Origin of the sequence: Kribbella antiqua, assembly GCF_004345665.1 — a bacterium.
GTDB lineage: Bacteria > Actinomycetota > Actinomycetes > Propionibacteriales > Kribbellaceae > Kribbella > Kribbella antiqua.
The window spans coordinates 289,686-402,803 of the sequence record NZ_SLWR01000010.1; the positions used below are offsets into that span (position 1 = coordinate 289,686).

The window sequence follows — 113,118 nt, forward strand, 5'->3', positions numbered from 1 at the left end:
GGTAGGTGCGGTGGGTGCGGTGCGGTGGGTGCGGTGCGGTGCGGTGCGGTGCGGTGCGGTGCGGTGCGGTGCGGTGCGGTGCGGTGCGGTGCGGTGCGGTGCGGCAAGATGATGCGCCCGGGGCGGCGGCTCGATCGCCAACGGGCCGGCGCGGCGAACGGTTGGTCTGATGAAGGCTGATGCAGGCGCCCGGCGAGGGCGGTTCGGTGGCCAGCGGATCGGTGGGGCGAAGGGATCAGTTGAAGGTGAGCCAGGTGCCGGACAGGGGTTGCTGGCCGATGCCTGGCTTGGTGTAGTCGCAGACGCCGGTCGGGAAGATCGCGTTGAGGCGACTCCACTGGGCGTTGGTCCACGTGACGCCGTACTCGGATCGGATCGGCGGGCGGAGGCGGCATTTGATGATGTCTGCGGCTACGTCGGCGCCGGCTACCTCGCGGGGGAAGGAGGCGGAGGGGTAGAGCTGTTCGCAGCGGGAGGACGGGTCGCGGTTCAAGGGCTGGGCGATGAAGCCCTCGGGTCCGCGGCAGCCTTCTCGCAAACTCGACGGGCGGGCGGCGACGATCTTGTCGATGCGCGGGCGGGACGAGTCGTCAGCGGCAAGCGTGGTCAGCCACAGATCGAGGGAATCGACAGCGCCCTGCAGGAGCGGGCTCGCCGTACTGAAGAGGCCGTACTGTGCGTTCTCCAGCAGGCTGACCTGGTTGGCGGAGGTGCCATTGGCTTTCTCGAGCCGGGCTCGCATCGAGAAGGTGTGGTAGCGGACGTGGATGTCGCCGTACGGCTGATCGTCGAAGTAGGCGCGGTAGTCGATGATCGGTACGTCGGCCAGCCCTCCGCCGCCGCTTGTCAGCCGGCCGGTCCGGTACGCCGCACGCAACGCGATCGGGTCCGCCACGGTCCGGGCCGGGACGAGGTTGGCATCGGCATCGAACCCGCCGACCCGCTCATTCAAGTCCAGGAACTGTTCCGGCGTGATGACTCCGGACTGCAGGCTTCGCAAGCCGTACTGGACACCGACGTTGTCCAGCGGCCGCCGTGCGAACCCGGTCGCCGGGTTGGCGCCGTACACGTTGATCGTGTGGTCGTAGACGTCGCACCGGACGCCTTCCGGGTTCTGCACCGGGTCGTAGCGCTGCCCGGCGGGGAGGTGGGAGCAATTGCGCCGGGGGTCGATCCGGCCGGCGCTGATCGCCATGCTCGGCAGGGTCGCGTACGTCGCGAAGCCGGAGACCTGGCGCTTCTGCTCCTGCGTCCACGGGATCGCCGCCCCATCAAAGTAAGCATCCAGCAACCAAGCATCGCTGATGAACGTGATGGTGCCGAAGCCGACGTCCGGGAACGAGCAGCCGACGATGATGCCGTCGAAGATGCCCGGGTAGTTGTCGGTGATCTGGTGCGCCTGGTAAGAACCACCCGAGCAGCCGAAGCCGACGGTGAACTCCGGCCGGCCGTAGTGCTCGACGAAGTACTCCTTCGTCATCATCGCCGACTCGGCCGCGGTCAGGTCGTTGCAGTTCTGGCCGAAGACGTTCAGCGACGACGACATCAACGCGTAGCCGCGCCCGAGCAAGAACGCATCCGTGACTCCGCCGGTCGTGGTGCCGGAGCGGTACCAACCACCTGCGCATCCGCCGCCTAGCGTGAAGATCGCCCGGCCGTTCCACCCGCTCGATCGCCGTACCGGTGAAGGCTTTGGCTCGCTCAATGGATCGTGCAGCATGCTCGTCTGTACGACGGCCCGGTTGGCGCTCGCAGTCTCCATCCGTACGACGAACGGCACGCCACTGTCCGTCCGGGCCAGATCACCTGGGTACGACGTCGCGCCCAAAGGCCAGGCGGCCCACTGATCAGCGGTAGTCCGGTAGAAGTAGTCGGCCCGCGGCGCGACCGTGCAGTCGTCATCCAGCGGCTCCCCCAGAGTCCCACCGATCACCGGCACCACAAACGCAGCCGTCTCACACAAGAACGGCTGCTCCTGCGGCCCCGAGAACACCGGCCCTCGGCGTGGAAAATTGACCACCTCTAGCACCGCCTGCTGCTCACCCGCCGAAGCCCGCAAGGTGTTCGACCCCAGCCGCATCCCGCCGACCAATCCGATCCCCGCCGTGAACGCCGACGTCACATCCCGCCCGTTCAACGTCACCTGCACCCGACTCGGCCCGGCGACTCGTACGAGCGCATCACCCCCGGACACCATGTCCGCGCGACCGGACAGGATCTCCAGCCGCAACTCGTCCGACGCCGCGGCCGGTACGGCCGTCGGCAGCAAGACAAGGGCAAGCAGGCAGAACAGCAGACCGAATACGCGGGAGCGGCTCACTGGTCCTCCTACGCCAGAGGGTGACGACCTCTTACACGCTCTGTACTTACCCAGAATCTGGGTGGGGACTCAGTGGTAGGTCTGGCTGCTCGGGGGTGCTGATTCCATCCAGGCCAGGACGCCGGTGAGGGCTTCTTCGGTCATGGCGAAGTGGACGGTGTGGTCGTGGAGCTTGGCGTCCACGATGACGTGGCCGGCGTACGTCACCAGCGGTTCGTTGCCCATCGGGCGGCGGGTGGTGATGCCTTCCAGCTGGCGGCGGTTGACCACGAGCTTGGGCCACCAGGCGAGGCTGAAGACCCGGAACCACTGGAGGTCGTCGCCGACGTAGCGGGCCAGGCCGAGGGCCCAGCCGCGGCCGTGATCCTTCTCGGCCAGTTGGAGGCTGCAATCGAACGTGCCGCCGTCCCTGGACAACCAGCGACGGCGGCACGCGAAGGCGATGATCAGCAGTACGGCGGCAGCAAGACAGACCCCGACGACATCGAGGACTACCCTCATACCTTGCCGACCTCATTTCCGGTGCCCGATTGCCGGTACTTGCCCCGGGCACCCCGGAGAACCGTACTGTCAGTGACGATATTCGATTATGGCAGGTGGGTTCAGGGCCGGTTGCGGCCCCACCCCACCGCCGTGGTCAGGACGTCTTCTCGGCGGCCTGGACCCGTGCTTCGGCGAGCCGCACGTCTTCCTGTGCGGCCTCGGTGTCGCTTCCGGTCGCCTGGGCCCGCTCGAGGTCGCGGCGGGCCTCCTCCAGGTCGATGTCGTGCCCCATCTCGGCGTTCTCGGCCAGGATCGAGACCCGGTCGTTCGCCACCGAGATGAAGCCGTCCGGTGCGGCCGCGACGAAGTACTCGTCGTCGACGGTCCGCACCTGAACGGTTCCGGCCTGCAGCAGACCGAGCAGCGGCGCGTGGCCGGGCAGGATGCCCACCTCACCGTCGGTGGTGCGGGCGATGACGATCTTCGCCTGCCCCTGCCACACGGTCCGCTCGGCAGCGACCAGGGCAACCTCGAGATGCTTGCCGCTGGTTTCGTCAGCCATCAGTTGTCCTTCTGGAGCTCAGCCCACTTTTTCTCGACGTCGTCGAGCGAACCGACGTTGAAGAACGCCTGCTCGGCGATGTGGTCGCACTCGCCTTCGGTGATCTTCTTGAAGGACTCGATGGTGTCCTTCAGCGGCACGGTGGAGCCCGGGATGTTGGTGAACTTCTCCGCCATGTAGGTGTTCTGGGAGAGGAACTGCTCGATCCGGCGCGCGCGGGCGACGGTGATCTTGTCCTCTTCGGAGAGCTCGTCCACACCGAGGATGGCGATGATGTCCTGCAGTTCCTTGTTCTTCTGCAGGATCTGCTTCACCCGGACGGCCACGTCGTAGTGCTCCTGGCCGATGTACTGCGGGTCGAGGATCCGCGACGTGGAGGTCAGCGGGTCGACGGCCGGGTACAGACCACGCGACGCGATGTCACGGGACAGCTCGGTGGTCGCGTCCAGGTGGGCGAAGGTGGTCGCCGGCGCCGGGTCGGTGTAGTCGTCCGCGGGCACGTAGATCGCCTGCATCGAGGTGATCGAGTGACCCCGGGTCGAGGTGATCCGCTCCTGCAGCACACCCATCTCGTCGGCCAGGTTCGGCTGGTAACCCACGGCCGACGGCATCCGGCCGAGCAGCGTGGAGACCTCGGAACCGGCCTGGGTGAACCGGAAGATGTTGTCGATGAAGAGCAGCACGTCCTGCTCCTTGACGTCGCGGAAGTACTCCGCCATCGTCAGCGCCGACAGCGCGACCCGCAGGCGGGTGCCCGGCGGCTCGTCCATCTGACCGAAGACCAGCGCGGTGTCCTTGAAGACGCCGGCCTCTTCCATCTCGTTGATCAGGTCGTTGCCCTCACGGGTCCGCTCGCCCACGCCGGCGAACACCGACGTACCACCGAAGTTGTGGGCAATCCGGTAGATCATCTCCTGGATCAGAACCGTCTTGCCGACACCCGCACCGCCGAACAGGCCGATCTTGCCACCCTGCACGTAGGGCGTAAGCAGGTCGAGCACCTTGATGCCGGTCTCGAGCATCTCGGTCTTCGACTCGAGCTGGTCGAAGGCCGGCGCCTTGCGGTGGATCGGCCAGCGCTCGGCGATCTCGAACTCGGACTCGTCCTGGTTCAGGCACTTGCCGGTGACGGACCAGACCCGACCCTTGGTGACGTCACCGACGGGGACAGAGATCGCCGCGCCGGTGTCGCGCACCTCGACGCCGCGGACCAGGCCGTCGGTCGGCTTCATCGAGATGGCGCGGATGATGTTGTCACCGACGTGCAGGGCCACCTCGAGGGTGATGGTCTGGGTGCTGTCGCCCAGGGTGATGTCCACCTCGAGCGCGTTGTACATCTCCGGCATCGCGTCCACTGGGAACTCGACGTCGACGACCGGGCCGATCACCCGGGCGACGCGACCGATGCCGGCGGCACCAGCCTCGTTGTTCTTCTCGGTAACCGTGGCAGTCATCTCTCTCACTCGCTCCCGGCGTTCGCGTCGGCCAGCGCGCTGGCGCCACCGACGATCTCGCTGATTTCCTGGGTAATTTGGGCCTGGCGGGCCTGGTTCAGGTCCCGCGTCAGCTTCTCGATCAAGTCCTGCGCGTTGTCGGTCGCCGACTTCATCGCGCGCTGCCGGTTGGCCAGCTCGGAGGCCGCCGCCTGCAGCATGCAGTAGTGGATCCGGCTGGCGACGTACTTCGGCAGCAGGCCGTCGAGCACCTCCTCGGCGGATGGTTCGAACTCGTACAGCGGCAGCACCTCGTCCGCCGCCGGCGGCTCCTCGCCCTCGATGACCTCCAGCGGCAGCAGCCGGATCACGTCCGTGCGCTGGGTCAGCATCGACACGAACCGGGTGAAGACGATGTGGATCTCGTCCACACCGCCCTCCTCGGTCGGGGTCAGGAACGCCTCGATCAACGCGTCGGCGATCTCCCGGGCCCGGGCGAAGTTCGGGCTGTCGGAGTCACCGCTCCACGACTGCGCGACCTCGCGCTGCCGGAAGGTGTAGTACGCGATGCCTTTGCGGCCGCTGAGGTACGGGACGATCTCCTTCTCGTCCTCGCGCAGCAACTGGTTCAGCCGCTCACCTTCGCGGATCACGTTGGCCGAGTAGGCACCGGCCTGACCGCGGTCGGAGGTGATCAGCAGCACCGCGGCGCGCCGCGGGTTCTCCTTCTCGGTGGTCAGCGGGTGGTCGACGTTCGAGAACGTCGCCACCGCCGACACAGCACGGGTGAGCTCACGCGCGTACGGACCGGCCGCCTGGGCGCGCTGCTGCGCCTTGACGATCCGGGACGCCGCGATGAGCTCCATCGCGCGGGTGAGTTTCTTGATCGTCGAGACCGAGGCCTTGCGATCGCGAAGCTCCCGCAGACTAGCTGGCACGGTCGATCAGCCCCGCTTCTGCCGGACGATCTGCTCCTGCTCCACATCGCCTTCGGCCATCGCCTCGGCTTCTGCCTCGGTGCCGAGCAGCGTGCCCTCGGAGGTCTGGAACGTCGGCTTGAACGCGTCCAGCGCCTCGGTCACCGCCTGCGCCTCGTCGTCGCCGAACAGGCCGGACTCCCGGATGGCGTCGAGCACCTTGGTCTCACGCCGCAGGTAGTCCAGGAAGTCCCGCTCGAAGCGCAGTACGTCGTCGACCGGGACGTCGTCGAACTTGCCCTTCGTACCGGACCAGATGGAGACGATCTGCTCCTCCACCGGGTACGGCGAGTACTGCGGCTGACGGAGCAGTTGGACCAGCCTCTGACCCCGGTCGAGCTGCCGGCGGGAGGTGGCGTCGAGGTCGGACGCGAACATCGCGAACGCTTCCATCGCGCGGAACTGGGCCAGGTCGATCTTCAGCGAGCCGGACACGTTCTTCATGCCCTTGACCTGCGCGGCGCCACCGACCCGGGATACCGAGATGCCGACGTCGATGGCCGGCCGGATGTTGGCGTTGAACAGGTCGGACTGCAGGAAGATCTGGCCGTCGGTGATCGAGATGACGTTGGTCGGGATGAACGCCGAGACGTCGTTGGCCTTGGTCTCGATGATCGGCAGACCGGTCATCGAACCGCCGCCGAGCTCGTCGGACAGCTTCGCGCAGCGCTCGAGCAAGCGGCTGTGCAGGTAGAAGACGTCACCCGGGTACGCCTCGCGGCCCGGCGGGCGGCGCAGCAGCAGCGACATCGCGCGGTACGCCTCGGCCTGCTTGGTCAGGTCATCGAACACGATCAGCACGTGCTTGCCCTGGTACATCCAGTGCTGACCGATGGCCGAGCCGGTGTACGGCGCGACGTACTTGAAGCCGGCCGGGTCGGACGCCGGGGCGGCGACGATGGTGGTGTAGTCCATCGCGCCGGCCTCTTCGAGCGCACCGCGCACCGCGGCGATCGTCGAGCCCTTCTGGCCGATCGCGACGTACACGCAGCGGACCTGCTTCTTCGGGTCGCCGGACTCCCAGTTCGCCTTCTGGTTGATGATCGTGTCGACCGCGATCGCCGTCTTGCCGGTCTTGCGGTCACCGATGATCAGCTCGCGCTGGCCGCGGCCGATCGGGATCATCCCGTCGATCGCCTTGATGCCGGTCTGCAGCGGCTCGCGGACCTCCTGGCGGTCCATCACGCCGGCCGCCTGCAGCTCCAGCGCGCGGTTGCCCTCGAGGTCCTTGATCTCGCCGAGGCCGTCGATCGGCTTACCCATCGGGTCGACCACGCGGCCGAGGTAGCCCTCGCCGACCGGGACCGAGAGCACGGTGCCGGTCCGGCGGACCTGCTGGCCCTCCTCGATCCCGTCGAACTCACCGAGGACGACGACACCGATGTCGCGGACGTCGAGGTTCAGCGCGATGCCCCGGGTGCCGTCCTCGAACTCGAGCAGCTCGTTGGTCATCGCCGACGGCAGGCCCTCGACGTGCGCGATGCCGTCACCGGCGTCGACAACCGTGCCGACCTCTTCCCGAGTCGTCTCCTCCGGTTGGTACTCGTTGACGAACTGATCCAGGGCGTCCCGGATCTCCTCCGGCCTGATCGTGAGCTCAGCCATGCTGTATTCCTGCTTCCTTGACCTTGCTGGCCTGTTGTTGGCTCTAAAGGCTTGCTGACCCTTAGCGCCTTGCTATGTCGTTAGGGGTCAGCCCGCGATGCGCCGCTGCGCCTCGTCGAGCCTGGCCGCGATGGTTCCGTCGATGACCTCGTCGCCGATGTCCACCCGGACACCGCCGACGACGCCTCTGTCGACGATCACGTTCAGCTGGATGTCCCGGCCGTACTGGCGGCCGAGCACCTCGGCCAGCCGGGTGCGGTCGGCCTCCGACAGGTCGGTGGCGACCCGCACGGTGGCGATGCTGGCGTTGCGCCGGGCCGCCGCCGCGACCATGTAGGCCCGCATCGAGGCCGCAAAGTGACGGCCCCGGCCGTCCACCGCGCGCTCGACCAGCCGCACGGTGACCGCGTCGGCCTTGCCCTGCAGCAAGCCGTGGATCAGCTGCTGCCGCAAGCCGACCGGGATGCTCCGGTCACTCAGCTTGTCGCTCAGCGCCCGCTCGGCCACGACCACCCGGTCCAGGCGGAACAGCTCGTCCTCGAGATCGTCAAGCTTGCGCCGGCCGTCGGCGTACGCCACGTCGGCCTCGACGCTCAGCTGCTCCAGCGCGTCGCCGAGGTCGCGGCCGCTGACCCAGCGGCCGGCCACGGCGGCGGTCAGGATCTCCTGCGCCTGGGCGGAGATCTTGCCGCTGAACAACTGCCCGGCCAGGCGAGTGCGGGCCTCGGTCGGGCGAGCCGGGTCGGTCAGGGCCCGCCGGAGCGAGCCGTTACCGTCCAGCACCTTGGCGATCGAGAACAGCTCGGTGCCCAGCTCCTCGGTCACGCTGACACTCGCCAGGGCCTCCTCGGCCCGGGCGAGTGATTCGTGCGAAGCGCCGCGCATCAGCCGTCCGTTCCGACGGCCTGACGAGCGGACTCCGACGCCTCCAGGTCCGCCAGGAACCGCTCGACGGTGCGACGCTGGCGCGCCTCGTCCTCGAGCGACTCACCGACGATCCGGCCCGCCAGCGTGGTCGCCATGGTGCCGACCTCGCTGCGCAGCGAGGCGACCGCCTGGGCCCGCTCGGCGTCGATCTGGGTCCGCGCGTGCGCGACGATCCGGTCGGCCTCGACGACCGCCTTCTCGCGCATCTCCGCCATGATCTGCGCACCCTGCTCCCGCGCATCCTCACGGATCCGCGCAGCTTCCTGCCGGGCCTCGGCCAGCTGCGCGTTGTACTTCTCCAGGGCCGCCTTCGCCTCGGCCTGGGCCTGCTTGGCCTCGTTCATCCCGCCTTCGATCGCCGCGGTCCGATCGGCGTACGCCTTCTCGAACTTGGGAACGACGACCTTGGCGAAGGCGATGGCCAGCAGGACCAGGAAGACGAAGCCGAAGATGATCTCAGCCGTGTGCGGCAGCAGCGGGTTGGCTTCCTCGCCCGCCTCCGTCAGCGGAAGCACCATCGTCAACATGTCTGAGTCCTGTCAGTCAGAGGGAGTGGATCAGGCGCCCGAGCGGAAGACGAAGGCCAGAGCGATACCGATGATCGCCAGCACCTCGGTCACGCCGAAGCCGATCCAAGCGATCGACTGCAGCTTGCTCTGAGCCTCGGGCTGACGCGCGGTGCCGTTGATCACGGCGGCGAAGATCAGACCGACGCCGACGCCCGGGCCGATCGCGGCGAGGCCGTAGCCCAGTACTGCGATGTTGCCGGAAATCTCCAGTGCGGTCATTGCAGTGTGTTCCTTTCGGTACGGATAGCGGCTATCCGGGTTTCCGTTACTACGGGTCTAGGGGTACTGCGGTACTGCGGATCAGTGGTCTTCGGCGATGGCGCTGCCGATGTACTGCGCGGTCAGCACGACGAAGATGTAGGCCTGGATGCACTGGACGAACAGCTCCAGTCCGGCGATCGCGATGCCCATCAGGAAGGTCACGACGCCGACCCCGGCCAGGCCGATGCTGCCGGCCTCGAAGACCATGTACTCGCCGCCGAGGACGAACACCAGCAGCAGGATGTGGCCGGCGAACATGTTCGCGAACAACCGCAGACTCAGCGAGACCGGCCGCACCAGGATGTTCGAGATGAACTCGATCGGGATCATCAGCGGCATCAGCCAGGCCGGCACCCCGGCCGGCATCGTCTGGTGCTTGAAGTAGCCCCAGGCGCCGTGCTTCCTGATGCCGACCGCGTTGTAGATGACCCAGCTCATGATCGCGGCCACATAGGCCCAGCCGACATGGCTGAAGGTCGGGAACTGGATCAGCGGAACGGTCGCGGCGACGTTGTTCAGCAAGATGAAGAAGAACAGGCCGGTCAGGTACGGCACGTACTTCATGTACTCGGCGCTGCCGATCGCGTCGCGGGCGATCGAGTTGCGGACGAAGTTGTACCCGAGCTCGCCGGCGAACTGCAGCTTGCTGGGAACAACCGCGGCCTTACGGGACGCACCCCAGAAGAACCAGACGATCACCACGACGGACAGCGCGGCGACCAGGACCGGCTTGGTGAACCAGTCGACGCCGTCGATGATCGGCAGGGTGTCGAAACTCTCGGGACCGGGCGGGGTGAACTCGGTCGGAACGCCGGCAATCACCGGGTCTCCTCTCGCGTCGTGCTCAAGTCGGACGCCTTGTAGCAAAGGGCAGGGCGGCTCAGGGCATGGCGGTCAACAACGTCAGACCCGGCAGGGAACGAAGGAACTAGGACTTCGACCCGTACCGGAAGTGCAGCAGCGCAATGGTGAGCCCGGCACCGAGGACGATGCCCACCGGAAGCAAGAACTGGGTGCCGAACAAGCGATCCAGCCCGAACCCGATGCCGCCGTACACCACGACACCGCCGATCAAGTAGGACAGGACCCGCCAGCCGTCGCCCGCGTTCGGGGGTGATGGCTTCGGATCCTGATGCTCGCTCATTGGCACCCGAAACGTACCAGTCGTCGACATGTGCGGTCACATTGGCCCCCACCGCATTACCGTGGGTGCTCATGCCGTCACTTCCTGGTCAAGGTCGTAGATCGGCACCCGCAGCCGGGACCAGGCCCAGATCTCACCCGCCATCCAGCCCATCACGACCACCAGCGCGCACAGGCCGAGCACGGTGAGGTTCACGTGCTTGGCCAGGGTGTCGGAGTTCAGCGCGACCGCAAGCAGTCCGCCGAAAATCGCGATCCGGCCGGTGTACGACGCCATCGCCACCGCGAGCTGGGTGGTCGGCGACGTACGGCGGGACAGGTGCAGGGCGAGCAGCCCCGCGCCGGAGAAGGTGACGACGATGACCAGGCCCAGCAGGGCGCCCCACAGGCCTGCGACACCGGCTGCGACGGTGGAAACGGCCGCGGCATTCACGCCGACGACCACGGCGGCGACGAGTGCGCCGCGCAGCATTACCAACGCCGGGTGCCTGGTTGCCTGGCCGGCGACTTTCGGACTCTGAGCCGAGGGAGCCATCTGGTGGTTCCGTCCTGCTGGCGACCGGGTCTCGCGGCCCGGTCGTCGGGTGGGCGGGGTCAGGGGTGTCGCTGTTCTTTGCTGGTGCTTGTGAAAACTAGCACAAAGTCTGCACGGTCAGCAAAACGGAGCCCCTGCCGCTGTACAGGGCCACCCTATCGGTAGGCCAGGTGATTGAGTGGTCTGGTGTCACTCAGACCTTGGCGAGCGGTTTCCGCTGACGTCTCGGGAGGCCCGTCGTGAGCAGCACCGCGGTGACCGCGACGGCCAGCACGATGAGGGCGGTCCACCAGAACAGCACCAGCCCGAGGACCACGACGCCGTACGCGATCAAAGCGGTCCACAGGTACATGAGCAGGACCGCCCGGCGGTGCGAGTGGCCGCGCTGCATGAGGCGGTGGTGCAGGTGCAGCTTGTCCGCGGCGAAGGGTGAGCGACCGGCCTTGGTACGGCGGATGTAGGCCAGCGTCAGGTCGAGCGCCGGGATCGCGAGTACGGCGATCGGCAGGACCAACGGCAGCAAGGCCGGGAGCAGGCTGGAACCGCCGACCTCGTACGGGACCGCGTTCGGGTCCATCTGGCCGGTCAGGCTGATCGTGGACGCGGCCAGCATCAGGCCGATCAGCAGGGCGCCGGAGTCGCCCATGAAAACCCTGGCAGGGAAGAAGTTGTGCGGCAGGAAGCCGAGGCACGCACCGGCCAGGGCGACCGTGATCAGGGTCGAGGTGGTGGCGCGGTCGAGGTTCTGCTCGACGTTCAGCAGGTACGAGTAGGTGAAGAACGCGGTCGCGCCGATCGCGGTGACGCCGGCGGCCAAGCCGTCGAGTCCGTCGACGAAGTTCACCGCGTTGCAGGAGACGAGCAGGATGCCGGCGGTGAGTACGGCGAGTTGCGCGGGCGGCGGCGAGACGACGCCGCCGGGGAGCGGGAGCCAGTACAGCTGGATGCCCTGGACGACCATCACGCCGACGGCGAGGACTTCGCCGGCGAGCTTGGTGATGGCATCGAGTTCGTACAGGTCGTCGACGACGCCGACGGCGCAGATCACCACGCCGCCGATCAGGATCGCGCGGGCGTCGTGGGCGACCTGGAGGCTGTCGCCGAGGAAGGGCAGGCTGGATGCGACCGCGAAGCCGGCGATCAGGCCGCCGAGGATGGAGATCCCGCCGAAGTACGGGATCGGGACCTTGTGCACGTCCCGGGCCCGGACCTTCGCGACAGCGCCGTACCGGAGTGCGATCTGCCGGGCCACACCGGTCAGCAGGAAGGTCGTGGCCATCGCCACGAACAGGACCAGCAGGTACTCGCGCACTAGTCCGCAGGCCTCACATCGGGTTCGGTCGGCTTCTCGTCCTGTTGCTTCGACGCCTCAACCGGCTGATCGGTTGGCTCGACCTCGTCCGCGGGCTTCTCTTCCTCGACGCGCTTCTCTTCCCCGGCGAGCTTCTCTTCCCCGGCGGGCTTCTCTTCCCCGGCGGGCTTCTCTTCCCCGGCGGGCTTCTCTTCCCCGGCGGGGATCTCTTCCCCGGCGGACTTCTCTTCCTCGGCGGGCTTTTCTTCTTCGGCGGGCTTTTCGTCGTCGTCTTCGAGGTCTGTGGTGACTTCGGGGACGACCGCCCGGAGCTGAGCGAGCGACAGCGCGCCCAGACGTACGACGTGAGGTGTGTCGCCGGTGATGTCGACGATCGTGGACGGCTGCCCGCCGGTCACCTCACCGCCGTCCAGGTAGACCGCGACCGAGTCCTGCAGTTGCTCCTCGGCGTCGTACACGTCCAGCGCGGCCGGCTGACCGCTCTTGTTCGCCGAGCTGACCGCGAGCGGTCCGGTCCGCGACAGCAGCTCGCGGGTGTTCTCGTGGTCCGGCACCCGCAGCGCGACCGTGCCCTGGGTCTCCCCCAGGTCCCACATCAGCGAGGTCTGGGCGTGGCAGATCACCGTCAACGGCCCGGGCCAGAACTCCTGTGCCAGCTTCCGGCCGGAGTCCGGGATGTCGGTGGCGAGCGCGTCCAGCGACTCCACCACTGAGATCAGCACCGGCGGCGGCATGTCCCGGCCACGGCCCTTGGCGTCCAGCAGCCGCTGGACCGCGTCGGCCTTGAAGGCGTCCGCGGCGAGGCCGTACACGGTGTCTGTCGGAAGGACGACCAGGTCGCCGGCCTCGATGGCGTCCACAGCCGCTCGATAGGCCGGTGCCAACTCGTCGCCGGTGAAGTCGAAGCGCTCACTCACGCACCGAATCGTGCCACTCACGCACCCACCGGCTCCACCCGGGCTCCACTAGCGCCAACTTGACAGATGATTGTCAGCTTCGCAGCACGTCACCGGCGATCGTCCTTAGGATCCCGGTCATGACTGTCTCGCGTGAGTTCCTCGCCGGTCTGCCGAAGGCCGAGCTGCATGTCCATCACGTCGGATCCGCCTCGCCGCGGATCGTCGCCGAGCTCGCCGCCCGGCATCCCGAGTCGCCGGTGCCGGCCGATCCGGCCCTGCTGGCGGAGTACTTCAAGTTCAGCGATTTCGCCCACTTCATCCAGATCTACCTGTCCGTCGTCGAGCTGCTGAAGACGCCTGAGGACATCCGGCTGCTGACCTACGAGATCGCCCGCGAGATGACCGGGCAGAACCTGCGGTACGCCGAACTGACGGTGACGCCGTACACCTCGGTGATCCGCGGGATCGCCGCCGAGGCGTTCTGCGAGGCGATCGAGGACGCACGGATCGCGGCCGAGAAGGACTTCGGCATCACCCTGCGCTGGATCTTCGACATCTCCGGTGAGTCGGGCCTGCCGGCCGCCGAGGAGACGCTGCGGATCGCGACGAAGATCCGGCCGGAGGGTCTGGTCGGGTTCGGCCTCGGCGGACCGGAGATCGGCGTACCGCGGCCGCAGTTCGCCCCGCACTTCGAGGCGGCGATCGCCGAAGGGCTGCGGAGCGTTCCGCACGCCGGCGAGACGACCGGGCCGGAGACGATCTGGGACGCCGTACGGGTGCTGAAGGCGGAGCGGATCGGCCACGGTACCTCGACGATGCAGGACCCGGCGCTGGTCGACTACCTGGGTGAGCACCGGATCCCGCTCGAGGTCAGCCCGACGTCGAACATCGCCACCCGGGCGGTCGCGTCGTACGACGAACACCCATTGCGCGCGATGGTCGACGCCGGCCTGGTCGTCACGATCAACTCCGACGACCCGCCGATGTTCGGCACCGACCTGACCAACGAGTACGCCGTCGCGGCCAAGCTGCTCGAGCTGGACGAAGCCGGCGTCGCCGAGTTGGCCAAGACGGCCGTACAGGTGTCCTTCGCCGAGGACTCCGTGAAGAAATCCCTGGTCTCAGAAATCGACGCATACGCGGCTGGATGATTACCTGGACCGGTGCGGAAACTTGCAGGGGTTGTGGCGGCGCTCGGATTGCTCGCGGGCGCCGCTGCTTGCAGTGACGAAGTGGGCGGTCCGGCCTCGACGCCTTCGCCGACCACAGCGGTATCCAGCAAGCCGTCCGTACCGGCGACGACGACGCCTCCACCTGGTCCTGGGGATTTGCCGCGAGGTGGGCGGACGATCTTTCCGAAGTACCAGCTGGTCGGGTACGTCGGCCTGCCCGGCTCACCGGCCCTCGGCCCGCTGGACAAGGACCTGGACAAGAAAGCGGCGTCGCTGGAGACGTTGTCGCGGACGTACGCCGCCGGGCGCACACCGCAGCCGGTGATGGAGCTGATCGCGGTGGTCGCGAAAGGCACTCCCGGCAAGGACCGGCTGTATCGCGGACGGTTGCCAGACGCAACGATCGACGAGTACCTGGCGGTCGCGCGGAGGCACCGGATGCTGTTGCTGCTCGACGTACAGCCAGGCCGCGCCAAGATCCTTCCCGAGGTGAAGCGGCTCGAGCGGTGGCTGAAGGAGCCGGACGTCGGCCTCGCGTTCGATCCGGAGTGGGCGGTCGGGCCTGGGCAGGTCCCTGGGCGGGTGTTCGGTCATACGACCGGCGCCGAGCTCGACAGCATCGCGTCGTACCTGTCGGGTCTCGTGACCGCGAACAGGCTGCCGGAGAAGGTGTTCGTGTTCCATCAGCTGTCGCGGCGGATCGTCAGCAACGAGCATGCGCTCCGCAAGCACCCGGGCGTAGTCACGATCAAGTCGGTCGACGGCATCGGCCACCAGAAGGACAAGGTCGAGACCTGGTCCAAACTGACCCCGAACCTCCCACCTGGCGTCCACGCCGGCTTCAAACTCTTCTACACCGAAGACCGCCGCCACGGAACACTCATGACCCCCACCCAGGTCCTGTCCCTCAAGCCCCGCCCAGAGTTCGTCGTGTACGAATAACGAACTGCGTGTTGTGTTCGCGCATGTGGCGGGAGCTGCTGACACAGGGCGGCTGAAACCCCGGCCATTGAAGGGAAAGACGCCACCAAAACCCTCCACAGTCTTTCGGTCTAGATGCGATGGCCGGTGGTGAAGCGGTTCTTCCCGGCGAGGTCCAACTGGTCTCGGACTTCCGTGAACAGGCCGATGGCGGCAAACACCGCTGGAGCGGATGCACCTTGGACGTCGGCGTGTTCGCAGGCGAACCAGCCGCCGGGTTTGAGGAGGCGGGCGGCGGTGGCGGCGACGACCTTGATTTCGTCCAGGCCGTCGTCGCCGGACCATAGCGCCAGTGCCGGGTCGTGGTCGCGGACCTCGGTGGTGACGGATTCCCAAGCGGTCAAGGGGATGTACGGCGGGTTGGCGATCACCGCGTCGACCTGGCCGTCGAGCTCCGGCAGGCAGCCGTCGATGTCGCCCTCGTGCAGGACTGCGCCGGTCCCGGCTAGGTTGCGACGAGCCCAGACACACGCTTCGGGTGACAGCTCAACCGCGTGAACGACGCTGTCCGGGCGCTCTGTCGCCACTGCGCCGGCAATAGCACCCGAGCCGGAGCACAGGTCCACCACCAGAGGGGTTTCGATGCCGGTCAGCTTGTCGAGGATCCAGCCGACCATCACCTCGGTCTCCGGCCTCGGCACGAAGACACCGGGGCCTACCGCGAGCTCCCGGTAGCGGAAGGCCGCCGTACCGGTCAGATGCTGCAGCGGTTCGCGAGCCGCCCGGCGTGCGATCAGCTCGTCGTACTGGCGAAGCTCTTCGACGTTGGGTTCGCGCAGGGTGAGCCGGGTCGTGTCAGTCACGAAGGCCAGGAGCTCAGCGGCGTCGAAGTCGGGTGAGGCAACGCCGGCCTCGCGTAGGCGCTCGGCCGCCGCGGCGACGAGCTCACGAACACTCACTGGGATTCGACGGCCTCGAGGCGGGCGGCGAGGTCGGCGTCCGTGAGGGCCTGGATTACCGGCGCCAGCTCCCCGCCCAGGACCTGGTCGAGGTTGTGGGCCTTGTAGCCGACGCGGTGGTCGGAGAAGCGGTTCTCCGGAAAGTTGTACGTCCGGATCCGCTCCGACCGGTCGACAGTCCGGATCTGCGAGCGGCGGGCATCCGAAGCCTCCTGGTCGGCGACCTCCTGCGCCGCCGCGAGCAGCCGGGCCCGCAGCACGCGCATGGCCTGCTCACGGTTCTGCAGCTGCGATTTCTCGTTCTGCATCGACACCACGATGCCGGTCGGCAGGTGCGTGATGCGTACGGCGGAGTCCGTCGTGTTCACGCTCTGACCACCCGGACCCGACGAGCGGAACACGTCGATCCGCAGGTCGTTCGGGTCGATCTCGACGTCGACGTCCTCCGCCTCCGGCAGCACCAGTACACCGGCCGCCGAGGTGTGGATCCGCCCCTGCGACTCGGTCACCGGCACCCGCTGGACCCGGTGCACCCCGCCCTCGAACTTCAGCCGAGCGTACGGCGCCTCACCCGGCTCAGGGGTGCCTTTCGCCTTCACCGCGACGGTGATCGACTTGTACCCGCCCAGGTCGGACTCGGCCGAGTCGAGCACCTCGGTCTTCCAGTTCTGCGACTCGGCGTACTTCAGGTACATCTTCAGCAGGTCGCCGGCGAACAGCGCGGACTCGTCGCCGCCCTCACCGGCCTTGATCTCGAGGATCGCGTCCTTGTCGTCGCTCGGGTCGCGCGGGACGAGCAGCACCTGCAGCTTCTCGGCCAGCTCGTCGCGGCGGGCCGCCAGCTTGGTGGCCTCCTCGGCGAACGCCGGGTCCTCGGCCGCGAGTTCCTTCGCGGCTTCGATGTCGTCGCTGGTCTGCAGCCATTCGTCGTACGTGCGCACCACCGGCGCGAGGGCGGCGTACCGCTTGCCGACGCGGCGGGCGTTGGCCTGGTCGGAGTGCAGCTCCGGAGCGGACATCTGCCGCTCCAGCTCGGCGTACTCCGCCTTCAGTGTCTGGACCGCTTCGAACATCGCGCACTCCTCCCTTCGGACATCCTGGACAGACAAACCGCGCGCCGGTCCCGCAAAGAGATGCGGAACCGGCGCGCGGTGAGACAGCTACTTCTTGGCGTACCGCTTCTCGAAGCGGGCAACCCGACCACCGGTGTCGAGAATCTTCTGCTTACCGGTGTAGAAGGGGTGGCACTGCGAGCACACGTCGGCGTGGATCACGCCGTTCTCCGCGGTCGAGCGCGTGGTGAACGTGGCGCCACAGGTGCAGGTCACCGTGGTGTCGACGTACGTCGGGTGGATGTCGCTCTTCAAGGGTTCTCCTAGGTTCAGGTGCCCCGGGTCGCCCGCGGATGCGGACGTGAACCGGAACCAACACACAAGTTTGCCATCTGAGGGCGTCCGATGACGAATCGGCCGCCCTCAGCTGACCGTCAGTTGCCGTCGTCGGTGCTGCGGCCGCCTGCGGACGGTGTCGTCTTGTTCACCTGGAGCAGGAACTCGATGTTCGACTTGCTCTCCTTGAGCTTGCCGATCAGGAGTTCCAGCGCCGCCTGGCCGTCCAGCGCCGACAGCACCCGCCGGAGCTTCCAGACAACCTGCGTCTCGTCCTTCGACATCAGCAGTTCCTCGCGGCGGGTGCCGGAGGCGACCACGTCGATGGCCGGGAAGATGCGGCGGTCGGCGAACTCGCGGCGCAGCCGCAGCTCCATGTTGCCGGTGCCCTTGAACTCCTCGAAGATCACCTCGTCCATCTTCGAGCCGGTCTCGATCAGCGCGGTGGCGAGGATGGTCAGCGAGCCGCCGTCCTCGATGTTGCGCGCGGCACCGAAGAACCGCTTCGGCGGGTAGAGCGCGGACGAGTCGACACCACCGGACAGGATCCGGCCGCTGGCCGGCGCCGCGATGTTGTACGCGCGTCCCAGCCGGGTGATCGAGTCGAGCAGGACGACGACGTCGTGGCCGAGCTCGACCAGCCGCTTGGCCCGCTCGATCGCCAGCTCCGCGACCGTGGTGTGGTCGTCGGCCGGGCGGTCGAAGGTCGAGGCGATGACCTCGCCCTTGACGGTGCGCTGCATGTCGGTGACCTCTTCGGGCCGCTCGTCCACCAGCACCACCATCAGGTGCACTTCGGGGTTGTTCGTGGTGATCGCGTTCGCCAGCGCCTGCAGGACCATCGTCTTACCGGCCTTCGGCGGCGAGACGATCAGGCCGCGCTGGCCCTTGCCGATCGGGCTGACGATGTCGACGATCCGGGTGGTGAGCACACCGGGCTCGGTCTCCAGCCGGAGCCGCTCGGTCGCGTACAGCGGGGTCAGCTTGTTGAAGTCCTGCCGCTGCCGGGCGATCTCCGGGTCCGACCCGTTCACGGTGTCGATCCGGACCAGCGGGTTGAACTTCTCCTTGCGCTCACCCTCCTGCGGCTGCTTCACCGCACCGGTGATCGCGTCGCCCTTGCGCAGGCCGTACCGCTTCACCATCGAGAGGGCGACGTACACGTCATTCGGGCCGGGCAGGTAGCCGCTGGTCCGGACGAACGCGTAGTTGTCGAGTACGTCGAGGATGCCGGCGGCCGGGACGAGGACGTCGTCCTCGCTGATCGTCGGCTCCGGGTCGAACCGCTCGCCGCGGCCGCGGTTGCGGCTGTTGTCCCGGGGGCCGCCCTGGTTGTCGCGGGTGCGGTCCCGGTCGCGACCCCGGCGGCGCCGGCGACGGCCCTCGCCTTCGTCGCCCCCACGGTCGTTCTGGTCCTGCCGGTTCCGGTCGCGGTTCTGCTCGCGGTTCTGGTTGTCGCGGTTCTGGCCACCGTCGCGGTTCTGGTTGTCGCGGTTGCCGTCCCGGTTCTGGTTGTCCCGGTTGCGGTCGCGGTTCTGGTCGCCGCGGTTGTCCCGGCTGTCCCGGTTGCGGTCGCGGTTGCCGTCCCGGTTCTGGGTGTCCCGGCTCTCGCGGTTCTGGTCGCGGTCACTCCGGTTGTCCCGGTTGCCGCGGTCCTCCGCCGCCTGGTCCGCCTTCGGCTCGGCCGGGGCGGTGCCGTTCTGCGCGGTGCCGTTCTGCGCGGCGACGCCGTTCTGGGTCGTGACCTGCGCGGCCGGCGCCTCGACGGCGGCTGCGGCCTCGGCGGGCGCGCCGTTCTGGACCGCGTCCTTCTCGGCCGCGGCGCGGCTACGCCGGCTGCCGCCCTCCCGCTTGGCGGGAGCCTTGGCCGCCGGCGCCTCGGCGGCGCCTTCGTCCAGGGTCGGCTGGCTCGCCTTCGGGCGCGACGCACCCGTGGAACCACCGGCCTGGGCGGCCTTGATCGCCTCGATCAGCTGGCCCTTGCGCAGAGCGCCGGTGCCCTTGATGCCCAGCGTCCCGGCGAGCTGCTTGAGCTCGGGGAGAAGCATGCCCTCGAGGCCGCCACCAGCCTTCCGGCGACGCGTCGCGGTGGTGGCCGCAGCGTCGGTACCCGGGGCCGGCGTGGTGCCGGCGCCGCTGGAGGCTTCAACAGTTTCTGTCACGTGAGGTCCTTCCCACACGGATCGTCGATGTCAGATGTGCGCATCGACAGTTTCATCACCCACGACCGAGAAACGGCGACGTGGGCACAAGAGGCTCTCGCTCGATCTGAGTCCCCCCGGAAATCCCCGGCGCAGGCGGCGCAAGGTCTGTCCACAGGAGGGTCGCCACACAAAACCTGGGAGCTGAGCCCGGATCGTGACGAGAGTTCACCGATCACCTGGAGGGGATCGGGTGAGTCGAGACTAGCACCACTGCGGGTCGTTCTGCTGACTCGAGGGGTTCAACGCGTGTCAGTCGTGAATGATTCCCGGCTCTACCCGGACTCCATCGACCAGACCTGTACGCCGACTGGATCGATCCCCAGGTCGTACCGCGTCCAGCCGTCCGGCGGCGGTGGCGCCTGGTTGACTGGGCTGCCCAGCACGAGCACGGTCGGCCCGGCACCGCTCACCACTGCCGGCAGACCACTGCCCCGAAGCTTGTGCACGAGGGCAAGGCTCTCCGGCATCGCGGGCTCGCGGTACTCCTGGTGCAACCGGTCCTCCGTGGCGGTCATCAGCAGTTCCGGCCGCCCGGAAAGCGCCGCTACGAGCAGCGCCGCACGACCCGCGTTGGCCGCCGCATCCGCATGCGGTACGACGTTCGGCAGCAACCCACGCGCTTCCTTCGTCAGCACCCGGTTGTCCGGCACATAAGCCACCCCGACCAGCGCCTCACCCGGCTGAAGCCGGACCGCGCGGCCACTCCCAGCGTCGGTCCAGGCAATGGTGAACCCACCAAGCGCACTCGCTGCAACGTTGTCCGGATGCCCCTCGATCTCGGTCGCCAACTCGACAATCCGATCGCGGTCCAACTGCACGCCGGCCAGCCCGTACGCCGCCGCCAGACCACCCACGATCGCAGCCGACGACGACCCCAGCCCGCGACCGTGCGGAATCTGGTTCTCACACAGCAGCGAGAACCCCGGCACCTCGGCCTCGAGCGCCTGCAGTCCGGCCCGAATCGACCGTACGACGAGGTGCGACTCGTCCAGCGGGACCTCGCCCTGACCGGCGCCGACCACCTCGACCCGGACCCCGGATCCACCTGGGGTGACGATCAGTTCGTCGTACAGGGTGAGCGCGAGGCCGAACGCGTCGAAGCCGGGGCCGAGGTTGGCGCTCGTCGCGGGGACCCGGACCCGTACCTGGTTCAGCATCAGATCAGGCCGGCGACGCGGGCGACGTCGTCGGTGTGGGCGGGCGTCACCGGCGACTCCTTCACCTTGGCGTGGTCGAGCGCGGTGTCGATGTCCTTCAGGCCGTGACCTGTGACCGTGATCACGACGGTCGAGCCGCCGTCCAGCCAGCCCTGCGCCTTCGCGTGCAGCAGACCGGCGACGCCGGCCGCCGAGCCGGGCTCGACGAACACCCCTTCGCGGGCGGCGAGCTCACGCTGCGCGGTCAGGATCTGCTCGTCGGTGACCATCTCGATCCGGCCGCCGGACTCATCCCGGGCGGCCTCGGCCAGCGTCCAGGACGCCGGATTCCCGACCCGGATCGCGGTCGCTGCGGTCTCCGGGTGCTCGACGATCTTCTTGCGCACGATCGGTGCGGCGCCTTCGGCCTGGAAACCCCACAGGCGCGGCGTCTTGGTGGCCAGTTTGTCCTTCGCGTACTCCTGATAGCCCTTCCAGTACGCCGAGATGTTCCCGGCGTTGCCGACCGGCATCACATGCAGATCCGGGGCGTCGCCGAGCGCGTCGCACACCTCGAAGGCGGCTGTCTTCTGGCCTTCCAGCCGGACCGGGTTCACCGAGTTCACCAGGGCGACCGGGTAGTTCTTCGCGAGTTCGCGGACGATCCGCATGCAGTCGTCGAAGCTGCCGTCGATCGCCACCAGTTGCGCGCCGTGCACGATCGCCTGAGCCAGCTTGCCCTTGGCAATCCGGCCGGCCGGGAGCACGACCAACGGCAGCAGTCCCGCACGTACGGCGTACGCGGCCGCGGAGGCAGAGGTGTTACCAGTGGAGGCGCAGACAACGGCCTTGTCACCGGCCTGCGCGGCGAGCGAGATCGCGACCGTCATACCGCGGTCCTTGAAGGAGCCGGTCGGGTTGTTGCCCTCGACCTTGAGCCAGACCTCGCAGCCGGTCTGCTCACTCAGCCACTGCGCGGCCACCAGCGGCGTCCCGCCCTCGCCGAGCGTGACCACCGGTGTGTCCGCCGAAACGGGGAGCCGGTCTCTGTATTCCTCGATCACGCCCTGCCACTGGTGAGCCATTGTGCTCAGTCTCCTTCTACCCGCATGACACTGCTGACTTCCCGAACGATGTCCATGTCGCGCAGGGTCTCCACGGTCGCGGACAACGCGGCGTCGGTCGCGGTGTGGGTGACCACCACCAGCTGCGCGTCACTGCCCCGGCCCTCCTGGCGGACGGTCTGGATCGACACGTCGTGCTCGGCGAACGCGTGGGCCACCGCCGCCAGCACACCGGCCTTGTCGGCCACGTCCAGCGACACGTGGTAGCGGGTCATCGCGTCACCCATCGGCCGCACGGCTCGCTGGGTGTACGACGACTCGCCGACCCCCGGCACACCCTTGAGCCGGTTGCGCGCGGCGGACACGAGATCCCCGAGGACAGCACTGGCCGTCGGGGCGCCGCCGGCACCACGACCATAGAACATCAGCTGGCCGGCCGCCTTGGATTCCACGAATACAGCGTTGTAAGCGTCCCGGACGGACGCGAGCGGGTGGCTCTGCGGGATCATCGCCGGGTAGACCCGGGCGCTGACCGAGTCGGTCGCCTCGTCCAGTTCGCAGATCGCCAGCGACTTGACCACGCAGCCCATCTCGCGGGCCGAGGCGATGTCGGTGGCGGTCACCTCGGTGATGCCCTCGCGGTGTACGTCGGCGATGGAAACCCTGGTGTGGAAGGCCAAACTCGCCAGCAGCGCCGCCTTCGCGGCCGCATCGAAGCCCTCGATATCGGCGGTCGGGTCAGCCTCGGCATACCCGAGCGCTTGGGCCTCCTCCAGCGCCTCGTCGAAGCCGGCGCCGGTGGTGTCCATCTTGTCCAGGATGAAGTTCGTGGTGCCGTTGACGATGCCCATCACCCGGACCACGTCGTCACCGGCGAGCGACTCGCGCAGCGGCCGCAGGATCGGGATCGCCCCAGCCACGGCGGCCTCGAAGTACAGGTCGCGCTGGTACTTCTCCGCGGCCGCGAACAGCGTCGGCCCGTCTTCGGCGAGCAGCGCTTTGTTCGCCGTCACCACGGACGCGCCGTGCTCGAGCGCGGACAGGATCAGGCCACGGGCCGGCTCCAGCCCGCCGATCACCTCGATCACCAGGTCCAGGTCGCCGCGCGACACCAGCGCCTGGGCGTCGGTCGTGATCAGCGCCGGGTCGACCGCGATGTCGCGCACGCGTCCAGGCCGCCGTACGGCGATCCCGGCGATCTCCAGGCGGGCACCCACCCGGGCGGCGAGGTGGTCAGCCTGCTCGGTCAGGATCCGCACAACTTCGGTGCCGACCACGCCACAACCGAGCAGGCCTACCTTCAGCGGTTTGTCGTTCACTCGTCCCCCATATCGAGGCGTAGCAGATCGTCTTCGGTTTCCCGCCGTACGACGATCCGCGTGTGACCGTCCTTGACCGCGATCACCGGTGGTCGCGGTACGTGGTTGTAGTTGCTGGCCATAGACCGGCAGTAGGCACCCGTCCCCGGTACGGCGACCAGGTCGCCGGGCCGCACGTCCGACGGGAGGAACTCGTCCTTGACCACGATGTCGCCGGCCTCGCAGTGCTTGCCGACGACCCGGGCCAGGCGTGGCTCGGCGTCGGAGTAGCGGTTGGCCAGCGTGCAGGAGTAGTCGGCGTCGTACAGGGCGGCGCGGATGTTGTCACTCATGCCACCGTCGACGGAGATGTACGTGCGGGACGCGCCGGCGTCGAGCTCGACCTCCTTGACCGTGCCGACCGTGTAGACGGTGCAGACGGCCGGGCCGACGATCGCACGGCCGGGCTCGATCGACACCTTCGGGACGTCGACCTGGAACGCGCGGCACTCGTGCTCGACGATCTTGCCCATCTCGGTCGCGAGCTGCGCGGGGTCGGAAGGATCGTCCTGGGTGGTGTAGGCGATCCCGAAGCCACCACCGAGGTCGAGCTCCGGCATGTCCACGCCGAGCTCCTCGGAAACCCTTGCGTGCAAGGCGATCACGCGCTTCGCCGCCACCTCGAATCCGGACGAGTCGAAGATCTGCGAGCCGATGTGCGAATGCAGGCCGAGCAGCTCCAGCTCCGGTGCTTCGTTGACTCGGGCAACGGCTTCGTAGGCGGCGCCGGAGGTGATGGAGAAGCCGAACTTCTGGTCCTCGTGCGCGGTCGCGATGTACTCATGGGTGTGCGCCTCGACCCCGGCCGTGACCCGGATCATCACCGGCGCGGTCGTGTTGCGCTCGCCGGCGAGCTCGATCAGCCGGGTGATCTCGTACTCGGAGTCGACGATGATCCGGCCGACACCTGCGTCGATCGCTCTGGCCAGCTCCGACTCGGACTTGTTGTTGCCGTGGAACCCCAGCCTGCGTGGGTCGGCGCCTGCCCTCAGAGCGACAGCGAGTTCTCCCCCGCTGCACACGTCGAGGTTGAGGCCTTCTTCCATCACCCACCGGACGACCGTCGTACAGAGGAAGGCCTTGCCCGCGTAGTAGACGTCGAAGTCCTTGAAGGCGTGCTTGAACGCGCGGGCGCGGGCCCGGAAGTCGTCCTCGTCCAGCACGTACGACGGACTGCCGTGCTCGGCGACGAGGTCGCGGACGTCGACCCCGCCGACGACCAGCGAACCCTCTGCGGTCTTCTTGGCCGTGGACGACCACAGCTGCGGGACCAGGTCGTTGACGTTGCGGGGCGCGCGGAGCCAGCCCGGACCACGGTGGCCGATGTCCGCGTGCAGCGCGCCCGCCTCGTGCGCCCTCACATCCGCTCCGGTGCGGAGACGCCGAGCAGGTCCAGCCCGTTGGCGAGCACGGTCCTGGTCGCGGAGACCAGGGTCAGGCGAGCCTTGTGCACAGGCTCCACCTCCTCATCGCCGCGTGGCAGCACGCGGCAACTGTCGTAGAACTTGTGGAACGCCGACGCCGTGTCCTCCAGGTAGCGGGCGATCCGGTGTGGTTCGCGCAGCTCGGCGGCGGTGGCGACGATGCGCGGGAACTCGGCCAGCGCACGGAGCAGGTCGCCCTCGCGCTCGTGACTGAGCAGGCCGGGGTCGAACTCGTCCAGCTTGATACCTAGCTCGTCGGCGTTGCGGAGGATCGACGCCAGCCGGGCGTGCGCGTACTGGACGTAGTACACCGGGTTCTCGCTGGCCTGGCGGGTCATCTCCTCGATGTCCAGGGTCAGCGGTGAGTCGGCCGGGTAGCGGCAGAGCGTGTAGCGCAGCGGGTCGACACCGCCCTCCTCGACCAGCTCGGCCAGCGTGACGATGGTGCCGGCCCGCTTGGACAGCCGCATCTCCTCGCCACCCTTGAGGATCTTCACCAGCTGACCGATCAGGATCTCGATGTTGTGCTCGGGGTCGTCACCGGCGCAGGCCGCGATCGCCTTCAGCCGGTTCACGTACCCGTGGTGGTCGGCGCCGAGCAGGTAGATACAGACGTCGAACCCGCGCTCGCGCTTGTTCACGTAGTAGGCCGCGTCCGAGGCGAAGTACGTCGGCTCGCCGTTGGACCGGATCAGGACCCGGTCCTTGTCGTCGGTGAAGTCCGTCGTCCGCATCCACAGCGCGTCGTCGGCGTCGTACAGGTGGCCCTGGTCGCGGAGCTTGTCGATCGCGTGGCCGACGCCGTCCTGCTCGTGCAGGCTGCGCTCGGAGAACCAGACGTCGAAGTTGGTCCGGAAGTGCTCGAGCTGGGACTGCTGCTCCTTGAGCTGGCGCTCGTACCCCGCCTCGCGGAAAGCGATCACCTGCTCGTCTTCTGGGAGCTCCGTGATGCCTGGGACCTCTTTGGTGATCTCCTTGGCGAGATCGAGGATGTACTCGCCGTGGTAGCCGTCCTCGGGGATCGGCTGACCGTGCGCTGCCGCCTGCAGGCTGGCGCCGAACTTGTCCATCTGGGCGCCACGGTCGTTGATGTAGAACTCGCGGGTGACCTTCGCGCCGGCGGCGGCCAACACGCGGGCGAGCGCGTCGCCGACGGCGGCCCAGCGGGTGTGGCCGAGGTGCAGCGGGCCGGTCGGGTTGGCGGAGATGAATTCCAGGTTGTACGTCTGGCCGTGCAGGCTGTCGCTCGTGCCGTAGCTCGAGCCGGCGTCGAGGATGGCCTGGGCGATCTTGCCCTGGGCATCGGCCGCGACCCGGATGTTGATGAAGCCGGGGCCGGCGATCTCGACGGCGGTGATCGCCTCGTCGTCCTGGAGCTTGGCCGCGAGGAGCTCGGCGAACTGGCGCGGGTTCAGCCCGGCGCGCTTGCCCAGCTGCATGGCGACGTTGGTGGCGTAGTCCCCGTGCTCGGGGTTCTTGGGTCGCTCGACCTTCAGCTCGCGCGGCAGCCCGCCCTCGACGGCGATGGTGCCGTCATCGGCGAGCGCATTCAGGACCTGCAGGATCTTCTCAGCGAGCTGTTCCGGAGTCACCGCCTCAGCCTAATGGCCCCACCCCGAAACCCTTGACTCACCATCCACAGCCCGGTACGGCGCTCACTCTCGCGGCTTATCGGAGGCTCACCTTCGGCTGGCGAGTTCGTACAGGTTGCCGTCCGGTGCCCGGACGTTGATCCACTCCCAGTCCTGATCCGTCCCGAGCGGCCCGACCAGTTCCACCCCGGCCTGCCGGAGTTCCGCCATGGCGGTGTGTACGTCGTCGACCTCGAAGAGTGGCACCGGCCCGGAGGCGTTCTCGGTGAAGAACCCGAAGAACCGGTTCCCCGGAGCCATGATCTGCACGGTGTCACCCTCGGCGGTGACGAACTCGGCGGTCGTTTCCTCGGTGAACGCCGCCTCGAGCCCCAGCGCGCCGTACAGGAAGTCGAACATCGCCTGGTAGTCCTGCGTCGCCACCCCGACCCACCGCACGTTCAGCACCTTCATTGCCGTCCGGTCCCCTCGCCCGAACCGGGCAAACGGCGTCAGCGCCTGGCGGTGACCTGGATTCGCGAGTTGGCGGTCAACGGAGCGTTCCAGGGGGCTGGGTCACCGTTGATGGTGACTTTCAGGGCTTTACAGGCGTCGGCTAGGCAGGTGGCGTCGTACTTGACTCCCCAGAGGGTGAAGAACTGGGCGAGGGTCGGGCGCTCGGAGGTGGTTTTGGCTTCGACATAGATCAGGCCGTCGCTGGTGTGGGTGTGGACGGCGGCCTGCTCTGCACGGAGGCGGTCGACGCCGATGCCGGCCGGGATCTGCACCGGCTTGCCGTCGACGGTGATTTTCAAAGCGACTGTGTACGGCGATGGGCCGGAGAAGTCGAGCGGGAGTCGCTCGAAGCCTGCCTTGTCGATGTAGGAGACCCCGTCGCGGGGTGCGTCCCACGGCGGCGGGCCGGTCCGGAGCTCGGCCGGACCGGGCGGCGCGGGACCGATCTGGCAGCTGGCGACCACACTGCTGATGAGGAGCAGGGCGGCCGCCGTCGCGCCCGCCCGGCGCCACCTGCCTGCTCTCATGAGGAGCAGGTTGTCATGTGGCGCCGGTCTGCCTGGACGCTGGGGTCGGCTGGGCTCAGCGCTCCGCGGGCATCAGGATCCAGAGCACGACGTAGATGAGGATCTGCGGGCCGGGCAGAAGGCAGCTGATGACGAAGATGAGCCGCATCGTGTTCGCCGAGATACCGAACCGGCGAGCCAGTCCGGCACAGACACCGCCGATCCAACGACCGTGGGACGGGCGGACCAGATTGCTAGCCATGGGTACCGACTTCCTTTCACTGATGGGCTTACCACCACTATGACGCCGCGCTGACCGGAGTCGATCCCGCCGCACCGGCCTTCCAGGGTCGCGTCAGGGACTCCCCCGGCCCTGCCTCCGGTACCCACCCGACGCACCGCGCCCCGATTCGGGAATCCCGCGCCTTACCTGCTACTGTTCTGCACGTTCCTGAGCCCCCGTAGCTCAGGGGATAGAGCACCGCCCTCCGGAGGCGGGTGCGCAGGTTCGAATCCTGCCGGGGGCGCCACCGATCTGGGCGATCTGTGCCGGCGAAGACCGCCGACATCGATCGCCCGTTGTGTTTGTGGGGATGTCACCCCCGGGGTTCGGCGGTTGGCCTGACGCGGGTTCTGAACCTGGCTGGGGTTGTGCCGGTGCGGTGGTGGAAGTACTTGGAGAAGTTGGATGGATCGTCGTAGCCGAGTTGCTCGGCGATCTGTGCCACCGGGTCGGCTCCGTGCGCGAGGAGGCGTTTGGCCTCGAGTACGACGCGCTCGTCGATGAGCTGCTTGGCACTGAGACCGGTGTTCTCACGGGCGAGGCGGTTGAGGGTGCGCGTCGAATAGCCCAGGCGGGCTGCGTATTCGGCGACCTTGTGCCGGGTGCGGAAGTTCGCCTCGAGCTCGTCGCGGAACCAGACGAACACCTCGTGGGTGGGCGGACGACGGCCGCTGCCTTCCGGTTCGGCCATGACGAGGAGAAGCAGCGCGGCGGCGAGCGCACGAGCCAGAGCGGCGTCACGGACCTCCACAGTCGACCGCGCCGGCATTGCGGCGGCGGCAAGCGCGGCGTCGAGGGCCACTGCCGCCGGCGTCCCCGCAACCGTTACGGCACTCCAGTGGTTGGGAGTGGTCACATCCGCCGACCGGATCAGGTCCCACGTGCCGGTGTCGATCGCGGACGGGGTGAACAGGAAGACCGGCCCCTCGATGTCGCCGATGGCGCCCCATTGCTGCACCTGCCCGGCACGCACCCAGATCAGATCGCCGGGTGCGAGCGGGTAGCCAGTGAAGTCGACAGTGTGTACCGCGCTACCCGCCTCGACGCGGATCAGCAGGTCGAATTCGAGGCGCTGCGGGGCGATGAACTCGTCTGGGCCGCCGCGTACCCGCATCCGCGTCAGCGAAGTGAGCTCGATCTGCCCGGTCACCCCGGGCGGTGGCGCATACCGGACGGGCCGGATGGCGTCTGGCACGCGATGTCCCATTTTCACCATGATACGTCCCGGAGCTACCGTGAAACGCGCGGGCACTCTTCCTAGCCTTGGGGTCATGGCAACGAAATTGACCTACGTGTTCGATGCGTACTGCGGCTGGTGTTACGGATTCGGCCCGGTGATCCGCGACTTCGCCACCGGCAACGCCGGGCGGGTCGAACTCGAAATCGTCAGCGGGGGCCTGTTCACCGGTTCCCGAGTCGCGCCGCTCGGCTCCATGCCGTACGTGGCGGCCGCTAACGCCCGGATCGCCGAACTGACCGGTGCCGAGTTCGGGCCCGGTTACCGCGAGCTCATCGCCGACGGCCGCTTCGAGATGGATTCCACGGCGGCCGCGACCGGGTTCGCCGCGTTACGGGCGGCGGCTCCCGGGCGAGCTCTGGAGTTGGCGGAGGCGATGCAACAGTCGTTCTACTTCGACGGATTGAGCCTGTCCGAGGCATCGACGTACTGGCGCATCGCCGAGCGGCAGGGCCTGGACGCGGATGCGGTGGTGACCGGGTTCGCGTCAGCCGACGGGCGGACCGCGGCGACGCATGATTTCGCACGCTCCGCCCGGCTGGGGGTCAGCTCCTACCCGTCCCTCCTGCTTCACACCGACGCCGGTGTGGTCCGGCTCGGCGGTCCCACCTCCACAGCCGCTCAGCTCACCGACGCGATCGACCGTCACCTCGCCCTGACCGTTTCCGAATGACTACCTCAAGGGACACAACCATGACCGCACTCACCTACAAGATCATCGACGCGGCCGACACCTCGCTGAACAAGACCAGCACGCTGGTGACGGGCGAGACGGAGGCCGTCGTCGTGGACGCGGCCTTCACCCGGGCCGACGGGCACCGGATCGTCGCCGAGGTCCTCGACTCCGGCAAGCGGCTCACCACGGTGCTGATCACCGCTGGAGATCCGGACTTCTACTTCGGCGCCGAGGTCGTCGCCGATGCCTTCCCGGAGGCGGTGTTCGCGGCACCGGCCGACGTCATCGACCACATCCGCGAGACCTACGAGAAGAAGCTGGTCGCGTGGGCGCACCTCGGCGCCAACCTGCCGACCCGGCTGGTCGACATCGCGCCGTTGACCACGCCGTCTGTCACAGTGGACGGTGTCGAGCTCGAGGTGCGCCGCGGCAGCGAGGCCCTCGGCGACCGCGCCTGGTACGTCTTCGAACGGGCAGGGCGCACTCTGCTCGGTGGTGTGTTGCTATTCGAGGGACTGCACGTGTGGACCGCTGACGCCGCGAGCGTGGAACAGCGGGCGGAATGGCTCCGCGTCCTCGACGACCTCGAGGCACTCGACCCCAGCTTCGTCGCTGCCGGACACCGCGTCGCCGGTGCGCCCACCGACGCGACCGCGATCCGGCACACCCGTGAGTACCTGCGGTTCTTCGAGAAGACCATCACCGACGCTGCCGACGCTGCCGCGGCCGAGGAAAGCCTGCTGGCCGCCTATCCGGACGCCGGGCTGCGGATCGCCGCCTCGCTCGGTACCAAGGTCGCGAAGGGGGAGATGACGTGGGGCTGACGTCAATCGACGACACCGCACCGGCCGCGGTAGTCCGCCGCCAATACGTCGCTTCCGCCACAGGTGATCTCGACGCCCTGCGCGCGACCCTCGCCCCCGACGTGGAGTGGACGGAGATGGCGGGCTTCCCACTCGCCGGCACCTACCGCACACCCGACGGTGTGACGAGCGGAGTCATGGAGAAACTGGCCCAGGACTGGGACGGCTGGACCGCCCACGACGACACCTATGTCGTCGAGGGCGAGAACGTCGTGGTCCTGGCCCGCTATACCGCGACCCACAAGACCACCCGGAAACCCTTGAATGTCCGGGTCGCGCACCACTTCACCGTGCGCGGCGGGTTGATCGTCCGGTTCGAACAGTTCGTCGACACCGCCCTGGTCCGCGACGCGGCAACCCCATGATGCGCCACCTGACTGCTCATGCGATTCCCCTTTAGCTTCGACCTCCCCAGAACGTAGCCGTTTCGAGCATCCAGAGGTGCCCGTCGGGGTCGGTGAGGGTGGCTATGTAGCCCCAGTCTTTGCGCGTGGGTGGGGTGACTGGAGTGGCTCCGGCGGTGGTCGCTCGTGCGAATGCCTTGTCGACTGCGGCCTCGTCGGGCAGGGGTAGCGAGAGGATGCATTCGCTGGTGTTGCGGGGCGCGCGCCGCTGGCTGCCGAGGACCCACTTGAACCCCCCGATCGGGATGAGCATCAGGTGTACGTCGTCGGATAGGACGAACCGGAGCGGTTCGGGGATACCGTCGTCGTCCGGCTCGCCCGTCGGCTCGAGGCCGAAAGCCTCCTGGTAGAAGGCGTACGAGCGTGGTCGGTCCTTGATGGGAAGGCTGATGATCATCGGGTCACTCCAACGGTGAAGCGGGCCGCGGCTGGGCCACTGAGGTGGCCGGCTGGGAGGGTTCGGCCGCAGAGGACGAGGAGAAGGTCTTGGGCGCTGCCGGTCAGCGGCGTGCCGGTGCCGTGGGTCCAGTCGAGGTCGGTGGCACGAAGCTGGACGCCACTCAGGTCCACGCCGAAGTACTTGAGCTGGCGGGGTTTCACGTCGTCGAGGATGAGACGCATGCGGTCCGGCGGTACGACGCGATCGATGCCGAGGGCAACGGTGATGTCGAGGCCGTGGATGACGTCGTGGGACAAGGCACCCTGGTAGCCGCCGCCCGGCGGCTTCCACGGGTGGTTGAGGTTCTGCCGCAAGCACTCCGTCAGCTCGGCCGCCGACAGCTCGGCCGCCGTACGGCGCGCGTAGCGGTCGGCGAAGCGATCGAGGTTGCCTCGGGCCTGCAGCAACCCAAGCACGAAGCGAGGCATCGACAGCCGGAACGGCATGGTGATGTGCGCAACCGTCTCCCGGACCCGCCAGCCCTTGCACAGCGTCGGCTTGTCCCAGTCCTCCGCGGAAAGCCCTGAAAGCAGCGAAGCGAGGTCGGCCCGCTCCCCCGCGACGGCAGCTCTGATGTCTGTCATGAGAATTTCTCCTTTCGCCCCACCGACGAACGGGTCCCGCTCAGACAGACACCTCCTCCAGACGCTTCTGCAGATAACGCCGCTCAGCGTCCGTGGTAGCGAGTTCCACCGCTTCCTTGTACGACGTAGCCGCCTCGGACAGCCGGCCGAGTCGTCGCAGGAAGTCAGCACGGGTGGCGGGGAGTAAGTGGTAGCCGGCCAGTGGTCCAGCTGCGAGGTCCTCCACCAGGCGTAGACCGACTGCTGGGCCGTCAGCCATGCCGATGGCCACTGCACGGTTCAGCGCGACCACAGGGGTCTGCTTGAGCTGGCCGTACAGAGCGGCGATCTGCGTCCAGTCGGTGTCGGCCGCCGTACGGGCCGTGGCGTGACAGGCGGCTATGGCGGCCTGCACCTGGTACGGGCCGGCGTCGCCTCGCGCCAAGGCTGAGTCGAGGAGAGCAACGCCTTCTGCGATGACGGAGTGGTCCCAGCGGGTGCGGTCCTGGTCCTCCAGCGTCACCAGTACGCCGTCGGCGGTCAGCCGGGTGGCACGGCGTGCGTCGTGCAGCAGCATGAGTGCGAGCAGCCCGGCCGCCTCCGGCTCGTCCGGCATGAGCTGCACAAGCAGTCGGGCCAGTCTGATGGCCTCGCTGCTCAGACCGCTGCGCACGACGTCGGAGTACCCCTCGTTGAACAGCAGATAGAGCACAGCGAGTACGGCGGGTGTCCGCTCGGGCAGTAGGTGCGCAGGTGGGACCCGGTACGGGATGCCGGCGTGCTGGATCTTCTGCTTGGCCCTGGTGAGTCGCTTCGACATCGTCGTCTCCGGGACCAGGAACGCCCGCGCGATCTCCGCCGTACTGAGTCCGGCCAGAGTACGCAGCGTCAGCGCCACCCGTGCCTCCATGGCCAGTGCGGGGTGGCAGCAAGTGAACATAAGCCGCAGCCGGTCGTCCGGTACGTCGTACGGCTCGTCGGACTCATAGCCCAGCGCAGCCACTGCCTGGAGCTTGGCGGCACCAACAGCCTCTCGCCGCAACCAGTCGACGGCCCGGTTGCGGGCGGTGGTGGTCAGCCACGCACCGGGCCGGTCCGGCACGCCCTGCTCCGGCCAGCGCTGGAGTGCCGCGGCGAATGCCTCCTGCGCGCACTCCTCCGCCAGTTCCCAGTTGCCGGTCACTCTGATCAGCGTGGCGACGACCTGGCCCCACTCGTCCCGGAAGATCCGGTCGAGCAGGGCCTGGACAGCCTCGGTCACAGCACCGGGCGGATCTGGATCGTCCCGTACCCGGCCGCCGGGTGCTTGGCGGCGATCTCGATGGCCTCGTCGAGGTCGGCGCAGTTGATCAGCACGAACCCGCCGATCTGCTCCTTCGTCTCCGCGAACGGACCGTCGGTCAGCAGCAGCTCGTCGTCCCGCACCCGCACGGTCGTCGCCTCGGACGGCGGCCGCAGCCCGGCCCCTCCTTCGACCACGCCGCGTTGTTCCATCTCCTCCGACCACCCGCCGCACCCGTCGTTGGCGTGCGCCTCGGCCGACTCGTCACCACAGATCATCAGCAAGTACTTCACAGACCTACCGTAAAGCGCCTTGTGCACTAGAGCATGCAAAGGCCGCCGGCCGAGAGACCCAGTCGCAGCCAACTGTAGGGCGCCCGCGCTAAATCCTTCGCGTCGCGGTGCGATACGGCGTTAGCGTGATGCGCATGCTGTCGCCAGCTCAGCGCGAAAAGTTCGAGCGGACGGGGCTGCTGCACCTGCCCGCAGCGATCCCGGCAGCAGACGTCAACGTGATGTGTGACCTGATCTGGGAGCACGTGCGCGCGGAGCACCAGATAGAGCGGACAGATCCGACGACGTGGGTGATCGAGGAGCGGTTGTCGGGGTTGCAGAAGGTGGCACGGCGGGGTGAGTTCGAGCGGATCGGCTCACCGGCGGTTCGATCGATGCTGGACGGGCTGCTGGGGCAGTGGACGGTGCCGGGTAAGTGGGGCGGGCTGCTGGTTACCTTTCCGCGCCGGGAGACCACCCCCTGGGATGTTCCGTTCACCGTCTGGCACAACGACTTCGTGCCGGGATCCGGGCTGCGTGCGGTACAGATCTTCGTGCTGCTGAACGACATCCGCCCACGCGGCGGCGCGACCGTCGTACTCACGGGATCGCACCACCTGGTGGCCAAGTACGCCGACCCCTCCGACGACGGCCCGCACCCAAAGCGGCTCCGGAAAGCCCTGGCCGCGGTCGATCCCTGGCTGCGGGATCTGTGGGACGGCGATCCGGGCGATGATCGCGTACGGCGCTACATGGTCGACGGCGCCGAGATCGACGACGTAAAGCTGCGAGTAGTCGAGCTGACCGGCAGCGCAGGCGACGTGTTCTTCATGCACTGCGACACCTTCCACTCCCCCGCCCCCAACTGCCGGGATCAGCCTCGGATGATGGCGACGAACATGATCCGCCGACCTCTGGCGGGCGGTCAGGACCGGGGCTAGCGTCGAAATGAACCGGATCCCAGGGGAGGACGTGAGATGGCAGGACGAGTGGTGCATTTCGAGATTCCGTACGACGACGGGGAGCGGGCGCGGAGGTTCTACGCCGAGGCGTTCGGGTGGCAACTCCAGGAGATGCCGGAGCTGAAGTACACGACGGTGTCGACCGGGCCGGTAAACGAACAGGGGTTCCCGGCCGAGCCCGGCTTCATCAACGGCGGCATGTTCGACCGTGCCGGTGGTGGCGAGATCAACCGGCCGGTGCTCACCATCGATGTAGACGACATCGACGCGACCTGGAAGTCGATCGAGCAACTCGGCGGCAACACCGTAGGCGAGAAGATCCCGGTCGGCGACATGGGTTTCGCCGCGTACTTCACCGACTCCGAGGGCAACCTCATCGGCCTGTGGCAGTCCGCATCATCCAGCTAGCCGGAAGCGGGCCCGGGACCGCAAGAGCCCCGGGCCGGGTCGGCTACTTGATCAGGCTCCAAGGACCGCGGGGGTCGCCCGGGGCCTGGTTTCGGGTGTACCAGCGGGCTTGGTACCTGTGGTCCTGGTTGATGACGATGTCGCCCTTGGTGAAGATGCGGGACGCTGTCCAGATCGTCGTACCGTCCTCGGTCATGGCGAGTTCCTGCCAGGCGCCGCGCGGGTCGCCGGGCTGCTGGTGGATGCTCGCCCAGGCAGCCAGGTACGGCTTGCCGTTGTAGCTGACCTTGGCGTCGGCCTTGTAGAGCGTCGTCGACTTCCACGCCGGCGGCAGGTTGACCGTCACTGTGCCGGTCGCCTGAGCGGCCTCGAGTGAGTCGCTGCCGGAGTACGACGCGGTCAGCGTGTGGCTGCCGGCTGCGAGGCCGACGGGGAGCGTGAACTTCGCCGTACCGCCAGACAGACTCGCCGAGCCGCGGACCTTGTCGCCCTCGCGCAGTTCGACAGTGCCAGTCACCGGGACTGGGCTGGCGTCCACCTTGACCGTCACGGTTGCCGCCGTACTCCAGTTCACCGGAGCAGAGGTCATGGTCACGGCCGGCTTGCCCTTCGCCGTCCGGAACACCGCCGGCTGCGCGACAGCCACACCGTCATCCGCACTCTTCGCCGAAACGATCCAGCTGTACGACGTCGCAGGCGTAAGGCCCGGCCAAGTCACCGAAGCCGTGCCGTTCGCCGCGACTGAGTCGGAGCCGATGACGGTGGTCGGCACGTAGGCCGCCAGCGACTCGGTCGAGAAGGACGTCTTGCGGGTGGTGAGGTCGACCGGCAGGGTCAGGTTGTCCTCGGCACCGTTGTACCGCGGCTTGGTCTGGCTGCCGTCCTGGCGGATGTCGTACTCGGTCGCCCCGTAGTTGTTGAGGAACGGCGAGTAGGTGTCGATCTTCATCACCGACCGCTTGACATCGAACTGCAGCAGCCGCAGGAAGCTCGCGCCGAACTGCAAGCGGTCGGTCGCCTTGTGGTCGACAACGCCATCGCTGTTGACATCAATGTTGCCATTGGCATCGACCTTCGAGGGCCACAGCTCACCCGCGGGCACTGTGTAGAACTGGTAGTCCGCGAGCAGCTCGACCACGTCGTGCGCGACCGTCACGCCGACGTTCGTCTTCAGGTTGGTGCCGACGCCGTGCTCGTGGCCGGCCAGCACCAGGAAGACGTTCGGGTTGCTCTCGACGACCTGTTTGTACAGCGGTGAGCCGTCCGGTGCGGAGAAGTCGGCGCCACGACCGTCCGGGTTCGCTGACGGCCGGAGGTAGTCGTGTGACAGCAGGATCCCGTTGTGGTCCTTGTACCGCTTGAAGATCGAGTCGGCCCACTTGGCCTCCTGCGGCGTCACGCCGTACGAGAGACCGACCGCGACGAAGTCCAGACCGCCGGCGGAGAAGAGGACGTAGTTGTTCTGGTTGTCCTCGCCGGGCGTCGTGGTGCCATCCGCCTGGATCTGCTCGTCCCAGGCGTGGTACTCGCTTCCGGTTGGCCAGGCGCCGGATGCCTGCTGATACCGGTGTGCGCTGAAGACCTGGCTGAAGCGGGAGTGCCGACCAGTCTCGGCGCCGAGCTGGTTGTCGTGGTTGCCGGCGATGACCTGGTTCACCACGCCCTTGTCGTCGAGGATCTTCTGGAAGCTCGAGGCGACCGCGAGTTCCTTCTGCACCTGCTCGTCCAGACCGGGCCGCTGCAGCGTTCCGTCCGGCTTCTTGGCGAGCGGGTCGTAGTAGTCGTTCTCGATGATGTCGCCGGTGTGCGCGGTGTAGGCGATCTTCCGGTTTGTCGCATTGTCGGCAATCCACTGAGTGGTGTTCCGGTACGCCGACGCCCAGATCGCCTGCTCCTCGGCGGTTTCCACGTCCGACGGCTCGGTCTGGCCGTCGAAGTCGTCGTACGTGCCGCCGGCCGCCCCTTCGGTGAGGTACTGCGTGTCGGTGAAGTGCGCGATCGCGAAGTCGTACGCCGACGGGTCCTCGAGGTGGTCCTTGTCGTTCTGCGCCGACGCGTCACGCGGCGACAGGTCGTCGGCGAACGGGTCCTCGCCGGTGACCAGTACATGGACGGTGTCGCCGTCGCGGTAGCGGTTCTCGAGTTGCGTCGTCAGCGCTGTGGTCTTGTCGGCCTGACCCCGCGAGCTGGTGAGTGCGATCCACCTGGCGCCGTCCCACACTCGCAGGGCGACGACTCGCTCCGGGTCGATGGTGCCCTCCCAGCGCAGCGTCGGCGTCCTACCGGTGCTGCCGAGCTTGACGTCGTACCGCTGGAAGACCACGTCGCGACCGGACGGCGTGCTGACCGACTTGCCGTCCAGCGGCCGCAGCGAGTTGACGTCGACGCTGCCGTCGTGCGCGACATCGAGCGTCGTCGGTACGGCGGATGCCTCGCCCTGGTAGCCCGTGGACGGAGTGACGACGTCGGCCTTGGTGAAGGTCGCCGTCAGCTGTACGCCGTCCTCGCCGGGGATCTTGGCTTCGAGCTTGGCAGCCGGTGAGTTGGTGCCAGTGACGGTGGCGGTGAGGTCGGCCGGGACATCCGGGATGCTCGCGCTGGTGAACTGGATTTCGCGGGTGGCGGTGTTGCCGAGGGCATCGGTCGCGGTGATCGCGATCGTGTGCGCTCCGGCGGGCAGGCCGTGACCGATCTGGCCGCCTTGCTCGACCGCTTTGCCGTCCAACGAGATCGCCGGCTGACCGACGATGCCCGACGCGTCCTTGAGGTTCACCGTCAAAGCCACGGTCGACGTGAGTCGCTGGCCGTTCGCCGGGACACTGCTCTCGATCTCGGGCGCGGTGTTGTCGACGGTGAAGTGCCGGCTCGCGGTCTTCTCCCCCACCGCGGCCTCGATGGTGTGCCGGCCGTCCGGCAACCGCGTGGTGTCGACATCCGCCCGCAGACCCAGCGGCGGCAGCGTCACGCCGAACTCAGCGGAGACGTCGAACAGGATCGTCTTGTCCAGTACGCCGTTGTTGCTACTGCTGCAGCTTCCGTCGCCGACGGACACGGTGACCGGCGTACCGGCGGGGTAGCTGGCCGAGCCGATCGTGACCGTGGTCCCGGCGATCTCCTTGGTGAGCTGAGTCGCCTTGGCTCCGATCGGTTCGAGCTTGAAGTCGCGGAGCGTGTAGTCGTCGTAGTTGTCGCAGCCGCCGGGCTTTGTGCTGCCGTGGTCGTTGCCGGCGACGAACTCGATCGCGTTGACGCCTGGGACCAGCCACTCGTTCGGGAAGGTCAGGTCGGCGACCTCCTTCTCCCAGATGCCGAGGTTCAGCGGGATGCCGTTGATCAGCACCTTGTTGTCGTAGCCGTTGTCCGCACCGTTGCCGCCGACAAAGACCTTCAGATGCGCGTCGCCGCCGCTGCCGAGAGTCTCGATCGTCCGCGTCGTCGGCGCATCCGCGATGGCGAAGTGGAACTCGGCTTCCTTGTTCGCGCCGCAGGTTCCGTCGCCCAGGGCAAGGATCGCGTCCGTGGTCGCCGCTTTGGCGCCGGCCGTGACGAGGTACGTCGTACCGGGGATGACTGTGCCCGCGGTGCTCAGAGCGAGGCCGGGGCCGCTGATCTTGAAGTCGTCGTGGTTCGCGCAGGTGGCGCCGTTGAGGGTGCCGTTGTAGTCACCGGTCTTCACCTCGATGACGTTGTCGCCGGGGTGCAGGAGTCGGGTCGGGAACTTCAGGCTGACGTTCTCCGCGCCGCCGACGCCGTAGTCGCCGCCGAGGTCGACTTTGTTGCCGTTGACAAGCAAGTAGTTGTGGTACTTCGCCTCGACCGAGTTGCCCGCCTCGATGGTGATCCCGAACGTCGCCGTACCGGCTGCCAGAGTCTCGGCGTTGCCGGCCGCGGTGCCGTCGATGGCGAGGGAGTCGACCCGGTCGCCGCTGCCCGTCGGCAGAGCCGCGATCACCGGTTGAGTACGCCGTACGACGGAACCGTCGGCCGGAGTCACCTTCGCGGCGCCGGCCGGGGCGTTGTTGACGTCGACGGTGACGGTGGTGGTCGCGCCTGAGGTCGTGGTCGCGGTGATGGTGTGGGAGCCGTTGGACAGCATGGTGGTGTCCAGGTCGATGCTCAAGCCCGCCGTACTGCCGGGCTCGCCGGAGACGACGAAGGTGAGGTCCTGGGTCAGCGCCTTCTTCGACGTACCGCAGGTCCCGTCGCCGAGGTTGTAGCTGAACGCGTTCTGCTCGCCGTCGGCGACCACACCGAGGAGGCTCAGGCTGATGCTGCTCAGCGCGAAGTCGTCGTAGTTCGGGCAGCGGAGGCCCTCGCCGTACGGGAGGGCCTCGACGCCGACCGCGGTGGTGCTGGTGGTGTCGACCCAGTTCGCTCCGGCGTACACGGTGATGGTGTTGCTGCCTTCGTGCAGCCATGCGCCGGGGAAATCGAGGGTGCCGGTGCGTCCGCCGGCGACATCGGGGAAGGCGATGCGGTCCGTGCGGCCGTTGACAGTGAAGTAGTTGTGGTAGCGCGCCTCGGTGCCGTTGCCGCCCATGTCGAACGCGAAGTGTGCGGTGCCGGCCGTCTTGCCGGCGTCCACCGGCTTGCCGTCGATGGTCAGTGCGGTGACCGAGTCGTTCTCGGTGACCGGCTCGGCGGTGAGCTCGACCGTACCTTCGAGGGTTTGCCCGTCGCGGACGCTGAGCGCCGGCCCGTTGCCGGTGGTGGTCTCGGCTCCTGCGGACGAGGGGTGGATCGCGGCGACGGATCCGGCGATGAGTGCGGCTGCCAGCAGGGGCCAAAGCGTCCTGCCCAGGCGCGGGCGGTGGGTCATGGGCGGACTGTGTCTTTTTTCCGCGAATTCGTGGACTTTGGTAAGGAACGTACAGGTGAACAGAAGTTGATCACTCAGGCATGCGTGATCGCGGACCGTCGGTGCCTAGACTTCGAGGTGTCGGCTCTTTGTGGAGGACTGCATGCCTGACCGTACTCAGACCATCGCGTATCCCGCTCCCGGTTCGCGGCCGTCGCGGCGGGATCCGGAGCCACTGGCGCCGCATGTGATCGTGCTGTTCGGCGCGACCGGAGATCTGGCCAAGCGCAAGCTGCTGCCTGGGTTGGCGTATCTGCAGCAGTCCAAGTTCGCGCCCGACGTACGGATCATCGGTTCGGCGGTCGAGGACATCACTCCGGACGAGTTCCGCGCCAGGGCTCGCGAGGCGGTGGAGCGGTTCGGGACACACCAGTTCACCGACGAGGAGTGGGCACAGTTCGCCGAGCGGCTCGACTACGTGCCGGTGACGGCCGGGCCGGAGGCGCTCGCGACCGCGGTGAAGGCGGCCGAAGCGTTGCTCGGCCCGGATGCCTGTCGGCTGCATTACCTCTCGGTGCCGCCGAAGGCCGCGCAGTCGGTGATCGCGATGCTGCGCGACGCGGACCTGGTCGACCGGGCCCGGGTGGTGATGGAGAAGCCGTTCGGCGACGACCTGGCCAGCGCGATCGAGCTGAACAACTACGTGCACGAGACGTTCGACGAGTCGCAGATCTTCCGGATCGACCACTTCCTCGGCAAGGAGGCGGCGCTCAACATCCTCGCGTTCCGGTTCGCGAACGGGTTGTTCGAGCCGATCTGGAACCGCAACTTCATCGACCACATCCAGATCGACATCCCCGAATCGCTCGGGCTCGACCAGCGGGCCGCATTCTACGAGCCGACCGGCGCGTTCAAGGACATGGTCGTCACGCATCTGCTGCAGGTGCTGTCGTTCGTCGCGATGGAGCCGCCGACCGCGCTGGAGCCGCGGGCGATCTCCGAGGAGAAGAACAAGGTCTTCCGGTCCATGCTCCCGATCCAGCCGACTGAAGTCGTACGGGGTCAGTACGGCGGTTATCGCACCGAGCAGGGGGTCGCGCCGGACTCCGACACCGAGACGTTCATCGCGATGAAGGTCGGGATCGACAACTGGCGGTGGGCCGGCGTGCCGTTCTACCTGCGCACCGGCAAGCGGATGGCGGAGGGGATGCGGATCATCTCGATCGCCTTCAAGGAAGCGCCGAAGACGATGTTCCCGGCGGGCTCCGGGGTCGGGTCGCAGGGACCGGACCACCTGACTTTCGACTTGGCCGACTCGTCCCGGGTGTCTCTGTCGTTCTACGGCAAGCGGCCCGGTCCGGGGATGCGGCTGGAGAAGCTGTCGATGCAGTTCTCGACCCAGGAGACCGAGAGCGCGGGCGACGTACTGGAGGCGTACGAGCGGTTGATCCTGGACGCCATGCGCGGCGACCACACCCTCTTCACCACCGCCGAGGGCATCGAGTCGCTGTGGGACCGCTCGGCTTTGTTGCTGGAGGACCCGCCCCCGGTCAAGCCCTACCAACCCGGCACCTGGGGCCCGAACGCCATCCACCAACTCATCGCCCCCCGAGCCTGGCGCCTCCCCTTCGAACGAGAATGGCGCGAATCCAAGCCGTAGCCCGAGACATTGCCCTGGCCCGGCTCTGAGGCGCACTATCGAGGTGTGATGTGAGTCACAAACACCTCAGAGCCTAGAGGGGGTGGGTGAATGACCGGGACCAGGACGCATCTGACTGGGGAGCGGGCGCCGTGTGGGCGGATGGGCGACGCGGACCGTAGCCAGGAGGACGACTTCGAGGGCTTCCGGCTGGACGACATGCACTTTGCCTGTGGCTGCCGGCAGATGCGGCACGAGTTCCACGACGGCAGCCTGCGGATCCGGACCGTGCGGCACGACGGCAAGATCCTGCTGGACGAACACAGCGGCGATCATGAGGCCTGATCGATGAGCACCTTTCACGATGTCGTGGTGATTGGGGGCGGCGGCGCCGGGTTGAGAGCTGCTATCGCGGTGGCTGAGACCAACCCGGCGCTCCGGGTGGCCGTCATCTCGAAGGTCTATCCGATGCGCAGCCATACGGTGTCCGCCGAAGGCGGCGCCGCTGCTGTCTCTGCGGCAGACGACAGTCTCGACGAGCACGCGTACGACACGGTGTCCGGTGGCGACTGGCTCTGCGACCAGGACGCCGTAGAGGCGTTCGTCGCCGAAGCGCCGCGGGAACTGCTCCGGCTCGAACACTGGGGTTGCCCGTGGAGCCGGCAGCCGGACGGGCGGATCGCCGTACGGGCGTTCGGTGGGATGAAGAAGAAGCGCACGTGGTTCGCCGCCGACCGGACCGGGTTCCACCTGCTGCACACGCTCTTCCAGACCGCGCTTTCGTACTCCGACATCGTCCGGTACGACGAGTGGTATGTCACCAAGATCCTCGTCGACGACGGACGCGCGTACGGCGTCGTGGCAATCGAACTGGCGACGGGACGGATCGAGACCATCACGGCCAGCGCGGTGATCGTCTGCACGGGCGGCTGTGGACGCGTCTTCCCGTTCACCACGAACGCCAACATCAAGACCGGCGACGGGATGGCGCTCGCGTATCGGGCCGGCGCCGCATTGAAGGACATGGAGTTTGTCCAGTACCACCCGACCGGCCTGCCCTTCACCGGCATCCTCATCACCGAGGCGGCCCGGGCGGAGGGTGGCTGGCTGCTCAACAAGGACGGCTACCGGTACCTGCAGGACTACGACCTCGGTACGCCGACACCCGACCCGGTCCTACGCAATATGGAGCTCGGGCCGCGGGATCGGCTGTCGCAGGCGTTCGTGCACGAGTTCGAGAAGGGCCGGACGATCGATACGCCGTACGGGCCGGTGGTGAATCTCGACCTGCGGCACCTGGGGGCGAAGCTGATCGACGCGAAGCTGCCGTTCGTGCGGGAGCTGTGTTCGAAGTACCAGAACATCGATCCGGTGACCTCGCTGGTCCCGGTACGCCCGGTAGTGCACTACATGATGGGCGGCATCCACACCGACATTCGCGGCGCGACGTCCCTGGACGGTCTGTACGCAGCCGGTGAGGTCGCCTGCGTCAGCATCAACGGCGCCAACCGCCTCGGGTCGAACTCGTTGCCGGAGTGCCTCGTCTTCGGCAACCGCGCCGGGCGGGCCGCTGCCGTCTTCGCCGCGCGCTACCGTCAGGCCGTACCTTCTGCTGTGCAGGCGATGGCCCGCGATGAGGAGCGGCGGCTGGCCGAGGAGCTGGCACGGCACGCGGAGGGGCACGAGCGGATCGCGGACATCCGGACCGAGATGCAGACCACGATGGAGAACGGCGCCGGGATCTTCCGCGACGGTGATTCGTTGACCAAGGCATCCGATCAGTTGCACGAGCTGCGGATGCGGTTCGCGCATGCCGCGATCGATGATCACAGCAAGGATTTCAACACCGAGCTGATCGCGTTGCTCGAGCTCGGTTTCATGATGGATGTTGCCGAGAGCATCATCGCGTGCGCGCTGCAGCGGGAGGAGTCGCGGGGAGCGCATCAGCGGACCGATTTCCCTCGTCGTGACGACGAGCGGTTCCTTGCACATTCGCTGATCCAGCGTGGGGCTGACGGCACCGGCCGGGTCAGCTATCTCCCGGTGACGATCACCCGGTGGCCGCCTGGGGAACGGATCTACGGGAGGTAGTCGATGGCAGACGAAATCACACTCGAGGTGGCGCGCTATCGGCCTGAGGTCGACTCTTCGCCGGTCATGCAGAGCTATCAGGTGCCGCTGCGCGAACACTGGGCGGTCCTCGATGGGCTGACGTACATCAAGGATCAACTGGACGGGACGCTGTCGTTCCGGTGGTCGTGCCGGATGGGCATCTGCGGCAGTTGCGGGATGACGGTCAACGGCGAACCAGTGCTGAGCTGCGCGACCTTCCTGACCGACTACGCCCCTGGTCCGGTGCGGGTCGAGCCGTTGCACAACTTCCCGGTGATCCGCGACCTCGTCATCGACATCGAGGACTTCATGGCGAAGCTGCCGACGGTGAAGCCGTGGATCGTGCGGGACGTGCAGAGCCCGGTCGAGCAGGGCGAGTACCTGCAGACGCCGGAGGAGCTGGAGGAGTACCAGCAGTACAGCATGTGCATCAACTGCATGCTCTGCTACTCGGCCTGCCCGGTGTACGCGCTCGAGCCGGAGTTCATCGGGCCGGCCGCGATCGCGCTCGCACAGCGGTACAACCTCGACTCGCGGGACGAGGGTGCTGCGGAGCGTCTGGAGGTGCTTTCTTCGCCTGAAGGGATTTGGGCGTGCACGTTCGTCGGGGAGTGCAGCGCGGCGTGCCCGAAGGGGGTTGATCCGGCGGGCGCGATCCAGCGGTACAAACTCACCGCTGCAACCCAGACTGTGAAGAACTTGCTGATGCCAAGGAGCAAGCGGTGACGGCCTCGACGGGGCGATCCTACAGGCGGCCGATCGCGTTGTTCTGGTGGCTTTCCCGGCGCTCGTATCTGCTCTTCGTCTTGCGTGAGCTGAGCGCTGTCTTCGTCGCCTGGTTCGTGGTTTACCTGCTCCTGCTGGTGAACGCGATCGGCGACGGCGCTCCGTCGTACGCGCGCTTCGTCGACTGGAGCGGGTCCTCGTGGGTCCTCGTCCTCAACCTGATCGCGCTCGCCTTCGTGCTGCTGCACGTGGTGACCTGGTTCGGTTTGGCGCCTCGGGCAATGGTCGTCCGCCTCCGCGGCCATCGCATCCCACCACCGCAGATCGTTGCCGCCCACTACCTGGCCTGGTTGTTGCTCTCAGCAATCGTCGCCTGGGTGGTGCTCCGATGAACCACCGCCGCTCCCCCGAACCGCTGCTCTGGCTGCTCTTCAGCTCCGGCGGCATGGCCGCCGCGCTCATGGTCCCGATCCTGCTGTTCCTCTTCGGCATCGCGATCCCGCTCGACTGGTTCGACCCGTCGTACGACCATCTGTCCGCCGTACTCCACAACTGGATCACCCGCCTGATCCTCTTCGGCCTCTCCGCGCTGGCCCTCTTCCACTGGGCCCACCGCTTCCGCTACACCCTCTACGACGGCCTCCAACTCAAGCGCTACGGCACCCCCATCGCAGCCCTCTGCTACGGCGGCGCCGTAGCCGGATCGGTCATCGCAGCAGCCCTCCTACTGACCATCTAGGGCCGGATGGGGGTCGCGGTGGTTCGGTGACATATGGTCGGCCGCATGCGGGAGATCGTGGTGATCGGGGTCGGTGCGGGTGATCCGGAGCAGGTGACGATGCAGGCGGTGTCGGCGCTGAACCGGGTCGATGTGTTCTTCGTGCTGGACAAGGGTGAGGTGAAGCAGGAGCTCGTCGACCTGCGGGAGGAGATCCTGCGCCGGTACGCCAAGGACAAGGAGTACCGGGTCGTCGTCGGGCGTGATCCCGAGCGGGACCGGAGCAGTTCGGCGTACGTCGAAGCGGTCGACGACTGGCGGCGCCGACGGGCCGATGTGTGCGCGGAGTTGATCGCGTCGAACCTGGGTGAGGGTCAGGTCGCGGCGTTTCTGGTCTGGGGTGATCCGTCGCTGTACGACAGCACGCTGGCGATCCTGGACGACATCCTGGCGCGCCGTGAGCTGGAGTTCGGGGTCGAGGTGATTCCGGGGATCAGCAGCGTGTCGACGCTGGCGGCGCGGCACCGGGTCGGGCTCAACCAGGTGGGCCGGCCGATCCAGATCACCACCGGACGGCGGCTGGCGAAGGCGTGGCCGGAGGACGTGGACGACGTCGTTGTGATGCTGGACGCGCAGACGGCGTTCACCGAGCACCTCGGGCAGGACGCCGACATCTACTGGGGCGCCTACCTCGGCACCCCTGATGAACTCCTCATCTCCGGCCCCCTCCGCGAGGTAGCCCCCGAGATCGAGAAGGTTCGCGCCGAAGCCCGAGACCGCAAGGGCTGGATCATGGACACCTACCTGCTGAGAAGACACCGCCCCGACGCGTAAGAACCGCCGCCTTCGGCGGCGAGAGCGCGGTGTGAGAAGGCGTGCCACTTAGACCAAAGGTGTAAGTGGTTTGGCCGGTGGGCTGAGGCGGGGGTGGGGCGGTCTGGTCGAGGCTGCTCGGCATGAGGATCAAACGTAGGTATGTGCAGTTGGCTACGGCGTTGTCGCTGGTGCTGACTGGGGTGCTGGTGGATGGCGCCGCTGCAGAGAGCGATCCGCCGGCGCAGCAGGACGTCGTACGGACTGAAGCCGGCCTGGTGCGCGGCAAGACGACCGGCGAGGCTCGGGTCTTCAACGGAATCCCGTACGCCGCTCCACCGGTCGGAGTACGGCGATGGGAGGCGCCGCAACCCGTGAAACCGTGGGACGGGGTCCGGCCGGCCGTGGATGTCGCAAGCGCGTGCCCGCAGCAGGCCAATCCGGAGGCGCCGGACGGTTCCACCACCGAGGACTGCCTCTATCTGAACGTCACCACCCCCGCACAGCCGTCCAGCAAGCCGCGAGCTGTGGTGGTGTGGATCCCTGGTGGCGGGTTCTTCTCCGGTGCGGGCAGCAGCTATGAGGCGTCGAACTTCGCGACCAGGGGTGACGTCGTCGTCGTGACGGTCAACTACCGGCTGGGGATCTTCGGCTTCTTCGGTTACCCCGGGCTCAACGGATCCGGCACGTTCGGGATTCAGGATCAGCAGGCGGCGTTGCGGTGGGTGCAGCGGAATGCGCGAGCCTTCGGCGGTGATCCGCGCAACGTCACCGTGGCAGGCGAGTCCGCCGGCGGCATGAGCGTCTGCGCGCAACTGACCTCCCCCACCGCAACCGGCCTGTTCGCCAAGGCAGTCATGCAGAGCGGGTCCTGCGCGTTCAACTGGGACGACAACAGCCAGTACCCGGGCCAGACGGCTGACTCCCCCTGGGTGCCAGTCAGCCGCGTCCAGGCCACCGGCAAGGAGTGGGCCGCCGAGAACACGAGCTGCAAGACCCTTGAATGCCTCCGGTCAGCGAAGTCCGACGTACTCGTGCAGGACACACTGCAGTTCACCCAGATCGCGTACGGCGGCAGTGCGGTGCTGCCACTGGACCCAGCGAAGGCCATGCGGGCCGGGCTGTTCCACCACGTGCCGATGATCTCCGGCAATAACCACGACGAGGCCACACCGTGGCTGGCCGCGTTCGGCGAGATCAAGGACTACAGGCAGCTGGTCACGAACATGGTCGGTGCGGACCAGGCGGCAGCAGTACTACGTGAGTACCCGCTCGACCAGTACGACTCAGCAGCCGTGGCGTGGGCCGCAGTCACCACAGACCGGATCTGGTCGTGCACACAGGTCGCCACCGACCGGCAGGCAGCGCGGCACGTGCCGGTGTACGCCTATGAGTTCGCGGACAAGCACTCGCCACTGGCGCAACCCGGACAGGGCGCTGCACACGCTACTGAACTGCCGTACCTGTTCAGACTCGGCGGCTACGACCTGCTGACGACAGCAGCACAGCAACGGCTGTCGAACCAGATGATCGACTACTGGACCACCTTCGCCCGTACCGGCGACCCCAACGGCCCAGACCGACCGCGCTGGGCACCGACCAAGGCTCACACCATCACGGGGCTGGCACTGAACCAAGGCAGCATCCCGCAGGTCAACCTGACCGCGGAACACCACTGCGCATTCTGGGCAGGTATCAGCTGACCTGCGCCTGCCGGCGGTTCCAGACCCTCAGCGTGATCGGTGAGAGCAGCAGCAGGAGCAGAGCGTAGAAGTGGACCCCTGGAACGAAGGCCGCCAGCAGGAAGGCGACCAGGGTCAGCCCGGTCAGCACGAAGGAGCCGATGAGCTCCCGCCGGCTGACCGGGTCGTCCTGGTGTTCGAGCTCGCGGTGCCCGCTGACCAGCCAGGTGAGCGCGCTCTGGCAGATGCTCAAGGCAAGGATGTTGCCGGCGTACAGACCGGCCGTGAACCGGTCACTGTCGTAGCCGGCGACGATCTCGGTCGGGAACGGCAGGATCACGATCATCAGCAGCCAGAGGATGTTCAGCCGCATCACGGCCGGGGTGTACGCGCGGACATGCTCGAACAGCCGGTGGTGCCCCAGCCAGAAACTCGCGATCACCACGAAGCTCAGCAGGAACGCGTAGATCTGCGTCCAGTGCTCGGTGACCACCTCGACCGCGTCGAGCCCCTCCGACTTGGACTCCGTCACGACGTCGACCAGCGGCAGGATCAGTAGCGTGACCGCGATGGCGACGACCGCATCGGTGAACAGGACCAGCCGGTCGGGGTTCCGCGTTGTACTCACGGCCGACAAGAGTAAGCCATCAGTTTCGGCGGAGGGTGAGGGACAGGAGGAGGGCTGCGAGGACGAAGGCGACTGCGCCGAGCCAGGCGGCGCCGTAGCCGTCGCGGAGCGCGAGTACGTCGGTTGCGCCTTCGCCCAGGCGACTGGTCGTGGTGGATGCCGCCAGAGTGGCCAGTACGGCGGTTCCGACTGCGGCGCCGGCTTGTTGCGCGGTGTTGTTCAGACCGGAGGCCAGTCCGGCATCGCCTGGTTCCGCGCCGGACATTGCGAGCATGATCGCGGCTGGGATGGCCGCGCCGATACCGAGGCCGAGGAGTGCCAGCGCCGGTGCGACGTTGACGACGTACGAGCCGTTGACGGGTGCCTGGCTGATCCAGAGCAGGCCGACCAGGAGGATAGTCAGGCCCGCAGCCAGTGTCGTGCGTGAGCCGAAGCGGACCGTCAGGCGCGGCACGACCCAGAGTGACATGACGGCGTTCGTCAGCGGCGCGGGGAGGAACGCCAGACCAGTCATCAGCGAGTCGTAGCCCAGCACCCGCTGCACATACAGCGCGGTCGTGAACTGGAAGCCAAAGCCCGCCGCGAACAGCAGGAGCACCACAACGTTGGCCACTGTCACCTGCCGCTTGCGGAAGATGTGCAGTGCGAGCAGCGGGTTCGCGATGCGCGCCTGCCGCAGTACGAACGCCGCCAGCAGTGCCACGGACACCACTGCGAGCACAAGCGTGCGTGGCAGCGAGGCATCCGGCTCTGAGGTCTGGACGATCGTGTAGACACCAAGCGAGAGCCCAGCGGTCACCAGTACGGCGCCCAGCACGTCTGCACCCCTGCCGAGCCCCAGCCCGTTCTGACGAGCCAGCAGCTGTACGGCGAACAGCAGCGACACCAGGCCGATCGGAACGTTGATCAGGAAAGCCCAGTGCCAGCCGATCGTCTGGGTGATCACACCGCCGACAATGAGGCCGATCGACGCACCGGCAGCCGCAGTGAAGCTGTAGACGCCCATAGCCCGCGCCCGCTCACCCGGAGCCGGGAACAGGCCGACGATCATGCCAAGGATCACTGCGGAGGCCAGCGCACCACCGACGCCCTGCAGGAAGCGCCCGGCGATCAGTAGCTCGGCACTGTTGGCCACGCCGCACAGGAGCGAGGCCGCGGTGAACAGGCCGAGGCCGGCGAGGAAGACTCGTTTGCTGCCGATCAGGTCACCAACACGCCCGGCCAGCAGGAGCAGGCCGGCGAAGGCGATCAGGTACGAGTTCATCACCCAGGCCAGACCGGCCTGCGAGAAGCCGAGGTCCTCCTGGATCGTCGGCAGCGCGACGGTCACCACTGTGCCGTCGAGGATGATCATCAGCTGCATCACACACAACACGATCAGAGCTTTCACGCGGCCCCGGGCAGCGTGGCCGATCGCAGGAGTTGCCGAAGTGGTCGTCATGAGAACGACCATAACAGATAGTTTGGTAGCGGACTATCTCTTTGCGGATCAGCTTGCCCGTTGCCGTGCCCGTCGTACGGGCTGAGCCTCGACGGGCGTGGACAGGTGGCCGCCGACGAGCTGCGCGAGGGCGTTGACGAAGGGCTGGCGCTGACCGGCGGCGAGCGCTTCCAGCGCCTCGGCGTGGACGCGGTCGACGATCCGCTGGCCTTCGTGCGCGATCTTGGCGCCGGCCTCGGTGACGGCGATTATGCGGGCCCGGCGATCCGTGGCGGACGGTTTGCGCTCGGCGTACCCGGCCTTCTCGAGCGCGTCGACGGTGACGACCATGGTGGTCTTGTCCATGTAGGAGAGCTCGGCGATCTGGATCTGGGTCCGCTCGGCCTCGAGCGCGTGCCGCAGGACGCACTGCATCCGCAGCGTCAGGCCAACCTCGGCCAGCGCGGCGGAGAGCTGGGTTTCGAGGACGTGCCCGGCGTGGGTGAGGTAGCCGGTGAGGTCGGGAACCGTGCGCGGTGGAGTCTTCGCCATAGGACCAAGGCTACCGCGGGATTATCTCAAGCCAGACGATCTGCTTCCGGACGGATCACCGCCCACCGACAAACCTGAGTCGCGAGAAAGCGACGTGGTGGTTGCGAGAGTACGGCGATGTCGCGAACCCGCCAGTGTGCAGGCGCGTGAGGCGGCCACTGTGCTGTTCACGTCGTCCTTCCAGGCGATGCTCTCCACTGGTGCCCTGCTCGGCGGACTGGTCGTGGACGCGTGGTCGGTGTCGGTGGCGATGGTGTGCGGCGGCGTCTGCGCCCTGCTGACCACCGGCGTGCTGCTGTGGTCCAGGACAGGGGACGTAGCATCGCGGGATGACCAGGATGGTGAAGGACCGGTGCCCTGGGGTTCTGACGGTCCACGAGGCGGCTGATGGCGGGCTGGCTCGGGTGCGCGTGGTCGGCGGGCTGCTGAGCGGTCAGCAGCTCGAGGTACTGCGAGTGGCCGCCGGCGAGCTGGGGGACGGGAAGCTGGAGCTGACCTCACGGGGAAACGTGCAGGTCAGAGGGCTGAAGGCGGACGGACCGCGGGAGCTGTCGGAGCGGTTGTACGACGCCGGACTGCTGCCGTCCATCACCCACGAGCGGGTCCGGAACATCCTCGCCTCTCCCCTGTCCGGACTCGACGAGCAGAGCCGGTACGACGTTCTGCCCGTGGCGGCTGAGCTGGATCGGGAGCTGTGCGCGCGGCCCGGGCTGGCTGAGCTGCCTGGTCGGTTCCTGTTCGCACTGGACGACGGGCGCGGCGATCTGGCCGGAGTCCAGGCCGATGTCGCCGTACGCGCGCTGGACGGGCGTGAGGCCGTCCTGTACGTCGGAGGGCGCGAGGCGCGCGTGAGCTGGGCCGACGCGGCCCAGTTGATGGTTTCGGCCGCGGAGGTGTTTCTAGCCGAGCGAGAGCAGGCGTGGCGGGTGGCTGAGCTGGACGACGGAGGTGACAGGATCCTCGGCCGGCTCGGGCTCGAGACCTGGAGCGCCGGAGAGGCTGACCGCGGGGCGGTGGACGCCGGAGAGGCGGGTCGCGGGGCAGTCGCCGGCGGCGAGGCCGGGCCGAGCGGGGTCCCCACAGGACCGCACCTGCAGGTTGACGGCAGGACAGCGCTGGTAGTGACGGTGCCGCTCGGGAGTCTTGGCGCCGAGCAGGCTGAAGTGCTCCAGCACGTCAGCAGCGGGGAGATCAGGCTCACGCCGTGGCGGTCCGTCGTACTGCCTGGGCTGGAGAACGACCTCACTGAGCGGCTGGAGGAGGTTGGGTTGGTCACAAAGGCCGATTCGCCGTGGAACGGTGTGACAGCGTGTGCGGGGCAGCCCGGTTGCGCGAAGGCGCTTGCCGACGTACGCGCGGATGCACGCCGGGTCACGCCACGGCTTCCCCGGCACCAAAGGCCAATGCATTGGTCGGGTTGTGAACGGCGATGCGGCAAGCCGGCCGGCGAGTTCGTCGATGTGCTTGCTCTGGGCAACGGATATGTGATCGACGGTGAGGGACTGCAGTGAGCTACGAGTACGTCAAGGATGGCGCGGAGATCTACCGGCGGTCGTTCGCTACGATCCGCGCCGAGGCAGCGCTCGACGATCTCCCGGCCGACCTCGCGCAGGTCGCCGTACGGATGATCCACGCCTGCGGGATGACGGATCTGGTCAAGGACCTCGAAGCATCCGAGAACGTCGTCAAGAACGCCAGAGCCGCCTTGCACAACGGCGCGCCGATCCTGTGCGACGCGCAGATGGTTGCCGCCGGCATCACCCGGCGCCGGCTGCCGGCAAACAACGAAGTGGTCTGCACACTGCACGATCCAAGGGTTCCTGAGCTGGCAAGACACCACGAAACCACCCGAAGCGCCGCAGCCGTCGACCTGTGGACGGACAAACTCGAAGGCTCGGTCGTTGCTATCGGCAACGCCCCGACCACGCTCTTCCGGCTGCTCGAAGTGATCGCGAACGGCGCCCCGAGGCCAGCCGCGGTCCTCGGGATCCCGGTCGGCTTCATCGGTGCCGCCGAGTCCAAGGACGCACTGGCCGCAAACGACCTCGGCCTGGAATACCTGGTTGTCAAAGGCCGCCGGGGCGGCAGCGCGATCACCGCAGCCGCCATCAACGCAATCGCAAGCGAGGCGGAGTGACTATGAGTGGGGTGACCGGACGACTGTGGGGCGTAGGGCTAGGCCCCGGCGACCCCGAACTGGTAACGGTGAAGGCTGCCCGGCTGATCGGCGCCGCGGACGTGATCGCGTTCCACAGCGCGCGCCACGGCCGCAGCATCGCACGCTCGGTCGCGGCGCCGTACCTCACCGAAGGACAGCTCGAGGAGCACTTGGTCTACCCGCTGACCACTGAGACGACAGACCACCCCGGCGGGTACCAGGGCGCGATGGACGACTTCTACGCCGACTGTGCCGCCCGCCTGGCTGCGCACCTCGACGCCGGCCGGAATGTCGTCGTACTGGCTGAAGGGGATCCGTTGTTCTACGGGTCCTACATGCACATGCACAAGCGGCTGGCCGGCCGGTACCCGTGCGAGGTGGTCCCCGGCGTCACGTCCGTGAGCGCGGCGGCCGCCGTACTGGGGAGACCGTTGTGTGAGCGGGACGAGATCCTCACCGTCCTGCCCGGCACGCTGCCGCCTGACGTGTTGGCGGATCGGCTGCGGAACACCGACGCGGCAGCAGTGATGAAGCTCGGCCGGACCTTCGCAGGAGTCCGCGAGGCCTTCGAACTCGCCGGGCGGGCGGATGAGGCCTGGTACGTCGAACGCGCCACGACCGAGCAGCAGCGGACCGCTCCCCTGGCTGAGGTCGACCCCGACCAGGTCCCGTACTTCTCACTGGCCCTGCTCCCCAGCCCGATCAACAACGCCTTCAGCGCGCCGGGGCCCAAGACCGAGACAGACGGCTCAGTGACAGTCGTAGGACTTGGACCGGCCGGACCGGAGTGGATGACTCCCGAGGTACGCGCCGCGATCGCGACTGCCGACGACCTGATCGGCTACGGCCCGTACGTCGACCGGCTTCCGGACCGGGCTCGTCAGCGCAAGCACGGGTCGGACAACCGCGTCGAGTCGGAGCGCGCCGCGTTCGCGCTCGATCTGGCTCGCAAGGGCTCACAGGTGGTTGTGGTCTCGTCCGGTGATCCAGGCGTGTTCGCTATGGCCAGCGCGGTGACGGAGGTCGCGTCGGAGCCGGAGTACGCCGACATCGCCGTACGGGTGCTGCCCGGCATGACTGCTGCCCAGGCCGTCGCGAGCCGGGTGGGAGCGCCGCTGGGGCATGACTACTGCGTGCTGTCCCTGTCGGACCGGTTGAAGCCGTGGGAGGTCATCGCCGAGCGCCTGACCGCTGCCGCACAGGCGGACCTGGCGATCGCCATCTACAACCCCGCGTCGAAGTCCCGCACCTGGCAGGTCGCAGCCACCCGCGATCTGCTGCTGGAACACCGTTCGCCCGAGACTCCGGTCGTCATCGGGCGCGATGTGGGCGGCGCGGCGGAGTCGATCACAGTGACAACACTGAGCGAAATCGACCCGGCACAGGTTGACATGCGCTGCCTCCTCCTGATCGGCTCATCGCAGACCCGCACCATGCCCCGCCCGGCCGGCCCCCTGGTCTTCACTCCCCGCCGGTATCCGGCAACGGGGAGTGAACCCGCGCCAGAGGCCGGTTAAATCCACCGCCCGGTTGTGTCAGACCGCGTCCGGGCGGGTAGGGATCGGCGCGAGGCTGACCAGTGAGGAGAACGTGGACATGGTCCAGCAGTACGGCGACACCGCCACCATGACGGAGCCTGACAACGACGCGACTACCACCGCGCGCTACGAGGAGGCGCGGGCGGCGGCGCACCGGGCGATGAGCAACGTCACGATCATCCCGGACCAGCCGCTGACTCCCACAGGCGCGATGGAGCCTGTCGAGGACCCGGAGCTGCTGGCCTACCGAGGGTTCAAGTTCGGTGCAGCCTTCTTCGGCTGGCTGATCGCCATCGCCATGTCAGTGGTGCTCAGCATCGCCGTCGCCGCGGCTGCACTCGGTACGGCGGAGATCCTCGACTACACGCGCGCCGACGCGGAGGCACAGCCCGGCGCCACGGCTATCACTGCGGCCGCTGTCTCTGTCGTGGTGGCGACCCTGGCCTTCTACTCCGGTGGGTACGTCGCCGGCCGGCTCGCCCGCTTCGACGGCGGGCGGCAGGGCTTCGGCGTGTGGATGTTCGCGTTTCTCTTCGCCGTACTCGCGGCCGGCACCGGAGCGCTGCTGAACAATCAGTACGACCTGCTCGCCGACGTGAACCGCCCCGACGTGTCGCTGACCACTGACACGCTGACCACGGGTGGCATCGTCGCCACCGCAGCGCTGCTGCTCCTGACGCTGCTGTTCGCGATCGTCGGCGGCAAGGCCGGCCGGCGCTACCACGACAAGATCGACCGGCTGCTCGAGCAGCAGTTCTAGCCGTCAGTCACCACCTCGCCACGCACAGCCAGCGTCCGCGCTTAACCGGCGTCCCGACGGGTACCGGTGGGTCGACACGGGGCTGTCTCGCGAGGAGAGAACTGACATGGCCCAGCGGTATCGGGACGACACTGACCCGCAGCTCAGCAACTACGACGACACCGACAATACCCCGGTGCACGACCCGGAGGCTGACCGCGCTCCCCTGCACCGGGCGGACGTCCGGATCTCGACCGACAACGAGGTCGATCCGGTCTACCGGGGCTTCAAGGGCGGCGCCGCGTTCTTCGGCTGGCTGGTCGCGGTCGGGCTGATCGCGCTGCTGTCCGGAATCGTCGGCGCGGTCGCGGCAGCGGTCGACTACGCGATCACCATCGACTGGAACGCGGCAGAGGCTGACGCAGGCACGATCGGCATCGTGTCCGGCGCGGTGGCGCTGCTGATCCTGGCGATCGCCTACTACAACGGCGGATACGTCGCCGGCCGGCTCGCCCGCTTCGACGGCGGACGGCAGGGCTTCGGCGTCTGGCTGATCGGCGTGGTGGTCACGGCCGTGGTGGCCGCGATCGCCGGTCTGGCCGGCTCGCAGTACGACGTACTGGACCGGGTGGACCTGCCTTCGGTGCCGATCGCGGACGACACGCTCACGACCGGTGGCCTGATCGCGGTCGTCGCGGCCGTGGTGGTCACGCTGTTCGCGGCTGTGATCGGCGGCAAGTCCGGTCAGCACTACCACCGGCGCATCGACACGAGCGCCTGACGCCCTGCGCAGTACACAGGCGTGGCCCGGACGGCGGAAGACCCCTATCCGCCGTCCGGGTCATCGTTGTCCTGACCTGGAAACTTGGGCAGGATGCCGGACATGTCACCGCGCACCGCACTCGTCGTCGGAGGGACCAGTGGTATCGGCGCGGCCACCGCGCTGCGGCTGTTCATCGACGGTACGACGGTGATCGCGGCCGGGCTCGACCTCGCCGCCACCTCTCCTGAGCTCCGGCGGGCCGCCGAGCTGCACGAACTCGACCTCCGCGCGGAAGGAGCTCTCGAGGACCTGATCGCCTCGCTCGACCGGCTCGACGTACTGGTCAACGCGGCCGGCATCATCAGGCGCGGGGACGAGCACCGGCCCGAGGTGTTCCGGGAGGTCGTCGAGATCAACCTCACCGGCGCGATGCGAGCGGCCGAGGCGGCGCACGACCTGCTCGCCGCCAGCCGCGGTTGCATCGTCAACGTGGCCTCGATGCTGAGCTACTTCGGCGGCCCGCTGGTCCCGGCGTACAGCGCCAGCAAGGGCGGCATCGTCCAGCTGACCAAGTCGCTCGCGGTCGCGTGGGCGCCCGAGGGCATCCGGGTGAACGCGGTCGCGCCCGGCTGGATCGCCACCGAGCTCACCTCCGCGCTGCAAGCCGATCCGGTCGCCGCCGACCGGATCATCTCCCGTACGCCGATGGCCCGCTGGGGTACGCCGGAGGAGGTCGCCGGGGCGATCGCGTTCCTCGCCGGGCCCGACGCGGGTTTCGTCACCGGCGCCGTCCTGCCCGTGGACGGCGGCTATCAAAGTATGTGAAGGAGCTGTCGCATGATCCCGGTATCAGCTGGTGTTCCCGCGGAGATCGCCGTACCGGCGGTGCCTGATGACGATAGGTTGTGGGTTCAGCAGGCGCCGGACGTGTGGTTCCGGCCGCTGATGCTGAACACGATCACCGGGCAGTGGTGCAACCTGCTGAAGGTGACCAGGTCCGGGATCGTCTCGCGGCACCGGCACCCGAGCGCGGTGTTCGGCTACGTGATCAAGGGCAAGTGGCAGTACGACGAACACGACTGGGTCGCGGAGACCGGGTCGTTCGTGTACGAGCCGCCGGGTGAGATCCACACCCTGCGGGTGCCGGAGGACTGCACCGAGATGATCACGTTCTTCAACATCTCCGGCGCGATGATCTACGTCGACGACGACGGCAACCAGACCGGCTACGAGGACACCTTCACCAAGATCCAGCTCTGCCGGGACCACTACGGCTCGAACGGTCTCGGCGCGGACTACGTGGACCAGTTCATCCGCTAGTTGGACGGCGGTTCCACGGCGAGTACGGCGTCGATCACGGAGCTCAGGGTGGGTGATCGCGGGCGGTCGCGGGGCAAGAAGATCGCGACTTGTCGTTCGGCCCCGGCGCCGCGGATGGGGACGAGGCGGACACCAGTCAGGTTCGCGGTGGTGACCGCGAGCGCGTTGGTGACACCGGTGCCGAGGCACGATCCAATCCATCCGGTAGCCGTACGCCGCGGTGAGATCCATTCAACACACGCCGGCCGGGAAGAGAGCGGCGGCGGGAAATGTTGAGACCGGTGTGAAGGTCGTCGTGATCGGGGCTGGGCAGGCCGGGTTGTCGGCTGCGTATCACCTGGTCCGGCTCGGATTCACGCCGTACGACGAGGTCGTCGTACTGGATCGGAATGCGGCGCCTGGGGGTGCGTGGCAGCATCGGTGGGATTCGCTGACGATGCATGACGTGCATGGAATCGCGAATCTGCCGGGGGTGCCGGTGCCATCGAGCGCTGGGGTGGAACGGGCGAACGAGTTCGTGCCGCGGTACTTCGAGGACTATGAGCAGCGGTTCGGGTTGCCCGTCGTCCGGCCGGTGACGGTGGAGACCGTGCGGAAGGTCGACGGGCTGTTCTCGGTGAAGACCGATCACGAGACGTATCTGGCCGAGGCGATCGTGAATGCGACCGGGACGTGGAATCGGCCGTTTGTGCCTTGGTATCCGGGGATCGAGACGTTCCGCGGGCGGCAGTTGCATACTGCGGACTATCGCGGGGCGTCAGAGTTCGCAGGGAAGCATGTGCTGGTGGTCGGCGGTGGCGCTTCGGCGGTGCAGTTGCTCTCGGAGATCTCCGCGGTCGCGTCGACGACGTGGGTGACGCGGCGGCCGCCGGAGTGGCGGACTGGTGAGGAGTTCGGGCCGGAGCTCGGGCGGAAGGTCGTCGCCAAGGTCGAGGAACGAGTGCGAGCCGGTCTGCCGCCGCTGAGTGTGGTGAGCGTGACCGGGCTGCAGCTACGCGAGCAAGAGCGGGACGCCTGGCGGCGTGGGGTGTACTCGCGTCACCCGATGTTCGCGCGGATCACGCCGTACGGCGTCGAGTGGGCCGACGGCCAATCGCTGGACGTCGACGCGATCCTGTGGGCCACGGGCTTCCGCGCCGACCTCGCCCACTTGGCCCCACTGCACCTCCGCGAGCCCTCCGGCGGCATCCGCATGGACGGCACCCACACGGTCCTGGAACCCCGGGTCCACCTCGTCGGCTACGGCCCCTCCGCCAGCACCATCGGCGCCAACCGAGCCGGCTTCACCACCGCCCGCACCCTCCAAACCCTCCTCCACTCCCTCGCTGCCTAACCCCGCAAGCCCCACCACCTGCCGCGCACCCCCTTCACCACCCAACCCCCGCACCGGCTCCCGCCGGATTCCTCCGTCCTTATTCCTTCTCCTAAGACGTTGCCGAGGGCATCGGTAGCGGGACGTTTGATCGATGGCGGGATGTATGAGGCCATCGGTGAAATAACCCGGCAGCGGGCGGGGGCGCTTGATGCCGAGCGCGGGTAGGCGCGGTGGGGCGCTCACGAGGCGGGGGCGGCTGATGGGGTGGGGGGTGTGGATGGCGTGGGGGTGGACGCTGAGGGGTGTTTGCGGACGACCACCGGGATGAGGGTGCCGGCGGTGAGGAAGATGAGGGCAGTGAGGAGCCAGCCGGGCCAGCCCCAGGAGATGGCGATGGTAGTGAGCAGCAATGGGGCGGTGAGGTCACCGACCTGGCGGCCCATGGCGTAGGCGCCTTGGTATTGGCCTTGGGCGCCGGGAGATGCCAGCTCGAAGCTGATGCCCCAGCCGCCTGCAGACTGAAGCATCTCGCCGACCACGTGCACCAACGCGGCGACCAGCAGGAGCCCGATGGTGATCACGCCCGACGTGACGTCGGTGAGCGCGAGTACGGCGCAAGCCAGCGCCAACGCGAGACCGGCCGGTCGGCCGGCGCGGGCAGCACCTGCCAGGTGTTCGGTGCCTCGGGCAACGCGGATCTGGAGGAGGACCACGGCGACGGAGTTCAGTACCATCAGGACCGAGATCAGCCAACGCGGCGCATCGGTCGCCGTCGCCACCCAGAGCGGGATCGCGACCTGCGCCATCGCGGCGTGCATGCTGAGTACGCCGTCCAGCGCGACGAACACCAGGAACGGCCGGTCCCGCAGCGCGGCCAGCGCTGACGGACCAGTTGCCGACGGCACCTTTTCCACTTCCGGCATGCCGAACCGGACCAGCCCGGCTGTGACCAGGAAGGTGGCGGCGTTCGCGAGGAGCGCGATCACGTACACCTCGCGCCGGTCGACCGCGAGCACGATCCCCGCCAGCCCCATGCCGGCCGCCATTCCGATGTTCGTCACGACCCGGAGGATCGCCCGCGTCCGCACTCGCTGGTCAGTCGGTGACAGTCCTGCGATCAAGGCTCCCTTGGCGCCACGCTGCCCGGAGTCCGCGATTGCCGTGATGCCTGCGATGACGACGTACAACAGGAAGGAGCGGACTTGGGTCAGCGCGGTCATGGTGATCGCCTGGAGGAGCAGGAAGCCGACGTACGTGCGATTCGGGCCGAAGCGGTCGGCGACGGTGCCGAGTGGGGTGCTGGTCACCAGGCCGATCAGGCCGGCGATCGTCAGGCCGACTCCGACGTGGGCGACGGACAGGCCGGCCGCCCTGGTCAGGTACAGGGCGCCGATCGCGAAGTAGAGGCCGTTGCCGAAGGTGTTGACCAGTGTCGCGATGATCAGGCGGCGCACTGCGGGCGGAAGGGATGCTGTCACATCCGTCGATCCAACAGCTCGGCCGCTCGTCGACCGGTTGGATTGACGGATTCCGTCAGCGCATCACCAGATCGAGGAGATCGGTGCCAAGGTTGCTCAAGGCATCTTCGTTCAGCCGGTAGGCAACGAAACGACCTTGCCGTTCCGCAGTCACCAGGCCCGCCCGGGTCAGCGCGCGCAGGTGCCGCGTGACCTGCGTCGGGTGAAGCCCCCACAGCCCGGCGATCTCGCCGGCAGTACGCGGCTCACTCGCCACCGCTCTGCACATCTTTAACCGATCCGTCGCCGCCAGCGCATCCAGGCGGCTCAGCACCTGCCGCGCCGTCGGTACCGCGTTCCCTCGACCCTCGGCCGGGTAGATGACCGTGAGCGGCTCCCCTGGCACCTCGCCCAGGAACAGATGCGGAGCGATGTAGTTGCTGGGGACAAGCAACAGCGACCGCTCGGCCAGGTCGATGCGCTTGTTCTGCACCTTCTGCACCAGCACGCTGTCTTTGTCGCGGACCTCGACGGAGCCGTCCAGCGAGCAGAGCATGGCGGAGATCCCGTCGCGAATCGCCAGGTCCCTGTCCTGCCGGCCACGCGCGGCCAACGCGTCCCGCGACTGTTCCCACACGTCCTGGAACCACTCCGACCAACAGGCGTCGAGCAGGTCGAGGAAACGTCGTACTGGTTCGGCGGGGTCGGTCAGGAGCGCCTCGACCAGCTCTCCGACCACCGGCCCACGGCTGCGAGCCCACCGTCGTACGGCGTCCGCATCAATCGCCGAGGTCTTCGAGGGACGACCACGCATCGGGCGGATCAGATCGGCTGCCAGGTCCTCGGGACTACGCGACCGCAACGCGTCCAGCTCGTCCTGCCAGGATGGCATGCCCGTCGCCGCGCTGGTCGCGAAGCAGCGGGCTCGGACAGCACGCACGGTCCACGTCCAGTGCGCCAGCTCTTGCCGGAGCGAGTCAGGCAGCCGCACGCTCGCTGCCCACTCCACACGACCGTGATGACGTGGTTCGGCCAGGACGTGCAGCGCGCAGCCCAGCTCGATCACTGGTGAAGCGACGTGGCGGATCCGCTCAGGGTCAAGCCGGCTGACACCTGCGAGAACGTTCGGCACGGACCTGGTCAGTCCTTGAGTTTGAAGAGCAGCTCGGTCTCCCAGTCGTTCATATCCGGAACCTCGCGTGGGTCGGACTTGTAGACCTCCAGCCGGGCGGCCCACTTGTCGCCCTGGGCATCCCACTCGAGGCCCTGCTCGTCGGCCCAGGCGAGCAGGTCACGGGTGGCGCCGAGCAGGCCGTCCGGATGGCCGTGGTGCGTCACGCTGGCGTAGCGGCCGGCCGGGAGCACGCCGGTGACGATCTCGCCCTCACCGTGGTGCAGATCGTCGACCGGGAACCCGATCTCCATCACCAGACCCGCCTCCATGTCGACTACGTCGTACTTGAAGAACGGCGCGTCGTTCGGCGCGATCTCATGCGCGGCGAGCCAGCCGATCACCTCGCCCATCCGGTCCGCGAACGCCGCGATCCCGTCCATTGCGACCGTCCCCCGCAACGCGACGTACGGCCGCTCCTCCCGCTTCACGATCTCCGGCATGCCACGTCCTCTCCAGCTCGGCCTCTCAGGTCAACTTAACGCCTGGCGGATGGCGTAGGTGTCCTGGTACTCCCGCCAGGCGGCGATCCGCCCGTCCCGGACCCGCAGCACCCCGATGAAACGCGCCGTGGACCGCTGACCGGTTGGCTCCACAACACCACCCAACTCGTACTCGACGACTGCGACCTCTGGATCCAGCGTCTCGTGCACGGCCAGCTTGGTGAACCGGTCGAGCCGCACCGGGAACTGTGCGCGACTGGGCAGCGCGAACGCCAGCCACTCCTCCCGCCCGACCCACCGCTGTGGACCGCCCGCCGCGAACGGCGCCTCGATCACCGCGTCGTCGGCGAGCAACTCGTCCCACGCTCCCGGCTCACCGGTCCAGCTCGCACCCATCCGGTCGATCACCGCGCCAAGCTCGGACATGACACACCTCCAAAGATGAGTCTCCACTCAGGTTGCGATCGACTATAGTGAGTGGCCACTCAGGTTTCAAATCCGATCGGAGGTGGCCGTGTCACCGGAACTGCGCGCCGACGCCCAGCGCAACCGGGCCGCGATCCTGGCCGCCGCGTCGGAGACCTTCGCCGAGCACGGTCCGAAGGCGACCACCGAGCAGGTGGCAATCCGGGCCGGCGTCGCGGTCGGGACGGTGTTCCGTCACTTCCCGACGAAGCAGGCGTTGCTGGTCGCGATCATGAAGGAGTCGCTGCATCGGTTGATCGCGAAGGCGGCCGAGTCGACCTTGTTCGACTTCATGACCGAGATCGTCGACGAGGCCGTCCGGACCCAGACCGTCGTCGCCGCGTTCACCGGTCCCCAACTCGACATCCGCGACGCGTTGATGGGTTTGACCGAGGAGATGCGCCGGTTGCTCGAGCAGGCGAAGGACGCCGGCGAGGTGCGTTCCGCCGTACAGGTGGACGAAGTGATGGCGTTGCTGACGGCCGCGGCGCAGGCCGCGCAACAAGGCGGCTGGTCGGTCGACCTGCGGCGGCGGACGCTAGCGATCATCTTCAAAGGCCTCGCCCCGTAAGGGCTCTTGCCGTCGTTCGTCCAGGAGCGTGTACTGATTCCTGGGGGTGGTCGCGATGCTCAAAGTCGCACTCAAGATTGTCAGTACGGCGCTTGCCGTGATGCTCGTCGGGCCTTCGATGCAGGCTTTCGCGTTGCCGACGACGCCGTTGACTTATCCGGCTGGAAGCACGGCGACTCGGTTCACCGGGTTTGCGTTCGATACGTGTACGGCGCCTACCGTCGCGCAGCTGACGGCGTGGAAAGCCTCGCCGTACAAGGCGATCGGGATCTATGTCGGTGGCCCCAACCGGACCTGTGCGCAGCCGCAGCTGACGGCTGGCTGGGTCACGACGGTGACCAAGATGGGCTGGCGGCTGATCCCCATCTACATGGGCCGGCAGGCGCCGTGCACCTTCCGGCCGAACGCTGTGAAGATGTCGACAACCGCTCCCGGCAACGACGCGGTGCGCGACGTGGCGGATGCCGTCGCCAAGGCGAAGGCACTGGGTCTGCTGGCCGGCAGCGCCATCTACGGCGACATGGAGCACTACGACGCGACCAACAGCACGTGCCGTTCCGCCGTACTGCGCTATCTGTCGTTGTGGACCAGTGAGCTGCACCGGCAGTCGTACCTGTCCGGCGTCTACGCACACCAGAACTCCGGCGCGCCGCACCTCGCGTCGGTCTACAACTCCGCCTCCTACGCGCGGCCCGACGCACTCTGGATCGCTCGCTGGGACCTCAACAGCTCGCTCACCGGCTGGCCGACCGTACCCAACTCCTATTGGGCGATCGGCCAGCGCGGCAAGCAGTACCGCGGCGACCACAACGAGACGTACGGCGGAGTGACGCTGAACATCGACAGCGACAGGTTCGACGCCCCGGTCGCGACGGTCCGGTACCTCTACACGGCGTTGGCGACCCTGAACGCCCGGACTACTCCGTCGGCGGTCTACCCGGTCGTCGTGTCGTACCCGAGGGGCACAGTGGTCAGCGTGGTCTGCCAGACGTGGGGTCCCAAGGTCGGGACCACCACGGTGTGGAACCGGCTGATCAACGGGAGTTATGTCTCCGACTACTACGTCGACACCCCGTCCAACACGACGTACAGCCCTCTGATCCCCAAGTGCGTCTATCCCTTCCAGACAACGGTGAATGGCCTGTCCCGCCGCAGCGGTCCTGGTACGGCGTACTCCGTCGTCGGCTCGATGCCGATCGGCTCGCTGGCCTGGATCGTCTGCCAGCTGGCCGGCACCAAGGTCGGTACGACGTCGGTCTGGAACCGCTTGATCGACAGCACCTACGTCACGGACTACTACGTCGCCACGGCGAGCAACACCACGTACACCGCGCCGATCAGACGCTGTTAGGAGAAGTACTTCGAGAAGTAGTCGTGAGTCGGCCAGGCCTTCACACCGTTGGCCGCGGTCCACATCGCCGCGTCGATGTCGCCGTACGACTTCCCGCTGGCGTCGTCGCGCCGGTTGAACAGAGTCGCCCAGCTCATCCCACCGGAGGTCCGCACCAGCATGGTGGAGGTGCCGGGCAGGCTGCCGGTGTGCCACGTGTTGCGCCCGGTGCCGCCCGACACCGGCCGCACCTGCCAGCCGAGGCCGTAGTACCAGCCGTTGCTGATGCCGGTCTCGGGCTTCGCCCAGATGGCGTTCAGCGAGGTCGTGTTCAGCACGCTGGAGCCGGCGTCGAACATCTTCGCCCACTTGACCAGGTCCGGAGCGCTGGCGATCCAGCCACCGTTGGCGTCGTGGATCCCCATGCTGAACGTGCCGTACGGCGCTTTCACGGTGGCGCCGGTGTTGTTGAGCACGGTCTTGCCGGTGTACTGCGACTCGTACGACATCTCACCGGTGTGCTTGGAGATGCTCCAGCCGAGCGCCATCCGCTTGATCTTCAGCGGGGTCAGCAGCTTCTGCTGCACGTACGTCGCGTAGCTCAGGCCGGACACCTTCTCGATCACCCGGCCGGCCAGCAGGTAGCCGAAGTTGGAGTAGGCGACCTTCGTGCCCGGCGCGTAGTTGGGCTTCCGGCCCGCCTGGAACCTGATCACATCGGCGTGCTTGAGCTCCATCGGCACGCCGAGTGCCTTCGAGATGGTGGCGTCCATGAACTCCGGGTCGCCGGACAGACTGCTGTCCCATCCGCCGAGGTGCTGCAGCAGCCGCTTGATCGTGATCGCCGACCAGCGCGTGTCCCGGGTCTGGCCGGCCGGCGGCGTGATCGTGAGGATCTTGGTGACCGGCGTGGACAGGCTCAGCTTGCCGTCCTGCACGAGCTTCATGATCGCCGCCGCGGTGATCGACTTCGACAGGCTCGCGACCCGGAACAGCGAGGTCGGCTGGACCGTCAGCGTGTCGACGGTGCTGTAGCCGCGGGCAAGCACCAGCCGGCCCTTGTAGGTGACCGCCAGCTGCCCGGCCGAGATCCCGCGTGCCTGCATGAACGACTTCATCTGGTTGTCGAAGCCGGCCAGCGCGGATACCGCGGTGCCGGTCGTCTTCCAGGTCGCGGCCGCATCGGCGGACCGGCTCAGGGTCGTTCCAACGCCGGTCCCGACGGCGGCGACCGCCCCGGTCGCGACAGCAAGCTTGCCGAGGTTCCGGCGGGTCATCTCCACGGACGTGATCTCCTTCGTAGGCAGCACTGCGGAGTGTGTCACCGCAACGGTTCATCGACCGCCGATGCGGATGAGATCACAGTCACTGCGCCCACGGCGGCTGCACCTTGGTGCCGTCGGCCATCGTCCCGGTGAAGCCCGCGGTGATGGCGACGTACAACTCGGCTTTCTCCTCGCCGAGGTTGGCCAGCGCGATGGGCTCACCGGCCGGTACGACGACCGCGTCGCCCGGACCGAGCTTGTCGCCGTCCGGCGTGATCTGGACTGTCCCGGTGAGCACCATGAACACCTCGTCCCGGTCGATCGTGTGCGACTCGCCGCCGCCCACTCCCGGATCGACTGTGAGCTTCCACGTGCACAGACCGGCGGACCCGCGGCTCGGCGCCGCCAGCCCGGTGAACTCGACGCCGGGCGCCAGCTGGAACCTCGGAGCCTCGTCGGCGTGAATGACGTACATGCCTTCCCCCTTTGATGAGATAGTCAAGCTGACTTGACCAAGCCAGCTTGACTATCATGGAGGACATGACGCGATCCGGCAAGCCTGATTTCGGGATTCTGTTGTTGCTGGCGGACCAGGAGTTCGTCCGCGCGCTGCGGGCCGCCACGGCCGAGCAGGGGTACGACGACCAGGGCCGGACGGACGGCTTCGTCCTGCGCACGCTCAGCGCCGGCCCGACCACCATCAGCGGCCTCGCCGAGCGGCTGGAGATCACCAAACAAGGTGCGAGCCAGATCGTCGACGACATGGAACGCCGCGGTTACGTCGAACGCCGCCTCGACCCCTCCGACGCCCGCGCCCGGCTGCTCCACCTCACCTCACGCGGCGAGGCCGCACTCGCCGCCGCCCGTCGCTTCCACCAGTCCTACGAGCGCAGACTCCGCCGTGAGTACGGCGACGAGGCCATCGACGCCATGCGCGCCGTACTGACGGGAATGGCCGGCGAAGCGCAGGTGGACAACCCGCACTTCAGGGCCTTGATGTTCTAGTCGACCATCGACGCGTACGAGATGACGCCGCGGCGGATCTGGTCGACGACGGACCGCGCCGTACGACGCAGCGGGGTGTCGCCGGCCGCGTCGGCGACCTGTTCGGTGAGGTCGATGAGCTGCTTGACCCAACGGACGAAGTCGCCCGCAGCCAGGTCCGACTCATAGAGCACCTCGGCCAGCGACGCACCGGAGGCCCAGCGGAAGGCCGGCCAGCAGAACCCGAGATCCATCGAGCGGAGGAAGTCGACCCGCATGTCGCGTTCCAGCGCGGACAGATCGCGCCAGATCGAACCCATCCGCTCCAGAGCCTGACGTACGTCGCCACGCGGCAGCCGCGGTGACGTCGGCTCGTCCTTCGACCGCGCCTCGTACACCAGTGCGGCCAGGCACGCGGCCAGCTCCGGCACCGTGAGGTCGTCGAACACGCCCTGCCGCAGGCATTCCGCGGCAACCAGGTCGAGCTCGGTGTAGATCCGCGCGAGGCGGTCGCCCGCCTCGGTGGTCTTGTCGCCGTCCAGGTAGTGCAGCGCGTCCAGCACCTGGCAGACCCGGTCGAACTGGCGGGCGATCGTGTTCGTCCGCTGCTCGATCTTGCGCTGCACGTCGCGGTTCTCCCGGTCCAGCCGGAAGTACCGCTCGGCCCAACGGGCGTGGTCCTCGCGATCCGAGCAGCCGTGGCATGGGTGCGCCCGCAGTTGCGCGCGCATCTCCTGCAGTTCCGGGTCGTCCGCATGGGCGACGACATCGCGGTGGCGTGACGGCGGCCCGTCGTCGCCGAGCATGTCGGTGCGATTGCGCAGTACCTGAGCCAGCTCGCGCCGCTGCTGCGGGTTGCGCGGGTTGAACTTCTTCGGCACGCGCAGGCTGCTGATCGCCTCGACCGGCGTCGGGAAGTCGATCATCGACAGCTTCCGGACCTGGCGATCCAGCGTCAACACGGTCGGCCGCGGGCCTTCGCGCTCGGACCGCATCCCCGGGTCGAGCACCAGCGCCCAGCCCGCGCTTCGGCCGGCCGGGATCCGGATGATGTCACCGATCCGCAGCTTCTCCAGCGACTCCTGCGCCTCGACCCGGCGGTCCAGCTTGCGCCGCTTCGAGCCAGAGGATTCGCGCTCCCCGATCCGCCGGCGCAGATCGGCGTACTCGAGGAAGTCGCCGAGGTGGCACTCGATCGACTCCTTGTAGCCCTCGAGCGCCTCGGTGTTGCGCTGCACCTGCCGCGCCAGCCCGACGACCGCCTGGTCGGACTGGAACTGTGCGAACGACAACTCCAGCATGTCCCGGGAGCGCGAACGCCCGACCTGACGGACCAGGTTCACAGCCATGTTGTACGACGGGGAGAACGACGAGCGGAGCGGATACGTACGGGTGCTTGCCAGACCGGCCACGGCACGCGGGTCGAACCCGGGCTGCCAGAGCACGACCGCGTGGCCCTCGACGTCGATGCCGCGGCGCCCAGCCCGGCCGGTGAGCTGCGTGTACTCCCCCGGGGTGATGTCGACGTGCGCCTCGCCGTTCCACTTGCTGAGCTTTTCGAGCACGACCGTACGGGCCGGCATGTTGATGCCCAGGGCAAGTGTTTCGGTGGCGAACACGACCTTGATCAGGCCGCGCGCGAACAGCTCCTCGACGACCTCCTTGAAGGCCGCCAGCATGCCCGCGTGGTGCGCCGCGATGCCGCGGCTGAGCGCCTCGGCGAAGTCGTGGTACCCGAGCACGCCGAGGTCTTCGTCCGGCAGGTCGGCGGTGCGTTCCGCGAGTACCCGCTTGATCTCGTCGCGCTCGCTCGGCTTGGTCAGCCGCAGGCCGGACCGCAGGCACTGCACCATCGCGTCCTCGCAGCCCTTGCGCGAGAAGATGAAGTAGATCGCCGGCAGCAGCGCGCCGGCGTCCAGCTCCTCCACCACATCCGAGCGGTGCGGCGTGAAGTGGGTGCGTGACGGCCGGGTCTTCGGCAGGTCGCGGCGACGGCGTGGTTTGCGCGAGTCGTCCCGGAAGATGCGGTTGTCGTCGCGGGCGATCCGGACCAGCTGCGGATTGACCAGATCCTTGATGTCCGCCGTGCCCGCCTTCGCGGGGTTGCCGGACTTGTTCTTCACCGGGGCGCCGACGCGTGCAGTCGGCGCCTCTCCGGCGAACAGGTCGTGCAGCCGTTTGCCGACCATTACGTGCTGGAACAGCGGCACTGGCCGCTTCTCCTCCAGGACGACGACGGTGTTGCCGCGGACCGTCTCCAGCCAGTCGCCGAACTCCTCCGCGTTGCTCACGGTCGCGGACAACGAGACCACGCTCACCGAGTCCGGGAGGTGGATGAGCACCTCTTCCCAGACCGCGCCACGGGCCCGGTCGGCCAGGTAGTGCACCTCGTCCATCACGACGTACGACAGACCGAGGAGCGTGTTCGAACCGGCGTACAGCATGTTCCGGAGCACCTCGGTCGTCATCACGACGATCGGGGCCTCGGAGTTGATCGAGTTGTCGCCGGTCAGCAGGCCGACGCTGTCAGCGCCGTACCGGCTGACCAGGTCGCTGTACTTCTGGTTGCTGAGCGCCTTGATCGGAGTCGTGTAGAAGCACTTCTGACCGCGCTGGAGAGCCAGGTGTACGGCGAACTCGCCGACCAGCGTCTTGCCGGAGCCGGTGGGGGCGGCCACCAGCACCTGGTGGCCGTCCTCGAGCGCGGCACAGGCCCGCAGCTGGAACTCGTCCAGATCGAATTCGTAGAGCCCCCGGAACTCCTTGACCGCAGGATGCTCCTGGTCCGAGCGGAACGAGGCGTACTTCTCGGACGGAGTGCTCATGCTGGACAGGCTATGCGACGCCGCCCCCAAAGCCACGCTGGGTCAGCCAGTCGGCGGCCCGGGTGAGCGCCGTGTCGGCTTCGTCCATCAGGCCGACCATCAGCTGGTAGACGTGCGGAGCGCCGGCTACGACGTCCAGGCTGACATCGACCTCGTGTTCCGCGGCGCGGACCGCGAGCTGGAGCGCGTCGTCGAGCAGGACCTCGGCCGAGCCGACCTGGATCAGCAGCGGCGGCAGACCGGTGAGGTCCGCCAGCAGCGGGCTGGCCAGCTCGTCCTTCGGGTCATGACCAGCGAGGTACTTCTCGGCGTACTCCTCCATGTGGGCACGACTGAACAGCGGGTCGTAATCCCCGCGGGTGTCGAGGCTCGCGCCAGACAGCGTCAGATCGGCCCAGGGCGAGAACACGACTGCAGCCGCGGGCAACGGCAGGCCGTCCCGCCGCGCGGCCAGCATGGTGGCCAGCGCGAGCCCACCACCGGCGGAGTCGCCCGCGATCACGATCGGGCGACCGCTCCCGAGCAGCTCCTTGTACGCCGCCAAGGCGTCGTCGACCGCAGCCGGGAACGGGTTCTCCGGCGCGAGCCGGTAGTCCAGCGACACCGCCGGCAGTCCGGTACGACGTGCGAGCGGCGCCGCGAGGTTGGCCCCGGTACGGGCCGAGCCGATCACATATCCGCCGCCGTGCAGGTAGAAGATCACCCCGTCGCCGTCGGCGCCCTCGACCTGGACATCCAGGGCCGGAACGCCCCCCAGCGTGCTGGGCGTCAGCGTGACGTCGTCGCCCAGTGGACGGTCCGCGAACAGCTCGTCGAAGCCTGCGCGCTGCTCCGCCGCCGTCTGGCCGAGGTCGCCCTTGGTGATCATCGCTCGCGCCGTTGCGCGTTGTTCCTGAGTCATCGTCGTCCTCCAGCTCACTGATGATAGATTCCAAGGAATGTACTTCCTGATAACTACATTCTTAGGAATCTAATTCCAGGGAAGCTTGTGACCGATCTCACATCCATGTTCACCGACCTGGTCCGGCTCGAAACGCGGCTCTACAACGTGATCGACGCCCGGCTGAAGGCTGAGCACAACCTGCCGCTGGGCCAGTTCGAGTTCCTGCGGTTCCTCGACCAGCACGGAGTGGCCCGGGTCTACGACATGGCCCACTGGGCGGCCATCACGGTCGGCGCCACCAGCAAGGCGGTCGACCGCCTCGAGGCGTCCGGCCGATGCCGTCGTACGGCGAACCCGGACGACCGGCGCTCGTCGCTGGTCACCATGACGCCGGAAGGCAAGCGCATCCTGGCCGAAGCGGCCCCAACGGTCGAGGCCGAGCTCCAGAACTGGGTCGGCTCGGTACTCCCGGCCGCGACGCTGGAGCAACTCGGCGCCATGCTCTCGATGCTCCGCCAGCGCGTCGAGGTCGATCCCTGCACGGACCGGGCCGAGGCGTGACCGGACGCCCAGGCCATCACATTCGCCCCCGTCGGCCCGCGACCACGCTCAGGAGGCGCGAGCGGTGGAGATTGTGATGGCCTGGCGGTCCGTGTCCTAGTCGAGGTGGTAGCTGTCGCCGTACACCTTCCAGTCCAGCGGTGTGTTGAGGTTGAGGTTGCCGTTGCGGAGGAAGACGCGCTGGGCTGTGTCGACGCGGCTGGTGTCGCTGTGGGCTTCCTCCTGCTTCATCGCCCAGACGCGGGCGTCGAGGAACGCGTTGAGATACGTGACCTGGTTACCGCCCTGCGCCGGCGGCTTGGCCGTCCTGAGGGCGCGGCTGCGGATGCCACCGAAGCTGGTCGCGTCGGTGCCGGGACCGTGCATGACGATGGCGTCGTAGTAGATGAACTGACCGAGGGTGCCGATGCCGTCGGACTTGCCCTGAGCCACGGCGGGGTTGAAGTAGACCCGATCGCGTTCGTCGTTCTGGGCGGTCTTGAAGACGCTGTCCGCCGCGGCGGTCCTCCAGTCCCTCGGGTAGTTCGGATCCAAGCCCGCGTGCGAGTCGGTGCCGTTGACCCGGCGGAGGGCCGGTAGGTATTTCGCGAGCACGTTGCCGGGCTTGCGGTCGGCGTACAGCTCGACGAGTTCGAGCATGTCGCCGGTGCCGGAGCAGAAGCCGATAATGCCGGCGGTGTAGCCGCGCCCGTCGTCGATGTCCTCGATGTACTTGTACTGCGCCTTCCAGTCCAGCGACGAGTTCTCCGCACTGGAGACCAGCTTCATCGCGATCTCCTTCTTCACGGGATCGTCGAGGCCGGTCGCCAGCATGCGTGGCTCGTACGGCGTGGCTCCGGCGGTGGCGGGGGCAGTTGCGAGGGCCAGTCCGAGAAGCAGGGTGGTTCTACGGGTGGGACGGTTGGTCACGATCTCCTCCGAGGGGCGTCGAGGGGGATGAACTGTTAGGAAGCTTTCCTATCAGCTGTGACGCGTGACGAACAGACTTCGGTGTGTGAAGGTTCCGTCTCAGGCGAAAACGGTCAGGGCGCCCGGCGCGATGGTGATGTCGACCGGGAGCGGTCCGAGCGGCTCGCCGTCGGCGTACGCGGTGATGCCGGGCGAGTCGATCCGGACCGATTTGCCGCGCAGCATCCGCAGCCTGGGGTCAGTGACGTGGGTGCCCTTGGCCAGCTTCGGGAACATCTGCAGCAGGGTCAGCCGCGAGATCGGCGGGATGATGGTGATGTCGAGCAGGCCGTCGTCGATCTCGGCGCCGGCGCAGATCTGCAGCCCGCCGCCGTACGTCGGTCCGGTGCCGACCGCCACCAGCATCGCCTTGGTCTCGATCACCTCGCCGTCGACGGTGACGACGTACTCGAGTGGCTTGAACGTGCGTAGTTCGGCGAGGGTGGCGACGGTGTAGCGGGCGTTGCCCTTCGGCCAGCGCATCGCGTTCGCGCGCTTGTTCACCAGGGAGTCGAAGCCGCCGGCCACGATGGTGGTGATGTACTCGTCCTTCGCCACCGCGAGGTCGACCGAACGGGTGTTGCCGGCGACGATCAGGTCCGCCGCCTTGACCGGATCCTTCAGTGGTACGCCGATGCCGCGGGCAAAGTCGTTGCCGGTGCCGGCCGGGATGACGCCGAACGGCATCCCCGATTTCGCCAGCACCTGGGCGCCGAGGTGAATCGTGCCGTCGCCGCCGATCAGCGTCACCGCATCAGCGCCGGAGGCGATCACGGCCGCGGAGATCCGCCCGACGTCCTCGGCGCAAGTCGTCGTGTACTCGTCGGCCGTGATCCCGGCTTCCTCGAACCTCCGTCGTACGACGGGAGCCACCCGGGCACCGAGGCCCCGGCCGCTGGTGGGATTCACCACCAGCGCGATTTTCCGGGTCATCAGTCGGCCAGGAGTTCTTCGGCCTTGCGGGCGCGGCGTTTGTCGTTGATTCGCGAGATCACTTCGGCGACGAAGAACAGCACGCACATCGGGATCGCCAGCAGGCACATCGTGAACGGGTCACCCGACGGGGTCGCGACCGCGGCGAAGACGAAGATCACCAGGATGATGTACGGCCGGAACTTGGCCAGCGCGGCGGCCGGCACGATACCGAGCATGTTCAGCAGTACGACGACCAGCGGGATCAGGAACGCGATGCCGAACACCAGCATCGTCCGGATCACGAAGTCGAGGTACTTGCCCAGTTCGACCAGGTTCTGCACGGTTTCGGGGGTGAAGCCGAGCAGGATCTGGATGCCCTTCGGCAGAGTCCAGTAGGCGACCGCGACGCCGCCGGCGAACAGCGGGGTGGCGATGCCAGAGAAGATGTAAGCCCACTTGCGCTCGTTGCGATGCAGGCCGGGCGCGATGAAGGCCCAGAGCTGGTACAGCCAGATCGGACCCGCCAGGACCAGGCCGAGCATCGCCGACACCTTGATCCGGAACGTCAGTGGATCACCGACGCCCTGGAAGGTGAGCTGGGGCTTCAGCCCGCGATTCTCCGCGAACGGCCGGACCGCCTGGTCGAACGGCTCCTTCAGGAAGTCGAGCGCCTTGTAGTAGACGAACCACGCGGCGATCGTGCAGACCACGATCGCGAGCACACTGATGAGCAAGCGGTTGCGAAGCTCGACGATGTGCTCGCGCAGGGTCATCCGACCCTCGTCGTCCTTCGGGCGGCGTTCCGGTTTTTCCTTACGCCGCCCGATCCTCACCATGGTCAAGGCTGGGCGCTCGGCTCAGTTGGCCGTGTGGGTCGGCGGCAGGCCGTCGCCCGGCGCCTGGCCGTTCACCTGGTTCGGCTGCTGGGCGGCCTGGGGCTGCGCCTGCTGCTGGGCCGGAGCCTGGGCCTGCTGGGTGGTGCCTTCGGTCAGCTCCTGGTCCTTCTTCTTCGGGCCGACCTCTTCCTCCCAGATCTTCTTCGACTTGCCGAGCTGCTTGACCAGGGCCGGCAACTTGGCCGAACCGAACAGCAGCACGACGATCGCGAGGATGACGAGCCACTCTGCGCCCTGGGGCATACCGAGGAGCGGTGCCATGTCGATCTCCCTTTCACAAACTTCTTGATCTGTGGCTCAAGCGTGGGACGTGGGCCGAATACTACGCCGGGGCGCGCTGATCCTCGCGGGTCTGTCCAGACCCGGACGTGGACATCGCTGCGTCCAGCTTGGACTGGGCGGCGACCAACTCCCGTGTCAGCGCCTTGCCCTGGCCCCACAGCTTCTTCGCGAGCAGGGCGAGGACGAGCAGCCACACCGCCACCACCGCGAGGAAGAGCAAGAACCAGTACATAACGAGGAGCCTAGCCGGTTCCCCGCAATCGCCCACGTCCAGCGGGGCGTCTCAGCGGACAACGGTGTCGGAACGTGATGGTAAAACCGGATGTCTCCAGTGGAACCGGCCCGACCCTGGCGGCGGGCAGAATCGGCTGGGCTCAAGCGTGGTGAGACTGGGGGATGGCATGGTGCGGATCGGGGTCGAGGAGCGGCGGAAGCGGATCGGGCGGCGGCACCGGCTCGGGCCGGACTGCCGGGCGGCGGATCCGGTCGAGGCGGCCGCGTCCCTGGTCGCCCTGCACGCCACCGACCCCGCCACGGTCCACCTGTCCGTGGCTGCGCGGGTGCCTGGGAGTGAGGTCGCGGGCACGGAGCGTGCGCTGTACGACGACCGCACGCTGATCCGGATGCTCGGCATGCGGCGGACCGTGTTCGTCGTACCGACTCCGTTTGCGCCTGTGGTTCAGGCGGCGTGCACGGACGACATCGCGGTGAAGCAGCGGAAGTTGCTGGTGAAGCACCTGACCGAGGCTGGGATCGCTGCCGATGTAGAAGCGGCCGGGCAGTGGTTGCGGGCTGTCGAGGAGTCGACGGCGACCGCGCTGACGCTGCGGGGGTCGGCGACCGCGCAGGAGCTGTCAGCGGACGAGCCACGCCTGCGGAGCCGGCTGAGCATGGCGGAGGGCAAGGCGTACGCCGCTCAGCCGTATGTGACGAGCCGAGTGTTGTTCCAGCTGGCTGCCGAGGGCCGGATCGTGCGCGGGCGGCCGCTGGGGACGTGGCTGAGCGGGCAGCACCAGTGGTCGCCAGCAGAGAACTGGCTGCCAGACGGACTTGGCGACAAGCTCACGGCGGACGAGGCGCGGGTGACGTTGGCGCGGGCATGGTTGTCGTCGTTCGGGCCGGGTACGGCGGCGGATCTGCAGTGGTGGGCCGGGTGGACGGCTGGGCAGACGAAGAAGGCGCTGGCCGGGGTCGAGGCGGTCGCAGTGGACCTGGACGGGCAGACGGGATACGTGCTGCCGGGTGACGAGGCGCCTGCGGATGCTGTGGAGCCGTGGGTGGCGTTCCTGCCGGCGCTGGACCCGACGCCGATGGGGTGGAAGGAGCGCGACTGGTACCTCGGCGAGCACAAGGCGAAGCTCTTCGACAACACCGGCAACGTGGGCCCGACGGTGTGGGCGGACGGCCGCATCATCGGCGGCTGGGGCCAGCCCGAGTCCGGCGAGGTCCGCTTCCAGCTACTGGAGGACGTCGGCCACGAGACCGTCAACCTGGTCGAGGCCGAGGCGGCCCGCTGGACCACCTGGCTAGCCGGCGTCCGCGTAACCCCCCGCTTCCGCGCCCCGCTGGAGAAACACCTCAGCCAGGGCTGACCCGCCGTCGCACCATTTCATGGGATACCCCATGAAATGGTGCCTTCCCCCACGTCATGCGGAGGGGGAACGGGCAAGGTGATGGGTCAACCCATCAAATGGCGGTCGGGGTCAGGCGGGGTCGTCGTACGCCGACAAGGCTTCTCGGGCTGTGGCGGCTATTTGGGTGGTGAGGTTGGGTGGGTCGAGGACTGTGGCGGCGCCGCCGAGGCGGAGGACCAGGCGTTGGAGCCAGCCGGTGTCGGCGACGCGGAGTTTGACGATGAGGGAGCCCTCGGGGCCTTCCTCGACCGACTCGTTCGGGTAGTACTCGGCGACCCAGCGGGCCGGCGGGGCCAGCCTGATGGTGGCCAGCAGGTCGCGCTCGGACGGCTGGAACATGCCGTTGGAGAGGTCGCGCGGCGTCGCCTCGGGCGGCGGCTCGCTGGGCAGGTCGAGGAGTTTGACCGCGGCGATGCGGTCCAGGCGGAAGAGCCGGACATCCTCCGCCAAGCGGCACCACGCTTCGAGGTACGTGCGGCCTTCCGAGACGACCAGCCGCATCGGATCCACGTCGCGCTCGGTCGTCTCGTCGCGGGACGGGACGTCGTACGTGAGGTGCAGGCGCCGCTTGCCCGCCAGAGCGCGGTTGACCGTCTCGGCGATCTCCGGCGCGGCCGGCTCCACGTGGACGTGCGCCGCCGTACCTTCGGCGCCCTCCCCCGCGGCGCGCTCGAGCTTGGCGATCGCGCGGTCGACGGCGTCGCGGTCGCTCCCGGCCGTCACCTCGCGCAGCGTCCGCAGGGCGGTCAGCAGCGCGAGCGCCTCATCCGCCGCCAGTCGCAGCGGGCGCGCCAGGTAGTCGGCGTTGTTGATGTGGATGATGCCTTCGCCCTCGGCCGCCTCGATGTCGATCTCGATCAGATCGCCCATCTGCGCACCCGGCAGCCCGCAGAACCACAGCACCTTCAGGTCCGCGATGATCTGCTTCGGCCGTACGCCGAACTCGGCGGCGACGTCGTCGACCCGGGCACCGTCGTTCTCTCTGAGATAAGGCACCAACGCGAGCAGCCGCTGCACCTGATCGCGTGCGTTGCTCATATAGCCACCGCCCTGAGCCGCCACAGCACGCCGTCCAGTACGTCGCCGGGGCCTTCGACGACCGCATCCGGGCCGTACGACGCGATCTCCTCGGCCAGGACGCCTGAGTCGGCGTACGGGACGTGCAGCAGGTCCCAGCCGTCCTCGTACGGCTCGATCGCGTTGGCGCGGCGGCGCAGGCTCACGCAGGACCCGACCCGGGCCCGGACCTTCGCCTCCGACGTCGGCCGCGGCGGCGCCAGCTCGGACACCAGCGACCGGAGATCGGTCCCCTCCGGCACGGTGAACGCGCCCGGCTCACCGACCGTCTTCACGTTGCCGCCGATCCGGGACAGCCGGAACATCCTGGTCGCCTGCCGGTCCCGATCGCGGCCGACGACGTACCAGCGGCCGTGCCAGGACACGATCCCCCACGGCTCCAGCGTACGCAGCGTCGGCTCGGACGCGCCGCTGCGGAGATGCTCGAACTGGACGACGGTGTGGCTCACGACAGCGGACCACAGCGGGTCGAACGCGGGCTCGGACGCCCCGACATGCGGCTCGATCGCGCTCAGCGCGGACTGATCGGTCTGGATCCCGGCCGCCTTCAGCTTCAGTACGGCGGACGTGGTCGCCTCGGCCAGGCTCGCGTGCTGCCAGACCCGCGCGGCGACCCCGAGTACAGCGGCCTCGTCCGGCTCCAGGTGCACCTCGGGCAGCTCGAACACGTCCCGGCGGATCCGGTAGCCGACCTCGTCGGAGAAGAACTTGTCGATGGTGCCCATCTCGATCGGGATGCCGAGATCGCGCAACTCGTCCTTGTCCCGCTCGAACATCTTCTCGAAGGCATCGTCGGTCTGGCCGGCGTACCCTTCGACCACTTCACGGATGCGTTCCTTGGTCACATAGGTGCGCGCGACCAGCAGGCAGATGACCACATTGAGCAGCCGCTCACTCTTCCGCGCCGACACCCGACCACCTTACGGCCTCGGGGCGTCAAAACCCCTCTTCCGCGCCGAACACTTGTTCGCTTCCTGCCTTGCGCGCAGTGACCCGCGGCGGCCTCACACTATGGCGGCGCCGACCGGACTGTCCGCGGGCTGTCCGACTCCGCACGCCTCTACTACGAAGACGGCCGCGTGCACGACTGCGGCTGACCACCCCGACCAGCCAGCCGGCATCCCCGGCTGGCTAAGGTCCCATTGTGATTCGGTGGCGCGACGGAGTGGTGCGTGAAGTCGGACGGAGCTGGGCTGGCGCTGTTGAGCTGACGGCAGCTGTTGGTGAGCAGACAGTGCGCGCCCTGGCCTACCCAGAGCTGGTGGGCACGCCGGTAGCCGGCGACCGCGTGCTGCTCAACGTGGGGGCGCTGGATCGCGGTCTGGGCACTGGCGGGTACGCACTGGTCGTCGCCGTACCCGACCGGCTGCCGGCTGACCGGCAGGAGAGCGGTCACCTGGTCAAGGCCCGCTACACACCGCTTCAGGCCATGGTGCTGGGTGCGGACGAGCAGGACTCACCGGATCACGACGTACTGCGGGACGCTGACGACCTGTTCGGTACGCCGGTAGTCGTGGCGGACCTGCACTCCGCGCTGCCCGCCGTACTAGCTGGGGTGTATGAGGCTCGGCCGACCACGCGGGTCGTGTACGTGATGACGGATGGTGGGGCACTGCCGCTGGCGTTCTCGCGGACTGTTGCGTCGCTGCGGGACAGTGGCTGGCTGAGCGGCACTGTGACGGTTGGGCAGGCGTATGGCGGGGATCGGGAGGCTGTCACGGTGCACACCGGACTGCTGACGGCTGTGCACGTGCTGGCGGCGGAACTCGTCGTACTGACGCAGGGGCCCGGGAACCTCGGCACTGGGACCCGCTGGGGGTTCTCCGGGGTGCAGTCGGGTGAGGCGGTCAATGCGATCGGCACGCTGGGTGGGCGGGCTGTGGCGTCGCTGCGCATCTCAGAGGCCGACCCGCGGCCGCGGCACCGGGGTATCTCGCACCACAGCCTCACGGCGTACGGGCGTGTGGCGCTGCAGCCGGCGGATGTCGTCGTACCGGATCTGGCTGGGGACTTCGGCGATGCGGTGCGAGACGCCGCTGAGCCGCTGAAGGCGCGGCACCGCGTCGTACGCGTAGGTGTTGATGGTCTCTACGAGGCCATGCAGGCAGCCCCAGTCAAGCTGTCGACCATGGGCCGCGACCTCGACACCGACCGCGCCTACTTCGAAGCCGCCGCCGCAGCAGGCCGCCACGCGGCCGGCCTGGTAGACGTGCCGTGGCCGTGACTATCACGGCCGCGAGCTTCCCGACGCCTGACCTCATCAAGACGACGAACAATCCGGCCATCTGGGACCAGCAAGCGCGGTTCGCGGCTGAGCGGTGGATCTACCTCCACTCCGGGTGGGGACGCAGTACTCCTGATCCTGGGCGCTCCTGCGGCGACGCTGAGAGCATGCCAACCCTCGCACCTCCCGTCGCACCCCTGACCGCCCGCTGGGCCACCTCGATGTGGCTCCTCGCCGTCGCCGCCGGCGTCGCAGAAACCGTCATCGGTGTCACCAGTGCCGACGCTCCGATGCACACCCTGGTGACGCAGATCGCCGTACGGACGCTTGTGTACGGCGCTCTGTTCGTCGTCATCGACAAGTACTTCCGCCGCGGCATCCCCTGGTCGCGCTACCTACTCGCCGGCCTCCTCGGCACGGTTGGGCTGGCTTCGCTGCTGATCGGCCCGATCCAATGGCTCCTCGACCCCACGACCATCAACTGGTCTCCGGGCTTCCTCGCCCTGGCCGCCACCCGCACCATGCACATCAGCGCCGTACTCGCCGCTCTGTTCCTGACCTTCCAGCCCGACACCAACCGCTGGTTCCGCCGCTGAACGCCAAAGGCCGGCCTCCACAACGGGAGACCGGCCCTGGACCACTGCTGCTGCGGGGAGGGAACCCCACCCCACCACCCGGCCGGAGGCCGATGCTTTTCTTACTGCTGCTTCGGGGCTGGGAATGCGTTCAGTACGTCGATTACTGCGAAGGCGTTGACTGTTTTGCCCTTGGCGTCCTTGGAGGCGGGGAGTTCGACGAGGACGCGGCTGCCGACGGGGATGCCGGCGAGGCCGTCGAGGGCGCCGGTTTGGCCGGTGGGGCCGGGGCCGACCTGGAGTTGGTCGGTCGGGGCGCCGGGCTGCGCGGGCGACTGGGCCGTGGCCGGCTGGCCGTCCCACGTGCTGGCCTGCTTCTTGCCGCTGTAGTCGAAGACGACGTACCGGCCGATCAGCTGGCTGGACTTCTCGATCGGCTTGCCCTTGCCCTCGGCGAGGACGACCGGCTTGCCCGGCTTCGCCGGCGCCTTGAATCCGGCCGGAACGGTCGCCTTCGGCTCCGCGTTCAGCTCACCGGTGACCTTGATCGGGGTGGCCGGCGAGGCGACCGGAGTGGCGTCCAGCGGCGTGTCGTTGGCGGCCGCACCGACCAGGTCGACGACGAAGATCAGCGTGTCGTCACCCTTGATACCGGCCTGCGAGTTGCCCTGCGCCTTGTAGCCCTTGTCGGCCGGGATCGACAGCACGATCCGGCTGCCGATCTTCTTCCCGACCAGGCCTTCGTCCCAGCCGGAGATGACGTTGCCGGTGCCGATCGGGAACGACGACGGCGCGCCCCGGTCGTAGGAGTTGTCGAAGACCTTGCCGTCCCGCCAGATCTGGCCGAGGTAGTTCGCGGTGAGCAGCTCACCCTTCTTGACTACCGGACCGTCGCCCTCCTTGAGGACCTGGGTCACCAGGGTCTTGTCCGGCTCGCCGTCGCGGTGGGTGACGGTCGGCTTCTGACCGAAGTCCGAGGTCACCTTGATCCCGCCGGCGCCGAACTCGGACTTGGCGGCTCCGCTTTCGGAGCCACAGGCCACCAGCGACGATCCCAACGCCGCCACCGCGACCAGACTCAACAACTTGCGCACGAACCAGCACCTCGAAACATCCCGCGGCACGGACCCGCGCCGCTCGACTCAGGGGCAACAACGCCGCCCACCCTAGCCTGCACGCGCAACAACACCACCAGCCGCCTGCGTCACCATTGCGTCACACCACGTACGGTGACGCGGCAAAGCGCCGTACTGCATCCGGTACGGGCGTCGACAGACCGCCGTACCTCACATGCTGGCGATGAGCTTCTCGACGCGCTCGTCGTGGGACTTGAACGGATCCTTGCAGAGCACGGTCCGCTGCGCCTGGTCGTTCAGTTTCAGGTGCACCCAGTCGACGGTGAAGTCGCGGCGGCGCTCCTGCGCCCGCTTGATGAACTCACCGCGCAGCCGCGCCCGCGTGGTCTGCGGCGGCACCGACTTGGCCTCGAAGACGCGCAGGTCGTCGACCACCCGGGTGACCGCGCCCTTGCGCTCGAGCAGGTAGTAGAGGCCGCGCGGCCGGTGGATGTCGTGGTACGCCAGGTCGAGCTGGGCCACCCGCGGGCTGGCCAGGCCGAGGTTGTTCTGCGCCCGGTACCGCTCGATCAGCCGGTACTTGATCACCCAGTCGATCTCGCGCTCGATCCCGCTAAGGTCGCCGGACTCGATCGCCTTCAGCGTCCGCTCCCACAGCGACAGCGCCCGCTCGACGGCCGGCGTACCGAGCTCGCGGCGGTCGACGAAATCGCGCGCCTTCGACAAGTACTCGCCCTGGATGTCGAGTGCGCTCGCCTCGCGGCCGTTGGCCAGCCGGACCTCGCGGCGGCCGGTCATGTCGTGGCTGATCTCGCGGATCGCCCGGATCGGGTTGTCCAGGGTCAGGTCGCGCATCACGATGCCGGCCTCGATCATCCGCAGTACGAGATCCGTGCTGGCCACCTTCAGCAGCATGGTCGTCTCGGACATGTTCGAGTCGCCGACGATCACGTGCAGCCGGCGGAACCGCTCGGCGTCCGCGTGCGGCTCGTCGCGGGTGTTGATGATCGGGCGGGATCGCGTGGTCGCGCTGGACACGCCCTCCCAGATGTGCTCGGCCCGCTGGCTGACCGAGTACACCGCGCCGCGCGGCGTCTGCAGCACCTTACCGGCGCCGCAGATCAGCTGGCGGGTGACCAGGAACGGGATCAGTACGTCGGCCAGCTTGGCGAAGTCGCCGTGCCGGCTGACCAGGTAGTTCTCGTGGCAGCCGTAGCTGTTGCCGGCCGAGTCGGTGTTGTTCTTGAACAGGTAGACGTCGCCGAAGATGCCCTCGTCGTGCAGCCGCTTCTGCGCGTCCACCAGCAGACCCTCGAGGATCCGCTCACCGGCCTTGTCGTGCGCGATCAGGTCCGTGACCGAGTCGCACTCACCCGTCGCGTACTCCGGATGGGAGCCCACGTCGAGGTAGAGCCGGGCCCCGTTGCGGAGGAACACATTGCTGCTCCGCCCCCAGGACACGACCCGCCGAAACAGGTACCGCGCCACCTCGTCGGGGGTCAGTCGGCGCTGACCGCGAAAGGTACACGTGACGCCGTACTCGTTCTCCAGACCGAAGATTCGCCGGTTCACACACCCACACTACGTGGCAGCTCCGACAACCGTGCCATGTCTCAGGCGCGCCGTTTTCCGGCGTTACCCCTTTGATGTCAATCGCGCCCCTCACCAGACAGTAGCGACCAGGCTCGTTGCCACTGAGGATGGATGCATGTTCACTCTGGAGCAGGTCAACGACATTCATGACCGACTCGGCAACCCGTCAACGCTCGTCGCTTGGCTCGCTGCGCTGCGCGAGATCGGGGTGACGACCAGCGATTCGTACCTGACCGACGGACACACGACGTACCACGGCGACGCCGGCCACCAGGTCACGACGGCGCCCGCTCACGAGGTGTTCTCGATCGCCACGACCGGCGACAAGCAAGCTGTGGTCGAAGGGCTCAGACTCCACAAGGAGCGAGTCACCTCGTACGTCGAAATGTCCCGGGCACTCGCCGACGCGGGCGTCGAAAAGTGGACCTTCGACATGAGAGCACAGACGATCACGTACTACGACCGAGCGGGTACGGCGCTGTTGTCGGAACGAGTGGACTAGAGGTCGACGAGGTCGAGGAGTTGGCCTAGTTCTTTGTGGTCCAGGTCGCGGAGTTCGCCGGTGTGGAGGTTGCCGCGGCGGACGGGGCCGATCGCCGTACGGGTGAGGCGTTTGACCGGGTGACCGATGGCGTCGAACATGCGGCGGACGATGCGGTTGCGGCCCTCGTGCAGGCTGATCTGGATGAGCGTGCGGCCGCGGATGCTGGAGACCACCTTCACGGTGTCCGCCTGGGCGGGTCCGTCGTCGAGTTCGATGCCGTCGAGGAGCCGGCGAAGGGCCGCTGGTTTCACGTTGCCGTCGACTTCGGCGACGTACGTCTTCGAGACCTCGTACGACGGGTGCGTCAGACGGTGGGCGAATTCGCCATGATTGGTGAGCAGCAGCAGGCCCTCGGTGTCGGTGTCGAGGCGGCCGATGTGGAACAGGCGCTCCGGGCGATCGTGGACGTAGTCGGCGATGCACGGACGGCCCTGCGGGTCGGACATCGTGGTGACGACGCCGCGGGGTTTGTTGAGGACGAGGTACACGTGCGCGCTGGTCGGCGGAATGCGTTCGCCGTCGACGCGGATCACGGCCACCGCCGGATCAACCCGTACGCCGAACTCCGTCACCACCTGACCGTCGACCTCGACCCGCCCCTGCTCGATCAGCAACTCAGCATTCCGCCGACTCGCAATCCCCGCCTGAGCCAGCACCTTTTGCAGCCGAATCCCGGCTTCCTCAACCATCACGCCGAGCATCCCCAAAATTCCCGCGGTCCGCGTCATCCGCCGAGATCCCGTCCGGGGACTTGGCGGCGTCGACTGCGGGCTCCTCTGCTTCGGCTTCGGCCGGATCGACGGCTTCGGCCGACTCGACCTCATCGGACGGATCTAGCTCGTCCGGCTCGTGTTCCAGATCCAGGTCGACCGGCTCGCCGGTGCTGAGGTCACCGTCGATGCCCGTCTCGTCATCGTCCTCGGCGGGTTCGAGCTCGTCGGACGGCTCGAGCTCGCCGGGCTCATGCTCCAGATCCAGGTCGACGGACTCATCGGTGCTCAGATCCCCGTCGATCCCGGTCTCGTCGCCAGCGTCCCCGGCCGCGTACCCGCCGCCCACGTCCTCGCCAGCCGGCTCTCCCGCCTGAGCGTATTCCGCGCCGGCGGCGTCCTCCGCCTTCGCGTCGCCGGCGGCGCCGTACTCGCTGGGGACGTCCTCGCCCACGGCGTCCTCCACCTCCGCGTCGCCGGCGGCGCCGTACTCGCCGGGGACGTCGTGGCTCGCGGCGTCCTCCGGCTGGGTGTCGGCGTCGCCGGGCTCGGCGGGTGCTTGGTCCGCTTCGGCGGTCGGGTCTGCGTGCGCGGGCTCGGCGGCTGGCTGGTCGGGGGTGGCGTCGTCCGCGGGGGTTTCGGTGGTGGGGATGGTTTGGGCGGCTAGTTCTTCTTCTACATCGTCCATTTCGGGGAGGTAGGGGGCGAGTTCGGGGAGGTCGTCGAGGGACTGCATGCCCATGCGTTCGAGGAAGTACGACGTGGTGCGGTAGAGGGTCGCCTGGGACTCGGTGTCGGAGCCGGCCTCCTCCACCAGACCGCGGGCGACGAGCGTACGCATGACGCCGTCGACGTTCACACCACGGATCGCGGACACGCGCGCGCGGCTGACTGGCTGCTTGTAGGCGACCACCGCGAGCGTTTCCAGCGCCGCCTGGGTGAGCCGCGCCTGCTGCCCGTCGAGCACGAACCTCTCCACGTACGGCGCCGCCTCCACGCGGGTGTAGTAGCGCCAACCGCCACCCACCTCACGCAGGTCGAACCCACGTCCCTGCTCGGTGTACTCCTCAGCCAACGTCTCCAGCGCCGCCGACACATCGCCCGTCGGCCGCCCCACCGCCCGCGCCAACGTCAGCACCGGCAACGGCTCATCCGTCACCATCAGAATCGCCTCGAGCGCCCGCCGCATCGTGTCGTCGTCGATCACCACCTCCTCCCCCACCGGAACCTCCGTCTGCCCCGGCGGCAGATGATCCTCATCCAGTACGCCGCCCTCACCCTCACCAGAGCCGGAGTCGCCTGACGCGGAGTCGCCGGAGGCGGAGTCGGTGTCGCCGGGCGTGGAGTCGCCTGCGGCATCGCCGGAGTCCGAGGCAGAGTCGCCTGGAGCCGAGTCAGAAGCGGAGTCGCCGGGGGTAGAGTCGCCGGAGGGGTGGGCGGCGGGCTCCGAGCTGGGGTCCACGCCGTCTGCTTCGTCGTCCGAGCTGGTTTGGGGAGCTCTGCTGGTCGATTCCGGTGGGTTAGGCTCCCCAGACTCGGCTGGAGCGCTCCCCGAACCGGTTTGGGGAGCAGCCTCCGCGGAGTCGGAGTCGGAGTCGCCTGCCGCATCGCCGGACTCCGGGGCGGAGTCGCCCGGGGTGGGCTCGGCGTCGTACTCGGGCTCGAGGTCTTCGGCGCCGTTGTCTACGAAGCTGTGGGTGTCGGGGGCGGTGTCCAACTCGGTCGGGTTGTGTTCGGTCACTGCTCCACCGTCTCGTTCGAGGCGCCTGGCTCGGCGTCGTCGTCATCTGTGGCGAGGTCGCCGGGTTCGAGGAAGTCGTGGTCGTCGGAGACCTGCGGCGCCTCGCCCTCCTCGGACTCGGGCTTGGCGACCTCGTCGAACTCGTCGCTGACGTCGATGTCGCCCTCGTCCGTGCCGGTCCACCGGATGGTGAGCTCCCCCAGCGGCGTCACCTGGTCGAACGAGACCGCCGCCTCCCGGAAGAGCTCCAGCAATGCCAGGAACCGGCACACCGTCGTCACCGTGTCCGGCGAGTCCGCCACCAGCGCCCGGAACGTCGTACTGCGCTGACGCCGCAACCGGTCCACGATCACCACGGCCTGTTCGCGCACCGTCACCTGGGACCCGTGAAGGTGCATCAGCGACACACCTTCCGGTACGTCGGTCTTCGGCGCCAGCGCACGGGCAGCCAGCGCGGCCAGCCCGGCCGGGTCGATTCCCAGCAGCACCTCCGGCAGCAGCTCCGCGAACCGCGGCTCCACGCCGACAGCCCGCGGGAAGCGCCGCGACTCGGCAGCCATCCGCTCCTGGATCAGCGCCGCGATCTGCTTGAACGCCCGGTACTGCAGCAGCCGCGCGAACAGCAGGTCCCGCGCCTCCAGCAGCGCCAGGTCCTCGTCGTCCTCGACCTCGCCCTTCGGCAGCAGCCGCGCCGCCTTCAGGTCCAGCAGGGTCGCCGCGATCAGCAGGAACTCCGACGTCTGGTCCAGGTCCCACTCGGACCCGAGCGCCTTGATGTGCGCGATGAAGTCGTCGGTGATCACCGAGAGCGCGATCTCGGTGATGTCCAGCTTGTGCTTGCTGATCAGCTGCAGCAGCAGGTCGAACGGCCCCTCGAAGTTGACCAGGTGAACGCTGAACCCCTTGCCCTCGGCAACAGCCGGCACCCCGTCGTCGGCCGGAGCTGACGAAAGGTCCAAGGGCAGCGAGTCCGACGAGCTCATTCCGAGGCCTTGAGCCGCCGTACCAGCACAGAGTCGGGCCCGTGGTCGACGAAGTCGGCCAGCAGGACGTCGATCGCCTCGCGGACGATCCGGCCGCGGTCGGCGCTCAGCCCGTGTTCGGCCCGCAACGCGAGTCTGGTCTGTTCCAGGCCGAGCAGCTCCTCCTCGGTCACGTACACGGTGATCTTCGTGTCGTGCCGGACCCGACCGCTGGACTTGCGGTCGTCGACGACGGCCGTCCGCGACCGCACCGAAGCGGCCGGTGGTCCGTCAGTGGTGGTGCGCTTCTCGGGTCTGGTCTGCTTCGGTGCCGCACCCCCGAAGAGTTCACTGGCACCTGGCAGGCTTACCCGGCGGGACAACGCGCCAGCACCTCCTTGGCAAGGTCGCGGTACTGCGTGGCCGCTTGGGACGAGGGGGCGTACGTCGTGATCGGTTCGCCGACGACCGTGGTCTCGGGGAACTTGACGGTACGCCGGATGACGGTGTGGAAAACACGTTCGTCGAACGCCTGGACAACCCGGTCGAGCACCTCGCGGGCGTGCGTCGTACGCCCGTCGAACATGGTGCCGAGGATGCCGACGATCTCCAGCTTCGGGTTCAGCCGGTCCTGCACCTTGCCGATCGTGTCGGTCAGCATCGCCAGCCCGCGCAGCGCGAAGAACTCGCACTCCAGCGGTACGACGATGCCGTTCGACGCGGTCAGGGCGTTCACGGTGAGCAGGCCGAGCGAGGGCGCGCAGTCGATCAGGATCACGTCGTACAACGGGATGATCGGCTCGAGCACCCGCTGCAGGGTGTACTCGCGAGCGACCTCCTGGACCAGCTGGACCTCGGCCGCGGACAGGTCGATGTTGGCCGGCAGCAGGTCGAGGTTCTCCACCCGGGTCGGACGGATCACCTCGTCCGGGGTGATGTCGCGCTGCATCAGCAGGTTGTAGACCGAGATGTCCAGGTCGTGCGGCTGGACGCCGAGCCCGATCGAGGCCGAGCCCTGCGGGTCGAAGTCGATCAGCAGCACCTTGCGCCCGGTCTCGGCGATCGCCGCCCCGAGGTTGATCGTGGTGGTGGTCTTGCCAACGCCGCCCTTCTGGTTGCACATCGCGATCACCTGTGCGGGGCCCGTCTTCGTCGGCGGCTGCGGCTCCGGTAGATCGGGGAGCGGCCGGCCGGTCGGCCCGATCTTGTTCCTCGGGCCGTGCGGATCATTCACAGGTGCGATGTCCTCCGCGGTGAGCTTGGCCGTCGGCCGGGGCATCTCCGCATAGTTGTCGGGTGGGGTCAGGCTCCGGGGCGCGGCGGGCGTGGCCGGCTGGACCGGGGTCGTACGGGTCGGTTCCGCCTGTGTCGGCAGGTGCTCGGTGACCGGGAATGTCGACTCGTTCATGACTCGTCAAACCTTTCAACCGATACGGGCGATCCCAGCGACTGTAAGCGTGCATTCAAGCACTCTCAACGAGCCACTCCGCACCGGGGTGGGGTGGTTTGTCGACAAAGCTCCCGACCGGCCTGATTACACCGTTCGGATGACGAAACGTGACCAGATGATCGCACACCGTCGCCAGCTCGCTCGAACCGGGTCTACCTTTCACGAGCGAGTCAGGAGGAGAGGGCTCGGGGGTGTGAGGTCGCGTAGACCTCGCGGAGCTTGTCGACTGTTACGAGGGTGTAGACCTGGGTGGTGGTGACGGAGGCGTGACCCAGGAGTTCCTGCACCACGCGGACGTCGGCGCCGCCGTCCAGTAGGTGTGTGGCGAAAGAGTGGCGCAGGGTGTGCGGCGAGATCTCCTTGGCGATCCCGGCTCGCTGGGCCGCGCGACGCAGTACGGTCCAGGCGCTCTGCCGCGACAGCCGACCGCCCCGCGCGTTGAGGAACAATGCGGGCGTACCACGTCCCCGCTGCACGAGGTCTGGACGGCCGCGGACCTGGTACGACGACAGCGCGTCGCGGGCGTAGGACCCGACGGGCACGACCCGCTCCTTGCTGCCCTTGCCGCGCAGCAGGACCGCGCCGGTCTCCAGGTCGATGTCATCGACGTCCAGCCCGACCGCCTCGGAGATCCGAGCGCCCGTGCCATAGAGGAATTCGAGCAGGGCGGCGTCGCGGGTTGCCAGTACCGCGGGCTCGGCTTCGGCGCCCGCAGCCGCGGACAGGATGCGGGTCACCTCGTCCACAGAAAGTGCCTTCGGCAACCGTTGTGGCGGCGCCGGCGGCTTCACCGCGGCTGCTGGATCGGATGCGGTCAAACCCTCACGCAGACAGAACTTGTGGAACCCGCGTACGGCGACCACGGTCCGGCCGGCCGACGACGCGGTCAGCGGCGGGTGATCCGCATCGCCCTCGCGTAACCGCATCAGGAAGTCGCTGACCACGGCCTCCGTGATCCGGCCGAGGTCGTCGATCCCGGCGGCCGCGAGATAGCCGTCATACCGGCGTAGGTCACGCCGGTACGACGCCAGGGTGTTCGCGGCCAGTCCGCGCTCCACCGTGAGGTGGTCCAGGTACGCCCCGACCGCTCGGCTGATGCTCAGACCAGCACCTCGTCGAGCTTCAGCTGGGACAGGTCGTGAGCGTCGGCAACAGGTCCGTAGGTGACGTGCCCGTCGAACGTGTTCAGGCCGAGCGCCAGGCTGTGGTCCTGCTTCATCGCCTCGCGCCAGCCGAGGTTCGCCAGCTCGATCGCGTACGGCAGGGTCACGTTGGTGAGCGCGTACGTCGAGGTGTTCGGCACCGCGCCGGGCATGTTCGCGACGCAGTAGAACAACGAGTTGTGGACCTGGTAGACCGGGTCCGCGTGCGTCGTCGGACGCGAGTCCTCGAAGCAGCCGCCCTGGTCGATCGCGATGTCGCACAGCACGCTGCCCGGCTTCATCCGCCGGACCATGTCGTTGGTGACGACCTTCGGAGCCTTTGCCCCCGGCACCAGCACCGCACCGATCACCAGGTCTGCCTCGAGCACCGCGCGCTCGATCTCGAACGAGTTCGCGGCGATCGTCAGCAGGTGACCCTGGTAGATCCGGTCGGCCTCGCGGAGCCGCGCGATGTTGCGGTCGAACAGCTGCACCTGGGCCTGCATACCGAGCGCGATCGCGGCCGCGTTCATGCCTGCCACGCCCGCACCGATGATCACCACGCGCGCCGGGTGCACACCGGAGACGCCGCCCATCAGGACGCCACGGCCACCGCCACTGCGCATCAGGTGATAGGCGCCCGCCTGTGGCGCGAGCCGGCCTGCCACCTCGCTCATCGGGGCCAGCAGCGGCAGCGAGCCGTCCGGAAGCTGAACCGTCTCGTACGCGATCCCGGTGATACCCGACTTCAGCAGCGCCTCGGTGCAGTCGCCGCTAGCGGCCAGGTGCAGGTAGGTGAACAGGACCTGGTCCCGGCGCATCCGGTGGTACTCCTCCGCCACCGGCTCCTTCACCTTGAGGACCAGCTCCGCCTCGCCCCAGACGTCGTCCGCGGTCGGCACGATCCGTGCCCCGGCCGCGACGAACTCGTCATCGGGGATCAGCGAACCGGCCCCCGCGCCCTGCTCGATCAGAACCTCGTGCCCGCTGCGCGCGAACTCGTGCACACCGGACGGGGTGATCGCCACCCGGTACTCGTGGTTCTTGACTTCCTTCGGAACTCCGACCTTCACAACTTGCCCTTCTTTCACATTCCAGGGTGTGCGGCCCACGTCGTTGTGTCCGCGGCCCGGCGGTGAGGGGTGTGCTGCCAGGTCGCTGCCGAGTGTAAGCCCGCAGGATTCATACCACCTGATCGGATGGTCCTATCGGGTGGAGACTCGCGGAACCGTTGCCCGGCGGTTCGGTTACACTCCTATCAGACGCCGTGGCGCCCTGTGACGTTGACCGGGAAATCCCTTGCCAGGCAGGCTTTGCGCAATCTTGACCCAATCCGGTTCGTTGCCCTCTCCCCCGCTGCGCGCTGCCCGGAAGTGTGCTCTCAAGTACCCCTCATTGAAACCCGGATGGGAAGCTTCTGACATGGAAATCGCTCTGCCAGGTGGGAACGTCGGCGGGGCTGTTCGCGTCGGCGACACCGTCCGCCGCGCGACCGGTGCGTGGACTCCTGCCGTCCACGGCTTGCTCAACTACCTGGCCGAGGCCGGGGTCAATGGCGTGCCGCGCGTACTGGGGTTCGATGACCAGGGCCGGGAGATCCTCGACTACCTCCCGGGTACGGCGTACGGGCCGGAGGTGCCGGACGACGTACTCGCGGACGCGATGCGATGGCTGGCCGGGTACCACCGGGTGATCGCGTCGTACCGGCCGGAAGGCGAGATCGTCTGGCGAACGAGTCGTGGGGTACTCGCGGCCGACCAGATCATCTGCATGCACGACTACGGGTACTACAACTGGATCGGCGACGAGACCGGGTTCAGCGGCGTGATCGACTGGGACATGGCCGGGCCGGGTGTGCCGCTGGACGACATCGCTTTCACTGCCTGGAACACGGCGCCGCTCGCACTGCCGGGGGATCCTGCTTTCCAAGCCCGCCGCCTGCGCTTGATGGCTTCGTCGTACGGCGACGTGTTCACGCCGCTGGAGATCCTCGAAGCGGCGCCGGTCAGAGCCCAGCGGTCGGCGCGGGTGATCCGGGCGGGACAGGTGGCCGGTGATCCCGGCATGCTCAATCTGGCTACGGTCGGTGAACCCGAACGCACCGAACGGCGGCTGAAGGATCTGCGGCTGCGCGTCCCGGAGATCGCGTCGTACCTCTGATGGTTGCCCAGGGCACGCACGAGTGTTTCGGATCACACACGCGCGGGCACAGACGGTTGCCACGGCAGCGATCGTTGACGCCCCCTGCGAGGTCCCGCAGGCTTTCCCAGAGGGCGTCTGGGAACCCTGCGCCGTCGCGAGCAGGTGCTCGGCGGAGTGCCTCGGTGCGCTGGAGGGGAGGGCTCGATGCGGAGCATCGTGACCTTCACTCCAGTGCAGCGAGGTGCCCGCCGAGTGCCGCGCAGTAGGCGCAGGGTTTCCAGACGCCCTCTGAAGCACTGGAATTGCATCCGTCCGCTCCGGGTTGCAACTGGTGAGACGCAAGCCGACGAGAGGAGTACGACGTGGCGGTCGAACTGGGACGCTTCGGGGTCTGGCACGGACCACAGCACTGGGGTCCGGAGCTGGCGGCGGGACTCGAGCAGGCCGGGTACGGAGCGCTCTGGCTGGGCGCTTCCCCGGGCGCCGATCTGCGCGATGCCGAAGTGTTGCTCGCGTCAACGAGTTCCGTTGCCGTCGGCACCAGCATTGTGAACATGTGGAAGTCGGCCGCGACCGAGGTCGGTGCGTCGTACCACCGGCTCGAGGACGAGCACCCGGGCCGGTTCCTGCTCGGGGTCGGCATCGGTCATCCGGAGCGCACCGGCGAGTACAAGTCGCCGTACGAGACCATCGTCGGCTACCTCGACGAGCTCGACGACGCGAAGGTGCCGGTCGATCGCCGTGCGCTCGCAGCCCTTGGCCCCAAGGTGTTACACGTCGCCGGGACCCGGACGGCCGGCGCGCTGCCGTACCTGACGACTCCCGAGCACACCCGCGAAGCCCGTCGTACGCTCGGTGGCGGCGTGCTGCTGGCGCCCGAGCAGAAGATCGTGCTCGAGACCGACGACGAGATCGCGCGGACGACGGCGCGCGACTATCTGGCGTCGTATCTTGCCTTGCGCAACTACACGTCCAACCTGAAGCGGCTCGGTTTCACCGACGACGACCTCGCCGACGGGGGTAGCGACCGGCTGGTCGACGCGCTCGTGCTGCACGGTTCCGCGGTGGATATCGCGGCGGGTCTGAACGCTCATCTGGAGGCCGGCGCGGACCACGTCGCGATCCAGCAGTTGGGGCGTGAAGGCATCGATCTGCTGCCCGGATACGAGGCGTTGGCAACCGTTCTCCAGTAGGCGGCGACGGGACCGTCCGACGACGCGCCTGTTCGCCGGACGGACCCTCTTGACGCCCGCCCAGAACGGCGGAACATCAGCAGTAGACGCACCGCATTTCGCGGTGCGCGCACTGGAGGTGTTTCCCCATGACTGAGCGACACGAGTTGCGTTGGGGTGGCTTCGCCGGGCTGGCCTTCGTCGTCCTGGCTCTCCTGGGCAGGTTCCTGCCCGGCAATCCACCGACAGTCGACGAGTCCGACAGCACGATTTCGGCCTGGCTCGCCGACAACCGCGGCATGATGCTGACCAGCGCCCTGATGTGGGCTGCCGCGGCCGGGTTGGTGATCTGGTTCGCGTCCGCGTTCGCCGAGGCGATGCGGGAGCGGGACGAGCGCAGTGACGTGCACCTGGCGCTGCTGGCCGGCTCGGTGCTGGTCGGTGGCGCGATCTTCGTGAACGCCGCCCTCAGCGCCGCGACCGTCTTCGGCATCTCCGGCCGGGACGCCGCGGTGACCATGCTGATGTACGACGCGACCGCGGTGATGACGACGATGATCGGCTTCGCCGCCACGCTTCCGCTGGCCGCGGCCGGCCTCGGCGTACTCCGCACCCGGCTGATGCCGAACTGGCTCGGCTACCTGGCCCTGCTGGCAGCCGTGATCGCGTTCGCCGGAGCCTTCGGCGTCTTCGCCACCGACGGCGCGTTCGTCGCCGGCGGCTTCCTGATGACCGGCATCCCGCTGCTCCTCTCAGCTGTCTGGATCGCCTGCGCCGGCGGCTACATGGTGCGCGAACACCTCCCCGAGGTAACGGCCGGCGAGGGCATCGTCCCGCAGACCTGAATCCCTACCGGAGGGTGAAATCAGCGAAGTCGAAGCCTGGCGAGACGACGCACGAGACCAGCACCGGCTGATCGCCGGCTGGGCGTGCCGCTTGCCAGGCTCCGGCCGGTACGACGAGCTGTGGTTGCTGGCCCGCGCGTACGTCGGGTCCTAGCGTGAACGCCTCGGCCTGCTCCGGCTCATCGCCGTACTCGAGGGTCAACGGCCCGCCCGAGTGCCACAGCCAGATCTCCGCCGACCGCACCCGATGCCACCGCGACTCCTCCCCGGGTGCGAGCAGGAAGTAGATCGCGGTCGCGCTCGCCCGCTCCCCGTCGTACCCCTCCGGCCGGATACTCACCTCCGACCGCCACGTCTCCCGATACCAACCACCCTCGGGATGCGCCTCGAGCCCCAGCACTTCCGCCAACTCCGGCTTCTCCATGAAACCCATTGTCGAACCCCCAGGGGTCCGGCAGAGTGCGGCTTATGATCGATCCCGACGAACTCGCGGCGGCGCAGCGCAGGAAGCTCGAACTGCTTGACGCGGTGCTCGCCGCGATCGAGCGGCGCTCCGAGGTGCTTGACATCGTGAGCGAAGCCGAGTCGCCCGAGGCCGCCTTGCTCCCGGTGCAGAACCTCTTGGGGATCACCGAGGAGAACGCCTGGGCGGTGATCGACCTGCAGTTCCGGCGGCTGACCAAGTCCAACGTTGCCCGGATCGAATGGGAACGCGACGAGTTGCGGGCGCAGTGGGGAGATGACGTATGAGTGACTTGCCTTCTGAGTATCATCGTCGGCTGCCGTACGGCGAACGTGTATCAGCTGAGCCTTTGCTGGGTGGGCCGTTCTTTCCGTTCGAAGGTGATGTGCAGGTGGTGCCGCTGGCTGAGCCGGTGGTGCCTGAGCCGCCTCGGCGAGGTGAGGACGGTGGCGACGACTGCCCGACATGCGTCGAGCCTGAGCGGGATGTGATCTGGAGCGACGACCAATGGTTGCTCAAGGCATTCGAACCGAGCGGGCTGCCGATGGTCGCGCTGCTGCTGCCGCGCGAACACTACCGGCTCGACAACCTGCCACCGGAGCTCACCGCGACCCTCGGCCCGATGATCCAGCGCGTCGCCAACGCGATCCGCCGCATCGACGGCGTCGGCCGGACACACTTCAACCGCTGGGGCGACGGCAGCGAACACTTTCACCTCTGGTTCCTCGCCCGCCCCCTCGGCATGATGCAACTCCGCGGCGCCATGATCGCCGCCTGGGACGACATGCTGCCCAAGATTCCCACCGAGGAGTTCACCACCAACGTGCGGACAGTCGCCGCCGCACTCAGCGAAGGCTGATTCAGCGAAGTGGGCCGAAGCCGGTTGTTCGGGTGCCACGGGCGGCACATAACGATGCCGCGCCTCAGCGGTCTTTGGCGGGCCAGGGGGTGTCGGCGGGGCGGAGGGTTTCCAGGCCGGGGCCGTTTAGGGCAGTCCAGGTGGCGAGGGAGCCCATGACGAGGATGGGGTTGTGGAGGTGGCCGGCCAGTACGGCGGCTACGACGTCGACCAGCGGGGCCCACACGGTTTCCATGTCGGCTTCTTCGTGGAGGCGGTCGTAGGACTCGTCCGCCGGGGACAAGTCGCGGGCCAGGAAGATGCGCACCGCCTCGTCGGTCAACCCCGGAGACGTGAAGGCGTCGACCAGGACGCGCCAGTCGGCCGCCTTCGTCCCCGTCTCCTCCCACAGCTCCCGTTCAGCGGCGAGCCGGTACTGCTCCCCCTGTACGTCGAGCAGCCCAGCAGGCGGCTCGAGCAGCCGATAGCCGACCGGGTGCCGGTACTGGCGCACCAGCAGCATCCGGTTGTCGGCATCGAGCGCGACCACCCCAACAGCACCAGGATGTACGACGACGTCGCGGACAAAGGCGTCTCGACCACCCGGCGGCTCGATGTGATCCCGTCGTACCGAGATCACCCGGCCCGTCTCGTGGACCACCTCGGACGACGACACCGGCCAGGACTCACGCGCGTCAGCCAGGCCGGCGCCGAACCGCAGTTCGGGAAGATCCTTCATCGGGCTTTGACCGCTCCAGCCGCGACCTTGGCTCCGGCCTTCTTAGCGACGGGCTCCTCGACAGGAAGCCGGGATTCGCGCTGCCGGACCAGCGCGGCCGCGATCAGCCCGGAGAACAGCGGATGCGGCTTGGTCGGCCGCGACCGCAGCTCCGGGTGTGCCTGGGTGGCGACGAAGTACGGGTGCTGCGACCGGTCCAGCTCGATGAACTCGACCAGTTCGTTGTCCGGCGACAGTCCGCTGAACACCAGGCCGGCCGTCTCGAGCTTGTCGCGGTAGGCGTTGTTCACCTCGTAGCGGTGCCGGTGCCGCTCCTGCACCGACGGAGCGCCGTACAACTCCCGGACGATCGAGCCGTCGGCCAGGTTCGCCGGGTACAGGCCCAGCCGCATCGTCCCGCCGAGATCGCCGGAGCCGGAGACGATGTGCTTCTGCTCCTCCATCGTCGCGATCACCGGCTGCTCGGCGTCAGGATCGAACTCGCTGGAGTTCGCCTCGACCAGCCCGGCCAGGTCGCGCGCGACCTCGATCACCATGCACTGCAGCCCGAGGCACAGCCCGAGGATCGGGATGCCCTGCTCGCGGGCGAACCGGATCGCGCCGATCTTCCCCTCGATGCCGCGGACGCCGAAACCGCCCGGGATGCAGACCGCGTCGACGTCACCGAGCAGCCGCGCGGCCGCCTCGGGCGTGGCGCATTCGTCGGAAGCGATCCAGCGCAGGTTGACCTTCGCGTCGTTGTCGAAACCGCCGGCCCGCAGCGCCTCGGCGACGGACAGGTAGGCGTCCGGCAGGTCGATGTACTTGCCGACCAGCGCGACGGTCACCTCGTCCTTCGGGTGGTGGACGACGCGCAGCAGCTCGTCCCACCGGGTCCAGTCGACATCGCGGAACGGCAGGTTCAGCCGCCGTACGACGTACGCGTCCAGACCTTCGGTGTGCAGCACCTTCGGGATGTCGTAGATGCTCGGCGAGTCGACGGCGGCGACCACGGCCTCGGTGTCGACGTCGCACATCAGCGAGATCTTCCGCTTCACGCCGTCCGGGATCGGCCGGTCGGCGCGGCAGACGACCGCGTCCGGGGCGATACCGATCGAGCGCAGCGCGGCGACCGAGTGCTGGGTCGGCTTGGTCTTCAGCTCGCCGCTCGGGGCGAGGTACGGGACCAGCGAGATGTGCAGGAAGAAGACGTTGTCCCGGCCGACGTCGTGCCGGACCTGCCGGGCCGCCTCCAGGAACGGCAGTGACTCGATGTCACCGACCGTGCCGCCGATCTCGTGCAGTACGACGTCGACGTCCGGGCCGGCCATCGCCAGCATCCGTTCCTTGATCTCGTTGGTGATGTGCGGGATCACCTGAACCGTGTCGCCCAGGTACTCACCGCGACGCTCCTTGGCGATCACGCTGGAGTACACCTGGCCGGTGGTGACGTTCGCGACCTGGGAGAGGTCCCGGTCGAGGAACCGCTCGTAGTGGCCGATGTCCAGGTCGGTCTCGGCGCCGTCGTTGGTGACGAACACCTCGCCGTGCTGGAACGGGTTCATGGTGCCGGGATCCACGTTGAGGTACGGATCCAGCTTCTGCATGGTGACCCGGATGCCCCGCGCCGTCAGCAGACTGCCGAGGCTGGACGCTGTCAGCCCCTTGCCGAGACTGGATGCCACGCCACCGGTGACGAATACGTGCTTGGTCTGCTGGGAGTTCGAAGCCCTGTCCACGGGCCTTCAGCCTACCTCTTGTCAACCCCTGGTCGCGACGAGACCCGCGTAGATGTCGAGCAGATTCTTCGCCACCGCGTCTTCGTCCGGCCATTTCGCGGCCAACTCCCGGCCGCGCGTCCGCATAGCGTTCGCCGTTTCCGGCTCCGCCAGCACCGCCCGTACGCCGTCGGCCAGCCCGTCCGCATCGCCAGGAAACGCCAGTACGGCGCTGTCGTCGACCAACTCGGGTACGCCGCCAACCGCCGTAGCCACCGCCGGTACGCCGACTTGCAACGCCTCCTGAATCACCAGAGCCCGCGCTTCCCAGTGAGAGGTCAGCAGGAAGATGTCCGCCGCCCCAAGCAGGTCGGCCACGTCGGAGCGGTGTCCGAGCAGCCGCACCGGCAGTTGCTCTGCATCGATGCGTGCCTGCAGGTTGTCGCGCAGCGGGCCGTCTCCGGCGATCGCGAACACCACGTCCGGGTTGGACTCCCGCACAAGGGCTGCTACGGACAGTAGTGTCGGGTAGTCCTTCTGCGGTGCCAGTCGGCCGATTGACAGCACGAGGGGCTCGTCGGTGAGGCCGAGAGCCCGCCGTACCTCCTCACGCGATGTGTGGGCTTCTGGGATGGCCGGAGCCGCTACTGGAGCCAGCCGCGCGTCGCGGGCTCCCAGGCTCTTGGCGAGGTCTACGAGGTCGCTGGAGGCCCCTAGAGTCAGGTCGGCGCCCTTGGCTACCAGCCGCTGGCCGAGCCGCATCACGATGCCGCGTGGACCTGGAGCGATCACCGCGTTGTGCCAGGTGACTACGAGCGGTCGTAGCCGCGCCCGGTCGCGTAAAGCCGTCATGCCCGCGCGGTAGCCATGAGCGTGGACCACGTCGGTGCCGCGGAGTGCTGGGGCCTGTGTGACGACTGTCGCGTCACCGAAGTCGAAGTGTTCCGCCGTACCGGGTGGAGCGCAGACGACCACCTCGTGGCCGGCGCTGACGAAGCGCGGCACCAGGGAGGCGACGTGCTGCCCGATCCCGCCTCGCGACTCCGCGAGTAGCAGGCCGATCCTCATGGCATCCGTCCTCGGTGTAGTAGTGCGCGAGCGTCTTGACGATCCAGTGCCAGTACGACGACGGCGTACACGATGACGACCGCCAGGCCTGAGAGCACCGAGAATACGAGCGACATGCCCAGTCCGGCGTCGTCGGCCGGCAGCGCGACCGCCCAGCCCGCAGCACCTGCCAGTACGGCGCCCACCAGCGCAACAACGTGAGCACGCGGCACTCCGTCGAGCACAGCTGGTCCAGCCTCGCGGCGCAGGACCAGCAGGAGGGCGACAGCGCCGAGCACCATGCCGACCGACATAGCGGCGGCCAACGCCGGCACCGCATCCCACTGAGCTGTCAGCACCACACCGGCCACAGCCACCAGCACCCAAGCGCCTGAGGTCACCACAGCGACCTGGCGTCCAGCGTGTCGCGCGTAGAGCACGCGGCCGAGGTGCATCAGCACTGCAAAGCCAATAGCCGCAGGGGCGAAGGCGATGAGCCCATTGCCGAGCGACGACGCCTGCGCTTCCTGTACGGCGCCACCGTCGTACGCGAAGATCCTCGCGACCGGGACAGCGGTGCCAGCCAGCAACGCGGCCCCGGCGCCGCCGGCCAGCATCACAGCCCGCGTCGACGTGGCTGCGTAGTAGTCGAAGCGCTCCGCCGACTCGAACGCCGCAGCCAGGCGCGGGAAGACCGCTGTGGTGATGGGAACGGCGAGTACGGCGTACGGGAGCAGATAGACCGCGTTGGCCCAGGTGTAGACCGCGATGCTGCCGGCAACACCTCTGTGGTTCGCCAAGTACGTGGTGACAAGGAAGGCGAACTGCTGCGCGATCAGTACGGCGAGACCGGCCAGTGCGAGTTTCCGTAGTACCGGACCGACGCCTGGGTCGAGTCGCAGCGTCAGCTTGATGGGGATCCGCAGGAAGAGCATCGGCACGAGCACAGTCAGAGCGAGGGCGGCGACACCGGCCGTCGTACCCCAGGCGAGGAGATCGGCAGCTCCCCGCGACGCTGCGTCGGCCTCAGGGGCAGCAGCAGCGAAGAGCAGGTAGGTGGCGACGACGACCAGGCTGGAGATCAGCGGAGCCAATGCGCCTGCGGCGAAGCGCTTGTGGGACTGCAGGACGGCTGTGGCGATCACCGTGATCGCGTAGCCGAAGACTTGTGGCACGAAGATCATCAGCATGCGGGTGGCGGTGGATGCCGAGCCGCCGCACTCCGGGCCCGAGTCGAGCATCGCGTCGGTATAGGTGGACGCCAAAAGCCAAGCCAGCAAGGCGAACGGCGCCAGCAACACCACAGACCACGTCAAGAGTGCGCCGACGATACGGCCCTGCGCGTCCCGGTCTCCGCGAGCCACCGGCCCGGCCAGCACGGGGATCACCGCACCGGCCAGCGCACCACCGACGACGATCTCGAACAGCACGTTGGGCAACTGGTTCGCCGTTGCGTAGGCCTCGGCAAGACAGCCCGCACCGACGGTTTTCGAGAAGACCAGCCACCGGCCGAAGCCGACCACCCGGGCCAGCACAGTGACCGCGGCAACAATCAGTGCGGCCCGCGCGATGCGCACCCCCGCGCCCTCGGCGCCGGCTGGGCGCGGGGCGCCCGAGCCGTCTTCGCTCACTTGGGCCGTCGGCCCCACTGATCGATCTTGTCCAGGACCGGGTTGCCGGCGATGACCTTGGTGAAGCTGACCTTTTCGCTGGCGAGGTTGAGACCGACGACCGCAGCCAGAGCCAGGGCTTTCAAGGGCCTCGGCAGTGACGCGGCCAGCGCCGTACCGGTGATCGCGCCCAGGCCGTTCGCCCCGCAGTCGCCGAGCATCGAGCGCTCACCGAGCTCCGACGGAGCCGAAGCGGCGGCCGCGCCGACGACCGCGCCGGCCGGACCACTGACGACCGCGAGTGGGGCGTTCACCGCGGTGACCGCCTTGAGCGCGCGTCCCGGCCGAAGATCCAGCAGGTTGGTGAGGTTCGCCGTACCGGCGATCAAGGCGCCGTCGGCAACGATCCCGGCCACGGCCTTCACACCCGAAGACTTCCGCGGCAACAGTGCGGCGGCAGCCAGGCCGGCGGCACCGACGCCGAGGATCTTGACCGCACCGCTCGTCACCTCGCCACGCTTCAAAGCGCTGAGGTGTCCCCGAAAGCCCTTTGCCTGCGTGGTTCCGCGCAGATCGTCGTACGCACCGACGGCGCCCGAGACCGAGCCCGCCAGGAGCGCCGCTGCCTTCACCTTGCCGTCAGACCGCGATGCCGCGACGCCGGCCAGCGCGCCCAGCACCGCGACCGGACCTTCGAGCAGGGTGACCGGCTCGCCGCGATGGTTGGTTCGCTCGAACGGTTCCCGGTTCTCCTTGGGCAGTTTCGCCGCGGCCCGCTCGAGCGCGGCGGTGGCGGCTGCCGCGACGGCAGCGCTCAGAATTCCCACGTCAGTTGTCCTTTGTCTGTACGGCCGACGGCGCAACGCCGTTCTTCGCGTCGATGGCCCCGTACTGCCCCGCCTTGCCGCCCGCCTGCTCGGCCAGCGAGAAGACGACCGTCGCCTGTCCCGCGGGGAGGTTGGCCACGTCCACCGAGGAAACGATCTTGGTGGCGTCGGAGTCACTCCGCAAGGTCTTGAGCAGACCGCCGTTCTGCGCGGACTCCGGCGTCCCGGCGACCACTACCCCGCCGCTGCCCTGGTCGAGGCCCTCGATGAAGTCGACCGGATCGTTGTACGACGAGTTGTCCGGCGCCGGCGTCGGCGGCTTGGCCGCGACCACGAGGATCAGGCTGGCCCGGTCCTTGACCTGCGACGGCTTCACCGACAGCAGCTTCGACCCGGTCAGACCGCTGATGACCTTGGTCGAGTCGGCGTCCGCGGTCTTGCCTTCCTCCTTGGCCGCGATCCCGCGGGCCAGGATCAGCCCGGCGCGCTGGTACGTCGTACTGTCCGCGGGGAAGTCGATGTCGGCGACGACGAGCTGAGTCACCAGCGACTCGACCAGCTGACGCTGGCCGGCGTCGAACAGCTTGCTGTCCAGCGTCACCCGGGTGGTGACCTGACCGCCCGACTGCTCGACCTGATCCTGCAGCGCGTTGGTCATGTCGCCGTCGGCGTTCGGCATCGTGACGATGGCGACGTGCTTGCCGGTCAGCTTGCCGTCGGTCAGTCCCGCCGTGACCTTGGCGACGTAGTCGTCGCGGTACTTGTCCAGCGCCTTCAGGTCGGTCAGCTCCTGCCGGGTGTCGGCGAGCTGCTCACGGTCCTTCTCGGCCTGGCTCGCGACGACCTCACTGGCGGTGCCCTTCAGCGGGCCGGCGCCCAGCACCACACCGGCGCCCAGGGCGAAGAAGATCGCCACGATCGAGACGATGTGGTAGCGAAAGTCGATCACGTGAACAGCTCCCGGATCCAGTAGACGAAGTCGCTCCAGCGCGCCCGCAGGATCGACCAGAGCACGTCGTCGGCGCCGATCGCGACCAACGCCATGCCGAGTGCGAACAGGCCGGCCACGGCCAGCGCGACCACCTGGAACGTCGAGACCCGGCTGCGGTACAGCCGGCCGACACCCTTGGCGTCGACCAGCTTGGCACCGACCCGCAACCGGGTGATGAAGGTGCTCGCCATTCCGGCGCGGCCCTTGTCGAGGAACTCCACCAGCGAGTTATGGGTGCCGACGGCAACTATCAGGGAGGCACCCTTGGAGTCGGCCAGCAGCATCGCGACGTCCTCACTGGTGCCGGCGGCCGGGAACTCGATCGAATCCACGCCGAGGCGCTCGAGTCGTTCCGAGCCGGGCGCACGGCCGTCGCGGTACGCGTGCACGACCACCTCGGCACCGCACTTCAGCGTCTCGTCCTTGACCGAGTCCATGTCGCCGACGATCAGGTCCGGCACGTAGCCGTTCTCCACCAGTGCGTCCGCGCCGCCGTCGACGCCGATCAGCACCGGCCGGTACTCGCGGATGTACGAGCGCAGCGCGACCAGGTCCTCGCGGTAGTCGTACCCGCGGACCACGATCAGCACGTGCTTGCCGTCCATCGGCGTATGGATGTTCGGTACGCCGACACCGTCGAGCAGCAGATCGCGTTCGCGGCGCAGGTACTCCAGCGTGTTGGCGGTGAACGCCTCGAGCTGGGTGGACAGGCCGGCGCGGGCGTCGTCCATCAACTCGGCGACGGTCGTGCTGTCCTGGGAGATGCCCTTGGCGACGACCTCCTCGCCGCGGTACAGCGCGCCGTCGTGCAGCCGGACCCGCTCGCCTTCGTGCAGGGTCGCGAACACCTCACGGCCGACGCCGTCGACCAGCGGGATGCCGGCCTCGACGAGGATCTCCGGGCCGAGGTTCGGGTAGCGGCCGCTGATCGAGTCGGCCACGTTCACCACCGCGGCGACCCGGCAGTCGACCAGCGCCTCGGCGCTGACCCGGTCCAGGTCGACATGGTCGATGACCGCGATCTCGCCCGGCTTCAGCCGCTTGGTGAGATTCTTGGTACGGCGATCGAGCCGGACCACTCCGGCGATCCCGGGCAGTTCAGTGGGTCGTGCTCTCCGCAGGCTGGGCAGTTTCATCGCGCTCTCATCCTGCCATGTCAAGAGCCCCCTGCCGGTTCATTTACCCTCGCACGCCCGCAATCACGCACGGAAATCCTGGTGACTGTGCGTCAAATCATCCTTTCGAACGACGCGTGACCCCTGGGCCTGGATAGCGTCGAGCGGGATTTCAACCCGAACGGAGCAGTGATGGCAGACACACCCAAGCGTCCGGCCCTCGACCCCGAACTGGAAACTGCCAGGCGCATGATGTCCGGTCTGGCGCCCGCAGGCAGCTCGGTGGTCGGTCCGGCGGTGGCGGAGTCGGAGGAGGCAGCTGAGAGGTCGCGAGCCGCTCGGGTCGAGCAATGGGCCAGGACGGTCTTCGAGATGAGCCCGGAGGAAATGACCCGTCAGCCCGAGGCACTCGGGGCGACCAACTTCCACGAGCTCCGGTGGGCACTTCTCGACCGGGTCCACGGAGCCCAAGCGGCTTATGACACCCTGCGCGCGAACGCCGAGCGTCCTGCTACTGGCAACGGCGAGCGTCCCGCCACCGGTGGCAGGGTGGATACCAAGCAGGGTGGCGGCATCAAACGCGGCTGAGGTTCAGCGCTTCTTCCGCTTGGGTTTCGTACGGCGTTCGGCCGCCAGCGCGAGTAGTTCCTCGGCGTGGGCCTGGGCGGCGTCGGAGTTCTCCAGGCCGGCCATCATCCGGGACAGCTCCTTCAGCCGGGCGTCGTCGTCGAGCGCGACCAGGCCGCTGGTGGTGACCGAGCCGTCGTCGCTCTTCAGCACCACAGCGTGACGGTCGGCGAACGCGGCGACCTGCGGTAGGTGCGTGACCACGATCACCTGTGCCTTCTCCGCCAGCCGGGCCAGCCGCTTGCCGACCTCGACCGCGGCCCGGCCGCCGATCCCGGCGTCGATCTCGTCGAACACCAGCGTCGGGATCTTGTGCGTGTCGGACAGGATCACCTCGAGCGCGAGCATCACCCGGGACAACTCACCACCGGACGCCGCCTTCTGCAACGGCCGCGCCGGGCTGCCTGGATTCGCCGCGAAGCAGAACTCGACCTCGTCGATCCCGAACGGCCCGCGCGCGGTCTCGTGCACCTCGACCGAGAGCTTCGCGTGCGGCATCGCCAGACCGGTCAGCTCCTCCGACACCGCGACGCCGAGCCGCTCGGCGGCCTCGACGCGCGCCGCGCGGATCTGCTGACCCAGGTCGTTGAGTTTCGCGTCCAGTTCAGTGAGTTCCGCGGTCAAGTGCTCGACCCGCTCGTCGCTTCCGTCGAGCTCGGCCAGCCGGGTCGCGGACCGCTTCACCCAGTCCAGGACCTCGTCCACCGTGCCCTGCTCAGCGCCGTACTTGCGGATCAAACCGGTCAGCAGCGACCGGCGCTCGCTCACGACCGCGAGCCGTGCCGGGTCGGTGTCGACGTCAGCGGCGTACGACGAAAGCTCACCGGCAAGGTCGGCGGCGAGATAACCGAGTTCGCCGGCCCGATCCGCGAGCTCGGCCAGCTTCGGGTCGTGCTGGCGCTCGGCGTCGAGGACCTGTTTCGTCAGAGCGAGTAGCCCGAGTACGTCGTTCGGGCGGGTGGAGTCGAGGCCCTCGTCGGATGCCAGTGCGTCGGCTGCTGTCGTCGCCGCCGTACGGAGGCCATCGGCGTACGCGAGCCGGTCCTCCTCCGCGGCGAGCTCGGTGTCCTCGCCTGGCAACGGCTGGGCCTTCGCGACCTCGTCGAGGCCGAAGCGGAGCAGATCCGCCTCGGCGAGACGATCACGCTGGCGCGTGGTCAGCTCGGTCAGCTCGGCTTCGACGTCACGATGCCGCTTGTACGCGGCGGCGTACTCCTGCAGTGGGACGAGCACCGCCTTGCCCGCGAACGCGTCGAGCGTCTCGCGTTGCCGCGCCGGCTGGAGCAACCGCCACTGATCGGCCTGGCCGTGGATGGCGACCAAGTCGCCGGTCACCTCGCCCAGCACGGAGACCGGTACGGACGCGCCACCGAGGAAGGCCCGGGAACGCCCCTCCGAGGAGAGCTCGCGGGCGATCAGCAGCTCGTCGTCGTCCAGCTCGCCGCCGCGGTCCTCGGCCTGCTGCACGATCGACTTCGGCACCGAGCTGGCCCGGCCCTCGACCCGCGCCCGGCGGGTGCCGTGCCGCACCAGGCCGCTGTCCGCCCGGCCGCCGAGCAGCATGTTCACGCCGGTCACGACCATCGTCTTACCGGCGCCGGTCTCACCGGTGACCGCGGTGAACCCCGGATCGAGGTCCAGCGTGGCGTCCTCGATCACGCCCAACCCGGTGATGCGGATCTCCGAGAGCATCTCTAGGTCTCCTGTTGTCCGTTGGCCTTGCCGTTGCGTTTGCGTTCGGCGGCGCCGCGCCAGCCAAGCACGGGGAGGTCGAACTTCGCCACCAAACGGTCGGTGAACGGCGCCGTGTGCGCCCGCGCCAGCCGGACCGGAGTCTTGCCGCGCCGGATCTCGATCTCGGCGCCCGGCGGCACCTCGACCATCCTCCGGCCATCGCACCACAGCACGCCACGACCATGCCACGACGGAACCAGCTCGACCGACAGCCGCGAGGTCGGCGCCACCACGACCGGCCGCGAGAACAACGCGTGCGCACTCAGCGGAACCATCAAGATCGCCTCCACCTCAGGCCAGACGATCGGACCGCCGGCCGAGAACGAGTACGCCGTACTGCCGGTAGGCGTGGCGACGACGACACCGTCACAGCCGTAGCGGGACAGCGGACGGTCGTCCACCTCGACGAGCACCTCGAGCATCCGCTCGCGGGCCGCCTTCTCCACACTCGCCTCGTTGAGCGCCCAGGTGTCGAAGATCAGGTCGCCGTCCAGCCGGACCTCGACGGCCAGCGTCATCCGCTCCTCGACCGTGTAGCTGCGGTCGACGACCACCTGGACGATCCGCTCCAGGTCGTCCACCTCGGCCTCGGCCAGGAAGCCGACATGACCGAGGTTCACCCCGAGCACCGGCGTACCGTGCGGCCGGGCAAGCTCGGCACCGCGCAGGATCGAACCGTCGCCGCCGAGCACCATGATCAGCTCGACGTCCAGCGCCGCCTTCTCGTGGTCGTCGACGATCTCGGCCGGGTCGAGTTTCAGCGCCTCGGCCTCGTCGCCGAGCAGCCGGACCTGCATCCCGGCACCGGTCAGCAGCCGGTGCGCCTCGCGCGCCACCTCGACCGCCAGCTCCCGCCCGGTATGGGTCACCAGCAGCACGCGCCGCGGCTCGGGCTGCTGTTGGTCCTCGGCCACCTACGTCCTACCTCTCACTGTGGACCGCTCTCGATCGCGGTTTGGAGCATCGTCTCATCGAGAGGCGGTGCGGATCGGCGTATCCACAGGAAGTATTCGACATTTCCTGACGGACCAGGCAACGGACTGGCCGCCACGCCTTCGATTCCCCAACCTAGCTCGGTCGCCTTGGCCGCCACCGCGCGTACGGCGTCGGCCCGCAGCTCCGGGTCACGGACGACGCCACCCTTGCCGAGCCGCTCCTTGCCGACCTCGAACTGCGGCTTCACCATCAGCACCAGATCGCCGTCCGGCGTCACCACCCCGATCAGCGCGGGCAGGACGAGCGTGAGCGAGATGAAGCTGAGATCGGAGACGACGAGATCCACCGGTTCGCCCCCGATGTCGTCGAGGGTGAGGGTGCGGACGTTGGTGCGATCCATGACGGTGACGCGATCGTCGGTCTGCAGCGACCAGACGAGCTGGCCGTAGCCGACGTCGACTGCGATCACGTGGGCTACTTCATTCCGGAGCAGTACGTCGGTGAAGCCGCCGGTGGAGGCACCTGCGTCGAGGGCTCTGCGGCCTTTGACTTGTACGCCGGGGAAGGCTTCGAGGGCGCCGATCAGCTTGTGTGCGCCGCGGCTCGCGTAGTTCGGGTCGTCGGTGTCGGAGGTGTCGACGACGATGGGCGCGTCGGCTGCTACGCCGGTCGCAGGCTTGGTGGCGACGGTGCCGGAGATCTTCACCTTGCCGGCGGCGATCAGGTCGCTCGCGTGCTCCCGAGAGCGGGCGAGGCCGCGTCGTACCAGCTCGGCATCGAGCCGCGACCGCTTGACTCCCTTGGCCACGGTGTCCGGTCAGGCGCGGTCGCCGTGCTCGGCGTCCGCCTCCACCAGCGCACTCTGCAACCGCTCATGCAGATCCGCGTACACCTCCGCGTGCTCCGCCACCGGCCGATCCCGCAACTCATCCAGCCGCGCCATCGTCTCCTCGACCAGCGGATGCCCCGCCTCCTCGTCCGCGTAGTCCGACGCCGGGTCGTCAGTTTCCGGCTCGGCCTCCTCGGCTTCCTCGTGCTCGGGTACGGCGGACTCCGCGGCTTCGTGCTCGGGTACGGCGGACTCCCCGGCTTCGTGCTCGGGTACGGCGGACTCCCCGGCTTCGTGCTCGGGTACGGCGGACTCCCCGGCTTCGTGCTCGGGTACGGCGGACTCCGCGGCGTACCGGTGTTCGTGCTCCTCGCCGGGGGCCCGCGCGAACTCCGGCCCGAACTCCACCTCGGCCGGATCCACATGCGCCGCCGGCTCGTCTGCGGCCGGTTCTTCGGCGCCCGGTTCTTCGGCGCCCGATTCCTCGGCCGCCAGTTCCTCGGCCGCCAGTTCCACGGCGGCTGGTTCCTCGACCGGAGCAGGCTGCTCGTCGCCGCCGTACGACCCTCCGCCGTACGACCCTGCGCCGTACGACCCTCCGCCGTACGACTCGGATGCGCCGAACTCTCCGCCGTACGACTCGCCCTCGATGTCGGTCTCGCGTGAGTCTCCGCCGGGCTCGACGTCGTACGAGGGAGCGGACTCCTCGGCGTACTCGTTCTGCGGGGCAGGTTCGGTGTCGTAGTCGGGGTGGTGGTGCGGGGTTTCCTCGGACGGGTACGGCTCGAAGCCCGGCTCGACGTCGGGGTCGACGTCCGGTGGGAACTGCTCGCCAGGGTGCTCGGTCACGTCACGCCTTCTTCGCCGTCTTCTTCACCGCGGTCTTGTTGGCGGTGGTCTTCTTCGCCGGCGCCTTCTTGGCCGTGGTCGTCTTCACCGCGGTCGTCTTCACCGCGGACTTCCGGGCGGCGGGCTTCTTCGCCACCGGACCGGGCCCGGCCTCGGCCAGCACGTCCCCGGACGGCGACGACGGCGCACCGGCTCCGGCCTGCGCCGCGGCCAGCTCCGCCTCGAGCGTCTGCACGCGCCGGGTCAGCGCGGCGACCTCCTCGGCGCGGACGAAGCCGAGCCGCGCGACCGCGCCCTCGACCTCATTCGTCACGATCGCCTGCAGCAGCTGACGGTTGCTCTTGCTGGTGGCAACGATCTCGTCGGCCAGGTCGGTGACCTTGGTGGTCAGCCCGGACGTCAGCTTGTCGGCGCCGGTCTGCTGCAGCAGTGCCTTCGCGGCCGCCTCGGCCCGCTGCTTGGTCACCTCGGTCAGCCCGCTCGCCAGTTGTACGTAGCCGCGCAGTGCGTCCATCACCATGACTGCCTCCTCGCTTCGTTCCAGCAACGGTATCGCCTCCCCGCCCCAATACCACCCACCCCCGCCACCCCCACCACATTTGGTGGGTTACCCCACCACCTTGTGGGTTCGCCGCCTGTATTCGAGCGGGGAACCCACCATTTGATGGGCGAACCCACCAAATGGCCGGCAGCCGGCCGGGGCGGGCGGGGCGGGGCGGGGCGGGCGGGGCGGGGCGGGGTTACTTGTCGAGGCCGATGCGGTGGAGGGCGGCGTCGATGGCGATCGAGCCGGGGGCGGGAGCCGGCTTGGGCAGGGGCCGCCGGCCGCGGCTGTTGCTCTTCTTCACCGGCGGTTTCGCGTCGACCGCGGTCCACACCGCCGACAGGATCGCGCGGAGGCCGTCGTACGGATCGCCCTCGCCCTTCACACTCACGGCGTGGTTGACGATCTCGGCCGTCCAGCCGCCACACGTGTGCCGTCCGCCCTCGACCGTCACTCCCGGCTGCTTCGTCGCCAGGGCGCTCAGGTCGGCTCCGACGTACGTCGGCCGCTGGTTCTTCGGCGCCCGCGCAAGATCGTGCGCGTCATGCACCCCGGTCGCCACCCACAGACTCGCGATCCCGACCGCGTTCGCACCCTCGATGTCCGAGTCCAGCCGGTCGCCGATCATCAACGGGCGCTCGGCGTTGAGCCGCTCGATGCTCGTCTCCAGCAACGGCCGCTCCGGCTTCCCCGCCACGATGGGATCCACCTCGACGGCGGCCCGGATCGCCTGCACCAGCGTGCCGTTCCCGGGCGCCATCCCCGCGGCCGTGGGAATCGTCAGATCAAGGTTCGTCGCGTACCACTTCGCGCCCTCGTTGATCGCGTGCGCCCCGTCCGCGAGCATCACCCAGTTCACCTCGGGATGAAACCCTTGTACGACGGCCACCGGGTGCGCGTCGCTGCTCCGCACGGGGTTCAGCCCGTACTCCTCCAGCGCGTCGTACAAACCCTCGCCGCCGACCACGAGCACCGGCGAGCCCGTGGGGAACTCGTCCGCGATCAGCTTCGCCGCCGCCTGCGCGGAGGTGACCACGTCGTCGGCGATCACATCCAGCCCGAACGACGCCAGGTGCTCGGCCACCACCCGCGCCGGCCGGCTCGCGTTGTTGGTGATGTACCCGAGCCGCATGCCTTCCTTGGCCGCTTTGCGCAGGTTCTCCGGGGCCTCCGGCACCGGGTCCGGCCCGACGTACACGACGCCGTCCAGGTCCAGCAGCGCGACGTCGTACCGGCTGGCGAGCGGTTCGTCACACGCCGAGAGCGGCGCGGGCGCTTCTCGTTCCACCCTCATGCTTCCCCCCGTACGATGCCGCCCATGCCATCTTCGGACGCGACCGTGCTGCGGCTGGAGCCGTTGCGCGCCTGGCGGTTCGTGGCCGGCAAGGTGAGCGCGCTCGGCGCCGTCACGTCGCCGCCGTACGACGTACTGGAACCCGCCATCGTCCGGCGGCTGACTGACTCTGATCTGCACAACATGGTGAGGCTCATCCTTCCACGCGATCCCGAGCTCGGTCCCGGCCGGTACGACGAGCCCGCACGACGCCTGGCCGAGTGGCAGCGCGCCGGTGTGGTCATCCAGGACCAGCAGCCCGCGCTGTACGTCTACGAGCAGCAGCTGGGCAACGCCGTACTGTGCGGACTGGTCGGCTCACTCGGCCTGGATCCGGCGCGGCGCGTCGTACTGCCGCACGAGGACGTCATGCCGCACTGGGTCGACGACCGCCTGGAACTGATGGAGGCGACGGATGCCGACCTGGAGCCCATCCTGCTCACGTACGACGACGGTGGCGCGGCCAGCGACGCCGTGGACGCGGCCCGCTCCGGCGAGCCGTGGGTAGAGGCAGACACGGAGAACGGCGCTCAGCACCGCATCTGGCGGATAGACGACCCGGCTGTGCTGGCAGACATTGCTGCGGGGCTGGCAACGCACGAAGCGCTGATCGCGGACGGCCACCACCGCTACGCGGCGTACCTGGAGCGTCAGCGGCGTGAACCGACTCGGCAAGGCACAGGCTTCGGTTTGGCCATGCTGGTCGACTACAGCCGCCACCCACTCACCCTGGACCCTATCCACCGCGTCGTACCGGGTCTGGACCTCGCCACCGTCCGGGAGCGTACGCCCGAGGGCTGGCAGGTGCTGCCTGGTCGTGTAGAGGGCGTGCCGGACCGGATTGCTGTCACTGACGGGTCCACTTGGGTGACGCTGCGATCTACGCGCGGCCAAGAGGCTCCGACGGTCGCAATGCTCCATGACTTGTTGCTGCCCGCCTGGGGCGTCGTCGAGGCGGACATCAGCTTCCATCACGCCCTGGCAGACGCACTGGCCCTGGCTGGACCTCAGCAGGCGGCTGTGGAGCTCGCAGCCCCCCGACTGGACCAGGTACGGCGGTCTGCCGCGCGAGGCGTCGTACTTCCGCAGAAGGCGACGTCATTCGGACCGAAGCCGCGGGTGGGGCTGCTGTTCCGGACGTTGTAGCTACGGGCGGTGGTAGAGGCTGAGGAACTCCTCGCGGAGGGGCTTGCGGGCGGCGCGGTGGCGCTCAGTGAGCCGGCCAAGGGTGAAGGAGAGCTCTGGGTCGTCTTGCGCGGCTGCGTCCGCGGCCATCGCGGTCAGAGCGTCTGCGGCGGCGCAGTGGTCCTGGTGCTGGCCTAGGAGCTCCTGGTACTTGGCTGCGTGGGTGGCGGTTTCCTTGGCTTCGTCTCCGAGGACCGCTGCGCTGGTGTCGGCGGCGTGCCGGAGTCTCTTGGCCAGCAGGCGTACCTCATGCCAGTCGTCGTCGGGCGTCCAGGGCTTGAGCTTGTCGGCCGCCTGGGAGAACGTGCGGTCGGCCGCTTTCAGCAGCTCGGGCAGTACGTCGCTGCAGGGCTTGCTGGCTTTTGGCTTGAGCTCCGGCGCCGCGGAGACGGCTTCCACCGTCTCCAGTAGCAACGTCGTACTGTCTCCAGTCACCACGTCTTTGGACCTCGCCGCCGCCCGATCCAGGCCTACGGTCAGCGTCGTCAGGATCGTCTCGACGTGCTCCTGATCCTCTTCACTGCTGGCCGTCTCGCGCACCAGCGCGGCGATCACCTCGAGGTCGCGGGCCTCACCGCAGGCATTCGCGAGCGCGGCGAGATCCGTCCGCAGCTCCTGCGCCCAGCTTCCTGCCAGCAGCTTGCGGAACAGCTTCAGGTCGCTCCGCAATCGCCGGCAGGACACCCGCACCTGGTGGATCGCGTCGTCCTCGCCCTTCTCGACCATGAGAATTGCTCGATGCAGGCGGGCGCTCCCCTTGGTGAGCGCGTTCGACACCAGCTGGCCAACCGGCGCATCAGCCCCGAGAGGCCCGGTCCACACGCTCACACTCTCCGCCATCGCCCCATTCTCCTCGCCCGAGCTGAACCCGGCGGCCGAAGAGCGCGCCGTCCTACCCCTCGGACTTCCCGCTCTTCCCCTCCGTCACATCGATCTCACCGTCCAGCGCGTCATCCACAACACCGTCGAGGTCCGCGTTAACGTCCTCATCCTCTACGGCGAGATCCGCAGCGCCCTCGTCCACACGATCCGCAACGTCGCCGTCGTCGCTGTACTCGACGTCGTCCTCCGCGCCGTAGGCGCCCTCAGGGGGCTCGCCAGCGTCCGCGTCCTCGACGTCGTCGTCCGGATCCTCGGCGTCGGCCTCGTCCTGGTCGTCGTAGACGTCGTCAGTGTCCTCGCCGGCGTCATACGCGTCCTCCGCGTCGGCGTCGCTGTCCTCGACGTCCTCGGACTCGTCGCTGTCTTCGGCGGCGTTGTCCGTGTCCTCGGTCTCGTAGGCGTCCTCGGCGTCGTGCTCGTCGTACGCGTCTTCGTCTTCGTCGTCCTCGTCGAGGTCGGTGAACTCGAGACCCTCGAGCTTGGCCGCGCGTTCGGCGGCGTCGGTGGAGGCTTCGGCGTCGGCACCCGCGGCGCGGTGGAACCAGATCAGCGCGTCCTCGGTCCGGCCGGCCGCCTCGAGGGCGTCGGCGTACGCGTAACGCAGGCGCGGCAGCCACTCAGCCCGCGTCCGCTTGGTCAGCTCCGGCACGTCGAGCGTCTGGATCGCCGCCGCCGTCTGACCCATGTCGCGCCGTGCTCCGGCCGCAACGATCAGCAGCTCGATCTGCGTCGCCTCGGACAGGTCCCGAGCGTGCTTGTCCTGCGACAGCGTGAGCGCCTTCTCCGGCCGGCCGAGCGCCCGCTCGCAATCCGCCATCATCGCGAGTACCTCATGGTTGCCGGTCATCCGCCGTACTGCCCGGAACTCCGTCAGCGCCTCGTCGTAGTGCTCAGCCAGGTACGCCGTGATCGCCACAGCCTCACGTACGCCGCCAAGCCGTGCGGCTAGCCGCCGAGCCGTCCGGGCGTGCAGATACGCGCGCTCCGGGTCCTCGTCGAGGAAGCGCCCAGATGCCACCAGGTGCTGTGCGACCAGATCAGCCAGGCTTCGCGGTAGGGACCGCAGCTCGGCCTTCACCGACCGATCGAGCTCGGCCCCGGTGATCCCTTCCGGAATGGGCGGATCATCGCGGCGCGGTCCAGCCTTCTCCTCGTCCCGACGCTCGTCCCGCCGGAAGCCGCCACGCCCACCACCGCGCTCATCCCGCTCATCACGCCGCGGACCGGAACGTCCACCCGCGCGGGAGTCACCACCCCGCTCATCCCGACGGAACGCACCCCGCTCGCCCCGAGCAGGCCCAGCCCCACGAGCCGGCCCACGGTCCCCACGACCACCCGCCCGCTCATCACGCGAGTACCCGCCACGTCCACCCGCACGGTCATCCCGACCGCCACGCTCATCCCGCCGGAACCCACCGCGCTCATCCCGCGCCGGCCGGGCGTCGCCCCGCCCACCACGCTCGTCGCGCCCGTAACCTCCGCGGTCATCCCGCCCAGCACCCGCGCTCCGCGCGTACCCAGCGCGCTCATCGCGTCCACCACGCTCGTCGCGGCCGTATCCGCCGCGCTCATCGCGCCCACCACGCTCGTCGCGGCCGTAGCCGCCGCGGTCATCCCGTCCGGCGCGCTCGCTGCCCGCGTATCCGCCACGGTCATCGCGTCCACCACGGTCATCGCGCCCGTACCCGCCACGTCCGCCGGTGCGGTCGTCTCGACCACCGCGCTCGTCACGCCGGAACCCGCCGCGCTCATCGCGCGCCGATCGGTCGTCGCGCCGGAAGTCACCCCGCCCGCTGCGCTCGTCACGTGCACCGCGGTCATCGCGTCCACCGCGGTCATCGCGTCCACCGCGGTCATCGCGCCCGCCTCGGTCATCGCGGCGGTAGCCGCCGCTTGCGCCCGCGCGGTCGTCGCGACGGGAGCCGCCCCGGTCGCCGCCGGAGCGGTCGTCACGGCTGTCAGTACGCCGGTAGCCGCCGGACCGGTCGTCCCGACCAGCTCCCCGGCCACGGTCTCCGCGCTCGTCGCGCGGTCCACGACCAGACATCTGACCACCGAACGGATCCCGCTCGGACTTGTCGTCCCGCCGAGCCCCGGCAAACCCACGCCGGTTGTCGCCACGATCGCCCGAGCGCTCGTCGCGCCCGGCTCCACCGGAAGCACCACGCGGCCCACCCGTCCTCGGGGCGTCACCACGGCTCGAAGCACCCCGGAAACCACCGGACGACCGCCCACCGCCGGAACCAGCCCCGCCGCCGGCACCACCCGAGCGCCCACCGCCAGTACCACCGGAACGCCCGCCGCCAGTGCCGCCGGTGCCACCAGAACGACCAGCGCCAGTACCCCCGGACCGACCAGCGCCAGAGCTCCCGCCGCTGAAGCCTGAACGCCCACCGGAACCCGAGCGGTCCCCACCGAACCCTGAACGACCGCTGCCGGAGTCCGACCGCCCGCCACCGGCGCGACCGGAACGGCCGCTGCCTCCGGAGGAACCGCGACGGTCCCCCGAGCCGGAGCGAGGATTGCGAGGTGGCGTCGCCACGTTGACTCCTAAGGGTGCTTGTTGCTCGATCGAGCGGGCGTGCTGCAACCAACTGCAGTACAAGGACAAAGAACAAAGGTACCGCCGCAACCCCCACACCCAGACATCCAGCCCACCACCCCGCCCAAGCGTCACGCGCAGCGGTCGTCATGTCACCCCGCCGACATCCGCTCGAGCCACGGCTCGCGCCGGCCTGGGACAGAGTTCGGGGCCCATGGGAGGAACTCGCACCTGTTTGACGGCAGGTCCAAGGCTATCCAGAAGAGCCCAGGACTATGCGGAGAGCTCCGAGGCTGTGCAGGAGAGCTCCAGGGCTGTGTAAGAGGAGGTCAACGGTAGAAGGAGGTCAACGGCGTACAGGAACGCAGAACTTGTCCTTCGGGCAATGGTCGGTGTGCTCGCGTGTTCACGCGCCTACGCGGTGCACGCCAGTTGCCGATACAAATGTTAAGGGCCACCCCGTGGGGGTGGCCCTTAACAGTGTGAATGTCCGGCGGCGTCCTACTCTCCCACGACCTCCCGGTCGCAGTACCATCGGCGCTGTCGGGCTTAACTTCCAGGTTCGGAATGGAGACTGGGTGTTTCCCCGACGCTATGGCCACCGAAACTCTATCAAAATATCAACCAACCATCCTGCACAGTCACAACACCCTTCGGTGTTGGTTGCTGGGGTTGACCGTATTTCGGGAACCGTACAGTGAACGCGAGTTACTTTGCAGCGCAGTCATCGAGCCTGTGTTGTCCACCACGTGGGTGGGTGTGTGACAAGCCCTCGGCCTATTAGTACCAGTCAGCTACACACGTTGCCGTGCTTCCACTTCTGGCCTATCAACCCAGTGGTCTACTGGGGGCCTTACCCGGTTAACCCGGTGGGAGACCTCATCTTGAAGCG

The 113,118-nt window shown here is 68.2% G+C and carries 114 protein-coding genes, 1 tRNA gene and 2 rRNA genes; 39 read left to right on the forward strand and 78 right to left on the reverse strand.

The window, feature by feature from the left end; genetic code table 11:
• Window positions 1-235: 235 nt before the first annotated feature.
• From EV646_RS27765 to EV646_RS27830, 14 genes are all read right to left on the reverse strand, one after another.
• The gene (locus tag EV646_RS27765) at window positions 236-2,320 is read right to left on the reverse strand and encodes a DUF6351 family protein (RefSeq protein ID WP_132153656.1); all 2,085 of its coding nucleotides are present in this window, start codon (window positions 2,318-2,320) and stop codon (window positions 236-238) included.
• Window positions 2,321-2,389: 69 nt separating this feature from the next.
• Complete coding sequence (locus tag EV646_RS27770) at window positions 2,390-2,821, reverse strand: DUF2550 domain-containing protein (RefSeq protein WP_132153658.1); 432 nt, start codon at window positions 2,819-2,821, stop codon at window positions 2,390-2,392.
• Between the two features lie 136 nt (window positions 2,822-2,957).
• Window positions 2,958-3,365, reverse strand: a complete 408-nt coding sequence (locus EV646_RS27775) for a F0F1 ATP synthase subunit epsilon (protein ID WP_132153660.1) — start codon at window positions 3,363-3,365, stop codon at window positions 2,958-2,960.
• A complete protein-coding gene (atpD, locus tag EV646_RS27780; protein WP_132153662.1) occupies window positions 3,365-4,819 on the reverse strand; it encodes a F0F1 ATP synthase subunit beta in 1,455 nt (484 codons plus the stop codon). Before atpD ends, EV646_RS27775 begins: the two co-directional genes overlap by 1 nt.
• A 5-nt stretch (window positions 4,820-4,824) precedes the next feature.
• On the reverse strand, window positions 4,825-5,736 hold the full coding sequence (locus tag EV646_RS27785; RefSeq protein ID WP_132153664.1) for a F0F1 ATP synthase subunit gamma: 912 nt from the start codon (window positions 5,734-5,736) through the stop codon (window positions 4,825-4,827).
• Window positions 5,737-5,742: 6 nt separating this feature from the next.
• Window positions 5,743-7,380 (reverse strand): F0F1 ATP synthase subunit alpha, encoded by a 1,638-nt coding sequence (gene atpA, locus EV646_RS27790; protein WP_132153666.1) that lies wholly within the window; start codon window positions 7,378-7,380, stop codon window positions 5,743-5,745.
• A gap of 87 nt (window positions 7,381-7,467) precedes the next feature.
• Entirely contained in the window at window positions 7,468-8,265 is a 798-nt protein-coding gene (locus EV646_RS27795; protein ID WP_132153668.1) for a F0F1 ATP synthase subunit delta, read from the reverse strand.
• Window positions 8,265-8,834: a F0F1 ATP synthase subunit B gene (locus EV646_RS27800; protein WP_132153670.1), complete on the reverse strand. Its 570-nt coding sequence runs from the start codon at window positions 8,832-8,834 to the stop codon at window positions 8,265-8,267. The genes EV646_RS27795 and EV646_RS27800 overlap by 1 nt, the downstream gene beginning before the upstream one ends.
• A gap of 30 nt (window positions 8,835-8,864) precedes the next feature.
• Window positions 8,865-9,095, reverse strand: a complete 231-nt coding sequence (gene atpE, locus EV646_RS27805; protein WP_132153672.1) for an ATP synthase F0 subunit C — start codon at window positions 9,093-9,095, stop codon at window positions 8,865-8,867.
• Window positions 9,096-9,176: 81 nt separating this feature from the next.
• On the reverse strand, window positions 9,177-9,959 hold the full coding sequence (atpB, locus tag EV646_RS27810; protein ID WP_132153674.1) for a F0F1 ATP synthase subunit A: 783 nt from the start codon (window positions 9,957-9,959) through the stop codon (window positions 9,177-9,179).
• A gap of 106 nt (window positions 9,960-10,065) precedes the next feature.
• A complete protein-coding gene (locus tag EV646_RS27815) occupies window positions 10,066-10,281 on the reverse strand; it encodes a hypothetical protein (protein ID WP_132153676.1) in 216 nt (71 codons plus the stop codon).
• 69 nt (window positions 10,282-10,350) lie between these two features.
• On the reverse strand, window positions 10,351-10,815 hold the full coding sequence (locus tag EV646_RS27820; RefSeq protein WP_132153678.1) for a Cg1360 family ATP-synthase-associated protein: 465 nt from the start codon (window positions 10,813-10,815) through the stop codon (window positions 10,351-10,353).
• A 193-nt stretch (window positions 10,816-11,008) separates the two neighbouring features.
• Window positions 11,009-12,127 (reverse strand): glycosyltransferase family 4 protein, encoded by a 1,119-nt coding sequence (locus EV646_RS27825; RefSeq protein WP_132153680.1) that lies wholly within the window; start codon window positions 12,125-12,127, stop codon window positions 11,009-11,011.
• The gene (locus tag EV646_RS27830) at window positions 12,127-13,044 is read right to left on the reverse strand and encodes an L-threonylcarbamoyladenylate synthase (protein ID WP_241996371.1); all 918 of its coding nucleotides are present in this window, start codon (window positions 13,042-13,044) and stop codon (window positions 12,127-12,129) included. Before EV646_RS27830 ends, EV646_RS27825 begins: the two co-directional genes overlap by 1 nt.
• A 119-nt stretch (window positions 13,045-13,163) precedes the next feature.
• On the opposite strand from EV646_RS27830, the gene EV646_RS27835 reads away from it, so the two are divergent.
• Window positions 13,164-14,177 carry an adenosine deaminase gene (locus EV646_RS27835; protein WP_132153682.1) on the forward strand — a complete coding sequence of 338 codons (1,014 nt, stop codon included), beginning with the start codon at window positions 13,164-13,166 and terminating at the stop codon, window positions 14,175-14,177.
• Between the two features lie 12 nt (window positions 14,178-14,189).
• On the forward strand, window positions 14,190-15,140 hold the full coding sequence (locus EV646_RS27840; protein ID WP_132153684.1) for a hypothetical protein: 951 nt from the start codon (window positions 14,190-14,192) through the stop codon (window positions 15,138-15,140).
• Between the two features lie 110 nt (window positions 15,141-15,250).
• On the opposite strand, the gene prmC is transcribed toward EV646_RS27840, so the two are convergent.
• The 12 genes from prmC to EV646_RS27900 form a co-directional block, all read right to left on the reverse strand.
• Entirely contained in the window at window positions 15,251-16,078 is an 828-nt protein-coding gene (prmC, locus tag EV646_RS27845; protein WP_132153686.1) for a peptide chain release factor N(5)-glutamine methyltransferase, read from the reverse strand.
• On the reverse strand, window positions 16,075-17,151 hold the full coding sequence (gene prfA, locus EV646_RS27850) for a peptide chain release factor 1 (protein WP_132153688.1): 1,077 nt from the start codon (window positions 17,149-17,151) through the stop codon (window positions 16,075-16,077). Before prfA ends, prmC begins: the two co-directional genes overlap by 4 nt.
• An 87-nt stretch (window positions 17,152-17,238) precedes the next feature.
• A complete protein-coding gene (gene rpmE / locus EV646_RS27855) occupies window positions 17,239-17,445 on the reverse strand; it encodes a 50S ribosomal protein L31 (RefSeq protein ID WP_130387310.1) in 207 nt (68 codons plus the stop codon).
• A gap of 119 nt (window positions 17,446-17,564) precedes the next feature.
• The gene (gene rho / locus EV646_RS27860; protein WP_132153690.1) at window positions 17,565-19,628 is read right to left on the reverse strand and encodes a transcription termination factor Rho; all 2,064 of its coding nucleotides are present in this window, start codon (window positions 19,626-19,628) and stop codon (window positions 17,565-17,567) included.
• Window positions 19,629-19,942: 314 nt separating this feature from the next.
• Window positions 19,943-20,827 (reverse strand): homoserine kinase, encoded by an 885-nt coding sequence (thrB, locus tag EV646_RS27865; RefSeq protein ID WP_132153692.1) that lies wholly within the window; start codon window positions 20,825-20,827, stop codon window positions 19,943-19,945.
• Complete coding sequence (gene thrC, locus EV646_RS27870) at window positions 20,827-21,891, reverse strand: threonine synthase (protein ID WP_132153694.1); 1,065 nt, start codon at window positions 21,889-21,891, stop codon at window positions 20,827-20,829. Before thrC ends, thrB begins: the two co-directional genes overlap by 1 nt.
• A 5-nt stretch (window positions 21,892-21,896) precedes the next feature.
• Entirely contained in the window at window positions 21,897-23,189 is a 1,293-nt protein-coding gene (locus tag EV646_RS27875; protein WP_132153696.1) for a homoserine dehydrogenase, read from the reverse strand.
• Window positions 23,186-24,589 carry a diaminopimelate decarboxylase gene (lysA, locus tag EV646_RS27880; protein ID WP_132153698.1) on the reverse strand — a complete coding sequence of 468 codons (1,404 nt, stop codon included), beginning with the start codon at window positions 24,587-24,589 and terminating at the stop codon, window positions 23,186-23,188. The genes EV646_RS27875 and lysA overlap by 4 nt, the downstream gene beginning before the upstream one ends.
• Complete coding sequence (gene argS, locus EV646_RS27885; protein WP_132153700.1) at window positions 24,586-26,244, reverse strand: arginine--tRNA ligase; 1,659 nt, start codon at window positions 26,242-26,244, stop codon at window positions 24,586-24,588. The genes lysA and argS overlap by 4 nt, the downstream gene beginning before the upstream one ends.
• Window positions 26,245-26,331: 87 nt before the next feature.
• Complete coding sequence (locus tag EV646_RS27890) at window positions 26,332-26,682, reverse strand: VOC family protein (protein ID WP_132153702.1); 351 nt, start codon at window positions 26,680-26,682, stop codon at window positions 26,332-26,334.
• A gap of 53 nt (window positions 26,683-26,735) precedes the next feature.
• Window positions 26,736-27,266 (reverse strand): hypothetical protein, encoded by a 531-nt coding sequence (locus EV646_RS27895; RefSeq protein WP_241996372.1) that lies wholly within the window; start codon window positions 27,264-27,266, stop codon window positions 26,736-26,738.
• A gap of 55 nt (window positions 27,267-27,321) precedes the next feature.
• Window positions 27,322-27,507: a PspC domain-containing protein gene (locus EV646_RS27900; protein ID WP_132153704.1), complete on the reverse strand. Its 186-nt coding sequence runs from the start codon at window positions 27,505-27,507 to the stop codon at window positions 27,322-27,324.
• Window positions 27,508-27,700: 193 nt separating this feature from the next.
• On the opposite strand from EV646_RS27900, the gene EV646_RS27905 reads away from it, so the two are divergent.
• Window positions 27,701-27,775 (forward strand) — tRNA-Arg (locus tag EV646_RS27905).
• 66 nt (window positions 27,776-27,841) lie between these two features.
• Here the strand turns inward: EV646_RS27905 and EV646_RS27910 are convergent.
• A complete protein-coding gene (locus EV646_RS27910) occupies window positions 27,842-28,735 on the reverse strand; it encodes a helix-turn-helix domain-containing protein (RefSeq protein ID WP_199237230.1) in 894 nt (297 codons plus the stop codon).
• Between the two features lie 64 nt (window positions 28,736-28,799).
• On the opposite strand from EV646_RS27910, the gene EV646_RS27915 reads away from it, so the two are divergent.
• From EV646_RS27915 to EV646_RS27925, 3 genes are read left to right on the forward strand one after another with little or no spacing between them, the layout of a single operon-like run.
• Window positions 28,800-29,438, forward strand: a complete 639-nt coding sequence (locus EV646_RS27915; protein WP_199237231.1) for a DsbA family protein — start codon at window positions 28,800-28,802, stop codon at window positions 29,436-29,438.
• 20 nt (window positions 29,439-29,458) lie between these two features.
• Entirely contained in the window at window positions 29,459-30,265 is an 807-nt protein-coding gene (locus EV646_RS27920; protein WP_132153706.1) for an MBL fold metallo-hydrolase, read from the forward strand.
• A complete protein-coding gene (locus tag EV646_RS27925; RefSeq protein ID WP_132153708.1) occupies window positions 30,256-30,669 on the forward strand; it encodes a nuclear transport factor 2 family protein in 414 nt (137 codons plus the stop codon). Before EV646_RS27920 ends, EV646_RS27925 begins: the two co-directional genes overlap by 10 nt.
• A 31-nt stretch (window positions 30,670-30,700) precedes the next feature.
• Here EV646_RS27925 and EV646_RS27930 read toward each other — a convergent pair whose 3' ends face one another.
• The 4 genes from EV646_RS27930 to EV646_RS27945 are packed head-to-tail and all read right to left on the reverse strand — an operon-like array spanning window position 30,701 to window position 33,285.
• Complete coding sequence (locus tag EV646_RS27930; RefSeq protein WP_132153710.1) at window positions 30,701-31,105, reverse strand: VOC family protein; 405 nt, start codon at window positions 31,103-31,105, stop codon at window positions 30,701-30,703.
• Window positions 31,102-31,731, reverse strand: coding sequence for a maleylpyruvate isomerase family mycothiol-dependent enzyme (locus tag EV646_RS27935; protein ID WP_132153712.1), 630 nt, complete (start codon window positions 31,729-31,731; stop codon window positions 31,102-31,104). Before EV646_RS27935 ends, EV646_RS27930 begins: the two co-directional genes overlap by 4 nt.
• Before the next feature lie 40 nt (window positions 31,732-31,771).
• Window positions 31,772-32,971, reverse strand: coding sequence for an RNA polymerase sigma factor (locus EV646_RS27940; protein ID WP_132153714.1), 1,200 nt, complete (start codon window positions 32,969-32,971; stop codon window positions 31,772-31,774).
• Window positions 32,968-33,285: a YciI family protein gene (locus EV646_RS27945; RefSeq protein WP_132153716.1), complete on the reverse strand. Its 318-nt coding sequence runs from the start codon at window positions 33,283-33,285 to the stop codon at window positions 32,968-32,970. The genes EV646_RS27940 and EV646_RS27945 overlap by 4 nt, the downstream gene beginning before the upstream one ends.
• A 134-nt stretch (window positions 33,286-33,419) precedes the next feature.
• Here EV646_RS27945 and EV646_RS27950 point away from each other — a divergent pair, with 134 nt between their 5' ends.
• Window positions 33,420-34,205 (forward strand): phytanoyl-CoA dioxygenase family protein, encoded by a 786-nt coding sequence (locus tag EV646_RS27950; protein ID WP_158291034.1) that lies wholly within the window; start codon window positions 33,420-33,422, stop codon window positions 34,203-34,205.
• Between the two features lie 36 nt (window positions 34,206-34,241).
• Window positions 34,242-34,634, forward strand: coding sequence for a VOC family protein (locus EV646_RS27955; RefSeq protein WP_132153720.1), 393 nt, complete (start codon window positions 34,242-34,244; stop codon window positions 34,632-34,634).
• A gap of 43 nt (window positions 34,635-34,677) precedes the next feature.
• Here the strand turns inward: EV646_RS27955 and EV646_RS27960 are convergent, their stop codons facing one another.
• Window positions 34,678-39,453 carry an Ig-like domain repeat protein gene (locus tag EV646_RS27960; protein ID WP_132153722.1) on the reverse strand — a complete coding sequence of 1,592 codons (4,776 nt, stop codon included), beginning with the start codon at window positions 39,451-39,453 and terminating at the stop codon, window positions 34,678-34,680.
• Window positions 39,454-39,595: 142 nt separating this feature from the next.
• On the opposite strand from EV646_RS27960, the gene zwf reads away from it, so the two are divergent.
• The 8 genes from zwf (at window position 39,596) to EV646_RS28000 (ending at window position 47,143) form a co-directional block, all read left to right on the forward strand.
• On the forward strand, window positions 39,596-41,092 hold the full coding sequence (zwf, locus tag EV646_RS27965) for a glucose-6-phosphate dehydrogenase (RefSeq protein WP_132153724.1): 1,497 nt from the start codon (window positions 39,596-39,598) through the stop codon (window positions 41,090-41,092).
• Between the two features lie 90 nt (window positions 41,093-41,182).
• Complete coding sequence (locus EV646_RS27970; RefSeq protein WP_199237232.1) at window positions 41,183-41,416, forward strand: hypothetical protein; 234 nt, start codon at window positions 41,183-41,185, stop codon at window positions 41,414-41,416.
• Between the two features lie 3 nt (window positions 41,417-41,419).
• Window positions 41,420-43,162 (forward strand): fumarate reductase (quinol) flavoprotein subunit, encoded by a 1,743-nt coding sequence (frdA, locus tag EV646_RS27975; RefSeq protein WP_132153726.1) that lies wholly within the window; start codon window positions 41,420-41,422, stop codon window positions 43,160-43,162.
• A gap of 3 nt (window positions 43,163-43,165) precedes the next feature.
• The gene (locus tag EV646_RS27980) at window positions 43,166-43,909 is read left to right on the forward strand and encodes a succinate dehydrogenase/fumarate reductase iron-sulfur subunit (RefSeq protein ID WP_132153728.1); all 744 of its coding nucleotides are present in this window, start codon (window positions 43,166-43,168) and stop codon (window positions 43,907-43,909) included.
• Entirely contained in the window at window positions 43,906-44,301 is a 396-nt protein-coding gene (locus EV646_RS27985; protein ID WP_132153730.1) for a fumarate reductase subunit C, read from the forward strand. The genes EV646_RS27980 and EV646_RS27985 overlap by 4 nt, the downstream gene beginning before the upstream one ends.
• Window positions 44,298-44,648 (forward strand): fumarate reductase subunit FrdD, encoded by a 351-nt coding sequence (gene frdD, locus EV646_RS27990; RefSeq protein ID WP_132153732.1) that lies wholly within the window; start codon window positions 44,298-44,300, stop codon window positions 44,646-44,648. The genes EV646_RS27985 and frdD overlap by 4 nt, the downstream gene beginning before the upstream one ends.
• A 45-nt stretch (window positions 44,649-44,693) precedes the next feature.
• A complete protein-coding gene (cobF, locus tag EV646_RS27995) occupies window positions 44,694-45,461 on the forward strand; it encodes a precorrin-6A synthase (deacetylating) (protein ID WP_132153734.1) in 768 nt (255 codons plus the stop codon).
• Window positions 45,462-45,583: 122 nt separating this feature from the next.
• Window positions 45,584-47,143, forward strand: coding sequence for a carboxylesterase/lipase family protein (locus EV646_RS28000; protein WP_132153736.1), 1,560 nt, complete (start codon window positions 45,584-45,586; stop codon window positions 47,141-47,143).
• Here EV646_RS28000 and EV646_RS28005 read toward each other — a convergent pair.
• The 3 genes from EV646_RS28005 to EV646_RS28015 are packed head-to-tail and all read right to left on the reverse strand — an operon-like array spanning window position 47,136 to window position 49,722.
• The gene (locus EV646_RS28005) at window positions 47,136-47,750 is read right to left on the reverse strand and encodes a TMEM175 family protein (RefSeq protein ID WP_158291035.1); all 615 of its coding nucleotides are present in this window, start codon (window positions 47,748-47,750) and stop codon (window positions 47,136-47,138) included. The two genes, EV646_RS28000 and EV646_RS28005, sit on opposite strands and share 8 nt — an antisense overlap.
• A gap of 19 nt (window positions 47,751-47,769) precedes the next feature.
• Complete coding sequence (locus tag EV646_RS28010; RefSeq protein WP_132153740.1) at window positions 47,770-49,191, reverse strand: DHA2 family efflux MFS transporter permease subunit; 1,422 nt, start codon at window positions 49,189-49,191, stop codon at window positions 47,770-47,772.
• A gap of 48 nt (window positions 49,192-49,239) precedes the next feature.
• Window positions 49,240-49,722 (reverse strand): MarR family winged helix-turn-helix transcriptional regulator, encoded by a 483-nt coding sequence (locus EV646_RS28015; protein ID WP_132153742.1) that lies wholly within the window; start codon window positions 49,720-49,722, stop codon window positions 49,240-49,242.
• Window positions 49,723-50,051: 329 nt separating this feature from the next.
• Between EV646_RS28015 and cobG the strand changes: the two genes are divergently transcribed.
• The 8 genes from cobG to EV646_RS28060 all read left to right on the forward strand — a co-directional run bounded on the left by cobG (window position 50,052) and on the right by EV646_RS28060 (window position 57,573).
• Window positions 50,052-51,233 (forward strand): precorrin-3B synthase, encoded by a 1,182-nt coding sequence (gene cobG / locus EV646_RS28025; protein WP_132153744.1) that lies wholly within the window; start codon window positions 50,052-50,054, stop codon window positions 51,231-51,233.
• Window positions 51,230-51,859, forward strand: a complete 630-nt coding sequence (locus EV646_RS28030; protein ID WP_132153746.1) for a precorrin-8X methylmutase — start codon at window positions 51,230-51,232, stop codon at window positions 51,857-51,859. The genes cobG and EV646_RS28030 overlap by 4 nt, the downstream gene beginning before the upstream one ends.
• 11 nt (window positions 51,860-51,870) lie before the next feature.
• On the forward strand, window positions 51,871-53,397 hold the full coding sequence (locus EV646_RS28035) for a precorrin-2 C(20)-methyltransferase (protein ID WP_241996373.1): 1,527 nt from the start codon (window positions 51,871-51,873) through the stop codon (window positions 53,395-53,397).
• A gap of 79 nt (window positions 53,398-53,476) precedes the next feature.
• A complete protein-coding gene (locus tag EV646_RS28040; RefSeq protein ID WP_132153891.1) occupies window positions 53,477-54,178 on the forward strand; it encodes a hypothetical protein in 702 nt (233 codons plus the stop codon).
• Window positions 54,179-54,284: 106 nt separating this feature from the next.
• On the forward strand, window positions 54,285-54,938 hold the full coding sequence (locus EV646_RS28045) for a hypothetical protein (protein WP_132153750.1): 654 nt from the start codon (window positions 54,285-54,287) through the stop codon (window positions 54,936-54,938).
• Window positions 54,939-55,040: 102 nt separating this feature from the next.
• On the forward strand, window positions 55,041-55,745 hold the full coding sequence (locus tag EV646_RS28050; protein WP_241996374.1) for an SDR family NAD(P)-dependent oxidoreductase: 705 nt from the start codon (window positions 55,041-55,043) through the stop codon (window positions 55,743-55,745).
• Window positions 55,746-55,757: 12 nt separating this feature from the next.
• Window positions 55,758-56,240 (forward strand): 2,4'-dihydroxyacetophenone dioxygenase family protein, encoded by a 483-nt coding sequence (locus tag EV646_RS28055; RefSeq protein ID WP_132153754.1) that lies wholly within the window; start codon window positions 55,758-55,760, stop codon window positions 56,238-56,240.
• Window positions 56,241-56,523: 283 nt separating this feature from the next.
• Window positions 56,524-57,573 carry an FAD-dependent oxidoreductase gene (locus EV646_RS28060; protein WP_132153756.1) on the forward strand — a complete coding sequence of 350 codons (1,050 nt, stop codon included), beginning with the start codon at window positions 56,524-56,526 and terminating at the stop codon, window positions 57,571-57,573.
• Between the two features lie 221 nt (window positions 57,574-57,794).
• Here EV646_RS28060 and EV646_RS28065 read toward each other — a convergent pair whose 3' ends face one another.
• From EV646_RS28065 to EV646_RS28080, 4 genes are read right to left on the reverse strand one after another with little or no spacing between them, the layout of a single operon-like run.
• Window positions 57,795-59,033: an MFS transporter gene (locus EV646_RS28065; RefSeq protein WP_132153758.1), complete on the reverse strand. Its 1,239-nt coding sequence runs from the start codon at window positions 59,031-59,033 to the stop codon at window positions 57,795-57,797.
• 55 nt (window positions 59,034-59,088) lie between these two features.
• A complete protein-coding gene (locus EV646_RS28070) occupies window positions 59,089-60,144 on the reverse strand; it encodes an ArsR/SmtB family transcription factor (RefSeq protein WP_132153760.1) in 1,056 nt (351 codons plus the stop codon).
• 8 nt (window positions 60,145-60,152) lie between these two features.
• Window positions 60,153-60,626 (reverse strand): GyrI-like domain-containing protein, encoded by a 474-nt coding sequence (locus tag EV646_RS28075; protein ID WP_132153762.1) that lies wholly within the window; start codon window positions 60,624-60,626, stop codon window positions 60,153-60,155.
• Window positions 60,627-60,656: 30 nt separating this feature from the next.
• Entirely contained in the window at window positions 60,657-61,052 is a 396-nt protein-coding gene (locus EV646_RS28080) for a nuclear transport factor 2 family protein (protein WP_199237235.1), read from the reverse strand.
• A gap of 88 nt (window positions 61,053-61,140) precedes the next feature.
• Between EV646_RS28080 and EV646_RS28085 the strand changes: the two genes are divergently transcribed.
• Window positions 61,141-61,662: a helix-turn-helix domain-containing protein gene (locus EV646_RS28085; protein ID WP_199237236.1), complete on the forward strand. Its 522-nt coding sequence runs from the start codon at window positions 61,141-61,143 to the stop codon at window positions 61,660-61,662.
• Window positions 61,663-61,717: 55 nt separating this feature from the next.
• Entirely contained in the window at window positions 61,718-63,013 is a 1,296-nt protein-coding gene (locus EV646_RS28090) for a glycoside hydrolase domain-containing protein (protein WP_132153764.1), read from the forward strand.
• Here EV646_RS28090 and EV646_RS28095 read toward each other — a convergent pair.
• Both EV646_RS28095 and EV646_RS28100 read right to left on the reverse strand, forming a co-directional pair.
• The gene (locus EV646_RS28095) at window positions 63,010-64,269 is read right to left on the reverse strand and encodes a serine hydrolase domain-containing protein (protein WP_132153897.1); all 1,260 of its coding nucleotides are present in this window, start codon (window positions 64,267-64,269) and stop codon (window positions 63,010-63,012) included. The genes EV646_RS28090 and EV646_RS28095 overlap by 4 nt on opposite strands.
• An 88-nt stretch (window positions 64,270-64,357) precedes the next feature.
• Window positions 64,358-64,732, reverse strand: coding sequence for a cupin domain-containing protein (locus tag EV646_RS28100; RefSeq protein ID WP_132153766.1), 375 nt, complete (start codon window positions 64,730-64,732; stop codon window positions 64,358-64,360).
• Between the two features lie 65 nt (window positions 64,733-64,797).
• Here EV646_RS28100 and EV646_RS28105 point away from each other — a divergent pair, with 65 nt between their 5' ends.
• On the forward strand, window positions 64,798-65,262 hold the full coding sequence (locus tag EV646_RS28105) for a MarR family winged helix-turn-helix transcriptional regulator (protein ID WP_132153768.1): 465 nt from the start codon (window positions 64,798-64,800) through the stop codon (window positions 65,260-65,262).
• On the opposite strand, the gene EV646_RS28110 is transcribed toward EV646_RS28105, so the two are convergent.
• The gene (locus EV646_RS28110; RefSeq protein ID WP_132153770.1) at window positions 65,259-68,066 is read right to left on the reverse strand and encodes a DEAD/DEAH box helicase; all 2,808 of its coding nucleotides are present in this window, start codon (window positions 68,064-68,066) and stop codon (window positions 65,259-65,261) included. The genes EV646_RS28105 and EV646_RS28110 overlap by 4 nt on opposite strands.
• Before the next feature lie 10 nt (window positions 68,067-68,076).
• Window positions 68,077-68,967 carry an alpha/beta hydrolase gene (locus tag EV646_RS28115; RefSeq protein ID WP_132153772.1) on the reverse strand — a complete coding sequence of 297 codons (891 nt, stop codon included), beginning with the start codon at window positions 68,965-68,967 and terminating at the stop codon, window positions 68,077-68,079.
• 87 nt (window positions 68,968-69,054) lie between these two features.
• On the opposite strand from EV646_RS28115, the gene EV646_RS28120 reads away from it, so the two are divergent.
• The gene (locus EV646_RS28120) at window positions 69,055-69,510 is read left to right on the forward strand and encodes a MarR family winged helix-turn-helix transcriptional regulator (RefSeq protein WP_132153774.1); all 456 of its coding nucleotides are present in this window, start codon (window positions 69,055-69,057) and stop codon (window positions 69,508-69,510) included.
• A gap of 96 nt (window positions 69,511-69,606) precedes the next feature.
• Here the strand turns inward: EV646_RS28120 and EV646_RS28125 are convergent, their stop codons facing one another.
• The 5 genes from EV646_RS28125 to EV646_RS28145 form a co-directional block, all read right to left on the reverse strand.
• Complete coding sequence (locus tag EV646_RS28125) at window positions 69,607-70,419, reverse strand: chitosanase (protein WP_241996375.1); 813 nt, start codon at window positions 70,417-70,419, stop codon at window positions 69,607-69,609.
• Between the two features lie 99 nt (window positions 70,420-70,518).
• Window positions 70,519-71,391 carry a diacylglycerol/lipid kinase family protein gene (locus tag EV646_RS28130; protein WP_132153778.1) on the reverse strand — a complete coding sequence of 291 codons (873 nt, stop codon included), beginning with the start codon at window positions 71,389-71,391 and terminating at the stop codon, window positions 70,519-70,521.
• On the reverse strand, window positions 71,391-72,146 hold the full coding sequence (gene tatC, locus EV646_RS28135) for a twin-arginine translocase subunit TatC (protein ID WP_132153780.1): 756 nt from the start codon (window positions 72,144-72,146) through the stop codon (window positions 71,391-71,393). The genes EV646_RS28130 and tatC overlap by 1 nt, the downstream gene beginning before the upstream one ends.
• An 84-nt stretch (window positions 72,147-72,230) precedes the next feature.
• Window positions 72,231-72,530, reverse strand: a complete 300-nt coding sequence (locus EV646_RS28140) for a twin-arginine translocase TatA/TatE family subunit (protein ID WP_132153782.1) — start codon at window positions 72,528-72,530, stop codon at window positions 72,231-72,233.
• A 61-nt stretch (window positions 72,531-72,591) separates the two neighbouring features.
• Window positions 72,592-72,783 (reverse strand): hypothetical protein, encoded by a 192-nt coding sequence (locus EV646_RS28145; protein WP_132153784.1) that lies wholly within the window; start codon window positions 72,781-72,783, stop codon window positions 72,592-72,594.
• A gap of 151 nt (window positions 72,784-72,934) precedes the next feature.
• Between EV646_RS28145 and EV646_RS28150 the strand changes: the two genes are divergently transcribed.
• The gene (locus EV646_RS28150; protein ID WP_241996376.1) at window positions 72,935-74,143 is read left to right on the forward strand and encodes a winged helix DNA-binding domain-containing protein; all 1,209 of its coding nucleotides are present in this window, start codon (window positions 72,935-72,937) and stop codon (window positions 74,141-74,143) included.
• 111 nt (window positions 74,144-74,254) lie between these two features.
• Here EV646_RS28150 and EV646_RS28155 read toward each other — a convergent pair whose 3' ends face one another.
• Window positions 74,255-75,223 carry a helix-turn-helix transcriptional regulator gene (locus tag EV646_RS28155; protein WP_132153786.1) on the reverse strand — a complete coding sequence of 323 codons (969 nt, stop codon included), beginning with the start codon at window positions 75,221-75,223 and terminating at the stop codon, window positions 74,255-74,257.
• Window positions 75,220-76,173 carry a helix-turn-helix transcriptional regulator gene (locus EV646_RS28160; protein WP_132153788.1) on the reverse strand — a complete coding sequence of 318 codons (954 nt, stop codon included), beginning with the start codon at window positions 76,171-76,173 and terminating at the stop codon, window positions 75,220-75,222. The genes EV646_RS28155 and EV646_RS28160 overlap by 4 nt, the downstream gene beginning before the upstream one ends.
• 233 nt (window positions 76,174-76,406) lie before the next feature.
• Between EV646_RS28160 and EV646_RS28165 the strand changes: the two genes are divergently transcribed.
• Both EV646_RS28165 and EV646_RS28170 read left to right on the forward strand, forming a co-directional pair.
• The gene (locus EV646_RS28165) at window positions 76,407-77,486 is read left to right on the forward strand and encodes a DUF3866 family protein (RefSeq protein WP_132153790.1); all 1,080 of its coding nucleotides are present in this window, start codon (window positions 76,407-76,409) and stop codon (window positions 77,484-77,486) included.
• Entirely contained in the window at window positions 77,483-78,082 is a 600-nt protein-coding gene (locus EV646_RS28170) for a hypothetical protein (RefSeq protein WP_241996377.1), read from the forward strand. The genes EV646_RS28165 and EV646_RS28170 overlap by 4 nt, the downstream gene beginning before the upstream one ends.
• 101 nt (window positions 78,083-78,183) lie before the next feature.
• On the opposite strand, the gene EV646_RS28175 is transcribed toward EV646_RS28170, so the two are convergent.
• Together EV646_RS28175 and pafA are read right to left on the reverse strand one after the other, a co-directional pair.
• On the reverse strand, window positions 78,184-79,155 hold the full coding sequence (locus EV646_RS28175; protein ID WP_132153792.1) for an FKBP-type peptidyl-prolyl cis-trans isomerase: 972 nt from the start codon (window positions 79,153-79,155) through the stop codon (window positions 78,184-78,186).
• 192 nt (window positions 79,156-79,347) lie between these two features.
• Window positions 79,348-80,709 carry a Pup--protein ligase gene (gene pafA, locus EV646_RS28180; protein ID WP_012922680.1) on the reverse strand — a complete coding sequence of 454 codons (1,362 nt, stop codon included), beginning with the start codon at window positions 80,707-80,709 and terminating at the stop codon, window positions 79,348-79,350.
• Between the two features lie 136 nt (window positions 80,710-80,845).
• Between pafA and EV646_RS28185 the strand changes: the two genes are divergently transcribed.
• Window positions 80,846-81,232 (forward strand): DUF1398 family protein, encoded by a 387-nt coding sequence (locus EV646_RS28185; protein ID WP_132153794.1) that lies wholly within the window; start codon window positions 80,846-80,848, stop codon window positions 81,230-81,232.
• On the opposite strand, the gene EV646_RS28190 is transcribed toward EV646_RS28185, so the two are convergent.
• The 7 genes from EV646_RS28190 to ald form a co-directional block, all read right to left on the reverse strand.
• Entirely contained in the window at window positions 81,229-81,963 is a 735-nt protein-coding gene (locus EV646_RS28190) for a pseudouridine synthase (RefSeq protein WP_132153903.1), read from the reverse strand. The genes EV646_RS28185 and EV646_RS28190 overlap by 4 nt on opposite strands.
• Window positions 81,956-83,725 carry an SMC-Scp complex subunit ScpB gene (scpB, locus tag EV646_RS40855; protein WP_338419285.1) on the reverse strand — a complete coding sequence of 590 codons (1,770 nt, stop codon included), beginning with the start codon at window positions 83,723-83,725 and terminating at the stop codon, window positions 81,956-81,958. The genes EV646_RS28190 and scpB overlap by 8 nt, the downstream gene beginning before the upstream one ends.
• Complete coding sequence (locus EV646_RS28200) at window positions 83,722-84,708, reverse strand: segregation and condensation protein A (protein ID WP_132153796.1); 987 nt, start codon at window positions 84,706-84,708, stop codon at window positions 83,722-83,724. Before EV646_RS28200 ends, scpB begins: the two co-directional genes overlap by 4 nt.
• Window positions 84,705-85,070 carry a hypothetical protein gene (locus tag EV646_RS28205; protein WP_132153798.1) on the reverse strand — a complete coding sequence of 122 codons (366 nt, stop codon included), beginning with the start codon at window positions 85,068-85,070 and terminating at the stop codon, window positions 84,705-84,707. Before EV646_RS28205 ends, EV646_RS28200 begins: the two co-directional genes overlap by 4 nt.
• The gene (locus tag EV646_RS28210; RefSeq protein WP_132153907.1) at window positions 85,055-85,966 is read right to left on the reverse strand and encodes an AAA family ATPase; all 912 of its coding nucleotides are present in this window, start codon (window positions 85,964-85,966) and stop codon (window positions 85,055-85,057) included. The genes EV646_RS28205 and EV646_RS28210 overlap by 16 nt, the downstream gene beginning before the upstream one ends.
• Before the next feature lie 341 nt (window positions 85,967-86,307).
• A complete protein-coding gene (xerD, locus tag EV646_RS28215) occupies window positions 86,308-87,240 on the reverse strand; it encodes a site-specific tyrosine recombinase XerD (protein ID WP_132153909.1) in 933 nt (310 codons plus the stop codon).
• Complete coding sequence (gene ald / locus EV646_RS28220) at window positions 87,237-88,352, reverse strand: alanine dehydrogenase (protein WP_132153800.1); 1,116 nt, start codon at window positions 88,350-88,352, stop codon at window positions 87,237-87,239. Before ald ends, xerD begins: the two co-directional genes overlap by 4 nt.
• Window positions 88,353-88,701: 349 nt before the next feature.
• Here ald and EV646_RS28225 point away from each other — a divergent pair, with 349 nt between their 5' ends.
• The 3 genes from EV646_RS28225 (at window position 88,702) to EV646_RS28235 (ending at window position 91,438) form a co-directional block, all read left to right on the forward strand.
• Entirely contained in the window at window positions 88,702-89,439 is a 738-nt protein-coding gene (locus EV646_RS28225; protein WP_132153802.1) for a phosphotransferase, read from the forward strand.
• A gap of 344 nt (window positions 89,440-89,783) precedes the next feature.
• Window positions 89,784-90,614 carry an LLM class F420-dependent oxidoreductase gene (locus EV646_RS28230; RefSeq protein ID WP_132153804.1) on the forward strand — a complete coding sequence of 277 codons (831 nt, stop codon included), beginning with the start codon at window positions 89,784-89,786 and terminating at the stop codon, window positions 90,612-90,614.
• 128 nt (window positions 90,615-90,742) lie between these two features.
• Window positions 90,743-91,438 carry a DUF4386 family protein gene (locus EV646_RS28235; protein WP_132153806.1) on the forward strand — a complete coding sequence of 232 codons (696 nt, stop codon included), beginning with the start codon at window positions 90,743-90,745 and terminating at the stop codon, window positions 91,436-91,438.
• 4 nt (window positions 91,439-91,442) lie between these two features.
• On the opposite strand, the gene EV646_RS28240 is transcribed toward EV646_RS28235, so the two are convergent.
• A complete protein-coding gene (locus tag EV646_RS28240) occupies window positions 91,443-91,862 on the reverse strand; it encodes a cupin domain-containing protein (protein ID WP_338419286.1) in 420 nt (139 codons plus the stop codon).
• Between the two features lie 44 nt (window positions 91,863-91,906).
• Here EV646_RS28240 and EV646_RS28245 point away from each other — a divergent pair, with 44 nt between their 5' ends.
• Both EV646_RS28245 and EV646_RS28250 read left to right on the forward strand, forming a co-directional pair.
• Window positions 91,907-92,188, forward strand: a complete 282-nt coding sequence (locus EV646_RS28245; RefSeq protein ID WP_132153810.1) for a hypothetical protein — start codon at window positions 91,907-91,909, stop codon at window positions 92,186-92,188.
• Window positions 92,185-92,760, forward strand: coding sequence for an HIT family protein (locus tag EV646_RS28250; protein WP_132153812.1), 576 nt, complete (start codon window positions 92,185-92,187; stop codon window positions 92,758-92,760). The genes EV646_RS28245 and EV646_RS28250 overlap by 4 nt, the downstream gene beginning before the upstream one ends.
• A gap of 64 nt (window positions 92,761-92,824) precedes the next feature.
• Here EV646_RS28250 and EV646_RS28255 read toward each other — a convergent pair whose 3' ends face one another.
• From EV646_RS28255 to steA, 7 genes are read right to left on the reverse strand one after another with little or no spacing between them, the layout of a single operon-like run.
• The gene (locus EV646_RS28255; RefSeq protein ID WP_132153814.1) at window positions 92,825-93,478 is read right to left on the reverse strand and encodes an NUDIX domain-containing protein; all 654 of its coding nucleotides are present in this window, start codon (window positions 93,476-93,478) and stop codon (window positions 92,825-92,827) included.
• Window positions 93,475-95,196, reverse strand: coding sequence for a CTP synthase (locus EV646_RS28260; RefSeq protein ID WP_132153816.1), 1,722 nt, complete (start codon window positions 95,194-95,196; stop codon window positions 93,475-93,477). The genes EV646_RS28255 and EV646_RS28260 overlap by 4 nt, the downstream gene beginning before the upstream one ends.
• A gap of 21 nt (window positions 95,197-95,217) precedes the next feature.
• Window positions 95,218-96,243 (reverse strand): glycosyltransferase family 4 protein, encoded by a 1,026-nt coding sequence (locus EV646_RS28265; protein WP_132153818.1) that lies wholly within the window; start codon window positions 96,241-96,243, stop codon window positions 95,218-95,220.
• Window positions 96,240-97,871, reverse strand: coding sequence for a murein biosynthesis integral membrane protein MurJ (gene murJ, locus EV646_RS28270; RefSeq protein WP_241996380.1), 1,632 nt, complete (start codon window positions 97,869-97,871; stop codon window positions 96,240-96,242). The genes EV646_RS28265 and murJ overlap by 4 nt, the downstream gene beginning before the upstream one ends.
• Entirely contained in the window at window positions 97,850-98,659 is an 810-nt protein-coding gene (locus EV646_RS28275; protein WP_132153820.1) for a hypothetical protein, read from the reverse strand. Before EV646_RS28275 ends, murJ begins: the two co-directional genes overlap by 22 nt.
• 1 nt (window position 98,660) lies before the next feature.
• The gene (locus EV646_RS28280) at window positions 98,661-99,608 is read right to left on the reverse strand and encodes a copper transporter (protein WP_132153822.1); all 948 of its coding nucleotides are present in this window, start codon (window positions 99,606-99,608) and stop codon (window positions 98,661-98,663) included.
• Window positions 99,605-100,786, reverse strand: a complete 1,182-nt coding sequence (gene steA / locus EV646_RS28285; protein WP_132153824.1) for a putative cytokinetic ring protein SteA — start codon at window positions 100,784-100,786, stop codon at window positions 99,605-99,607. Before steA ends, EV646_RS28280 begins: the two co-directional genes overlap by 4 nt.
• Before the next feature lie 171 nt (window positions 100,787-100,957).
• Between steA and EV646_RS28290 the strand changes: the two genes are divergently transcribed.
• Entirely contained in the window at window positions 100,958-101,353 is a 396-nt protein-coding gene (locus EV646_RS28290) for a hypothetical protein (protein ID WP_132153826.1), read from the forward strand.
• A gap of 3 nt (window positions 101,354-101,356) precedes the next feature.
• On the opposite strand, the gene recN is transcribed toward EV646_RS28290, so the two are convergent.
• The 6 genes from recN to EV646_RS28320 all read right to left on the reverse strand — a co-directional run bounded on the left by recN (window position 101,357) and on the right by EV646_RS28320 (window position 107,578).
• Window positions 101,357-103,084 (reverse strand): DNA repair protein RecN, encoded by a 1,728-nt coding sequence (gene recN, locus EV646_RS28295; RefSeq protein WP_132153828.1) that lies wholly within the window; start codon window positions 103,082-103,084, stop codon window positions 101,357-101,359.
• A 2-nt stretch (window positions 103,085-103,086) separates the two neighbouring features.
• Complete coding sequence (locus tag EV646_RS28300; RefSeq protein ID WP_132153830.1) at window positions 103,087-104,040, reverse strand: NAD kinase; 954 nt, start codon at window positions 104,038-104,040, stop codon at window positions 103,087-103,089.
• A gap of 14 nt (window positions 104,041-104,054) precedes the next feature.
• Window positions 104,055-104,870, reverse strand: a complete 816-nt coding sequence (locus tag EV646_RS28305; protein ID WP_132153832.1) for a TlyA family RNA methyltransferase — start codon at window positions 104,868-104,870, stop codon at window positions 104,055-104,057.
• 9 nt (window positions 104,871-104,879) lie between these two features.
• Window positions 104,880-105,740, reverse strand: a complete 861-nt coding sequence (locus tag EV646_RS28310) for a hypothetical protein (protein ID WP_132153833.1) — start codon at window positions 105,738-105,740, stop codon at window positions 104,880-104,882.
• Between the two features lies 1 nt (window position 105,741).
• Entirely contained in the window at window positions 105,742-106,260 is a 519-nt protein-coding gene (locus tag EV646_RS28315) for a polyhydroxyalkanoate synthesis protein PhaF (RefSeq protein ID WP_132153835.1), read from the reverse strand.
• A gap of 220 nt (window positions 106,261-106,480) precedes the next feature.
• The gene (locus EV646_RS28320; protein ID WP_132153837.1) at window positions 106,481-107,578 is read right to left on the reverse strand and encodes an HAD-IIA family hydrolase; all 1,098 of its coding nucleotides are present in this window, start codon (window positions 107,576-107,578) and stop codon (window positions 106,481-106,483) included.
• Window positions 107,579-107,602: 24 nt separating this feature from the next.
• Between EV646_RS28320 and EV646_RS28325 the strand changes: the two genes are divergently transcribed.
• Window positions 107,603-108,763, forward strand: a complete 1,161-nt coding sequence (locus tag EV646_RS28325; RefSeq protein ID WP_132153839.1) for a DUF1015 domain-containing protein — start codon at window positions 107,603-107,605, stop codon at window positions 108,761-108,763.
• Here EV646_RS28325 and EV646_RS28330 read toward each other — a convergent pair whose 3' ends face one another.
• The 5 genes from EV646_RS28330 to EV646_RS28350 all read right to left on the reverse strand — a co-directional run.
• Window positions 108,764-109,642 carry a CHAD domain-containing protein gene (locus tag EV646_RS28330; RefSeq protein ID WP_132153841.1) on the reverse strand — a complete coding sequence of 293 codons (879 nt, stop codon included), beginning with the start codon at window positions 109,640-109,642 and terminating at the stop codon, window positions 108,764-108,766.
• A 52-nt stretch (window positions 109,643-109,694) separates the two neighbouring features.
• Window positions 109,695-110,762, reverse strand: coding sequence for a hypothetical protein (locus EV646_RS28335; protein WP_241996381.1), 1,068 nt, complete (start codon window positions 110,760-110,762; stop codon window positions 109,695-109,697).
• Window positions 110,759-111,850: a hypothetical protein gene (locus EV646_RS28340; protein WP_132153843.1), complete on the reverse strand. Its 1,092-nt coding sequence runs from the start codon at window positions 111,848-111,850 to the stop codon at window positions 110,759-110,761. The genes EV646_RS28335 and EV646_RS28340 overlap by 4 nt, the downstream gene beginning before the upstream one ends.
• Before the next feature lie 864 nt (window positions 111,851-112,714).
• Window positions 112,715-112,832 (reverse strand): 5S ribosomal RNA (rrf, locus tag EV646_RS28345).
• A 154-nt stretch (window positions 112,833-112,986) separates the two neighbouring features.
• Window positions 112,987-113,118 (reverse strand): 23S ribosomal RNA (locus EV646_RS28350); the annotation flags it as partial.

Bases quoted from the DNA above. Each gene is read 5' to 3' on its own strand.
- EV646_RS28240 (WP_338419286.1), bottom strand. From the start codon at position 91,862: ATGGAGAAGCCGGAGTTGGCGGAAGTGCTGGGGCTCGAGGCGCATCCC.
- EV646_RS28330 (WP_132153841.1), bottom strand. From the start codon at position 109,642: ATGGCGGAGAGTGTGAGCGTGTGGACCGGGCCTCTCGGGGCTGATGCG.
- EV646_RS27960 (WP_132153722.1), bottom strand. From the start codon at position 39,453: ATGACCCACCGCCCGCGCCTGGGCAGGACGCTTTGGCCCCTGCTGGCA.
- EV646_RS28115 (WP_132153772.1), bottom strand. From the start codon at position 68,967: ATGACTCAGGAACAACGCGCAACGGCGCGAGCGATGATCACCAAGGGC.
- EV646_RS28130 (WP_132153778.1), bottom strand. From the start codon at position 71,391: ATGACCCGGAAAATCGCGCTGGTGGTGAATCCCACCAGCGGCCGGGGC.
- EV646_RS27820 (WP_132153678.1), bottom strand. From the start codon at position 10,815: ATGGCTCCCTCGGCTCAGAGTCCGAAAGTCGCCGGCCAGGCAACCAGG.
- EV646_RS28080 (WP_199237235.1), bottom strand. From the start codon at position 61,052: ATGTCCGAGCTTGGCGCGGTGATCGACCGGATGGGTGCGAGCTGGACC.
- EV646_RS28245 (WP_132153810.1), top strand. From the start codon at position 91,907: ATGATCGATCCCGACGAACTCGCGGCGGCGCAGCGCAGGAAGCTCGAA.
- EV646_RS28200 (WP_132153796.1), bottom strand. From the start codon at position 84,708: ATGAGCTCGTCGGACTCGCTGCCCTTGGACCTTTCGTCAGCTCCGGCC.
- EV646_RS27895 (WP_241996372.1), bottom strand. From the start codon at position 27,266: ATGAGAGCAGGCAGGTGGCGCCGGGCGGGCGCGACGGCGGCCGCCCTG.
- thrC (WP_132153694.1), bottom strand. From the start codon at position 21,891: ATGGCTCACCAGTGGCAGGGCGTGATCGAGGAATACAGAGACCGGCTC.
- EV646_RS28155 (WP_132153786.1), bottom strand. From the start codon at position 75,223: ATGAGCAACGCACGCGATCAGGTGCAGCGGCTGCTCGCGTTGGTGCCT.
- EV646_RS27980 (WP_132153728.1), top strand. From the start codon at position 43,166: ATGGCAGACGAAATCACACTCGAGGTGGCGCGCTATCGGCCTGAGGTC.
- EV646_RS28050 (WP_241996374.1), top strand. From the start codon at position 55,041: ATGTCACCGCGCACCGCACTCGTCGTCGGAGGGACCAGTGGTATCGGC.
- frdA (WP_132153726.1), top strand. From the start codon at position 41,420: ATGAGCACCTTTCACGATGTCGTGGTGATTGGGGGCGGCGGCGCCGGG.
- EV646_RS27775 (WP_132153660.1), bottom strand. From the start codon at position 3,365: ATGGCTGACGAAACCAGCGGCAAGCATCTCGAGGTTGCCCTGGTCGCT.
- EV646_RS27800 (WP_132153670.1), bottom strand. From the start codon at position 8,834: ATGTTGACGATGGTGCTTCCGCTGACGGAGGCGGGCGAGGAAGCCAAC.
- EV646_RS28320 (WP_132153837.1), bottom strand. From the start codon at position 107,578: ATGAGGGTGGAACGAGAAGCGCCCGCGCCGCTCTCGGCGTGTGACGAA.
- EV646_RS28110 (WP_132153770.1), bottom strand. From the start codon at position 68,066: ATGAGCACTCCGTCCGAGAAGTACGCCTCGTTCCGCTCGGACCAGGAG.
- EV646_RS28075 (WP_132153762.1), bottom strand. From the start codon at position 60,626: ATGCCGGAGATCGTGAAGCGGGAGGAGCGGCCGTACGTCGCGTTGCGG.
- EV646_RS27970 (WP_199237232.1), top strand. From the start codon at position 41,183: ATGACCGGGACCAGGACGCATCTGACTGGGGAGCGGGCGCCGTGTGGG.
- EV646_RS27950 (WP_158291034.1), top strand. From the start codon at position 33,420: ATGCTGTCGCCAGCTCAGCGCGAAAAGTTCGAGCGGACGGGGCTGCTG.
- EV646_RS28010 (WP_132153740.1), bottom strand. From the start codon at position 49,191: ATGACGACCACTTCGGCAACTCCTGCGATCGGCCACGCTGCCCGGGGC.
- EV646_RS28210 (WP_132153907.1), bottom strand. From the start codon at position 85,966: ATGCCCCGGCCGACGGCCAAGCTCACCGCGGAGGACATCGCACCTGTG.
- prfA (WP_132153688.1), bottom strand. From the start codon at position 17,151: ATGTTCGAAGCGGTCCAGACACTGAAGGCGGAGTACGCCGAGCTGGAG.
- EV646_RS27920 (WP_132153706.1), top strand. From the start codon at position 29,459: ATGACCGCACTCACCTACAAGATCATCGACGCGGCCGACACCTCGCTG.
- recN (WP_132153828.1), bottom strand. From the start codon at position 103,084: ATGCTCTCGGAGATCCGCATCACCGGGTTGGGCGTGATCGAGGACGCC.
- EV646_RS27815 (WP_132153676.1), bottom strand. From the start codon at position 10,281: ATGAGCGAGCATCAGGATCCGAAGCCATCACCCCCGAACGCGGGCGAC.
- EV646_RS28325 (WP_132153839.1), top strand. From the start codon at position 107,603: ATGCCATCTTCGGACGCGACCGTGCTGCGGCTGGAGCCGTTGCGCGCC.
- EV646_RS28095 (WP_132153897.1), bottom strand. From the start codon at position 64,269: ATGACCCGCCGGAACCTCGGCAAGCTTGCTGTCGCGACCGGGGCGGTC.
- EV646_RS28265 (WP_132153818.1), bottom strand. From the start codon at position 96,243: ATGAGGATCGGCCTGCTACTCGCGGAGTCGCGAGGCGGGATCGGGCAG.
- EV646_RS27935 (WP_132153712.1), bottom strand. From the start codon at position 31,731: ATGACAGACATCAGAGCTGCCGTCGCGGGGGAGCGGGCCGACCTCGCT.
- EV646_RS27955 (WP_132153720.1), top strand. From the start codon at position 34,242: ATGGCAGGACGAGTGGTGCATTTCGAGATTCCGTACGACGACGGGGAG.
- EV646_RS27835 (WP_132153682.1), top strand. From the start codon at position 13,164: ATGACTGTCTCGCGTGAGTTCCTCGCCGGTCTGCCGAAGGCCGAGCTG.
- EV646_RS27910 (WP_199237230.1), bottom strand. From the start codon at position 28,735: ATGGGACATCGCGTGCCAGACGCCATCCGGCCCGTCCGGTATGCGCCA.
- atpE (WP_132153672.1), bottom strand. From the start codon at position 9,095: ATGACCGCACTGGAGATTTCCGGCAACATCGCAGTACTGGGCTACGGC.
- EV646_RS28055 (WP_132153754.1), top strand. From the start codon at position 55,758: ATGATCCCGGTATCAGCTGGTGTTCCCGCGGAGATCGCCGTACCGGCG.
- EV646_RS28105 (WP_132153768.1), top strand. From the start codon at position 64,798: ATGACGCGATCCGGCAAGCCTGATTTCGGGATTCTGTTGTTGCTGGCG.
- EV646_RS28315 (WP_132153835.1), bottom strand. From the start codon at position 106,260: ATGGTGATGGACGCACTGCGCGGCTACGTACAACTGGCGAGCGGGCTG.
- EV646_RS28145 (WP_132153784.1), bottom strand. From the start codon at position 72,783: ATGTACTGGTTCTTGCTCTTCCTCGCGGTGGTGGCGGTGTGGCTGCTC.
- EV646_RS27930 (WP_132153710.1), bottom strand. From the start codon at position 31,105: ATGATCATCAGCCTTCCCATCAAGGACCGACCACGCTCGTACGCCTTC.
- EV646_RS28100 (WP_132153766.1), bottom strand. From the start codon at position 64,732: ATGTACGTCATTCACGCCGACGAGGCTCCGAGGTTCCAGCTGGCGCCC.
- steA (WP_132153824.1), bottom strand. From the start codon at position 100,786: ATGAAACTGCCCAGCCTGCGGAGAGCACGACCCACTGAACTGCCCGGG.
- EV646_RS27915 (WP_199237231.1), top strand. From the start codon at position 28,800: ATGGCAACGAAATTGACCTACGTGTTCGATGCGTACTGCGGCTGGTGT.
- atpD (WP_132153662.1), bottom strand. From the start codon at position 4,819: ATGACTGCCACGGTTACCGAGAAGAACAACGAGGCTGGTGCCGCCGGC.
- tatC (WP_132153780.1), bottom strand. From the start codon at position 72,146: ATGACCCTGCGCGAGCACATCGTCGAGCTTCGCAACCGCTTGCTCATC.
- EV646_RS27795 (WP_132153668.1), bottom strand. From the start codon at position 8,265: ATGCGCGGCGCTTCGCACGAATCACTCGCCCGGGCCGAGGAGGCCCTG.
- EV646_RS28255 (WP_132153814.1), bottom strand. From the start codon at position 93,478: ATGAAGGATCTTCCCGAACTGCGGTTCGGCGCCGGCCTGGCTGACGCG.
- atpA (WP_132153666.1), bottom strand. From the start codon at position 7,380: ATGGCTGAGCTCACGATCAGGCCGGAGGAGATCCGGGACGCCCTGGAT.
- EV646_RS28000 (WP_132153736.1), top strand. From the start codon at position 45,584: ATGAGGATCAAACGTAGGTATGTGCAGTTGGCTACGGCGTTGTCGCTG.
- EV646_RS28225 (WP_132153802.1), top strand. From the start codon at position 88,702: ATGGAAATCGCTCTGCCAGGTGGGAACGTCGGCGGGGCTGTTCGCGTC.
- EV646_RS28290 (WP_132153826.1), top strand. From the start codon at position 100,958: ATGGCAGACACACCCAAGCGTCCGGCCCTCGACCCCGAACTGGAAACT.
- cobF (WP_132153734.1), top strand. From the start codon at position 44,694: ATGCGGGAGATCGTGGTGATCGGGGTCGGTGCGGGTGATCCGGAGCAG.
- EV646_RS28090 (WP_132153764.1), top strand. From the start codon at position 61,718: ATGCTCAAAGTCGCACTCAAGATTGTCAGTACGGCGCTTGCCGTGATG.
- frdD (WP_132153732.1), top strand. From the start codon at position 44,298: ATGAACCACCGCCGCTCCCCCGAACCGCTGCTCTGGCTGCTCTTCAGC.
- zwf (WP_132153724.1), top strand. From the start codon at position 39,596: ATGCCTGACCGTACTCAGACCATCGCGTATCCCGCTCCCGGTTCGCGG.
- EV646_RS28250 (WP_132153812.1), top strand. From the start codon at position 92,185: ATGAGTGACTTGCCTTCTGAGTATCATCGTCGGCTGCCGTACGGCGAA.
- EV646_RS28140 (WP_132153782.1), bottom strand. From the start codon at position 72,530: ATGGCACCGCTCCTCGGTATGCCCCAGGGCGCAGAGTGGCTCGTCATC.
- cobG (WP_132153744.1), top strand. From the start codon at position 50,052: ATGACCAGGATGGTGAAGGACCGGTGCCCTGGGGTTCTGACGGTCCAC.
- EV646_RS28040 (WP_132153891.1), top strand. From the start codon at position 53,477: ATGGTCCAGCAGTACGGCGACACCGCCACCATGACGGAGCCTGACAAC.
- EV646_RS28235 (WP_132153806.1), top strand. From the start codon at position 90,743: ATGACTGAGCGACACGAGTTGCGTTGGGGTGGCTTCGCCGGGCTGGCC.
- thrB (WP_132153692.1), bottom strand. From the start codon at position 20,827: ATGCTGAACCAGGTACGGGTCCGGGTCCCCGCGACGAGCGCCAACCTC.
- EV646_RS28045 (WP_132153750.1), top strand. From the start codon at position 54,285: ATGGCCCAGCGGTATCGGGACGACACTGACCCGCAGCTCAGCAACTAC.
- EV646_RS28190 (WP_132153903.1), bottom strand. From the start codon at position 81,963: ATGGTTGAGGAAGCCGGGATTCGGCTGCAAAAGGTGCTGGCTCAGGCG.
- EV646_RS28185 (WP_132153794.1), top strand. From the start codon at position 80,846: ATGTTCACTCTGGAGCAGGTCAACGACATTCATGACCGACTCGGCAAC.
- EV646_RS27770 (WP_132153658.1), bottom strand. From the start codon at position 2,821: ATGAGGGTAGTCCTCGATGTCGTCGGGGTCTGTCTTGCTGCCGCCGTA.
- EV646_RS27900 (WP_132153704.1), bottom strand. From the start codon at position 27,507: ATGGCTAGCAATCTGGTCCGCCCGTCCCACGGTCGTTGGATCGGCGGT.
- EV646_RS28015 (WP_132153742.1), bottom strand. From the start codon at position 49,722: ATGGCGAAGACTCCACCGCGCACGGTTCCCGACCTCACCGGCTACCTC.